Source organism: Streptomyces sp. NPDC047085 (assembly GCF_040643735.1).
GTDB lineage: Bacteria > Actinomycetota > Actinomycetes > Streptomycetales > Streptomycetaceae > Streptomyces.
This window is the reverse complement of sequence record NZ_JBEYUW010000020.1, coordinates 1-92,368: the sequence shown is the minus strand read 5'-3', so window position 1 is coordinate 92,368 and position 92,368 is coordinate 1. Positions and strand designations below refer to the sequence as shown.

Here is a 92,368-nt window from a genome sequence, read left to right as displayed (position 1 = left end):
CGCGCTGGAGTCCGCAAGCGGGTGGGCCGAGGGTGTTCGGCCCGTTCGCTGCGGTGGCTCCTAGCGACGACAGACATGGTTAGCGGGGGCGGGTGTGGGGCGCAATGATGTGACGTACTACCCGTCTTCGGAGTAATGCCCGATATGGCCCGGTCTGTGCTGATTGTGTGCTGTTCGGGGCGGTGTGGTTCTACGATCCCGGGTAGGACGTGATGTGCGTCCTGTGCGCGGCGTCACCCCTCCAGGCCCCCTCAAGCCCCCTTGGGCCCGCTCGCCCGACCTGCGGAGGGACCTGCGGAGCGTGACGCGAGTACCGGCATCGGTGAGAAGGTGCCGCGCCTCCGGGACTGGGTGACTCTGTAGGGGTGTGGGGTGTCCCAGCGCGTCGGATACCGGAGGCCTACGCCGCCTCGGGCCACCGGGCGGTGCGCGTCACGCTGGCCGCCGCAGTCGGCTTCTACCTCTTCCGCTACGCCTTTGACCGCCCCGTCGCGGCGACCTACGCGCTGTTCGCCGCAGTGGCGCTGGGCGGACTGTCCAGGATCCCCGGTACCGGCCGGCAGCGTGCCGCGCTGGTGTCGCGCCTGCTGCCGGTGTGCGCGGTGCTGGTGGCCGTCGGCACCTATCTGTCGGTGCGGACGTGGAGTGCGGCCGTCGGCATGCTGGTGATCGGCTTCGCGCTGGCCTTCGCCGCTGTGGGCGGACCCCGTCCGGCGGGAGCGGCGCCGGGCCTTCAACTCCTCTACATCCTGCCGTCGTTCCCGCCGTACGATCCCGGCTCGCTCGGCGAGCGACTGATCGGGACGACCGTCGGAGTGGCCTTGCTCGCCGCCGCCGAGGCGCTGCTCTGCCCCGAGCCCCGTCCGCTGCCGTACCGGGAACGGGCCGCCCGCGCCGCCCAGACCGCCGGGCGGTGCGCGACGCTGCTCGCCGCACCCCCCTGCGCCCTGACCCGCGCGGACAGCCAGGCGGCGCAGCAGGCGAGCCAGTCGCTGCGCTCGCGCACCGTGCCCGAGGCGGAGCGGCCGGCCGGCCCGGGGGTGCGCGATCGCGCCCTCGCCCACACTGGTCTCGCCACACGTACGCTGCTGAACCGACTGGTGCAGTTGCCCTCCGCGCCGGGCGGGTGTCCGGGCCCCGACGTGGCCGCAGTACTGCGGGCGGCAGCGCGCCTGGCCACGGCGACCGCCGCCTGCCTGCGGGACGGGCCGCCTCCGACAGCACAGCGGGAGGAGCTGATCGCGGCACGCGCGCACCTGTCCGCCGCGTCGGCGGGCCCCGCTCCCGCCGAGCGCGCCGTCTCCGCCCCGGCTGTCGCGATCATGCCCGCGCCCGGCCTGCCGTCCGCCGGGACGACGCTCGCGCCCGCCTTCCCGCCCGCCGTACTGCGTCAGCACGCCGCCGTGCTGGAGATCGCCGACGCCACGCTGGCGATGGGCACGGCGGCCGAACTGGCGGTGCGCGGCAGACACGGCACAGCGGCGGTGCCACCCGGTCGCTTCTGGTACGCCTCGTGCAGCACGCCGACGCTGTGGTGGCACCGGGTGCGCGGCCACGCCGGACGCCGGTCGGTGTTCTTCCAGAACGCGGTGCGGTTGGCCCTCGCCCTGACGGCGGTACGGCTCGTGGCCGGGGTGGACACGCTGCCCCACGGCTTCTGGGCCATGCTGGCCACGCTCACCCTCACCCGGACCACCATGGACGAGACCTGGAGCACCATCCGCCGCGCGCTGACAGGCACGCTGGCCGGGGCCCTGGTGAGCGCGGGCGTGCTCATCCTCGTGGGCACCGACACCACCGTGTACGCCGTCCTGCTGCCCGCATGGATGCTGTTCGCCTTCACGGTCGGACCGGTCAGGGGCGTCGGGTGGGCGCAGGGTCTGTTCACCATCGTTGTCGCGCTGGTCTTCGCCCAGCTGGCGCCACCGACATGGCGGCTGGCGGAGATCAGGATGCTGGACGTGCTGATCGGCAGTGCGATCGGCGCCGTCATCGGCCTGCTGGCCTGGCCTCGCGGCGCCCACGACGAGCTGCGCTACGCGACGGCGGAACTCTTGCGCAGGGCGGCGGAGATCGTGGTGGCGACCAGTGCCTCGGTGGCGGGCGGCGCGGCGGTGGCCGCGCCGCCGGGGGTGCCCGGCCACCGGTCGCTGCAGCGTGCGGTCGTTCTCGCGGAGTCGGCGTATGCGCAGTTCCAGAGCGAGCCGACGCCCTTCGGGGGCAGGGGGCGCAGAGCGGCGCTGCCCGACGTGGACTGGCAGGCGACCCTGCTGGCCGGGCATCACACCCTGTGGGGGTCCGCGCGGCTGCTGGAGCCGCCGCTGACCGTGCTGGGCCCGGCGGCCGCCGAGTCGGCCGGCGGGCTGGGGGAGCGGGTCGCCGGGCGGATGCTGCTGGTCTCGGCGACCCTCGACCCCGGCGGTGACACCCCGGATGTATGGCTGCCGCTGATCGATCCGGCCTTCACCGGATTCGCGACGGAGCCGCCCGGTGCGCCGAGGCGGTACTACGCGACCGTGTCCTGGCTGGAGTCGCTCCTGACCGACCTCACCCGCATCGCGCACGGCGGACCCGCACCGAAGCCCGCCGAAGGCAGCGTCGGCCCACGCTGACCAGCGGAGGGACAGCCGAATTCCTACGCCGGGGCCCAGTCGTACGGCGGCGTCAACCGCGACCGTGTCCGGGCTCCTCCGCCTCTGCCCGGGCCGCCATCACGTCTGAACCGTGCTCGAAGGCCCAGGCACCGAACGCCTCGATCGGCTCCAGCAGTGACCGCCCCAACTCCGTGAGGGCGTACTCCACACGCGGCGGGGACCCGGCGTGCGCGTGGCGCCGCACCAGCCCGTTGAACTCGAGCCGGCGCAACGTCTCGGTGAGCACTTTGGGGCTGATCCCGCCGATCCGCTCGCGCAGTTCACCGGGCCGCGAGGGTCCCCCGCGCAACGCCCACACCACGACCGGGTTCCAGGTGTTGGTGAACAGATCGAAGGCGAGCCGGGCTTGGCAGTCGGCGATGAAGACGTGGTCAGTGGTCACTTACCAAATGGTGCCCCAGCGGTTTCCTAGTGTCGTCCCGATGCCGAACGGCAGTTTGTTCACGGAGGGGTTGGACATGATGAGGATCGGGATCGTCGGTACGGGAACCATGGCGAGTGTGCTGGGCGCGCGGTGGGCGGGGGCCGGCCACGACGTGCTGGTGGGCGGGCGGGACGTGGACCGCGCGGCCGCGCTTGCCGAGCGGATCGGCGGACGGAGCGGAACTCCGCGGGACGCGGCCGAACACGGCCGGGACGCGGTGTTGTTGGCCGTGCCGTACGGGGCGGCGGTCGGCGTGGTGTCCGCCCTGGCCGAGGCTGTACGAGGAAGGACGCTGGTCGACTGCACCAACCCGCTGGCGCCCGGCTTCGTCCTCGAGACCCGGGGTGGGCCCGCGGCCGCCGAGCGCATCGCGGCCGCGGCGCCCGGCGCGTCCGTGGTCAAGGCGTTCAATCTCTGTCACGAGAGCGTGTGGCGCAGGACACCGCCCGTCTTCGACGGACGCCCCCTGGCAGTGCCGCTCTGCGGTGACGACGCATCAGCTCTCGAAGCCGTACGACGTCTTGTGCGCGACCTCGGCTGCGTGCCGGTCAACGGAGGAGGGCTCGACCGGGCAGGCCTGCTGGAGGCGACGGCGGCACTCCTGATCGGCCTGTGGGTGGGCGAGGGCGCGGACGCGCAGGCGATCGCTCCGCCTCTCGAGTACGCGGGGGTCGATCTCTCCTGACCGCGATCTCAGGAATGCAGAAATGCAGGAATGCCGGGACGGGCCCGCGCATGCCGTGTGCTCAGCACGGCGGGTTGGCCGCGAGCAGGTCGGCGCCGAGTGGCGTGAGGGTGTGGACCACGGTGTTGCGCTGCCGGACGGAGACGAGCAGGCCCGCCTCACGGAGGACGCAGGCATGTTCACTTGCGGTGGGGAGGGCCATACCGGTCCGGCGGGCCAGCTCGCTGGTCGTACAGCCGCCGTCCAGCGCGCGCAGGACGGCGGCGCGGCCCCTGCCGACGAGGTGGGACAGCGCGGCGCGCCCGTCGCGGCCGCCTTGCGGGTTCCACCAGTCGGCGGTGCGGCGAACCGGGTAGACCAGGACGGGCGGCAGCAGCGGGTCGATCAGGGTGACCGGCGAACGCCAGCAGAACACGGAGGGCACCAGCAACAGGCCCCGCCCGTCCAGCCGCACGTCACGGTCGACCGGATAGTCCGCCTCAAGAACGGGCGCGCGCCAGCGAAGTGTCGGTCTGAGGCTGTTCAGCAGCCCCTCGCTGCCCGCGTCGAGCAGGGCACGGGCTCGTACCGCCCGGTCCGCCTCGATCTGTGCGCGTACGCGTGGCCAGTAGGGGGCCAGGACGGCATCGAAGTAGGCGTGCAGTGCCCGCCCCAGGCCGGCCAGTGCGTCCGGCCGTCCCTCGGCGAGGGGGCGCAGCCACGACGGGGGCGAGCTGAGTACGGTGAGTTCGCGCCTCAGCCGTCGGCGGGGAGTGGTCAGCACCGCCTCGATTCCCTCGCGTAGCCCGATGCCGGCCTCGGGCGGTGTCAGGAAGTCGGGAAAGTCGCCCCTGGGCGGCGCGACAGCGCGCACCAGCCGTGTCGGCCCAGCCGGGAGTCCGTGCAGCACGGACCGGGCCTGATCACGCCAGGGGTCGAACACGGCCGCGCCCCGTCCGGTGCCCAGGAGGTTGGCGCTGAGCACCGTTTCCCACAGGGGGTCCGGGCCGGCCGCGACCTTCAGACGCAGGAGATCGTCCTGGGTGAAATGCACTCTCAGCATGGTGTTTCCCCCGCGTCGGTGGTCGGCCCCAACGGCAGGAGGATGCGCGACGGGTCATCCTTCGTGCCGCTCACTGGACGGCCCGGGGAGTCACGTTGGTTGCCGTGGCGCAGCCGAATTACGACCAACGGCTGATGCCAGGCTGGCCGAGGAGATGGAGTGGTCCACCACCGACGGCTGACGCGGTCACCGTGACCAGGGAGTTTCGGACCTCACCTAATGTCATGGCTACGTCATCGCCGGCCCGACAGCCTGAAGGGCGTCCGGCGCAGTGCCGGATGCGCGGGGCGGGGCGAGCAGCGGAGCCTCGCGGTCGAGACGCGGACTGCTCCTGGAGGAGTCATGAAGAAGTGGATGGCAGGACTGGCGGTCGTGAGCACGGCGGGCGTTGCCCTGCTGGTGGCTCCCGCCCACGCATCGGCGGGCACCGGGGTCATCTCGAAGACGGTCGCCTGCAACCCCATGAGCTACTCGTCCGGCGGCGTGGTCCGCGCCAAGCTGCGCAACTGCACCACCACCTGGTACAAGGACCTCACCGACGGCAGCTCGTGGGTGACCGTCTCGGCGCAACTGCTCGACAGCTCCACCGACGGCTACTGCGCGAAGACGCGGTACACCAACCTGGAGACCTTCTACGTCGGCACGGAGTGCAACGGGGTGTGGACGACCAAGCCGCACTCGTTCGACCTCCTGCCCATCGACACGCGCGTCGAGATCGTCCTGTGGCGTGCCAAGAGCTCTGACGACACGTACCCGGGAGGGGGCGCGTACCAGAAGGTGGACAGGCCGGTCGGATACTGAGGGCACAGCGGCTGAACGAGGGCGCGGCCGGGCAGGCCCGGGAACAGGCGGTACGTCAGTCCCCCGGCGCCGGGCCGGTCGAGGCCCGTACGACCAGTTCACAGCCGAGCAGAAGTGACCGGCGAGGTCCCGGCTGTTCGATGCACTTCAGCAGCATGTGTGCGGCCTCGGCGCCGATTTCCTGCTGGGGCACGTGCACGGTCGTCAGGGGCGGGGTCATCCGGGTCAGGAACGGCATGTCGTTGAACCCCACCACGGACAGGTCGTCGGGGCACCGCAGGCCGGACGCCGCCAGCGCGTCCAGCGCTCCGAGTGCCAGAAGGTCGTTCGCGGCGAACACGGCGGTGGGGCGGTCGGGACCCCGGTACGCGGTCAGGAGCTCCTCCATGGCCGCGCTACCGGCGGCCTCGCTGAATCCGGTGGCGTCGACGACGGGGGTGTGCCGGGGGTCCAGCCCGGCGTGCTCGCAGGAGTCGAGGAAGGCACGGCGCCGGATCAGTCCGGTCGACAGCTCCTGCGGGCCCGCGAGGTGGGCGATACACCGGTGGCCGAGACCCGTGAGGTGCCGGACGACGGCATGGACGCCGGCCGCCTCGTCCGCCGTGACCGACGGGATCCTCCGGTCGTCCAGGACCCGGTTGACGAGCACCATCGGCACCCCCTCCGCCGTCGCGCGCTCCAGCAGGGGGTGTTCGCGGCGCGCCGTCGCGACCACGAAGCCGTCGCACTGGCGGCCGCGCAACTCGGCGAACAGCCGCGCTTCCTTGTCCTCGTCGTTGTCCGTGCTGACCAGCAGCGCCGAGTACCCCTCGACGGCCAGTGCCTCCTCCACGCCTCTGACGATGGGCGGGAACAGGGGGTTGGTCAGGTCGGGGATGAGGATCGCGACCATCCGGGAACGCCGGGTACGCAGGGCGCGCGCGACGGAGTTGGGCTGGTAGCCCAGGCTTTCGGCCACGGCCAGGACCCGTTTGGCCGTCTCCGCCGACACCCGGTGGCGGGTGTCGGGATTCAGGGCTCTCGACGCCGTGCCGGGGTGGACGCCGGCCGCTCGCGCCACGTCGCTCAACCTCGTCACGGGCCCCACCGTATGCCGGGAGCCGACGCGATGGCAATGGATTGCATCAAGGGCTGCCGGACGCCTTGACACCCCCTGGTGGCGAGCCTAACTTCGCGGCAACCGATTGCGCAGCGGCGCAACGCGACTCCATGCGGAGCACTGCTGCATCGCCCGAATGGCCAAGAATTCCCCTCTTTTCGAGTGTAGGGACGGCACGCCATGCAAGACAATCGATTGTCATTGACGGTCATAGGACCCCGCTGGCGCCACCGTGGGGTCCTGGCGGCCCTGGCGGCCACGACCGCGACGGCGCTGGCCGCCTGCGGGCCGGCGACCGGAGGACCGGCCCGGGGGGCGGGCGACGGCCCCGGCAAGGACACACTGACGATCGGCGTCTCGCTCTCCCTGACGGGGGACTTCGCCGATCCCGGCAAGGCCGCCAAGCGCGGCTACGACCTGTGGGCGTCCGACGTCAACGCCCGTGGCGGCGTGCTCGGGCACAAGGTCGCCATCAAGATCGTCGACGACACGTCCAACCCGAACCAGGTCACGACGAACTACACCAACCTCATCACCAAGGACAAGGTCGATCTGGTCGTCGGCCCCTACTCCAGCCTGCTCACCATCCCGGCCTCGCAGGTGGCCAAGCGCTACGGCTACGCCTTCCTCGAACCGGCAGGCGGCGGGCCGAAGGTGTTCGCCCAGCACCTGGACAACCTGTTCTTCGTCCAGCCCGCCGCCATCGTCAAACAGGGCGACATCTTCGTCGACTACCTCCTCTCCCTGCCGCCCGCCGAGCGCCCGAAGACCGCCGCGTACGCGTCACTTGACGACCCGTTCGCCGCACCGCTCGCCGACAACGTCCGAAAGCGCCTGGAAGCGGCCGGCATCAAGACCGTGTACGCCCAGACCTACCCCGACAACCTCACCGACCTCACCCCGGTGATCACCAAGGTTGCCTCCGCCAAGCCCGATCTGCTCGTCTCCGGAACGCAGTCCGAGGACGCCTACGCCCAGGTCAAGGCGATGATCCAGCTGGGCTTCAACCCCCGCTGGCTGTTCGTCTCCAACGGCGCCAACAACCCCGTGGAGTTCCCCGACAAGGTCGGCGCGGACAACACCCAGGGCATCTTCACCACCGGCGACTGGTTCGCCGGCTCCCAGCAGTCCGGCGCCTCCGCGTTCGTCAAGGCGTACCTCACCAAGTACGGCGGCAAGGAGACGGACATCGACACCACCAGCGCTGAGGCGTACTCGGTCGGCACGCTGATCGAACAGGTCGCGAAGAAGACCGGGAAGCTCGACAACAAGAGCCTCATCTCCGCGCTGCACTCCGGCACATGGCGGACTCCGGTGGGCGACCTGTCCTGGGACGCCAACGGCGAGCCGAAGGGCCACTACACCCTCGTCCAGTGGCAGAAGCACCGGTTGACGCCGGTGTACCCGGCCGACGTGGCGGTCACGGCGCCGGTCACCGCGAAACCGGCCTGGGGGGAGTGAGCGGTCGTGCACACCCTCCTCCAGGCGATCCTGCTGGGCATCCTCACCGGCGGTGTCTACGCCCTGATGGCGAGCGGCCAGACCCTCGTCTTCGGCATCATGCGGGTGATCAACCTGGCGCAGGGCGCGCTGGTGGTCCTCAGCGCCTACCTGTCGTACACCCTGTTCACCTGGGCCGGGATCGACCCGTTCCTCGGCATCCTGATCGTCACCCCCGTGATGTTCCTGCTCGGGGTCGCCGTCCAGTGGGTGTTCCTCCGGCCGCTCGGCAGCGGCGGAGGCGAGCTGAGTCTGCTCGTCATGTTCGCCGTCGCCCTGGCCGTCGAAGGCGTGCTCGCCTCGGTCTACAAGACGACCTTCCGCTCCATCAACACCGGCTACCGCGACGCCGCCTGGCAACTGGGCGACTACCGGCTGCCGGTGACCCGGCTGGCGGCCTTCGGGCTGTCCCTCGCCGTCCTGGGCGGGCTGTGGCTGCTGCTGCACCGCACCCGCTTCGGCGCCTCGGTGCGGGCCACCGTGCAGAACCCGACCGCGGCCCGACTGCTGGGCGTCAACCCCGAACGCGTCTCCGCGCTCGGTTTCGGCCTGGGCACGGCGACCGCCGGCGCCGCCGGAGCGGTGTTCGGCCTCGTCTACCCCTTCAACTCGGGCAGCCACTACGACCTCATCGCGCGGCTCCTGGCGATCGTCGTGCTCGGCGGACTCGGCAGCCTCGGCGGAGCCGTCGTGGCCGGGGTGCTGATGGGCGTGGCCGAGGCGGTGGTGGCCGCGACCTGGTCACCGTCGTGGGCCGGATTCACCTTCTTCACGGCACTGCTTCTCGTCCTGCTGCTGCGGCCGCAGGGACTGTTCGGGACACGGCTTCGGGGGGCGCTGTGACCTCCACCCTCTCCGCGACGCCCGTGACCGCCACCCCGCGCTCCGGACTCGTACGCCATCCCAGGCTGTGGCGCATCGCCGTGCCGGTCGTCGTCTTCGCCGCACTGCTGGCCGCGCCCTGGACGGTGGGCCAGCCATGGATCGTCAACCTGCTGATCTTCACGCTCATGTACGCCACGATGGCGAGCGCGTGGAACCTGGTCGGCGGCCTGGCCGGCTACCCCTCGCTCGGCCACGCCGCGTTCTTCGGCATCGGCGCCTACGGCGAGGCGATCTGGTTCCACCACCACCCGCCCGTCTCCGGCTGGGAGCCCTTCCTCGCCCTGCCGGCTGTGGCCGTCGGTACGGCACTGGTGGGGCTGCCGGTCGCCTGGATCGCCATGCGCACCAGGGCCGCGACCTTCGCGATCGTCACGATCACCCTGGTCTTCGTCGTCCAGACGCTCGCGTTCAACGCCCGCGGACTCACCGGGGGCGCACAGGGCATCGGGATCGGCCCGGCCCCTTTCGGTGCCGCCTACTTCGCCTTCCCCTTTTACTACGTGCTGGTGGCCCTGCTCGCCGTCGCCGTCGCGCTGACCGCCCTCGTCATGCGCTCCCGGCTCGGGCTGATCCTGGCGACCGTCCGCGACGACGAGGACAAGGCCCGCGGCATCGGGGCCCCCACGGCCGTCGCCAAGCTGGCGGCGTTCGCGCTGTCGGTCGGCCTCACCGGTGCCGTGGGCGCGGTCTGGGCGTACTACGTGTCCTTCGTCTACCCGCCGTTCGCGGTGGACCCGCTGGTGACCATCGGCATGGTGCTCATGGTGTACCTGGGCGGGCGGGGGACGCTGTGGGGACCGGTGCTCGGGGCGTTCCTCGTCGTCCCCGCGCAGCAGTACCTCGCCTACCGGCTCGGCGCCAACTCGCTGCACCTGGTGGGATACGCGGCCCTGTTCCTCGTCGTGATGCTCGTCCTGCCCCGGGGCATCCTTCCCTCGCTCGCGGACCGGCTCGGGAAGCGGGTGAACCGGCGATGACGGCACTGCTCGAAGTGCGCGGACTGACCAAGTCCTTCGGCGGGGTGCGGGCGGTGGACGACTGCTCGTTCGACGTCGAGGAAGGCTCGGTGACGGCGCTCATCGGTCCCAACGGGTCCGGGAAGACGACCGCGTTCAACATGATCACCGGCTATCTGTCCGCCGACTCCGGCTCGATCCGGTTCGCGGGCACGACCCACCGGCGTCCCGACCCGGCGGTGCTCCACCGCCGCGGACTCACCCGTACGTTCCAGCAGGCCCGGATCTTCGGCTCGCTCAGCGTACGGGAGAACCTGATCGCCGCCGCAGGGCTCCGCTGGACCACTCTGCTCGCCCGGCGCGCCGCCCGGACCGACCGGGCCCGCGCCGACGAACTGCTGGACGACTTCGGGCTGTCCCCGAAGGCCGACCTGAATGCGGCCGAACTCTCCTACGGGCAGCGCAAGTTGTGCGAGTTCGCCGCGGTGCTGATGGCGGATCCACGGCTGGTGCTGCTCGACGAACCCACCGCGGGGGTCAACCCGGTGATGATCGAGACGATGGAGCGCCATGTGCGCAGCAGGAACGAGCAGGGAGTGACCTTCCTGATCGTCGAGCACGACATGCCGCTGGTGATGCGGCTGTGCGACCCGGTCGTCGTCCTCGACCGCGGTCGGCCCATCGCGGCCGGGGTACCGGCTGACATCCAGGCCGATCCCCGGGTGCTCGACGCCTACCTGGGGGAATGATGACCCACACCACCTCCGAGCCCGCGAAGCCGCTGCTGACCCTGGAGGGTGTCACCGCCGGATACGGCGCGGGCCTGATCCTGCGGGGCGTCGACCTGACGGTCACCGCCGGAGAGGTCACCTGCCTCATCGGGCCCAATGGCTCGGGCAAGTCGACGACTCTGAAGACGATTTCCGGTCTGCTCAAGCCGGCCGCCGGCACCGTCACCTTCCAGGGCGAGGACATCTCGCGGCTCAGCGCCCGCGAACGGCTCCTGCGTGGCATCGTCCACGTGCCGCAGGACCGCAGCCTCTTCCCGGCGATGACCGTGCGGGAGAACGTCGAGATGGGCGGCTACGTCCTGCGCGACCGCAAGCTGGTCGCCGAGCGCTGGGAGCACATCGCCGCCTCCTTCCCGCTGGTGGCCGACCGGGCGGGCGCCCACGCCGGCTCCCTGTCCGGCGGCGAGCAGAAGACCGTCGAGATCGCGCGGACCCTGATGCTCGACCCTGTCCTCATCCTTCTGGACGAGCCCTCCATCGGGCTCGACCCCAAGTCCCGGACCGCCGTCTTCCGCAGCGTCGCGGACCTCGCGGCCGCCGGACGTTCCGTCCTCCTGGTCGAGCAGAACGCCCGCTCAGGCCTGGCCGTCTCGCACACCGGCGTCGTCCTCGAGGGCGGCCGGGTCGCCCTGACGGGCAGCGGCGGCGACCTGCTCTCCGATCCGGAGGTCGGCCGGCTGTACCTCGGGGCCGGAGCCAGGCCCTCCGCACCCCTCGCCTCCACCCTCCCGTCGCCCGCCGGCGACCACACCCGACAGGACTGACTCATGACCGATTCCCCCAACCGTCCCACCATCGGCTGGGCCGGCACCGGCCGCATGGGCTACGCCATGGTGTGCCGCCTCCTGCGCGCGGGCCACGACGTCACCGTCTACAACCGCACCCGCAGCAAGTGCGAGCCGCTGGCCGAGCTGGGAGCGAGGATCGTGGACACGGCCGCCGAACTCGCCGACCGCGACATCGTCTTCACGATGGTCAGCGCGAGCAAGGACTTCGCCGAGGTCACCCTCGGCGAGCAGGGCATCCTGCGCCAGGCCCGCAAGCCCCGCATCCTCGTCGACTGCTCCACCGTCTCCCCGGACGTCTCCTCCCAGGTGCGCGACGAGGCCGAGCAGATGGGCACCTCCCTGCTGGTCGCCCCCGTGTCGGGCAACGCCAAGGTGGTGAAGGCCGGCCGCCTCTCCATGGTCGCCTCCGGCCCCCGCGAGTTCTTCGACGAGGCCGAGCCGCTGCTCACCACCATCGCCGCCTCGGTCACGTACGCGGGTCGGGACGACATGGCCCGCCTGGTGAAGCTCGCCCACAACATCTTCCTCGGCGTCGTCACCCAGTCGATGGCCGAGATCACCGTGCTGGCCGAGAAGGGGGGTGTGAGCCGGGCCGCGTTCCTCGACTTCCTCAACGGCTCGGTCCTCGGCTCCGTCTTCACCCGCTACAAGACCCCCGCCTTCGTGAACCTCGACTTCACGCCGACGTTCACGCCCCAGCTGCTGCGCAAGGACTTCGACCTGGGCCTCGCCGCCGCCCGGGACCTGGAGGTCCCCATGCCGGTCGCCGCGCTGACCCACCACATCGTCCAGCAGTCCGTCGGCCGCGGCCACGACGACACCGACTTCGCCGTCCTGCTCACGGAGGCCGCCCATGCGGCCGGGCTGACCCTCGTCCCGGAGAACGCGGACGTCTCCGACGGCCTGAGCGTCGCCTCGTGAACCACCGTCACACCGACCAGGCGAAGATGGTGACCACCGCGTTGACGCCTTCGGCCCCCGGGCACACCGCTGTCGACTTCGAGACCCGCGTCGACTTCGACCGTCTGCGCGCCTACCGGCTCTCCCGCGCCCGAGCCGCCCTGGACGCATCCGAGCTGGGCGCGATCCTGCTCTTCGACGTCAACAACATCCGCTACGTCACCGGCACGATGATCGGCGAGTGGTCGCGGGACAAGATGACCCGCTACGCGCTGCTGACCCGCGACCACGAGCCGATGGTCTGGGACTTCGGCTCCGCAGCCCGCCACCACCAGCTGTACGCGCCCTGGCTGCGGCCGGAGAACTGCCGCGCCGGAATGCTGGGCCTGCGCGGCGCCGTCGCACCCGATGTCGGCCTGATGCGGCGCGCGGTCGCCGAACTCGCGGGGATCCTGGCCGACCATGGCGTCGCCGGCGCGCCCGTCGGCATCGACATCGTCGAGCCGCCGTTCCTCTTCGAGATGCAGAACGCCGGGCTCGCCGTCGTCGACGCCCAGCAGGTCATGCTGGACGCCCGCGCCGTGAAGAACCCCGACGAGATCATGCTGCTGTCCCAGGCCGCGGCGATGGTCGACGGCGCCTATCAGCGGATCTCCGAGGCCCTCAAGCCGGGTGTGCGCGAGAACGACATCGTCGCGCTCGCCAACAAGTACCTGTACGAACAGGGCTCGGACGACGTCGAGGCCATCAACGCGGTGTCGGGGGAGCGGTGCAACCCCCATCCGCACAACTTCACCGACCGTCTCATCCGGCCCGGCGACACCTGCTTCTTCGACATCATCCAGTCGTACCAGGGTTACCGCACCTGCTACTACCGCACCCTGAACGTCGGCTCCTCCACCCCGGCACAGCGCGACGCCTACACCAGGGCACGCGAGTGGATCGACGCCGCGATCGCACTGGTGAAACCCGGCCAGACGACCGACGTCATCGCCAAGGCCTGGCCCAAGGCCATCGAGTTCGGATTCGCGACCGAAATGGACTGCTTCGGCCTGCAGTTCGGCCACGGCCTGGGTCTGGGCCTGCACGAGCGCCCCATCATCAGCCGCCTGAACTCCCTCGAACATCCCGCGGAGATCCAGGAAGGCATGGTCTTCGCGCTGGAGACCTACTGCCCGGCCTCGGACGGCTACTCCGCCGCGCGCATCGAGGAGGAGGTCGTGGTCACCGCCGACGGCGCGCGCGTCCTCACCCTGTTTCCCGCACAGGAACTGTTCGTCGCCAACCCCTACTAGGCCCACCGGAAAGGAGGTACGGGATCGTGACCACCACCACGCAGACCCCGCCCGCGGCGCCGGGCATCGACGAGCCCACCCGTCTGGCGCTCTACGGACAGATGGTGCGGATGCGCGGCATGGAGAAGCGCGCCTACGACCTGTTCCTGCAGAACCTCGTCAAGGGCACCAGCCACCTGTCCCTCGGCCAGGAGGCCATCGCCGCCGGCTTCGGCGTCGCGATGCGCCCCGACGACTACACCTTCGCCACCTACCGCGGCCACGCCCACACCCTCGCCCGCGGCGTTCCGATGACCGGCATCCTGGCCGAGCTGATGGGCCGCGCCAACGGCCTGATGGCCGGCAAGGGCGGCAGCATGCACCTGACGTCCGTCGAGCACGGGATGATGGGCTCGTACGCCATCATCGGTGCCCATCTGCCGATCGCCACCGGGGCTGCCTGGTCGGCCCAGTACCGGGGCACCGGGCAGGTCGCCGTCTGCTTCTTCGGCGACGGCACGACGAACATCGGAGCCTTCCACGAGGCGCTGAACCTGGCGGCGGTCTGGAAGCTGCCCGTGGTGTTCGTGTGCGAGAACAACCTGTACATGGAGTACACGGCGATCGGCTCGGTGACCGCCGTGGCGAACCCGGCGGCCGACCGGGCCGCGGCGTACGGCCTGCCGCCGATCACCGTCGACGGCAACGACCCCGAAGCGGTGTACGAGACCGCCGTCGCCGCGCTGTTCCGGGCCCGCACCGGCGAGGGCCCCTCCCTCATCGAGGCCAAGACCTACCGGCACGGCGGCCACTCCCGGGCCGACCCGGCCAAGTACCGCCCCGCGGCGGAGGTCGAGGAGTGGCTGAAACGCGACCCCATCCCCGCCTACCGGCAGCGGCTGCTCGACCTCGGCGTCGCGGAGTCCGCGCTCAGCGACATCGAGGCCGAGTCGGCCCGCCTGGTGGACGAGGCGACCGAGCAGGCCAAGGCGGGACCGCAGCCGGGCGAGGACCTGGTGCTCAAGGACGTATGGGCTGACGGAGGTGCGACATGGCGCAACTGACCTACCGCGACGCGGTCGCCCGCGGCATCGCGCAGGAGATGCGGCGGGACGACTCGATCGTCTTCCTCGGCGAGGACATCGCCGCCGCCGGGGGAGTGTTCAAGACGACGGCCGGCCTGCTGGACGAGTTCGGTCCGACCCGCGTGCGCGACACACCCATCTCCGAACAGGCGATCCTGGGCGCCGCGATGGGTGCGGCCATGACCGGCCTGCGACCCATCGCCGAGATCATGTTCTCCGACTTCTTCGCGGTCTGCTGGGACATCGTGGTCAACCAGATCGCCAAGTCGCGCTACATGACGAACGGGCAGATGTCCTTCCCCCTGGTCATCAAGTCCGGCAACGGCGGCGGCCTGCGCTTCGGCGCGCAGCACTCCCAGGACATCGCCAACTGGGCCATGGCCGTGCCTGGACTCAAGGTGGTCGTCCCGTCCAACCCCACCGACGTCGTCGGCCTGATGGCGGCGGCCGTACGCGACCCCGACCCCGTCCTGTTCCTGGAGGCCAAGGGGCTGTACCCCACCAAGGCCGAAGTGCCGGACGGCGACATCGTCGACCAGCTCGGCCAGGCGAGCGTGCTGCGGCACGGGAGTGACGTCACGCTGGTCGCGCTCGGCCTGATGGTGCCCCGCACGCTCGCGGCCGCCGAGCAACTCCAGCAGTGGCACGGAATCGACGCCACCGTCATCGATCTGCGCAGCCTGGTCCCGCTCGACGTCAGCACGGTGCTGGGCTCCCTGGAGCACACCGGCCGGCTGTTCACCGTCGAGGAGAACCCCCGGCTGTGCGGCTGGGGCGCGGAACTGGTGTCGATCGTCGCGGAGGAGGGCTTCACCGCCCTCGACGGGCCGCTGGTGCGGATCACCACACCACATGTCCCGCTGCCGGCCGCCGACGCCCTGGAGGACGCGACCCTCCCCAGCACCGCCCGCATCGTCGAGACCGTCGCCAAGAGCGTCGACTGAGCGGCACGGGAGGCCGATTGTGATCACACGTATGGACACCCCGACCCAGCTGCTCGTCGGCGGCGCATGGACGCCGGCCGGTGACGGCGGAACCCTGGAGGTGGTCGACCCCGCGTACGCCGAACCGCTCGCGGAAGTCGCGAACGCCACGGTCGAGGACGCCGTGGCGGCCGTGGACGCCGCGCACGCCGCCCTGGACTCCTGGCGGGCAACTGCACCGCGCGAGCGCGGCGAGATCCTGCGGCGGGCGTTCGAGCTGATGACCGCACGTGCCGAGGCGTTCGCCGAACTCATCGTCAAGGAGAACGGCAAGGCCCTGCCCGACGCCCGCGCCGAAGTGGCGTACGCGGCGGAGTTCTTCCGCTGGTACGCCGAGGAGGCGGTACGTGCGACGGGAATCGTCCAGACGGCACCGTCCGGTACCAACAAGATCATGGTGCTGCGCCAGCCTGTGGGCGTCGCGCTGCTCATCACCCCGTGGAACTTCCCCGCCGCCATGGCCACCCGCAAGATCGGCCCCGCCCTGGCGGCCGGCTGCACCGTCGTCCTCAAGCCGGCCTCCGACACCCCGCTGACCGCGCTCGCGCTGGGAGCGCTGCTCACGGAGGCGGGCGCACCGGACGGCGTGGTCAACGTCGTCCCCTCACGCCGCTCCGCCCGGATCGCGGAGGTTCTCCTCTCCGACCCGCGGGTCCGCAAGGTGTCGTTCACCGGTTCCACCGAGGTCGGGCGCGAACTGCTGCGCCAGGCGGCCGGATCGGTGGTGAACGCGTCCATGGAACTGGGCGGCAACGCCCCGTTCCTGGTGCTCGCGGGCGCCGACCTCGACCGGGCGGTCGCCGGAGCCATGGTCGCCAAGATGCGCAACGGCGGGGAGGCATGCACGGCCGCCAACCGCTTCTACGTACACTCCTCCCGCGCCGAGGAGTTCGGTCGCCGCCTCGCCTCGGCCATGACGGCGCTCGCGGTCGGCCCCGGACTGACCGCGGGCGTGGACGTCGGACCACTGGTGAACGAGGCGGCCCGGAAGAAGGTCGACGAACTGGTCTCGGGGACCGTCGACGCCGGCGCCAAGCTCCTGGCCGGTGGTACCGCCCCCGACCGCGCCGGCTACTTCTACCTGCCGACCGTGCTGGGCGACGTTCCTCCGAACGCCCCCATCCTCTCGGAGGAGATCTTCGGCCCGGTAGCGCCCGTCGTCCCCTTCGACGACCTCGACGCGGCGATCCGGCTGGCCAACGACACCGAGTACGGCCTGGTGTCCTACGTCTACAGCGACGACCTGGCCGAGGGCCTTCGGGTGTCCGAGGCGCTGGAGTCCGGCATGGTCGGCCTCAACCGCCCAATCGTGTCGGACCCGGCCGCCCCGTTCGGAGGCGTCAAACAGTCGGGTCTCGGACGCGAGGGCGGGCATGACGGCCTGCTGGAGTTCACCGAGAGCAAGTACATCGCCGTGGACTGGTGACCGCCGGATCGCAGTGGAGGGCGGGACGAGCGAAGAGCGGCGCCTGACGGGCAGAAGGGACGTCAGGCGCCCCCTCCGCCCGCTCAGCAGGATCCCTGCCCGGCTCTGCCGGGTGGGGTGCGGATGCCGCAGCCGCCCTGTAACCGTATCGTGAGGAGAGACTGGCAACGGGGCAGCAGCGGTGAGAGTGCGGCCTCCTTGTCACCGGTCCGCGCCCGCATACCCTGGCTCCTTCGGCTCGGCCGCTTCGCGCTGCTTCAAACGCCTCATCAGCCTCACCACAGAGGACGCGGTCTCAACCCTCTCCAGCACGTGAGGATCACCATGACCGGAACCTACGACCCCGCCCGTAGCGCGATCCTCTTGGTCGACCCCTACAACGACTTCCTGGCCGAGAACGGCAAGATCTGGCCCGCGGTCCGGCACGTGGCCCTCGAGGTCGGGCTGCTCGACCACATGCGTGCCGTCGTCGCCGCCGGCCGCGAGAGCGGTCTTCGGATCTTCTTCGTGCCGCACCGGCGCTGGCGGGAGGGCGACTACGAGGACTGGGACCACCCCAACCCGACCCAACAGCGCATCCGTGAGAGCCACAGCTTCGCGCTGGGCACCAAGGGCGGCGAGTTCCACCCGGACTTCCAGCCCATGGACGGGGACGTGATCATCCAGGAGCACTGGGCCCAGAGCGGCTTCGCCAACACCGACCTGGACATGCGGCTCAAGCAGCACGGCATCACCCATGTCATCGTCATCGGCCTGCTCGCGAACACATGCATCGAATCCACGAGCCGTTTCGCCATGGAACTCGGCTACCACGTCACACTCGTCCGTGACGCCACCGCCGCCTTCAAACCCGAGATGATGCACGCCGCCCACGAACTCAACGGGCCGACCTTCGCCCACAGCATCACCACCACCGACGCACTCCTGAAGACGCTGCGGAACACCTCGTAGCGGGACTGATAACTCAGTGGCGGCACTGGGTAGTTACACACGAACATGCACCGCATGAATGACGAACCCGCGCGATGGACTCAGGCAACCGTCTACCCCGACATGTGGGCCGATCCCGGCGACGACCCTCGCGACAGCGAGGGTCCCGGTCCGGACGGCGAGCTTGCGACGCTGCAGGACTTCCTGGCGAACTACCGCATGACCCTGCGGATGAAGTGCGAAGGCCTGGACGCCGAGCAACTCGCCCGCCGGTCGGTCCCGCCGTCGACGATGTCGCTGCTCGGCCTGCTACGGCACCTCGCCGAGGTGGAGCGCGACTGGCGCAACTGGATCAGCGACGGCGACCCGCTGCCGAAGCTGTACGGCCAGCGTGACGCGGACTTCGACGGAGCCGTCGCCGAACAGGCCGTGGTCGACGCCGCATACCGCGATCTCGAGCGCGAGCAGGCCGCGACCGACGCCGCCTTGGCCGAGCATCCGGACCTGGGCGAGCGTGTGGGGAAGGACAGCATCGCGGTTCGGGAGTTGATGGTGCACAGGATCGAGGAGTACGCCCGTCACTGCGGACACGCCGACCTGCTGCGCGAACGCGTCGACGGACGGGTGGGCCAGTAAGGAGGGGCGACGGCTCCGCCGGGCACGGTCGCCGCATCGGCGGGTGCGTATTGGCTGGCGAACGGTCCCAGCTCGTGGTGGTCGTCGCCGAAATCGGGCATCCGCGTGCGTTGCCGCCAGAAAACGTGTGTGCGTGCGGGGTCTCGGGCGTGCCACGATGGCGGAGGGAGGGCGAAGTGTCGTGGACGAGTTGAGGCGGTTCCGTCTGGCGCTGGTCGCGTGGGCGGCCGGCGGTGCGGGGGCGGATGCGGCCGCCGCGTCGGCGCGGGAGCTGGCCGGCGGCGGCGTGCGGACGATCGTCCTCGTCGAGGGGTACAGCGATCAGGTCGCGCTCGAAGCGCTGGCCACGCGCTACGGCCGGGACCTCGATGCGGAGGGCGTCGCGGTGGTGCCGCTCGGAGGCGCGACGAACATCGGGCGTTTCCTTGACGTGTGCGGCCCTCCGGGGCTCGGCCTCCCGCTGGCCGGTCTCTGCGACATCGGCGAGGAACGGCACTTCCGGCGTCATCTGGAGCGGGTCGGGCTCGGGGACGGTCTCACGCGCGCCGGGCTGGAGGCACTCGGGTTCCACGTGTGCATCGCCGACCTGGAGGACGAGCTGATCCGCGCCCTCGGCGCCGCGGGCGTGCAGCAGGTGATCGAGGCCCAGGGCGAGACGCGCCCCTTCCACACCTTCCAGGGCCAGCCGGCACAACGGAGACGGCCCGTGGAGCATCAGCTGAGGCGCTTCATGGGCACGCACAGCGGCCGCAAGGCGCTCTACGCGCAGGCGCTCGTCGCGTACCTGGACCTTGAGCGCGTCCCCCGGCCACTGGAGCGCCTCCTCACGCATGTCTGAGACGGCCGGCGGCCCTCAGGGCAGAGGCAGCGCTCGGTGGCTGTCGGGTCGGGGCCAGGGTGTGGCCGGGTGGTGCTGAAGCCGTCTTAGGGGCTCGGCGGGTGCGGGTGGGGGAGAGCAGAGGTCGATCACCACGGACATCGGCTTGTCCGGTGATCCGGGGCATTCCTAGTGTCATGTCATGACCTCCCCGAGCTCCGCCGCCACTGCGGCCGCCGAGCCCCGCCGTACCGTGACCGCCGCCGTCGTACAGGCCGCCGCCCCGCTGTTCGACACGCGGGCCGCGCTCACCCGCGCCGAGGAACTCGTCCGGGAGGCGGTCACCGACCGCGGAGCAGAGGTCGTCGTCCTGCCCGAGGCCTTCCTCGGCGGCTACCCCAAGGGTCTGGACTTCGGCATCACCGTCGGCAGCCGCACCCCGGCCGGCCGCGACCTGTTCCGCCGCTACCATGCCGCCGCCATCGACATCCCCGGCCCCGAGACCGGCGCCCTGGCCGCCCTGACCCGCGAACTCGGCTGCCACGCCGTCGTCGGCGCAGTCGAACGCCAGGGCGGCACCCTGTACTGCGTGGCGCTCTTCTTCGGCCCCGACGGCTACCTGGGCCTGCACCGCAAGCTCATGCCGACCGCCGCCGAACGCTACCTGTGGGGCCAGGGCGACGGCTCCACCCTCCCGGTCGTCGACACCGGCACGGCCCGCCTCGGCGCGGCCATCTGCTGGGAGAACTACATGCCGTTGTTCCGCACCGCCATGTACGCCAAGGGCGTCGACCTGTGGTGCGCGCCGACCGTGGACGACCGCGACGCCTGGCAGGCCACCATGCGGCACATCGCCCTCGAAGGCCGCTGCTTCGTGCTCAGCGCCAACCAGTACCTGCGCCGCGACGCCCTGCCCGGCGACCTCCACCCCGTCCAGGGCGACGACCCCGACACCGTCCTCATCGGCGGCGGCTCCGTCATCGTCTCCCCGCTCGGAGAGGTTCTCGCCGGCCCACTGCGCGACGGCGAGGGCATCCTGACCGCCGAACTCGATCTCGACGACCTCGCACGCGCCCGCTTCGACTTCGACCCCACCGGCCACTACGCGCGCCCCGACGTCTTTTCCCTCCACGTCGACGAGTCCGCCCACACCACCGTCAGGGGCATCTGACCTGCGGGGGATCAGCGTTGTTCCGGCAATGCGGTCAGCGATCGGGCTGAGCGCATGGTCAGAACCAGTGCAGGCAGTGCGGGGAGCGGTCGGCGCGGAAGAGGGCGTCGGCGAGGACGGCCGCGCCCGGGCGATGAGCCCGGATGTGTCCGGCGCGCACGAGCGTGCTCGGGGCGGTGCCGCCGAGGTAGACCGAGCCCAGGTCGCTCACGTCCAGGGACAGGTCGGGCTCCCGGTCCGTCGGGACGCAGTCGGACTTGCCGTCCCGGACGGTCAGCAGATAGCGGCCGTGCTCGCCGAGGAACGGGTCGTCGACGTCGAGGACCAGCTCGCCGTCCGTGAACCAGCCGCGCGCGGTCAGCGCACGCGGGACGTCCAGCAGCCGGACCCAGAGCCAGTCGGTGTGGCCGCTCACCTCGCCGGCGCGGAAGTCCGCGAACTGCCAGCGCAGCGGATGCTCCGGCGGGAAGTGCTTGAACACGATCTGGGTGACCAGGTCGTGTCCGAGCACGAACCGGGCCAGGGCCGTGAAGACGGCGTCGTCGGCGGCGATGGTCTCGTCGACCGTCAAGGTGCTGGGCTCGCTGAGTGAGTAGCTGGCGTACCCGTCCGGGACGCCGTCGGCGTCGCGGTGGACGGCGACGTAGCGCGGCGCCGGAGAGATCGGCGGCTGCCCCGCACCCAACGCCCACCAGCGGTGCGGCCGGGACAGCGCGCCGGGCTGTGCGCGGCGGTACCGGTCGTAGACCTCTTCCAGGATCTCGCCGCACTCGGCACGACGCAGCACCTCGATCGTGCCGGTGTCCGTGCCCGTGTCCGAGCCGGTGGCCGGGGCGGCGGCCGTTCCCCGGGCCCTGGGCTGGGCGAGGGCGGCCCTGTGGCGCGGCACCGTCAGCCGCTGCGTGTAGGTCGCCGGTCCGTAGCCGAATCTGCGGTAGATCAGGGCCTCGGAGGCCAGCAGTACGGAGAGGAACTCCCCTCGGGCCCGCAGCTCGGTGAGCTGATGCCGCATCATCGCGCTGAGCACGCCTTGGCGTCGGTGCGAGGGCAGGACGCCGACGGCGGTCACCCCGCCGGCCGGGACGAGGGTCTCGCCGGGCAGGGTGAGCTCGAAGGAGTACGCACCGGCAGTGCCGACGGGCCGCCCGTCCGCCGCCACCGCGAGCAGGCTGCGGTCCATTTCGAGCGCCGACCACCAGACCCCGCCGCCGCCCTCGGCCGGGGTTTCCGGGAAGCGCGCGAACGCGGCATGGAGTGTGTCGACGAAGACGTCGAAGTCCTGGTCGGTCGTGGGACGGATGTCCATTGCTGCCGCTGCCTCCCCGGGATACCGGCACCACGACCCGTGGTGCCCGGCCACAGTGCAGCGTCGGCCCGTGGCCAGGTCAAGCGGTTTTCGGTCGGCCCCGCGGCCGTGACTCCGGGCCGCGCTCCCATTCTTGGCAATTGGTGCAAAACTGTATCCAGTGGAGGAGGGGGGAAGGGCGGCGGTAGGCCGTGGATCTGGAGAGCGTCGCCAAGGAGCTGTACACGCTGCATCCGACCCGGTTCGTCGGAGCGCGCACCGCACGCGTGGACGAGGCCCTCGCAGCCGGGAAAGCCGCCCTGGCAGCCCAGATCGCCGCGCTGCGCCGCCCGACGCTTTCGGCTTGGGCCGGCAACCTGCTGGTCCATGCCGAGCCCAAGCAGGTCGCCCGGCTGCTCCGCCTGGGCGAAAGCCTGCGCCGAGCCCACCGCAACCTCGACCGTGCCCAGCTGAGACGCGTGAGCCGGCAGCAGCACGTCCTGGTGGCCGCCCTGTCCGAGCGGGCTCGCGCCCTGACTGCCGAGATGGGACATCCCATCGGCCCGGCCGCGCAGCGCAAGGTCGAGCAGACCCTGCACGCGGCTCTGGCGGATCGGTCGGCAGCCGAGAAATGGGCCACCGGCCGGCTGGTCAAAGCGCTCGTTCCCCCCGCCGACTTCACCGCGACCGCGGCCACCGAGGCATCTGCCCGCCGCCGTACGGTCGATGCGCGCACCAAACCGAGACAGTCCCGACTGAAGGCGGAAGCGGCCGAGCGGCGGGACCGGGAACGGGACGAAGAACAGGACCAGGCCCAAGCGGAGGTCGATCGGCTCGAAGCAGCCCTGCGTGAACTCGAAGAGCGCGCAACCGTACTGGCCCAACAGCTCCACGCCACAGCGGAACTGCGACGCCGGACCCGAGACGACCTGGACCAGGCACGCAACCGCGCCGCACAGGCAAATCGTGCCGCTCGGAAGACACGCCATGCAGCCGGCTCCGTGTCCCGAACCGCCCTTCGCGGCCAAACCGCTGGTGCCCGTGCCTCCCGACCCCTCACGCCGGTGACGTCTCCGGCAGGCGGCGTTCGAGTTCCGTCAGCCGCATGCGCAGTGCCTTCTCCGTGTTGCGTCGCTCTGTCACCTCGCGCATGATCGCGGAGATTCCGACGAGCCGGCCGCTGTCGTCCCGCAACAGTGCCACCGTGAACTCGATCGACAGGCGGTGGCCGTCCCGATGGGTGGCCGGTACGCCGAGCAGCGTGTCGCCGTAGCGCGTACGGCCGGTGGCCGCTGTCTGCCGGTAGCCCTTCCCGTGCCGCTCCCGCAGTTTCTCCGGGATGATCAGGTCGAGGCTGTGGCCCACGGCCTCGGCCGCGGTGTGGCCGAACATGCGTTCCGCTCCGCCGTTCCACACCCGGATGATCCCCTCCGGGTCGGCCACCACGATGGCCTCGGACGACTCCCGCACGAGCGCTTGGGCCAGCCAGGCGTCCGGTTCGCCGATGCGCGCGGTGTCAGGGCTCGCCGGCGTCGGCAAGGCCTCCGTCCCAACTGGCGCGTTGTGGTCGCCCACGGCGTTTCTCCCTCCCTCTCGGCGCACGGCGCGAAGGTCCGCAACAGCGGGCCTTTGCGGGGCGCGCGCTCTCGTTGATCGGCAGCGTCGACAGTATGGCGCGGTCCGGTTGAATAAGGAATACTGCATACAATGTCCCATGGTGTGAGAGGAGCCGCTCATGCTGTTCCGGCAGCTCGAGTACTTCGTGGCGGTGGCCAGGGAGAAGCACTTCGCGCGGGCGGCGGACGCCTGTTACGTCTCTCAGCCCGCCCTGTCGATCGCCATCGCCAAGCTGGAACGGGAGTTGAACGTCACCCTGATCAACCGGGGCCACAACTTCGAGGGGCTGACCCCGGAAGGGGAGCGGCTCGTCGTCTGGGCCAAGCGAATCCTCGCCGAGCACGACGCGTTCAAGGCCGAGGTGGCAGTCATGCGTTCGGGCATCACGGGGACGCTTCGGCTGGGGACGGGGCCCACCGTCTCGACGACGACGGCGCTCCCCGTCTCCGCGTTCTGCGCGATGCACCCGGCGGCCAGGGTCAAGGTCTGCTCCCGGCTGTCCTCCGCCGACCTGGTCCGGCAGCTGCGCGACTTCGAACTGGACGCCGCCATCGCCCACTTCGGGCCCGACGACCGGGAGGGCCTGGAGGTGGTGCCCTTGTACGAGGAGCAGTACGTGCTGCTCGTTCCCGGTGCGCACATGGTGCCCCCGCGCCCCACCATCACCTGGGCGGAGGCGGCCCAGCTGCCGCTGGCGCTGCTCTCACCGGACATGCGGTTCCGTCAGTTCATCGACCGCGCCTTCGAAAACGCCGGGGCGACGGCGACCCCCCAGGTGGAGACGGACTCCGTCGCCTCCCTCTACTCCCATGTCGCCACGGGCGCGTGGGCGAGCATCGTCCCGCACACATGGCTGAACGCCATGCCGATGACCGGCGGGACCAGAGCCGTCCGGCTGGTCGAGCCGGAAGCCAGGGCGCAGATCTCGGTGGCGATCCACGCGGCGACTCCCGGTTCGGTCGCGGCCAGGGCGTTCCGCAACGTGGTCGCGGGCCTCTCGTTGGACGAGGTCTTCGTACCGGAGTGGCCGGAGTGGCCGGAGTGGCCGGAGTGGCCGGAGTGGACGGAGGGGCCGAAGGGGCCGGACTGGCAAGAGCGGCCAGTGCCGGCGGAGTTGCCGGAACGGTCCGACCGCGCCGCCGTAGCCGAAGCGGTCGAGCAACCTCACCCCGCGCGCTTCCCGGAACTCCGCAGGACGGGCTGATCCCGGCCGAGGACCAGCCATGGAGCGCCGCTGAGTGCCACCGGGCGGTCACCGAGCCTCCCCACGCCCTGCCGCCGAACGGTGCCCGCGAACGCTCCGCCGCACGGACAGCCCCTCCGCACCCCCATCGATAAACACCGTAAATCAGCTGGTTGGCAAAGGATCTTGGACGCGTCGGTCCCATGACGCGGATGGTGAAGCGCAGAAGACGAACTGGGCGAGCCTCTAGGGAGGATCCGGACCATGACGGACGCTGTCACACAGGACACGGGGGCGGAGGGCGCCGACGAACCGGCCGCCTTGACCGACGGGATCCATCTGGTCGTCGACGCGCTGAAGCTCAACGGAGTCGAGACCATCTACGGGGTCGTCGGCATCCCGATCACCGACCTGGCTCGTCTCGCGCAGGCGTCGGGCATCCGCTACATCGGCTTCCGGCACGAGAGCGACGCCGGGCACGCCGCGGCGGCGGCCGGATTCCTCACACAGAAGCCGGGCATCTGCCTGACGGTGTCCGCGCCGGGCTTCCTCAACGGCCTCGTGGCGCTCGCCAACGCCACCACCAACTGCTTCCCGATGGTGCAGATCTCCGGGTCCAGCGAGCGGCACCTCGTCGACCTCCAGCGGGGCGACTACGAGGAGATGGACCAGCTCGCGGCGGCCAAGCCGTTCGCCAAGGCGGCCTACCGGGTGCACCGTGCCGAGGACATCGGCCGCGGCGTCGCCCGCGCGATCCGCACCGCGATCTCCGGGCGCCCGGGCGGGGTCTACCTGGACATCCCCGCCGCGGTGCTGGGCGAGGTCATCGACGCCGGCAAGGGCGCCGCGTCGCTGTGGCAGCTCGTCGACCCGGCGCCGCGTCAACTGCCGCAGCCCGAGGCCGTGGACCGCGCGATCGACCTCCTCGCGGGCGCCGAACGGCCGCTCGTCGTCATCGGGAAGGGCGCCGCGTACGCCCAAGCCGACGAGTCCATACGGGAGTTCGTCGAGACCACCGGCATCCCCTACGTACCGATGTCGATGGCGAAGGGCCTGCTGCCAGACGACCACCCGCAGTCGGCGGCCACCGCGCGCTCGCTGGCGCTGAAGAAGGCCGACGTCGTCATGCTGGTCGGCGCGCGCCTCAACTGGCTGCTCGGCCACGGTGACGCGCCCCAGTGGAGCCCGCAGGCCCGGTTCATCCAGGTCGACATCGCGGCCAACGAGATGGACAGCAACCAGCCCATCGCGGCCCCGCTCGTCGGCGACATCGGCTCGGTGATGGAGGCCCTCGTCGAGCGCAGCAAGCCCGGCCGGATCACCGCCCCGGCACCGTGGCGCGAGGAACTCGCCGCCCGCTCGGCGCAGAACGTCACCAAGATGGCCGGCCGCCTGAAGGCCGCCGAGACGGCGCACCCGATGAAGTTCCTCGGCGCGCTGCAGGCCATCCGCGACGTACTGCATGAGAACCCGCGCGCCTACGTCGTCAACGAGGGCGCCAACGCGCTGGACCTGGCCCGCAACACCATCGGCATGCAGGTGCCGCGCCACCGGCTGGACAGCGGCACCTGGGGCGTCATGGGCATCGGCATGGGCTACGCGATCGCCACCGCCGTCGAGACCGGAGACCCCGTCGTCGCCATCGAGGGCGACAGCGCGTTCGGGTTCAGCGGCATGGAGATCGAGACGGTCTGCCGCTACAACCTGCCCATCGTCACCGTCGTCCTCAACAACAGCGGCGTCTACCGCGGAGACGACCCCTCGGCCTCCGACGACCCGGCGCCGACCGCCCTGAAGGCCCGCCACGACCTCATGATCCAGGCGTTCGGCGGCACCGGCTACCAGGCGACGACGCCCGCAGAGGTCGCCGCCGCCCTCCGCGAGGCCCTGGCCGCCGGCGGTCCGGCGCTCATCGACTGCGTGATCGACCCGACGGACGGCACGGAGAGCGGCAACATCGCGCACCTCAACCCCAAGGGCATCACGGCCAGGCACTGACCACGTCCCGCCCGGCCACCACCGCATCGAAGCGCCCCGCATCGAACCGACCCGTACCGAACACCCGCACCGAACCGAACCGCATCGCGCTGCACTGCGCTGCATCGAGACGATTCAGGAAAAGGAACGCGACCATGACCGCACTGCCCCTCGCCGGTATAAAAGTGATCGACTTCACGGGTGTTCAGGCCGGCCCGGCCTGTACGCAGATGCTCGCCTGGCTCGGAGCCGACGTCCTCAAGGTCGAGCGGACCACCGGCGGAGACGTGACGCGCCAGCAGTTGCGCGACATCCCCGACGTCGACGCGCTGTACTTCACCATGCTGAACAGCAACAAGCGCTCCCTGGCCATCAACACCAAGTCCCCCGAGGGCCGCGAGGTCATGGAGAGGCTGATCCGCGGGGCCGACATCCTGGTCGAGAACTTCGCGCCCGGCGCCATGGACCGCATGGGCCTGGGCTGGGAGACGCTCCACGAGTGGAACCCGCGCCTGATCTTCGGCTCCGTCAAGGGCTTCAACGAGGACTCGCCGTGGAACGACCTCAAGGTCTACGAGAACGTGGCCCAGTGCGCCGGCGGTGCCGCCTCGACGACCGGCTTCTGGGACGGACCGCCTACCGTCAGCGGCGCCGCCCTCGGCGACAGCAACACCGGTATGCACCTGCTCATCGGGCTGCTCACGGCGCTGATCGACCGTGACAGGACCGGAAAGGGCCAGAAGGTGGCGGTGTCCATGCAGGACGCCGTGCTCAACCTGTCCCGGGTCAAGCTCCGTGACCAGCAGCGCCTGGACCGGGTGGGCTACCTGGAGGAGTACCCGCAGTACCCGAACGGCGAGTTCGGGGAGGCCGTGCCGCGCGGCGGCAACGCCGGCGGCGGTGGCCAGCCCGGCTGGGTGCTGAAGTGCAAGGGGTGGGAGACCGACCCCAACGCGTACATCTACTTCACCGTCCAGGAGCAGAACTGGCAGCGGACCGCCGAGGCGATCGGCCGTCCCGAGTGGGCGGAGGATCCGGAGTACAGCACGGCCAAGGCGCGTCAGTCCCACATCTTCGAGATCTTCGAGGAGATCGAGAAGTGGCTGGCCGACAAGACGAAGTACGAGGCGGTCGACATCCTGCGCAAGTGGGAGGTGCCCTGCGCGCCCGTGATGAGCATGAAGGAGATCGCCGAGGACGAGGCGCTGCGCAGGAGCGGGACGGTCGTGGAGGTCGAGCAGAAGGGCCGCGGGACGTATCTGACGGTCGGCAGCCCGATCAAGTTCTCCCGGTTCAAGCCCGACATCAAGGGCGCCCCGCTGCTCGGCGAGCACACCGACGAGGTCCTGAGCGAGCTGGGTTACGACGCCAGCGCCATCGCCGGGATGCGTGACAAGCAGGTCATCGTCTGAACCGTCGCGTGACGGAGGAGCCGGCCCTGCTCCCGGAGGACCTGAGGAACCGGCGGCCGGCGACCTGGCCGTGACGGGTGCGGGCGACCGGTCGGCCCAAGCCGTGAGTGTGCGGCGCCTTGAGGACGGCGTTGTCGAAGTCGCCCGCATCGGGCGAGAGGGTCTGGCCGGCGGTGTCTCCGCCGGCCAGGCCCCTTCCGAACGCCCACGTCAGAAGATCCATGACCCACTGTCACAGGCCTGCGTCGGGTGCACTTCTATGCGCACGTCAGCGTCGGCATCGCCCAGTCGCCGTGGTCGCTGCCGTTGCCGTCGCCGGCATCGCCGACCTTGAGGTCGACCACCTGCGCGCCGCTGACGTCGACGTCGATCGGCACTGCGGCCTGCTTGCCGCGGATCGTCGGGGTGGTGACCAGGGTTTCGCCGTCGGCGATGACGGAGAACGTCACCGATCCCGCGCCGCCCGTCTCGTCGTCGACACCGACATCGGCCGTCAGCCGCGAGCACTGTCCTGCGAGGTACAGCTCGACGTCGCTGACGGAGTTGGTGCCCAGGCCCTTCGGGTGGCTGACGCCGGCGATGCTGATCGGACGGCCGTCTCCGGCCGCCTGCTCGCCGACGCTGCTGTCCCGCTCCACCGGGCCCCAGCCGTTGGTGGACGACAGGAAGGGCAGGTCGCTCACGGCGCTCTTCCCGGCCGGCGGAGCCGGCGGGATCCCGCCGACGATGCGTTCGTCACCGCTGGTGGCCTCCCGACCGTCCTGCACGTAGCTCACCGTGGCGGTGAGGGCCGAGGCAGAGGGCAGCTTCGCGGTCGGCGGCTGGACCTTCCAGGTGAAGGTGGCCGATTCGCCGGGGGCCAGGCGCTCGAGGGACGTGGGGCCCGTGGCGCTCGCGCTCCAGCCGTCGGGCAAGGAGAGCGAGGCCGTCAGGTGCGAGGCGGACGGCCGGTCCTGCGGCACCCGCACCGTTGCCTCCGCCGTGAAGGCCTGTCCCGACTGAGCGGTGTTCGGCACATCCAGGGTGACATCCGCTCCCGGACGCTTCGGCATCGCGTACTTCCGGTGGTCGTATCGGGGGCTGTCGTTCTGGGCGACGCGCAGGGACGAGGCATAGCTGCCGTAGTTGGTGAGCGAGACCTTGCCCAGCCCGCCGGTGCTGCCGTCCAGGTTCCAAACGGCGATGGCGATGCTGTTGGGGCCGTTGGGGTTCAGTATCCCGTTGGGCACCGGGAAGGTGCGCTGCGGACCGAGGTAGTTGACGTAGTTGCCGACCTGCCAGCCGTTGACGAAGATCGTGGCACGGTACTTGCGTGACGGGTCGTCGGTGAAGGTCAGCCCGAGCGAGGTGTCCTGGCCGTGCGGGAGGTCCAGGTCGACGTCGGTGCGGTACCACGAGACGCCGGGACGGGTGTCGGTCGTCGGCAGGGACACCTGGTTCCAGTCGTCGTCCGGGTAGCCCGGCAGTGACCAGCCGGCCCGCTCGCCGTACAGGCCGCCCGTCGAAAGCGGGCCACGCACCGGGTCCTGCAGGTCCTCGCCACCCCGTACGCCCTGCAGCCGCCAGGTGACGGAGGTCAGCGGCGCCCCGACGAGGGAGGCGCTGGTCAGGCCGCGCGCGGTCTTGTTGCCGTTGGTCGAGTTGTAGTCCTCCTCGTGCCCCATGTTCACGGTGAGTACGGAGATGATGTTGTCGCCCGTCGACTTGACCGAACCGGCCGGGAAGGCGAAGTCGGCGCTGCCTGTGGTGGAGCTGCCCAGGAAGGTGCCGTTGATCCAGGCGGAGAACGCCTGCGCCGTGCCGCCGGAGTCCGAGACCAGGTGGATGCCCGTCTCCTTGCCGATGGCGCGGAAGCGGCCGCGGTACCAGGTGTTGCCGGTGTGGAAGCCGTAGTCGTCCGCGTAGAGCACCGGCACCGAGTTGATGCCGGAGACGCTGTTGGTGGTCGTCTTGTCGGCCACCTGCCAATTGGAGTCGTCGAAACCGGGGGCCGCCTCGGGGGACTCCTCGGCTTGCTTCCAGTTCGTCAGTGTCGGCAGGTGTATCGGCGCAGCCACCGGGATCTTCCCGGTGAGGCTCCCTGTGTCGGTGGCCTGGGTGTCCACCGCCCTGCCGTTCCAGGTGACGTGGTCGGCAGAGGTGAACACCTCGATGTTCTGGTCGTCGGCGTTGTCGCCGGTGAGCGCCACGGTGTGGCCGCCGTCCAGGCTGGTCGCCGTCCGCAGCAGGTGGGTGCCGCGCACGAGCACCGGGCCGGTCGCCGTGTCCTGACGCCAGAAGGTCTCCGCCATGGCCTTGTCGCCGACGAGAAGCAGCATGGGGCGCGATCCGCCGCCGCTGACGCCGATGCGTATCAGACCCTTGTGCGTGTAGTTCAGCCGCAGGTCGCCGGTGGCCTCGTCCCAGGTGGTCGTGACCGTGCCGCCGCTACTGGTCACGGTGGGCTTGGAGGAGTAGCGCAGCACGGTCTCGCCGTCGCTGCCCTCGTCGCCGTAGAGCACGGCGACGTCCCGGTTGCCGATGTTCGCGTGCGTCATGATCTCCGACGTCGAGTACTGCAACTGCGAGTCCCCGAGCCGGTAGTTCGCCGTGATCACGTGAGAGTCGCGCCCGTCGAGGGTGATCGCGGTCCCCGGCTGCTGCGGTACGACCGGGTAGGTCGGCGTCGCGGTGGCGGCCGTCGGCACGTCGATGGCGTCGACGGCCACGTAGTTGTCCGTCGACCCCGAGCTGTGGCTCCCGTTGACGACGATCTTCAGCGTGTGTGCCCCGGCTGTCAGGCCGGTCTTCTGGAAGATCACCGCCTGGTTCTCGCCGCCGGAGTCGTCGACGGTGGCCACCTTGGTGCCGTCGAGGTAGACGTCGGCGTAGCCGTGGTTGTCGGTCTTCGAGCCGATCCAACGGATCGCGGTGCCGTCGAAGGGGACGGTGACCGAGTCACCGGCCTTGTTGGAGAACGACTCGGTGTGCTTGTAGTCGCCGCCGGTGTAGCTCGTGTTGGCCACGTGCGACCACGAACCGGTGTACTGCAGCGCGGAGTCGGGGTCGTCCCAGGTGTAGGTGGTGTCCGCGGCCGGCTGTGCGTTGAAGTCCAGCGAGACGTGGGTCTTGTCGACCGCCGTGGACGTGGAGTTCCCGTGCCGCAGGACGTGGAACTGCGTCTTGGTGTCGGGGTTCATCCGGGCGGTGTCGACGACCGCGGAGTCGTCCGGAGACGTGGCTCTGATCGCCTCGGTCTTGGTCAGTGGGGCGACCGACTGCGTGAAGTACCCGATCAGCTTGTCCTCGTAGTACTTCGGATCGAGCTGACGGTTCTCGCGGATCGCGGCCCCGTAGTCGTAGGACGTGTAGTTCTGCGGCATGCCCAGCCAGCCCCAGTTGGTGCCGCCGTAGGTCATGTAGAAGTTCTGCGCGGTGGCGCCGACGGCTATGTTCTGCTTGTAGAACACGTTGGCGAACCGGTCGTTGATCAGCTGGGCGCACTTGTCGTAGCCCGGCCCGCCCCAGGGGTCGAAGGCGCCACCCTGGAACTCCGGCGAGTACAGCGGCTTGCCGTCCGGGTGGTCGTAACTGATGTCCGGGACGCCATTCCACTTCGAGGGGTTCGAGCAGTTGAAGCCCTGCGGATAGGAGTCGGGTCCGTCGACGTCCAGGGCGCCGGTACCGGAGTTGAAGGTCCCGTTGTTGTTGCCGGTCAGCGGTACGGTGATGCCGTCGGCGCGGGCCTTGTCCTCCAGGTGCTTCATGTAGGAGCGGCCGGCGGCCGAGCCGTTGTAGTACTCGTTCTCGACCTGGTAGGCGATGACCGACCCGGTGCCGTTGGTCAGCTGGTGGCGGGCGATGATCCGGTCGATCCGGGTCAGCCACTCGTCCGCGTACTTCAGGAAGTTCGGGTCGTCACTGCGGTTCTGCCCGGCTTTGGTGGTCATCCAGCCGGGCAGCCCGCCGCTGTCGACCTCCGCGTTGATGTACGGCGCCGGGCGGGCGATGACGTACAGCCCGGCCTCCTGGGCCATGTCGAGCAGCTTGTCGACGTCACGCACCCCACTGAAGTCGTACACACCCGGCTTCGGCGAGTGGTACCCCCAGTCGAAGTACAACGAGGTGGAGTTGAACCCGGCAGCCTTCATCTTCTGGAAGATGTCGCGCCAAAGGTCCGGACTCGGGAGCCGGAAGTAGTGGAACTCACCGGACCACAGGTAGGTGCGCTTGCCGTCGACGAGGAACGAGTAGCCGTCGAGACTCACCGTGTGCGCCGGGGAGCCGGCGGCGGACGCGGCGGAGGGTGCCTGCCCGGCGGCCTCTCCCGCGACAGCGGGCGCGGTCATGCCCGCTGACAGGGCGACGGCCGCGGCTGTCGCCAGGAACCCCCTCCACCGCGCACGGCGGCCGGGTCTCGCAACCCGGGGACCGACTCGATCACTTCGCACTGTGACCTCCATACCGTCTGGTCAATCAATTTCCAACGGAATCAGTCAGAGTCGAACAGTAGAGTCGTGTGTGACGCGGAACAATAGGTGCGGCAGAACGCGGTTGAGGTGGACACCGGAGCGGCCCAAGGATCCGGGGTCGAGTCCGGCAGGCCGACCGGGAGGCGCGGACAAGTTGCTGATCAAGCCAACGGCTGGGCCAGGTCTGCGCCCGCCTCCGGCAGACATCTCGGGGCATGGCAGCCCCTGAAGGGGCGCCAGTTGTGTTGCGAGTCAGGCCGGATCACGAGCGCCGAGCCTGGCAGCAACCCATCCCGGGCCGCAGAAGAACTCTCCCCGTCATGTTCTTCGAGGTCCTGCAAGTGGGAAGCGGCCGGACACCACGGTGTCCGACCGCTTCACGGCGCGGGGCAGAGCGCCCCGTGGTCCCAGCCTCTATCCCGCCACCGTCATCTGCCGTGCGGCCGATGACGCCTCGCGTCGGCCGTCGGTGCCGAGCGCGTGCAGGATCTCCTCCACGCTCTGCTTGGCGTCGCCGAAGAGCATGCTGCTGTTCTCGCGGAAGAACAGCGGGTTCTGCACCCCCGCGTAGCCGGAGGCCATGGAGCGCTTGAAGACGATGACGTGTTCCGCCTCCCAGACCCGCAGGACCGGCATGCCGGCGATCGGGCTGCTCGGGTCCTCGGTCGCGGCCGGGTTGACCGTGTCGTTCGCGCCGATGACCAGCACGACCGAGGTGTCGGCGAAGTCGTCGTTGATCTCGTCCATCTCCAGGACGACGTCGTACGGCACCTTCGCCTCGGCCAGCAGCACGTTCATGTGCCCGGGCAGGCGCCCGGCGACGGGGTGGACGCCGAAGCGGACGCCGACGCCCCGCTCGCGCAGCTGTCGCGTCAGCTCCGCGACCGGGTGCTGAGCCTGGGCGACGGCCATGCCGTAGCCGGGGGTGATGATCACTGAGCGCGCCCGGGCGAGCATCTCGGCCGCCTCCGCCGCGCGCACCTCGCGGTGCTCGCCCTGCTCCTCCTCGCTGCCGGACGGCGCCTCGATGCCGAAACCGCCCGCGATGACGGACAGGAAGGAGCGGTTCATCGCCTTGCACATGATGTACGACAGGTAGGCACCGGAGGAGCCGACCAGCGCGCCCGTGACGATGAGCAGGTTGTTGTCGAGCAGGAAGCCGGCCGCGGCCGCCGCCCAGCCCGAGTAGCTGTTCAGCATGGAGACGACGACGGGCATGTCGCCGCCGCCGATGGAGGCGACCAGGTGCCAGCCCAGGGCCAGCGCCAGCACCGTCACCGCGATCATCAGCGGCAGGTTCGGGCTGACGGTGAACCAGGCCGTCAGCGCGACGAAGGCACCGAGCGCGCCGAGGTTCAGCGCGTTCTTGCCCGGCAGCATCAGCGGACGGGACTTGATCCGCGCCGAGAGCTTCAGGAACGCGACGATCGAGCCGGTGAAGGTGACCGCGCCGATGAAGACGCCGATGAACACCTCGGCATGGTGGATGCCCAGCAGGTCGGCGCCGATCCGGGTCTGCGCCGCGCCGTGCGACTCCACCTCCAGGTAGCTGTTCCAGCCCACCAGCACCGCGGCGAGGCCGACGAAGCTGTGCAGCACCGCGATCAGTTCGGGCATCTGCGTCATCTCGACCTGGCGCGCCCGCCACAGGCCGGTCACCGCGCCGAGCGCCATGGCCAGCACGATCAGGGCCACCGCGCCGGCGGTGATGCTCTGCGCCGCCACCACGATCGTGGCGACCAGCGCGAGGACCATGCCGGCGATGCCGTAGACGACGCCGGCGCGGGAGGTGCGGTGCTGGGACAGGCCCGCCAGGCTGAGGATGAACAGCAGGGCGGCGACCAGGTCGGCCGCGTGGGAGGCCGTCATGGAGGTCATCTCGGCTCAGCCTTTCGAGAACATGGACAGCATGCGGCGGGTGACGGCGAAACCTCCGAAGACGTTGACGCTCGTCAGCAGGATCGCCACGAAGGACAGCGTGGTGACGATCCGGCTCTCGTGCCCGATCTGCAGCAGGGCACCGATCACGACGATCCCGGAGATCGCGTTGGTCACCGACATCAGCGGTGTGTGCAGCGCGTGGTGCACCTTGCCGATGACGTAGTAGCCGATCACTACGGCCAGCGCGAACACGGTGAAGTTCTCGGCGAGTTGCGCGGGGGCGAAGGCCACCAGCAGGAACATCGCGAGCATGCCGAGCCCGATCAGGCCGAAGCGCCGCGCGGGCGTCAGCTTCGGCTGCCCGGGCTCGGGCCCGGGTTTGGCGGGTGTGGTCGCGTTCGCGGACGCGGACTGTGCGGGCGGCGCGGCCGAGACCGCGACGGGCGGTGGTGGCCAGGTGACATCGCCGTCCCGCACCACGGTCACGGCCCGCTGCACGACGTCGTCGAAGTCGATCGCCAACTGCCCGTCCTTGCCGGGCGTGAGCAGCGTGATCAGGTTCACCAGGTTCGTGCCGAACAGCTGCGAGGCCTGCGCGGGCAGCCGGGAGGCGAGGTCGGTGTAGCCGATGATGGTCACGCCGTTGTCGGTCACCACCGCCCGGTTCGCGACCGTGCCCTCGACGTTGCCGCCCTGGGCGGCGGCCATGTCGACGATGACGCTGCCCGGCTTCATGGCGGCCACGTCCTCGGCCGTCAGCAGGCGCGGCGCCGGCCGGCCCGGGATCAGGGCGGTGGTGATCACGATGTCCACGTCCTCGGCCTGCCGGCGGTAGAGCTCGGCGGCGGCGCGGTCGTAGTCGGCGGAGGTCGCTTTGGCGTAGCCGTCGGTGCTCGCCTCCTGCGCGACGTTCACCGGGAGGTACTCGCCGCCGAGCGACTTCACCTGGTCCGCGACCTCCGGCCGCGGGTCGGTGGCGCGCACGATCGCGCCGAGGCTGGAGGCGGCGCCGATCGCCGCCAGACCGGCCACACCCACGCCGGCCACCAGGACCTTCGCCGGCGGCACCTTGCCCGCCGCGGTGACCTGGCCCGTGAAGAACCGTCCGAAGACGTGCGCGGCCTCGATGACCGCGCGGTAGCCGGCGATGTTCGCCATCGAGGACAGCACGTCCATCGACTGTGCGCGCGAGATGCGCGGCACTGCGTCCAGCGCGAGGGCGGTCACGCCGGCGTCGGCGAGCGTCTGCAGCAGTTCGGGCTCCTGCGCCGGAGCCAGCAGGGCGACCACGGTCGCGTCCTGTCGCAGCCGGGTGATCTCAGAGCCGGAGGGGGCATTCACCTTCAGAACGACATCCGCGTCCCAGGCCTCGCCGACCTCCGCGCCGGCATCGGCGTAGGCCTGGTCGGCGAAGCCGGAGGCCTCGCCGGCCCCGGGTTCGACCACGACCTCGTAGCCGAGTCTCAGCAGCAGACGCACCGTCGCGGGCGTCGCCGCGACGCGGGTCTCCCTGGGGACGGACTCGGCGACCACGCCTATGCGCTGGGGAGGGTGGTGTGCGGGTTCTTCAGCAGACATGTCCTGTTTCTCTCGTATCTCTCGTCGGAGGAGGTTTTCGAGGGGGGATCTGCGATCGCTGGAACCTACCCGCCAGACGGATGCGGGCCAACACGAACAGACCGCGAGGTGGTTCATCGAGGATAGTGAGGATCGAATACTGTATGCAATGCCTGAAAGCGGTGCTCTTCTGGCTTCCTTCTGATCACGCAGCGTTGGTGGACATGCGCGAAGAGGGGTGCATACAGTATGCAGTCTCCAATCGAGAGGAGTCACGATGAAGATCGCAGTCCTCGGGGCCGGTGCGATCGGTGCGTACGTCGGTGCCGCGCTGCACCGGGGCGGTGCCGAGGTCCACCTCGTCGCCCGCGGTGAGCACCTGCGTGCCATGCGGGCCGACGGAGTCCGCGTGCACAGTCCCCGCGGCGACTTCACCGCCCGGCCGCACGCCACGGACGACCCCGCCGAGATCGGCCCGGTGGACTACGTGTTCCTCGGGCTGAAGGCGCACGCGTATCCGTCCTGCGGGCCCCTCATCAAGCCGCTCCTCGGCGAGCACACGGCGGTCGTGGCCGGGCAGAACGGCATCCCCTGGTGGTACTTCCACCGGCTCGCGGGGCCCTACGAGGGCCGGCGCGTGGAAGCGGTCGACCCGGGCGGCGCCACCAGTGCGGTCCTGCCGCCGGAACGCGCCATCGGCTGTGTGGTCTACCCGGCCACCGTCATCGAGTCGCCCGGAGTGATCAAGCACCTGGAAGGCACACGGTTCTCCCTCGGTGAGCCCTCGGGCGAGATCTCCGGGCGCTGCGCGGCGTTGAGCGACGCCCTGGTCGCCGGCGGTCTGAAGGCGCCGGTCGAGCCGAACCTGCGCGACGACATCTGGATCAAGCTCATGGGCAACGTCGCGTTCAATCCGCTCAGCGCGCTCACCCGGGCCACCATGGCCGACATCTGCCGCCACCCCCGAACCCGGCGACTGGTCGCCCAGTTGATGGAGGAGACCCTCGACATCGCGGCCCGGGTCGGCAGCGAGCCGGACATCTCCGTCGAGAAGCGGCTGCGCGGCGCCGAGGGGGTCGGACACCACAAGACCTCCATGCTTCAAGACCTGGAGGCCGGCAAGCCGCTCGAACTCGACGCCCTGGTGACGGCGGTGGTCGAGATCGCCGACATCACCGGCGCGGAGGCGCCCAACCTGAGGGCCGTCCACGCGGCGACGGACCTGCTGGCGCGCCACACCGCGTGAACACCCCACCCTGCATGCGTATTGCATACTGTATGGAATCTCCGCATCCTGAGGGCATGGCTTCCATCCAGGCGCAGACGCAGACGCCCACCGCGGCCCAGGCCCTCGACATCCTCCTGACGGGCAACCGGCGCTTCGTCGACGGAGACCCCAAGCACCCGAACCAGGACACCGCGCGCCGCGCCGCTCTGGCGCCCGGTCAGCATCCCTTCGCCGTGGTCTTCGGATGCTCCGACTCACGCCTGGCCGCGGAGATCATCTTCGACCGAGGGCTGGGCGACCTCTTCGTGGTGCGCACCGCCGGCCACGTACTGGGTCCCGAGGTGCTCGGCAGCATCGAGTACGGTGTGGGCCAACTGGGTTGCCCTCTCGTGGTGGTGCTCGGGCACGACGCGTGCGGCGCGATCCGCGCCGCACGCACCGCCCTGGAAGAGGGCTTGGCACCGGCCGGGTACGTGCGCGACGTCGTCGAGCGCGTCACGCCCAGCGTGCTGACCGCACGCGCGGCGGGGCTGAGCGAGGAGCCCGACATCGTGGACGAGCACATACGGCACACCGTGGACCTGCTGCGGGACCGCTCGCCCGCGCTCGTCGGCGGGCGGACCGCGGTCGTCGGCCTCTCCTACCATCTCGGCGACGGACGGGTACGGCTGGTCACCAGCCGCGGCCTGGACGACACCGCCGCCGCCTGAGCCGCACGGGCTGCGCCCACACGACACCGCCTCATCTCCCCTCCGGCAGAAGGGAGATGAGGCGGTGTCATGCGCCTGCGGGGGCCGGTCGGCCGAGTCAGCCCATCGAGGCCTCCCGCGGCCGCCTCAGCAACCGCGCGGCGGCGACGACCACGGGATCCAGGCCCTCCGCCCCGCCGTCCACCAGCTGCAGCAGCCGGCCGCGCATCCGCGGATCCCAGAACCGGCCGATGTGGCCCGCGATCGCCTCGGCGGCCTGATCCCCGGGGACATGCCGGAGGTTCGCGGCGATCTGGTTCGCCATCCGCTGCTCGGACGGCACGACGGCGGCCATCTCAGTCCACCCCCGCGAGCCGGCCGGTCTCCGCGGACTCGGCGGCGTGCCGCCCGAGCGGATGGGCGAGCCCGACCTGGACCGCAGTCACCTTGTACTCCGGGCAGTTGGTCGCCCAGTCCGAGTTCTCCGTGGTCACCACGTTGGCCCCGGTCACCGGGTGGTGGAAGGTGGTGTAGACGACGCCCGGCGGCATCCGGTCGGACACCCGCGCCCGTAGCGTCGTACGACCGACCCGGCTGGCCAGCGTCACCATGTCCCCGTCCGTGATACCGCGGTTCTCGGCGTCCAGCGGATGCAACTCCAGCACGTCCTCCGGATGCCACGCCACATTGCCGGTACGGCGCGTCTGGGCCCCGACGTTGTACTGGCTGAGGATCCGGCCCGTGGTCAGCACCAGCGGGAAGCGCGAGGTGGTGCGCTCGTCCGTCGGCACATAGGCGGTGACCACGAACTTGCCCTTGCCGCGCACGAACGCGTCGACGTGCATGGTCGGCGTACCTTCGGGCGCCTCGTCGTTGCACGGCCACTGGACACTGCCCTGCTTGTCCAGCACCGCGAAGGAGATCCCCTGGAAGGTCGGCGTGACCTGGGCGATCTCGTCCATGATCTGGCTCGGACCGTCGTACGACATCGGGTAGCCCATGGCGGTGGCGATCTCGCACACGATCTGCCACTCGTGCTTGCCCGTCTTCGGCTTCATCACCGCCCGCACCCGGTTGACTCGGCGCTCGGCGTTCGTGAACGTGCCGTCCTTCTCCAGGAACGACGCGCCGGGCAGGAAGACGTGCGCGAACTTGGCCGTCTCGTTCAGGAACAGGTCCTGTACGACGACCAGGTCCATGGCCTCCAGCGCGGCACTGACGTGCTGGAGGTTCGGGTCGGACTGGGCGATGTCCTCACCGTGCACGAAAAGGCCCCGGAACGAACCGTCGATCGCCGCGTCGAACATGTTGGGGATCCGCAGCCCCGGCTCGGGCAGGAGGGAACGCCCCCACAGCTCTTCGAACACGGTGCGGACCGCGTCGTCGGAGACATGGCGGTAGCCGGTGAACTCGTGCGGGAAGGAGCCCATGTCGCAGGAGCCCTGCACGTTGTTCTGACCGCGCAGCGGGTTCACGCCGACGCCGTCGCGGCCGATGTTGCCGCATGCCATCGCGAGGTTCGCCATCCCCATGACCATGGTGGAGCCCTGGCTGTGTTCGGTGACGCCGAGGCCGTAGTAGATGGCGCCGTTGGGTGCCTGCGCGTACAGCCGGGCTGCGGCGCGCAGTTCGTCGGCGGGTACCCCCGTGACGGTCTCGGTGACCTCCGGGCTGTTCTCCGGGCGGGCGACGAACTCGGCCCACTCGTCGAACCCTTCGCACCGCTCCGCGACGAAGGACCGGTCGACCAGGCCCTCGGTCACGACCACGTGCGCCATGGCGTTGACGACGGCGACGTTCGTGCTCGGCTTGAGCTGCAGGTGGTGTGCGGCCTCGATGTGCGGCGAGCGCACCAGGTCGATGCGACGCGGGTCGACGACGACGAGCTTGGCGCCCTCGCGCAGCCGACGCTTCATCCGCGAGGCGAACACCGGGTGCCCGTCGGTGGGGTTGGCGCCGATCACCATGATGACGTCGGCCTTCGCCACCGAGCGGAAGTCCTGCGTGCCGGCCGACTCGCCGAAGGTCTGCTTCAGCCCGTACCCGGTGGGGGAGTGGCAGACGCGGGCGCAGGTGTCGACGTTGTTGTTGCCGAAGGCCGCGCGCACCATCTTCTGGACGACGTAGACCTCTTCGTTGGTGCACCGCGAGGAACTGATGGCGCCGATCGAGGCCGGGCCGTACGCGGCCTGGATCGTGCGCATCCTCGTCGCGACCGTCTGGATGGCCTCGTCCCACTCGACCTCGCGCCACGGGTCCGTGATCCTGTCGCGAACCATGGGCTTGAGCTGACGGTCGGGGTGGGTGGCGTAGCCGAACGCGAAGCGGCCCTTGACGCAGGAGTGCCCCTCGTTCGCCCCGCCGTCCTTGTACGGCACCATCCGGACCAGTTCGTCGCCGCGCAGCTCGGCCTTGAAGGAGCAGCCGACACCGCAGTACGCACACGTGGTGACCACCGAACGGGACGGCATGCCGAGTTCGACGACCGACCGCTCCTGCAACGTCGCCGTCGGGCAGGCCTGCACACAGGCGCCGCAGGAGACGCACTCGGAGTCCAGGAACGACTCGCCGGCGCCGGGGGCGACCTTGGAGTCGAAGCCGCGGCCTTCGATGGTCAGCGCGAAGGTGCCCTGCACCTCACCGCAGGCGCGGACGCAGCGGGAGCAGACGATGCACTTGGACGGGTCGAAGTCGAAGTAGGGATTGCTCACGTCCGGGGCGGCGTCGAGGTGGTTCTCGCCCTCGTAGCCGTACCGCACCTGGCGCAGTCCGACGACGCCTGCCATGTCCTGCAGTTCGCAGTCGCCGTTGGCCGAGCAGGTCAGGCAGTCCAGCGGGTGGTCGGAGATGTACAGCTCCATGACGCCCTGGCGCAGCTTCTCCACCTTGGGCGTCTGGGTGCGTACGACCATCCCGTCGGCGCACGGTGTCGTGCAGGACGCCGGAGTGCCCCGGCGGCCGTCGATCTCCACCACGCACAGCCGGCAGGAACCGAACGGCTCCAGGCTGTCGGTGGCACAGAGCTTGGGTATGTCGATGCCGGCCTGCGCCGCGGCGCGCAGCACCGAGGTGCCCTCGGGCACCGTGACGGGCAGCCCGTCGACCTCGACCGAGACGGTCGCCTCGCCGGGCCGTTCCGGGGTTCCGAAGTCGGGTTCCTTGAGCAGTGTCATGCCGTGCCCTCCTCCCTCGCGAGGAAGTCGTCGGAGAAGTGGGTGATGGCGCTGCGCACCGGCATCGGGGTCAACCCGCCCATGGCGCACAGCGATCCGTCGGTCATCAGTTCACACAGGTCCTCGAGCAGGGCGAGGTTCTCCTCGCGTCGCTCGCCTGCCACGATCCGGTCGATCACCTCGACGCCGCGCACCGAACCGACGCGGCAGGGTGTGCACTTGCCGCACGACTCCGCGGAGCAGAACTCCATCGCGAAGCGTGCCTGCGCGGCCATGTCGACCGTGTCGTCGAAGACCACGACACCGCCGTGGCCGAGCATCGCGCCCGCCGCCGCGAACGCCTCGTAGTCCATGGGCAGATCGAACATCGATGTCGGCAGGTAGGCGCCGAGCGGCCCGCCCACCTGCACCGTGCGCACCGGACGGCCGGTGAGCGTGCCGCCGCCGTAGTCCTCGACCAGTTCGCGCAGGGTGACACCGAACGCCGTCTCCACGATGCCGCCGCGCGCGATGTTGCCGCCGAGCTGGAAGACCTGCGTGCCGCGCGAGCGCTCCACGCCGAGTTCCTGGTACGCCGTCGCGCCGTTCGCGATGATCACGGGGACGGTGGCGAGGGTGAGGACGTTGTTGACGACCGTCGGCCTGCCGAACAGCCCCTCGATCGCGGGGATCGGCGGCTTCGCGCGGACGACACCCCGCTTGCCCTCCAGGCTCTCCAGCATGGAGGTCTCCTCGCCGCAGATGTACGCGCCGGCGCCGACGCGGACGTGCAGGTCGAAGGTGAGGTCCGAGCCGAGGATCCGCTCCCCGAGCCAGTTGTGCTCGCGCGCGATCCGGATCGCCGCGCGCATCGTGGCGATCGCGTCCGGGTATTCCGAGCGGATGTAGACGTAGCCCTCGCGCGCGCCGACCGCGTGGGCGGCGATCGTCATGCCCTCGATGAGCATGAACGGGTCGCCCTCCATGACCATGCGGTCCGCGAAGGTGCCGCTGTCGCCCTCGTCGGCGTTGCAGCACACGAACTTCAGCTCGTCGGCGCAGTCGAGCACCGTCTTCCACTTGATGCCGGCGGGGAATCCCGCTCCGCCCCGGCCGCGCAGGCCGGACTCGGTGACCGCGGCGACCACGTCGGCGGGCGGGAGCTGAAGCGCCGTGCGCAGTCCGGCGAGGCCGCCGTGGCGCTCGTAGTCCTCGGGTGAGAGCGGGTCGGTGATCCCGACTCTGGCGAAGGTGACCCTGTTCTGCCGTGCCAACCACGGGAGTTGGTCGACGACGCCGAGCCGCAGCGGGTGGCCGGCGCCGTCCAGGAGGCCCGCGTCGACCAGGCCAGGCACGTCCGAGGACGCGACGGGGCCGTATCCGATCCTCCCCGCCGGCGTGACCACCTCGACCAGCGGCTCCAGCCACAGCATGCCGCGCGATCCGTTGCGCACCAGCTCGACCGGCCGACCCCGATCGGCGGCCGCCTTCTGTATCGCCTCCGCGACCCTGTCCGCGCCGACGGACCGCGCCGCCGAGTCGCGCGGGACGTACACCGTCACCGGGGAGTTCGTAGGGTGCGTCACGATGAGACCGCCTCGTCGAGGATCGAGCGCAGGCGATCTGCGCTCATGCGTCCGAGCACCTCGCCGTTCACCGCGACGGACGGCCCGAGCGCGCAGTTACCGAGACAGAAGACCTGCTCCACGGTGACCGAACCGTCGGCGCGCGTCTCCCCGAGCGAGACGCCCGCCCGGTCCCGGGCACAGGTCACCAACTCCCCGGCGCCGAGCGCCTGACAGGCCTCGGCACGGCAGATCCGCACGGTGGTACGGCCCGCGGGCTCGCGGCGGAAGTCGTGGTAGAAGGAGACGACTCCGTGCACGTCCGCCCGGGAGAGGTTGAGTTCCTGGGCGAGCAGCGGAACGGCTTCCTGCGGTACGTGCCCCAGTTCGGCCTGGATGGCGTGCAGTATCGGCAGCAGCGGGCCGCGTCGCCCGCGATGGGCGGCCACGATCGCACTGATGGCGGCCTGCGTCGTCACGTCCTTCACGTCACTGACGCTCGTCGTCATGGTTCCTCCCCCTGATCGTCGCGCATGTGTGAATCCCTTGGCTTGATCGGATGGATCCACGGGGTGGTGATCGACGAGCCCGGCCCCTGGCCGTCCAGCTCGTACGGCATGAGCGCCCCTGTGGTTGTCCTTGCGACTCATCGAATACTGTATGCAGTCGTCAATGCCGTCGTCCACCGTTCGGGAACGGGCGGATGGTCAGGCGAGTGCTTCGGCGCCGACCGGCTGGGCGGGTGCTGGGGCGGCAGACACCGAGCCCCGGGGCGCCGAGCCGGCGGTCGGGAGTGCGGCCAACCACTCGATGACGGTGCTCAGTACGTCCTCGCGCCTGCCGTCCTCCCGTCCGAGTATCGCGCTCGCCGGGATCAGCACGGGGTCGGCGCAGACCGTGGACGTGCCGCTGCCGTGGGGACCCGTGCCGTTGGGGCGAGCCGGCACGTACAGGCCGGGGGCGTCCGCCGGGACCAGCCAGAGGCTCGGCCTGCCGCTGCCGCTGCCGCTGCCGTCGGCCGGGGGAGCGGACCAGATGTAGCTGTCCGCCTCGCCCGCCGCGACGACGTCACGTTTCTGTGCCCGCAGCGCCACCACGTCGCCGGTACGCGTCACGGCCGAACCCGTCGGTGCCCAACCTGTCGACGACGAACCTGTCGACGGCGAACCCGTCGGCGGAGCCGGGCAGTTCGAGCCGTCTGGCCTCCCGCCGTCCCCGATGTCGGTCAGGGCGAGGGTGCTGAGGTGATGGCCGGCTGCGACCCTCCGGCGCACCCAGGGCGTGCCGTACGCCTCGATGAGGGCGACGGCGGCGTAGTGGGACCGGAGAACGGCGCCGGTGGCCGGGCAGGCGCGGGACACCTCGGTCACGACCTCGGCGGCTTCGACGAGTCCGAGGCCCCCGCCGCCGAGGTGGCCGGAGACGGTGAGTCCGAGCAGTCCCGCCTCTCCGAGGGCGACCACTGAGGCACGCGGAAACCTCCCGCGTGCGCTGGTCTGTTCTGCGGAAGGCCCGATGGTGGTGCTCAAGACGTAGGAGAGAGCGGAGCGGTACGACATGGAGCGGCTCCCTGAAGTCCGGGTGAGCGGGGGAGACCGCTGAGCCTCCCTCGTAGATTGCATACTGTATGCCATCTCGCCGACTATGCCGCCCCTTTGTTCGTTCTTGAGGAAAACCTCAACTTCCCACTCGGGTCGCTCGGATCACACAAGAGCTAAGGTCCCTGCACTGCATACAGTATTCACTTCGTGCTGCCGTCCCATCGCGCTACGCGACGAACGAGTGAGGTGACCCGGTGCCCGGCACAGCGATCAGCAGTACCCCGATCCCTCGATGCCGCGGACCGTCCTGACCGGTCCGCATGACGGGTCCTGCCCGGGCGCCGCTGCCCGGAGGCGGACCTCCCCGCTACTTGCACACGGAGTACCGACCAGGGGGCGCTGGCGAGTCTCTTGAGCAAGGGGAGAACACATGACAACCGCACCATCCATTCCATCCGCATACCGGGAGATCACGGATGCGAACGGACGCGTGTACCGGGTCGGCGAGAGCCCCCGGGACCTCCTCGGCGGGCCACGCCTGCTGATGGTGGTGCTTCCGTGGGTGGCCATGATGGCCATCAGCGTCGCGGAATACGCCTATGGCTCGGCCGAGGAGGTCCTGACCTCGGCGCACGGCTGGACGTCGACCGACACGTTCTGGGTCCTGGGCGTGTGGACGGTCTTCCAGGCGGGAGTGGCCTTCCCGACCGGAAGGCTGCGGGAACGCGGGATCCTCACGGCCCGCGGGGCCATGCTCGCAGGAGCCGTCCTGGCCGGGCTCGGCTTCTTCGCCCTCAGCTACGCCCCGAACGTGGCGCTGGCGATCCTGGGCTTCGGCGTCCTCGGTGGCGCGGGCGCCGGCATGATCTACTCGACCTGCGTCAACATCGTCGGCAAGTGGTATCCGGAACGGCGCGGCGGCAAGACCGGCTTCGTCAACGGCGGTTTCGCCTATGGCTCCGTACCGATGATCTTCATCTTCACCTACTCCTTCGACGCCGGCAACTACCGCACGGTGCTCGACCTGGTGGGCGTCTACGTCCTGGCGTTCGTCGCGATCTGCGGCTGGTTCTTCAAGGACCCGCCCAAGAACTGGTGGCCCGAGGAGGTCGACCCGCTCCAGCACAGCAGGAACGCCAACGACAGGACGCTGTCCAAGAACCCCCCGGCCGTGCGGCAGTACGAGCCGATGGAGGCCATCCGCACCGGCATTCTCCCGCTGATGTGGCTGTGCCTGGTGCTGTGCTCCGGGGTCTCCATCTTCGGCATCTCCTTCCAGGTCCCGTTCGCGAAGGAGATCGGATTCGGCCCGCTGGTGGTCGCCTCGTCGATGGGCATCATGTCCATCATCAACGGCACCGGCCGCGGCGTGACCGGTTGGGTGTCCGACCGGATCGGACGGAAGAAGACCCTGATCCTGGTGGTCGCGGTCGAGGGCCTGGCGCAGTTCGGTGTCCTGTGGGCCGGCGACATCCGCAGCGAACCGCTGTTCCTCTTCTTCGCCTTCATCTCCGGATTCGGCTCGGGTGCCTTCTTCCCGATGTTCGCCTCGCTCGTCCCGGACTACTTCGGTGAGAACAACAATGCGCAGAACTACGGCCTGGTCTACAGCTCCAAGCTGGTCGGCGGCCTGGCCGGCAGCGGTCTGGGCGCGACGGTCGTCGCCGCGTGGGGCTACTCCGGTGCGTACACACTCGCCGGCTGCTTCGGGCTGGCGTCGGCGGCACTCGCGATGCTGCTACGGCAACCGGGCCGCACCGAGGCGCGCCACGTCCGGGCGGGCGCGTTGCAGGTGAGCGGCGAAAGGGCCTAGCTGTTCCGTCCGCGCCGACACGCACGCCGACGGCTGCCTACGGCATCCCGCGGCGGCGTGCCGGCGTGACCGCTGTCGTCACCGATCCGCATTCATGCGTTCGTGGTAGCTGGTGCGGGTGTGCTCCGTGTGCTCCCGCATCAGTTGCTGCGCCCGCCCGTCGTCCCCGGCCTCGATGGCGTCGATCATGGCCCGGTGCTCCTCCCAGGACAACGCGCCACGGGTACGGGCGACGGGCGTGTAGAACCACCGCACGCGCCGATCCACCTGGGCGGACAGCTCCGCGAGCACCGAGTTCGCCGCGAGTTCCATCACGTACGCGTGGAAGTCGGCGTTGGCCGCGACCACGGCGTCGACGTCGTCGGCCTTCAGCGCCCGCTCACCGGCCTCGCACAGCTCGCGCAGCCGTGCCGTGGCCTCCGGAGTGGCGTTGGTCGCCGCCAGCCTCGCCGCCTCGGCCTCCAACAGACCGCGTACGACGAGCAGTTGGTCGGCCTCTTCCTCCGTCGGGTCGTGCACGAACGCGCCCTGCGCGGGGCGCAGGTCCACCCAGCCCTCGGTGTTGAGCCGCTGCAGGGCCTCGCGCACCGGCTGACGGGAGACGCCGAGATGGCCGGCGAGTTCGGTCTCGACCAGATGCTGCCCGGGCTTGAGCGACCGGGTGACGATGAGGTGCAGGAGAGCTTCGTAGACCCGCTCACGCAACGGGCCGGGACGCTCCAGCTTGGGTACGGTACCGGTCGGCAACGCCGCGGACGCCATGGCTCCACCCCTCGGTAGCAGCTCTACTCAGGTTCACATTGGTTTTCGTCTACAGTCTACGCATTTGCCGCGCGCAGGGTGTGAGCCTTGCCCCTGAGGCACATCAAGCCATGTCCTGAACCTTGTCAGCGTCAGCGGCATACTGTAGACAGAATGCTGTCGACCATCCTTCGCACCCGGCTGATCGACACGCGCCGGATCACCGAGTGATGCCACAGGAGTTGCAGCGCGCCTCGCGCATCGCTCCGGCCCCGGCCGAAAGCCGCCCGGTCGTCAACACCGGCCCGCGCGGCACCCCATGAACGTGTACACGCGCGGGCACCGCCCCACTCGGCACACGGCGGCCACCGTGAGCTGACGGCGATGTCGCACGTGACACGGACGCGGGACCGGCCGGCGGGTGCGCCCCCTGGGCCGGCCGGTCCTCAGCGTCACCGCCGGTGTCGCCGTCGAGGTCAGCTGCCGACGGGGTACCGGCTGGTGATAGCGACGCGGTTGAAGGCGTTCATCACGGTTGCCAGCCAGGCGATGGCCGAGATCTGGTCCGCGGTGAGTACGGCCGCGGCGGCGTTGAAGTCCTCGTCGCTGACGTGTCCGTCCGGCACACGGGTGATGGCCTCGGTCAGACGGAGGGCGGCGCGGTCGATCTCGGAGAAGTAGCCGGTCTCCGCCCAGGCGGGCAGCACCGCGATCCGGTCGGGGCTTTCGCCCTTCTTGAGGGCGTCGCGGGTGTGCATGCGCAGGCAGAACGCGCAGCCGTTGATCTGGGAGGTGCGGATCTTCAACAGCTCGACCAGGAGCGGGTCGAGGTCCGCTGCGGCGGTGGCCTCTTCCACCTGTGTCGACAGGGCGATGAGGGTCTTGTAGGCGGCCGGGTGCTGCTTGCCGATGTTGACGCGCTGAGGGTCGGTCATGATTCCTTCGATTCGTTCGTGTGGCCTGCGCCGCGCACTACGAGTGCGTCGCGGTGGCCGGTCGAGTGTGTGGTGGCAGGGGCCGAGTGTCGGCGGGGCGGTGCCGCCTGCTGCGTGCCCCGGGCTATGACTTCGGGTCGTCGACCTTGAGCTTGTCTCCGGTGTCGGAGACGAAGACGACCAGGAGCCTGGCCCGTTCGGTCGGGCTGGTGTTCTCGGTGAGCACGTGGTGGGCACCTGGCGGCTCGACCCAGTTGTCGCCCTGGTGGTAGGTGCGCACGGGCTGGCCGGCGAGTTGGCTGCGCACGGTGCCTTCGAGGACGTAGGCGTAGACGAACGCCTGGCCGTGCCGGTGCGGCGTCGCGCGCGCGTTGGGCGGCAAGTCGACGATCACCGAGGTGAACGTCTTGCCCTTCACATGCGAAAGGGCCTGCTGGAGCAGCGGCTTGAGGGTTTCGGTGGGGTGTGCCGATGCCATGGCCGCAGGCGATGCCACGGTTGCGGTCGTCCCCTTGGCGTGGCTGGGCTGGTCCGAGGTCGAGCAGGCCGTGGCCGCGGTCAGCGTGGCGACGGCCGGCACGCCACCGGCGATCCGCATTCCCCTCACGAGCGGTCTCCAGTTCAGTCTTCCGCGACGCGGATGATCGTCTTGCCCGGGGTGCGCTTGCCGGGAGCGAAGGCGGAGGGTGCTTCGGCGAGCGGCCGCACAGCGCCGACGAGCGGCTTGAGCCGGCCGTCCCTCAGCCGCGCGGCGAGATCGGTGAGTCGGGCGCGGTCGGGCTCGACGACGAAGAAGATCGCACGCCCGTCCTTGGGCCGGACCTTGGGCGGCATGACGATGGTGACCAGCGTGCCACCGGGGCGGACCAGGGCGGCCGAGCGGTCGAGGATGTCGCCGCCGATCACGTCGAACACGACGTCGGCCTCGCCGGCGTCCTCCAGCTTCTCCGTCTCCAGGTCGATGAAGGTGTCGACGCCGAGCGCGAGTGCCCTGTCCCGGTCGCGGGCCCGGCCGGTGCCGATGACACGGGCGCCGGCCTCGCGGGCGAGCTGTACCGCGATCGAGCCGACGCCACCCGCGGCACCGTGGATCAGGACGGTCTGGCCCGTGGTGAGGCGGCCGTGGTCGAACAGGCCCTGCCAGGCGGTCAGCCCGGAGATCGGCAGTGCGGCGGCCACGGTGTGGTCGATGTCCGCCGGCAGCGGGGCGAGGTTGCGGGTTTCCACCGCGGTGTACTCGGCGAGGGTGCCGTTCCGGGCCCAATCGGCGAGGCCGAACACCCGCTGTCCGACGCTCAGGCCGGTGGTGCCGTACCCCAGCTCTACGACGACACCGGACAGCTCGTGCCCGGGCACGCTCGGCGTCCGGTCGCGGCCGGCGCGATCGGTCCACGTGGCGGGCCCAGTCCAGCTCGCCAGACGTGAAGCCAGCGGCGTGCACCCGCACGATGACGTCGTTCTCGGCCGCATGGGGGTGGGGCATGTCCGTCAGGGACATCCCGGCAAGACCGGCGTCACGGTCTCGCACAGTGATGGCTTGCATACAGGTCCTTACTGGGAGGGGCGACCCGAGCGCACAGCGCACTCGTGTACAGGGCCACAGCGGCTGCAGGTGGATGTATGCCGTTCTGCATGATCGATCTCACCTGTCCGCGCGTGTTCCCTCGTCGCCGTTTTGCCTTCTCAGCAGGGAGACGAGGTGGCCCCTCCGGGTGTGACAGCTCAGACGCGCATCAGTTTGTCGGGATTCATGACCCGGCGGTACGCGGTGATCAGACCATCGGTGATCTGCAGCGTGTCGACGGAGTAGACCCGGCCTTCCCGGTGGAACACGAGGGCGAGCTCGCCGCCGACCTCGGCGAAGTCGATGCGGTCCGGGCGCCACTGGCGCCCCGTGCGCACCATGACCTCGGCGACGCGCTCCCCGCCGTGGATGAGTTTGCGTGCCGCGAAGACCTTGCCGCCGCCGTCGGTGACGTAGACGGCGTCCGGGTGCAGGAGCCTGACCAGGCCGGCCAGGTCCCCGGCCTCGTAGGCGGCGCGGAAGACGGTGAGGATACGTTCGCGTTCCGCCTTCGACGCCTGCGGCGTGGACTGCTTCGCCTTGGCCACCCGCCGTCGTGCCCGCGAGGCGAGCTGCCGGGCCCCCGGCACGGAGACCTCCAGTACTTCGGCGATCCGGCCGAACTCAAGACCGAAGACATCGTGCAGGACGAAGGACACCCGCTCCGGCGGGCTCAGTTCTTCCATGATCAAGAGCATCGCCGAGCTGACGGACTCGTCGACGAGTACCGGCTGCGACGCGTCCGGCCCTGTCAGCAGCGGCTCCGGCAGCCACGGCCCGACATAGGTCTCCCGACGGAAGCGGGCGCTCTTGAGGATGTCGTACGACCGCCGCGCGGCCACCGTCACCAGCCAGGCCCGCAGATCACCGATGTCCCGCAGATCCGCTCCGGCCGCCCGCAGCCACACGTCCTGGGTGACGTCCTCGGCATCGGCCACAGTCCCCAGCAGCCGGTAGGCCACACCGAAGACCGCGGGCCGGTGCGTCTCCCATTCGGTGCCGAGCGGGTCCCCCTGCTCGGATCGTCCGGGCCCGTGCGCGTCACCCATACAGATCGTAACCTCCTCCAGCGTGCGGATGCAGCGTAGCTATTCGATCTGAGGATCTTCGAAGGGTGTTCCGTAACTACGGAACGAACCCGAACGCCTCTCCAAGCTTCACTGACCAAGCGCTGCATGAGTCGCCCTGGCCTGCGCCGAACTCCCTGTCCGCGATCTAGTGGGCCCCGCGCGGAGACGATGTCGACGGGGCGGGAAGCCGGACCGTGACGAGGAGACCGCCGGTGGGGCGGGGGGCGAGGTCGAGGGTTCCGTCGTGGGCGCGGACGATGCTGTGCACGATGGCCAGGCCGAGGCCGACGCCGGCGTGTTCGTCGGTGCGTATGCGTTCCGTTCCGCGCTGGAAGGGTTCGGTGAGGGTCGGTACCAGTTCCGGTGGGAGCCGGCGGCCCGTGTTCTCGACCCGCAGCACGCTCGTGTCGCGGTGCGCCTCGGTGTGGACCGTCACGGTGCCATCGGCGGGGAGGTTGTGGACGAGGGCGTTCTGGACGAGGTTCGTCACCATGCGCAGCAGGAGTTCCGCGGATCCGCTGGTCCGGGCCGCCCCACCGGTGACGTCCAGCGTGATCCCGCGCTGTTCGGCAAGCGGAAGCAGCGTTTCGGCGGCTTCTTCGGCGATGAGGGAAAGGTCGACGCTCTCGTGGCTGAAGTTTCCGCGGTCGCCGCGGCTGAGCAGCAGGAGGGCCTCGGTGAGGTCGATCGCCCGGGTGTTGACCGCGTGCAGGCGTTCGATGAGTTCGCCACGGTCCCGCGTGGGATCCTTGCGGGCGACGTCGAGGAGCGTCCGTGAGATCGCCAGCGGGGTGCGCAGTTCGTGGGAGGCGTTCGCGGCGAACCTCCGCTGCTCGGCGACATGGGACTCGAGTTGCTCGAGCATCGAGTCGAACGCGTCGGAGAGCTCACGGAATTCGTCCTGGCGGCCCTTCATGCGGATCCGGTGCGACAGCGACCCCTTCCCGGCCATTCGCGCCGCATCCGTGATCTGCGTGAGCGGCGCGAGCATCCGGCCGGCGAGGAGCCATCCCCCGGCGAGACCGAACACGAGCAGGAAGCCCATCGCCAGGGCCGCGGCGGAGGCGAAGGTGTGCACGAGGAGGTAGCGGTTGGGGGAGATTCCGAGCAGGCCCTTGGGCTTGTCGGGTACGTAGCGCAGCACGGACACCCAGACCACGGCCAGTAGGAGAGCGCCGGCGACGGCGAGGAATCCGGCGTAGCTGAGGGTCAGTTTCAGCCGGGCGCTGAGCCCTGGGCGTCTACTCATGCGAGCTGCCGGGGCTGGTGGTGTCCCTGCCGGGGGCAATGGTGTCCACACCGGTGTCGATCCGGTAGCCGACGCCGGGCACCGTGGCGATGATCCACGGTTCGCCGAGCCGCTTGCGCAGTGCGGAGACGGTGATGCGTACGGCGTTGGTGAGGGGGTCGGCATTCTCGTCCCAGGCCCGCTCCAGCAGCTTTTCGGCACTGACGACCCCGCCCTCGGCGGCGACGAGGACTTCCAGCACGGCGAACTGTTTACGGGTGAGCGCGACATAGCGTCCGTCGCGGAAGACCTCCCGGCGGAAGGGGTCGAGCCGCAGGCCCGCGATCTCGCGGACCGGGGGCCGGGCGTACGCGCGTCTGCGGTCGAGCGCCCTCAGCCGCAGCACCAGCTCCCGCAGGTCGAACGGTTTGGTGAGGTAGTCGTCGGCGCCGAGCCCGAACCCGGAAGCCTTGTCGTCGATCCGGTCGGCGGCGGTGAGCATGAGGATCGGGATGCCGCTGCCGGAGGCGACGATGCGCCGGGCGACCTCGTCGCCGGAGGGGCCGGGGATGTCGCGGTCGAGGACCGCGAGGTCGTAGGAGTTGACGCTGAGCAGTTCCAGGGCGGAGTCGCCGTCGCCGGCGATGTCGGCGGCGATCGCCTCCAGCCGCAGGCCGTCACGGACGGCTTCGGCCAGGTAGGGCTCGTCCTCCACGATCAGTACGCGCATGGCTGAAGCCTAAGCAGCACAAGATATCGCCGACGTATGCAAGGACGTGTGCACACCGGACACCAGCGACTCAGGCTGCCGGTACGGGCGCGGGACGAGGCCGGTCCGACGGTGCTTCCGTCGTGGTGCGCCACCAGCGGCGCGACGCCAGCGCGGCCAGCACGGCGCCGGCGGCATTGACCAGTACGTCGTCCACGGAGGACACCCGGTCCAGCCGCAGGACGTACTGTGCGGTTTCGACCAGGACCGAGCAGCCTGCCCCGAGCGTCAGGATCCGGGGCAGCGACGCCAGCGCCGCGAACCGTATCGGGGCGAAGAACCCCAGCGCCGCGAAGACCAGCAGGTTGCCGACGATGCCGAGTGATCCCATCGTGACCAGGTCTCGCAGCGGCACCAGGCTCACTCGTTCGGGGACGGTGCCGGCCCCGGCGCCCGGCATCATGGTCAGCCATATGAACGGCACCGTCCCGTGGACCATGCCCACCTCGGCCAGCGACATCCGCCACGCCGATGTGACACCTGCGGCACGCCGACGGTACGCCAGGGCCCACGCGACCAGCGCGGCCAACGGCAGCGTGACCAACGTCATGAGCACCACACCGTTGAACGTGTCGAAGCAGCCGTGCCACCGCCCGGCCACGCATCTCGGAGCGGGCATCATGAGCGGCCCCCGCACGGCGAACACGGCGCTGGCCATGCCGAGGGTCGCCAGGCCGATGAGCACGATCTTGCGCGTGCGGTTGCGCGGTGCCGACAGGGATGCGTTGTGGTTCATGCCTCCATTGGAGAGGAAGGGCCGTTGCGGCGGCGTATGCGATTTTCGATACGCCCGCGATACCCGGAGTTCCCATCCCCGGCATCGAGGAACTGGGGCAAGCCGGCAGTGAGATGGCCCCCGCCGCTGGTGGTCGCGCCTGCTCGGCTCCTGCAGGTGCCGGCCGGGCACGATCTGCTCGACCTCGCGTGCGCGGTCGCCCTGGGCGGGGACTGGGTGTCGACGTCCGTGCTTCAAAGCCGCCGGACGCGCAGCACGCTGGTCAGCATCGGCAGGGTGAACTCGCCGTGGGCGGTCTCCGGTCTGTCGGCGAGGTAAGTGCGGATCCGGCCCAGCGTGGCCTCCCGTTCCTCTTCCGGCATGACGAGCATTCCCGCGAGGGTCGCGAGGGTCGCGACGAGGGAGCCGGCGGTGCGGTGCTGCCCGTGCGGGAACTCGGCCTGCTCCGGCGAGCCGAACCGGGCGGCCGCACCTGTCTTCGGAAGGTGCATGTCGGCGGTCTCGGTACGCCAGTTGGCGGGCGTGTCACGCGGGCCGATGGCCGGGCTCCCGCTGACCCGCGCGAGCCCGGCAACCCACTCGACCTGGTCGTCCATGACGTTCCACAGGCCGGCGAGGATGCCGCCGGGTGCGAGGACCCTGGCTATCTCGGGTCCCGCGACAGCCATGTCGAACCAGTGCATGGCGTTGCCGGCCAGCACGGCATCGACGGAAGCGTCCGGCAGCGGTATCGCCTCGGCACTACCCGGCAGGCACGCACAGCCGACAAACTGCGGCGCAGTTCGGCCAGCATCGCCGGATCGGGCTCGACCGCGACGACGTCGACGCCCAGCGCGACCAGTGTGGTGGTCAGCTTGCCGGTTCCGGCGCCGAGGTCGAGCACGCGCGGGCCGGGCGCGTGTTCAAGCGCCCAGCGCACCGCGGCCTGCGCGTAGTCCGGTCGGTGCTCGGCGTATGCGACCGCCGCTGCGCCGAACGACGAGGCATGAAGCAGCCGTTCATCCGGATCCATGCGGCGACGCTATCGGTGGCGTCGGCAGTCGGCCATCCCGCCGCACCACGTCGGCGACGGCCGGCCGCGGGCGCTCTCCACCGCCACCGTCACACCACGCCGCAGGTGAGCAAACCCATTCGAGACATCGATCGAGACCGTGTCACCATGTACGGCATGACGACGACCCGAAAGGTCCATGCCGCGTAGGCGGCCGAGGCATCTCCGGACCGGCATCCCCCGTCACCGGACATCAGACAAGAAGTCCGTCATCGACGGCTTGTCCTCGCGTGCACTGTCCGAAATCCTCCGCCTGGAGCACAGCCGCAACTACCTGCATCCAGGAGATGTCTGCGCAGCCGTGCGCTTGTGGAAGGACTACGTTCACCGTCCCGAGCGCGACCTGTGGCACGACGACGAGTGGGGCAATGTGCACGGGCACTGCTGCGGCGATCCTCTGGAAGCCCGCGCTCTCCTCGACGTCGTAATCCGGGCGATTTCCCCCAGAAGTGCCCGCGAGCTCCGAAAGGTCATCGGCCGGTTCGACGCCGTCTGGTGACGGACCGGCATAGCGAACTTTGCCCGTGCACCTTTCACCGTGCCCTCGGCGTTCATGTGCTGCCCGAGTCGGGTTCGGCGACGGCCACTCGTGCCGCCGACTTGCCGATGCTTTGACGATCCGTTTCACAAGCGTTCAGCCCGACTTCCGTTTCCGCGCTGCGTGTCGTCCCTAGCCTCCCTGAGGACTTCGAAAGAAGGGACTCATGGGCAAACCTCTCGCCGTCCGGGCTCGCGGGATCACCAAGTGTTTCGGCGACGTCGTCGCCCTCGACGGCATCGACCTGGATGTGACACAAGGTCAGATCCATGGCTTGGTCGGACCGAACGGCGCCGGCAAGACGACGCTGCTGGGTCTCCTGCTCGGCCTGGCCGTCGCCGACAGCGGCAGCGGCAGCCTCGAGATACTGGGTACGCCGGTCGGCCGGGCGCTCGCCGCCCCCGACGGTGTCGCCGGCTTCGTGGACGGGCCCGGTCTCTACCCCTGGCTGTCCGCCCGGCAGAACCTCGCCGCGCTGGCCACTCTTCGCGGCGGCGACGCGCGGTCGGCGGGGATCGACGACGTACTCGGCCAGGTCGGACTCACCGACGTCGCCGACGACCGGGTCCGCGGCTTCTCCCTGGGCATGCGTCAGCGGCTCGGGCTCGCCGCCGCCCTGCTCACCAAGCCCCGGCTGCTCGTGCTCGACGAACCCTCCAACGGCCTCGACCCGGCCGGCAAAAGACACGTCCACGGTGTCCTGAACCGGCTCGCGGCGGACGGAACCAGCGTCGTGCTCTCGAGCCACCGCATGGACGACCTGGAGGAACTGTGCTCCGAGGTCACCATCCTCGCCACCGGACGGGTGGTCTTCTCCGGCCCGCTGAGCAAGCTCGCCGCCGAGAACCGTGACCTGGACTACCGGTTGCGCACCTCCGACCCGGAAGCCGCGCGCCGGCTGGCCGCCGACGCGGCCGGGATCCGGGTCGTCGACGACACCGGGGCACGGCGCGACGCCGAGGTGATCGTCGTACGCGCGCTGGTGCCCGCCCTCGACGAACTGGTGGCGCGGATCGTGCGGTCGGGCATCGCGGTGCGCGAACTCGCGCCCGTCGTATCGCCGTTGGAGGCCGCGTTCCTCGCCCTCACCGAGCAGCAGGAGGCCGGTCGATGACCGCGACCATCGCCGACGACAGCGTTGTCAGTGCCCGCCGCGTCTCGGTTTCGCGCGGCTACCGCTTCGAGCTGGTCAAGCTGGTGTCGCAGTGGCGGATCCGCCTGCTGGTTCTCGCCTGCTGGATCGCGCCGGCGCTCTTCGTCGCCGGCGTGAGCCGGCAGAGCACGCTTCCCTCCGACACCCTGTTCGGCCGCTGGATGCACGCCACGGGCTGGGCCGGACCGCTGGTGATGCTCGGTTTCGCGGGCACCTGGGCGCTCCCGGTGCTGACCTCGGTGGTCGCCGGCGACGTGTTCGCCTCCGAGGACCGGCTCGGCACCTGGCGCCACCTGCTCGTGGCGGTCCGGTCGCCCCGGCGGATCTTCGCGGCCAAGGCGCTGGCCAGCCTGACCGTCATCCTGCTGCTCGTGGCCGGGCTGGCCTGTTCCAGCACGGCCGGCGGGCTCGTGGCGGTCGGCAACCAGCCGCTGGTCGGTCTCGACGGCCACCTGCTGTCACCCTCGGACGCCGCCGGCAGGGTCCTGCTCGCCTGGGTCAGCGCCCTCGCTCCGACCCTGGCCCTCGCCGCGATCGGACTCCTCGGGTCGGTGGCGCTGGGACGTTCCCCCATGGGGCTGTTGCTGCCCCCGCTCGTCGCACTCACGATGCAGGTCGCCCAGATGCTGCCCCTGCCCGTCGCCGTGCGCCTCGCCCTGCCCGGCTACGCCTTCATCTCCTGGAACGGCCTGTTCACCAGCCCGGCACAGCTCGGCCCGCTCCTGATCGGCATCGTGGTCAGCCTGGTGTGGACCGTGCTCGCGACCGCACTGGCGTATCTGCTCTTCCTCCGGCGCGATTTCACCAACCTGGCCTACGACGGCTCCGGGCGCCGCGCGCTCACCGCCGGACTCCTGCCACTGGTCGCACTGACCGCGCTCACGGTCACGGCGGTCGCCCTGGCCACCCCGTCCATGGGCTCCGGAATCGAGCAGGCCAAGGTCCAGCGGTCACTCGCCACCGCATTCGCCCACCTCTACCGCATGCAGACCCAGCAACTCCACCGCCCCGCCGTCACCGAGGCGCGACTGCGGGCCACGGCGGCATGCACCAAGAGCGACGGCCAGTCCGCCCCCGAGGGGGCGGGCAATGACTGGCGTTGCGTCGTGACCTGGCATCTCCCCGGCGTCGCAGCCGAGGGGACGGCCATCTACCAGCTTGACGTCGCCTCAGACGGGCGGTTCGTGGCCGACGGTGACGGACCGAAGGAAGTGAACGGCTACTTCCTGGTGCGGACCCCGACCGGGGACGCGCCGAACCCGCTCTGGCAGTTCGACGGCAACGTCGAACTGCTCGACACCACCTCGAAGGGATAATCTCCATGCAGGTAACTCGGCAGCGTCGGAACACCGAGAAGGAGCCGATCAGCCTTTTCGGCAGACGCGTCGGTCGCCGGACCTTGCTGGTGACGACAGGCATAGCCGTCGCACTCACCGTCACGGGCACCGCCGTCGCCCAGACGCACCAGTTCGGCACCGAGCAGGTCGGCCAGGTCACCGATGACGGCCAGGTCGTCTCCGCCGACCAGTACATCGACCCCTACGGCAGCCGCACCGTCATCAACGACGGCAAGATCATGTCGTCCGCGGTCAGCCCGGACGGCACCCACCTCGCGGCCTCGGTCGCCGACGGTGACGCGGCGCTGGTGATCATGGACCTCGAGTCCGGGCAGGTGAAGCAGAAGGTCGGCACCAACGCGGCCGACGACCTGCGCATCAAGAGCGCCGCCGTCGGCCAGGAGGGCCCGACGTACTCGCCCGACGGCAAGCAGCTGTGGCTGGGCCAGGCCGACGGCTACACCAAGTTCACCGTCAACGCGGACGGCACCCTCGCCAACCCGACGAACGTCGCGATCCCGGCCGACGGCACCAAGCGCGCGCTCGTGGGTGCCGCGGTGTTCTCGGCCGACGGCTCCACCGTGTACTCCGCGGTCAACGGCCAGAACCGGGTGGTCGCCATCGACGCGGCGACCGGGACCGTCAAGCACAGCTGGGCCGTGGGCAACGCCCCCCGTGGCATCGCCATGGCCGGCGACAAGCTCTACGTCAGCAACGAGGGCGGCCGTCCGGCCAAGGCCGGCGACACCACGATCAACTCGTACGGCACCCAGGTACCGGCCGACCCGGACACCGGTGCCGCCACCACCGGCACGGTCAGCGTCATCGACCTGGCGGACCCGTCCGCCGCCGTCGGCAGCATCGACGTCGGTCTGCACCCGAGCGCGGTGTACGCCACGAAGGGCGCGGTGTTCGTCACCAACACCGCCGACAACAACGTGTCGGTCATCAACACCGCCAACGACAAGGTCGTACAGACCATCGCCACCCAGCCGTGGCCGGAGGCATCGGTCGGCTACGAGCCCAACGCGGTGACGCTCACCGACGACGGTCACCTCCTGGTGACGCTCGGCCGTGCCAACGCGGTCGCCGTCTACCGGTACACCTCGGCGCAGCAGCCGGCGAGCTACATCGGCCTGCTCCCGACGGACTACTTCCCCGCCGAGATCACCACCGTGGGCAAGAAGGTCGTCGTCTCCAACACCCGTGGCATCGACGCCCGCCGCCCCACCACCAAGGGCGGGCACGGCACCCACGACACGACGTCGAGCCTGACGCAGTTCACGCTGCCGGACGACGGCGTCATCAGGTCCGAGACCCGCAAGGTCTTCAAGCAGAACGGCTGGAGCCACGGCTCCGTCAGCGAGGGCACGGGCCACGCGAAGCCGGCGCCGGTCCCGGTCCGGCTCGGCGATCCCTCGACGATCAAGCACGTCTTCCTGCTCGTCAAGGAGAACCGCACCTACGACCAGGTCTTCGGCGACCTGCCGCAGGGCAACGGCGACTCCTCGCTCACGACGTTCGGCGAGAACGTGACGCCCAACCAGCACGCGCTGGCCCAGCAGTTCGGGCTGTACGACAACTTCTACGACGTCGGCACGAACTCCGCCGAGGGCCACAACTGGCTGATGCAGTCCGACAACCCGGAGTACACCGAGTCCTCCGCGGGCGAGTACACGCGCAGCTACGACACCGAGGACGACGTGCTCGGTCACCAGAAGACCGGGTTCATCTGGACGGGTGCGCAGGCGGCCGGGAAGTCCGTCAAGGACTTCGGCGAGTTCCAGTCGTTCGAGAGCAAGCCGTCCGGCGCGACCTGGCAGAACCTGTACTGCGACGCCAAGAACATGGAAGCGACCGGGCAGCAGACCGCCTATCCCATCCAGACGGGTTCGGCCATCCCCTCGCTCAACAAGGTCTCGGTGCCCGGCTTCCCGCTGTTCGACCTCAACGTCCCGGACGTTTACAAGTACCAGATCTGGAAGCAGGACTTCGAGAAGAACGGTCCGGCGAACCTGAACATGTTCTGGTTCTCCAACGACCACACCGGTGGCCCGTCGAGCGCGTCCGCCGCGGTCGCGGACAACGACCTCGCGGTCGGCAAGATGGTGGACGAGATCTCGCACAGCAAGTACTGGAAGGACTCGGCGATCTTCGTCGTCGAGGACGACTCCCAGAACGGACTCGACCACATCGACGGCCACCGCGCCCCGGTCCAGATCATCAGCCCCTGGGCCAAGCGCGGCGTCGTCGACAGCCGCTACTACTCGCAGATCACGATGATCCGCACCGTCGAGCAGATCCTCGGGATCCACCCGATGAACCAGAAGGACAGCGCGGCCACCCCGATGCGCGGGGCCTTCACCCGGCACCAGGACCTCACGCCGTTCACGGCGCAGCCCAACCGGGTCTCGCTGACCGATGGTCTGAAGACCCTGCCGGCCTGCGGCGCGGACACCCCGGCGGCGCAGAACCCCCATGCGGCGGCCGTGGCGCCGGAGCGGGTGCCGGCGGACAAGCAGGAGCTCGTGGCGAAGTGGGAGAAGTGGAAGTCGCACCAGCGGCTGACCGGCATCCACGCCGTTCCCGACTTCGCGAACCCCGAGCAGATGAACCACTTCACCTGGTACGAGACGCACAACTGGTCCACGCCGTACCCCGGCGAGCACAAGATCTACGCGCCGGACGACGTGCCGGGCGCCTACATCCCGTCCTCGGAGTCTGACGGCTGACCTGGCCTGATCGCCCACGGCCCCGGCGTCCTACCGCCGGGGCCGTGCTCGTGTCAGGCGCAGAAGAGGCGTCGGGCCGAGCATGCGACAGGGCCTGGCCAGGTCCCGCCACCGACCCTTCACCATCAATGTCGACTAGTCTCGGCGAGCGGTGCTCGGGGATCCGCGCCGGCGCTTCGGCGTGGTGTCGGGCCATGGAATGTCGGGAGTCGGGGTGGAGCAGTTGCTGAGTGTCGCCGTGGCGCAGCCGCGGTGCGTGGCTCACGATGTCACGGGCAACGCGAAGGCCCACGCGGAGGCCGTCCGGGCGGCGCACACGCGGGTGGTGGTGTTCCCCGAGATGTCGCTGACGGGGTACGAACTGGACGCGGATCCGATCGCTCCCGACGACGAACGGCTGGCGCCCATCGTCGCCGCGTGTGCCGAGGCTCGGACGCTCGCCCTGGTCGGCGCTCCCGTGCCCGGTCCGCGCATCGGCATCCTGGCCGTGGACGGGGACGGTGCGCGCGCCGTCTACGGAAAGGTCTACCTGCACAGCAGCGAGGCGCTCCACTTCGTGCCGGGTGAGCCTGCCGTGGTCGAGGTGGCCGGCTGGCGGCTGGGGCTTGCCGTCTGCCGTGACACCGGCATTCCGGAGCACGCCGCGAGGACGGCCGCGCTGGGGATGGACGGCTACGTGGCCGGGGTCGTCCACGCCGATCACGAGGCCGGGCTCCACGGCGAGCGCGCCCGCCGGGTCGCCGCCGACCACGGCGTCTGGGTGGCCACGGCCGCCTTCGCGGGCCCGACCGGCGGCGGCTTCGACCGTACGTCGGGCCGATCGGGCATCTGGTCCGCTGAAGGGAAGCTGATCGCCGAGGCCGGCGTCGCCCCCGATGACGTTGCGCGGGCCGTCTTCAGCAAGCGTGTGCGCTGAGGGGCGGTCCGTGGGGGCGTCGTGCGCGCGTCTAGGCACCGGAGTGGAGGTAGCCCCGGCGAGCCTGGGCAACCGGCGGGCAGACGTCCGGCGGTTCGCCGCGCACGGTCAGACGGTGCCGCTCTCCCACCACCAGGAGCCGGAGCCGTAGGAGGGGTACTGGACGCGGCTGTCGACGTGCTGCCAGGAGTGCGTGTAGGCCTCCAGCCCGGAGAACCCGCAGGTCTCGGCGATCTTGTAGGTCTGGTAGGTGGTGTAGCCGGAGACCACGATGTCCGCGGCGACGCCGTAGCAGTGCATGCTGTTGGACGCACCGCCCACCGAGGCGTTGTAAGCGACGCTGCGGAAGCCGGAGTTGATGGTGATCGCGCTGTTGCCGGCCTTCTTGCGCAGTGCCTCCAGTTTGTACATCAGACGGCGCACGTTCTCCTTGACCGCGGTCGAGCCGACCTTGCCGCCGCCGAATCCGGCACCGTCGTGGGAGTAGAACTCGCTCCACTCGAAGTGCGCGGTCGAACCGTCGCCGCTTTCCAGGCTGTTGAGCACACTCTGGGTCTGCGGGCCGACTATGCCGTCCGCGGACAGGCCGTACGCCGACTGGAACCGTCTGACCGCGGCGTCCGTCGCCGGGCCGAAACTGCCGTCCCAGGCGACGTAGGTCTGCTGGGCGCCGGAGGCTGCCCAGCCGCCGACCCGGATCTGCAGCTCCGTCACATCGGAACCCGAGGAACCCTGCTGGAGGGTACGGGTCCATCCGTACGCCGCGGCCCGGCCCGCCGAGCCGAGGGTGACGGTCGCCGCGAGTCCCGCCGCGGCCGTCAGGCCTGCCGCGCCGCGGAGCAGGGTGCGGCGGCCGGTGCTCGAAGCGTGGGGGTGTGGCACGTGCATGGTGTGTCTCCTCTGCTGGGTTCCGGTTACCGCCGGCTGCTGTGCGACGGCAAGGGCGTGTCCGGGGCGCTGATCGACCAACAGCGCCTCAGCGGGAAGGGGTTGACGCGCGTAAACGGTAGAAGCCGATCGTCATGGCCGCAACGGTGCGGGGCCGAGTGAGATGGACCTCAGGGGCGCCGCGGCGGGTCGGTCTGATCACGGGGGGCAAGCCGACCCAGCCGAGGCCGCCGCGGCCCGCCGGCCCGACGCCGCACACCGACGGCCACGCCTCCTGGCCCAGAACGTGGGACCGGACCGCTGCCCCAAGGCCTGGCCGCTGCGCAGCCTGCAGCAGAGCGGCGCGACGTTGGCCTTCTCCAGTGACTGGAACGTCGCGGAGATGGACCCGATGGTGGGTCTGTGCACGGCCGTCACCCGGCGCCCGCTGGGCGGGGGCGCGGCGTGGATGCCCGAGGAAGCCGTGGACATCGAGACCGCGATCCACGCCTACACCATGGGTTCGGCGTACGCCAACTTCCTGGAGAGGGAACGCGGTTCACTTACGGTGGGCAAGGTCGCCAACCTGGTCGTGCTCTCCCGCGACGTGCTGGCCGTCGACCCGGAGCACATCCCGGGCACGGTGTGCGAGATCGTCATGGTCGGCGGCGAGGTGGTCCACCGCGCATGACGCCGCCCCGGGCCCGGCCCGCTGTGGTCCCGGGGTCAGTGCAGGCGCCATATCCGGTGCAGCTCCTGGACGTCGGTGCTCCACTGTCCCGGCAAGTCGGCCTCCGACGGTACGGGGCGATCCAGATAGTCCAGGATCTGCGCGTAGAAGGAGTGCATGCGGGAGTCGTCATCGGTGACCAGGGCGGACAGCGGGGGCTCGTCGTCCGCCGTGTCACGGTCCGCCTGGACGAGGACTTCCACTTGGTCCTCGGGGTGGAGGTCACGCAGACTCCCTCCCACCTCGGTGCTCAGCGTCGCCCAGGGGACGACGGCTCCGGCTCGGGCGTACGACTCAAGGACAGAGCGCACGCTGTCTCCGAGACGCTCGAGGGCGTCCAGGGTGAGGCGTCCTGAGCGTCTGGCCAACTCGTCCCGCCAGCGGCCTAGTTCGGCGATCTCGTCGGCCGTGAGGTAGCGGTCGAGCCGGTCCGCTTCCGCTTCGGCGTCGTCGACCAGGCGACGCAGCGCGGCCAGGGGCAACGTCTCGCCCTCATCCCTGAGTCTCCGCAGCAGGTGGCCCAGTTGATGGCCCGAGACGGTGCGTTCTCCGGTCCACCTCGACAACACGTCGTACTCGGCTGCCGCTTCACTCCGGACTGCCGCTACGACGGTGGGGTTGTCCCGGAGCATGGCGAGATATCCGGCCGTCTGCCGAACGGCGCCCCAGTTGCCCGCCTCTCTCGCGTCGCGGCTTTGGTCCAGCAGCGCGTCCAAGGCCGCCCTGGCCTCTTTCTCGGGCCCGGACAACTTCACCGTTGATTCCTTCTGGGGTGCCGGTGGCTGCTTGCGGGGCTCGGGAGCCGACGGAGCTTTGGGACCGGGCGGGGAGTCAGGGCTGGGCGAGGGGGTCGGTGACGGCGCAGCCTGGTCCGCGACGGCCCTTGAGGTCGTAGGAGGCGGAACGACGGCCGGAACCATAGCCGTCGAGCAGCCGGGAGGACGCAGGCCTGGCCACAACTCCTGGGCATTGTCTTCCAGTCGGGCGATGCTCTGGGCCGTGATGACGCACGTGGCGGCCTGCTCGCCGCTTTGGCCGGGAGCGGGTAGCAGGAGCGTTGTGGGGCCGAGCAGCACCCACAGTTGGTCGTGGTCCGGGACGGCCGTCCCTGTGGGCAGCGATATGCGGGCGGGAGCCACCGCCGATCCGGTGGACTGGACGACCGCGTCGTAGAGGCACCGGCCATCATGGGCCTGGTCCACAGGCACAGCTCCGGTGAACGCCACGGTCCCGGGCGCTAGTTGGAACGTCACGGGTTGAGTGAGCGCCGGGGGCGTAGCGGACGCAGGGGCTGCAGCGGGCGATGGTGGGGTCGGTGCGGGACGCTGCCCGCGTACCTGGATGCCGTCGTCCGTCTCCTCCAGGGACGGGGTGACGATCTTGAAGTCGGAAAGGCGGCAGCGGTCCAGGGTGGTCCACTCGATGGTGTGCCCGGGGACCTGCGTTCCGATCTGCACCTCGCGGGTGCTTCCGGCCGTACGGCACTGCACCCGGAGCGCGTAGCCCTCAGCGTCGACTTCGTTGTGGGCGAGCATGCTGTCGGGACCGTACACCCAGTCGGCCTTGCCGCCGGTCCGCCGATTCAGCTTTTTCCGGTCGACGAGCCAGGACTTCCACTCCATGCGGTCCAACTGGACGCGGACAGTACGGCGGCCCCGGTCGAAGGAGATGGTGATGCAGCCGCCGGAGCCGGCGTCGAACAGGTCGTAGGAGACGGTGACGTCACGCTGTCCTTGCTGCTGAAGCCACTGCTTGAAAGCCTGCCCGATGTAGAGGTGGTCCGCGCTGGACTCGTTGTTCGCGGTACGGCGGCAGCTGACGGGAGGGTGGTGTGCGAAGTGGCACTTCTTGCTGGTGTAGCGCTTGGCCGACAGTCTCTTGCCGCAGCCGCCGAGAAGTGAGCCGCAGTAGAACTCCCGGTCCGGGTACCGGGCGACGAAATCGGGGAACTCGCCGTGGTCGAACGGCAGGAAGACGGGTTCGTCCGATCCGGGATGACCGACCACGGCGGTCTGGACCTTACGGGTGTCGTCTTCCTCGAACGGCTGCATCGGGTGGGTCACTTTCGGGCAAGGGCAAGGGCAAGGGCGGGGTGGCCGGGGTGGTGTCGCTCAGTGGCTCCTGGTGGGGGGATGCCGCGCAGCGCTACTCGATGTCGACGCCGTGTGCGCGGGCGAGTCCGTCCAGACCGTCCGCCCAGCCCTGACCGACCGCGCGCAACTTCCACACCGGCTGTCCACCGGCGGTGTGCCGGTACAGCTCGGCGACGACCATGGCGCGAATGCCGGGGTCGGCGGGTGGCTGGAAGGTCCAGGCCGCTCCGGAGACGCAGCCCACGCGGAGAGCGGCGTGGGTGAGGGCGCCGCAGGTGAGACCGGCGGCGACGTCCATGTTGACGGCGATGGCGACACGCTGGATGTGCTGGGGCAGCCCGGCGAGGTGAAGGGCCGCGCGTTCGACGGCGTACGGGCCTTCGGCCTGCTTGCCCAGCAGGCGGGCGGCGCCCCCGGCGGCCGAGGGCTGGTTGTAGAAGACGAAGTCCTCATCGCAGGTGACCCGGCCGCCCGCGTCGGTCAGGAAGAGCGTGAGGTCGGCGTCGGCGCCGGCAAAGCTGAAGGCGATGTGCATCCCCTGCCGGGCTTCCTCCGGGAGCACCAGGTTCTGACCCGGTGCGAGCACGGTCGCAGGGGCGTGGCTCGGCGGGGCGGGCGCCTGGTTCGGTGGGGCGGGCGTGGGGCCCGGCGTGGTGGGCGTGTGGCCCGGTGTCATGGACGGCGGCGGCGACGGGGTCGACTGGTGCTTCCAGTCGGCGAAGGGGCGGATGCGGTAGTGATCCGGTGGGGGAGCGGAGTGTGCGCCGGGCACGTTGGCGCGGAGGTCCCCGTCCAGGTCCGCCAGGGTGGCATCGCCGAAGTCCGGGTCATCCTGGGCGTGGTCGAGGAGACTCTGCAGCCCGGGCAGCCGGCTGGTGTCCAAGGGCTTGATAGTGCTGGACAGGTTCCCGGAAGCGGTGGTGGTGACCGCGCAGGCGACGTCCTGACCGATGTCGAGGAACCGCAGGGCGTCGTTCGCCTCCCGCCAGGGCCCGGCTTCGACGGCCTGGCGCGTCCACCGGCCGTAGACCACGAAGCCGAGCCGCTGGGTGTCGGGCAGGCGGGTGAGCACGGCCAGGTCGACGGCGGTGATCCCGGGCGCGGTGGCGAACGCCTCCTTCAGCGTGGCGACGACGTTCGACCCCATGGAGGTGAGCCACCACAGGGTGCGGTCCCTCTTGGTGAGTTTCTTGAGGGTGGGGCGACCACTGGGGGTGAGGCCGGGCGTCTGGTCGGGCAGCGTGTCGATGTCCTGCTGCCGCATCACGACCGAGAGGACCGAGCCGTCGACTCCCACCGCACAGCCTGCGGCAGGATTGTCGGAGAAGGCGTAGTTGACCACCTCGCACACGGTTTCCTCGTCGTTGCCGAGCAGGGACCGCCACCACTGCTCGGCCTCGGCGGCGAGCCGCTCGTGGACGCCGTGCAGGCGGGCCTCTTCGGCGGCGAGGTAGACCGGGGCGTCCGCTTCGGCCCGCTGCTTGGCGGCAGCCCGCTCGGCGCGGGCGAAGATCCCCAGCCCCGCGAGATGGTGGGCCTGGGCCTCCGCCAGGGCCCAGGCCAGGCCCAGCTGCGGGGGCCCCGGCACCACCGGCGGCGCGATCGGCGTGAAGGACTGCAGGTGCACGCTGGTCGTCTGCTGCCGCAGCTCCTGCAGTTGGGCGATCGCGGCATCGCGCTGTGCCTCCTGCTGAGCCCGCTCGGCCTGGCGGCGGGCACGGTCCAGCTGCGCCGGTGAGGGGGCGACGGTCCGCCGCCGGTTCGTGCGGTTCGTGCCGGTGCGGCGTCCCCCGCCCAGCGAGCTCGAAGCGTAGAGAGGGCCCACTCCGGAGGAGATCCGCGTGCCACCGCTGCCCACACTGATACGCGCGGCCCGGGGCCCGACGGATGCGCGCACGCCCCGGGTCGAGACCCGCACGCTCATTCCTGGCACACCTACACGGAAGCCGAAAGCCATGGTTTCCTCTATCTGAAGAAGACGGCCACACCGCCGTGGTGCGAGCAGGCGCCCTGGTGGTGGGCGGCGTAGCTGTACGTGCCGTCGTTGCACAGGGCGGTGGCCCCGGCCGGGTGGGACGTTCCGCCCCCGGAGCTGGAGGAGCCGCCCGACGACGAACTACTGCCACCACTTCCGGAGGTACCGGAACTCGACTGGTGTGTCGTCGCTGCCGCCGGCTTGACCGTTTTGGTCACGGTCACCGTGGGATGCGGCGTGGCCGTTCTGGTAACCGTGACCGTGGGAGCCGGCGCGGCCGTCTGGGTCGCGGTCGCCGTGACGGTGACTCTGGGGCGCGGCGTGGCACTTGAACTGGCCTCGCTGGAACCCCCGCTCGCGATCGTGGCACCGATGACGAACAGCGTGAATCCGCCGGCCCACACGCGCTTGCGCTTGTGCAACGGGCGGATGTCAGGCATGCGGACGGGCTCCGGCGGGCGGACGGCCCATGGCGGCCCAGGCTGGTTCTGACTCACGTGGCGACCCCCCACTGCGGAAGATCCGGACGCCTTCGGTCCGGTCAGTTGAGTACTTTACAAATTCTCCCTGCAGCGCACACATATCCGTTACATAATCGCGATGACTCGCTTGCTGCCCGAGCCGTGGCGCGTGCTCCGGGGCGAAGTTCGCGCGACTCCGGCCACGGCCGTGCGACCATGGTCTGCACATGTGCGGCCGAGCTGGACAACTGATGCTGAATGGCTTCGAATTGACGGCCTTCAGCCGAGGGAGGGCTCGTGGGACAGCGAGAGGATCTGCTGACCGCGATCCGGAGCAGAGTGGATCGCGTGGTCTCCACGGGAGACAGGTCGGCGGTCCTGGACCCGGCCGCGCTCGCTGAGGCGTGGTCCCTGGCGCAGCTGTGCGACGCGGGCGACGACAGCGATCTGGAAGCCCGGTACGCCCTGGGCTGGCTGCACCACTACCGCGCCCAGTTCGCTCCTCCCGACGTCGCCAAGGGTGACCGGCAACTTGCGGTTCACTGGCTCACGGAGTGCTTCGTCGCCGGTCAGGATCCCCTGCCCGAACCGCTCCTCGTGTCTCTTGCCGAGCGGGCGATCCCCGCCGCCCTGAAGATCCTGGGGCTGGCACAGATCACCATGGATCCGGCGCACCAGACGCGAGCCCTGGGCTTGTGCGAGCGCATCGTACGCAGCCTTCCCGAAGACCATCCCGCTCGCCCCGCCCTGCTCTCCAACCTGGGTACGGCCCTGCTCATGCGGTTCGCCCACACGCTGGACCCCGCGGATCTGGACGAGGCCGTGCAGGCGACCCGCGCCGCTGTCCGGGCCGTTCCCGACGACGACCCCGAACGGCCGCTCTACTTGTCCAACATGGGCCTCGTCCTGAGGGCACGGTTCGAGCGCACCGGGGCGACAACGGACCTGGACGAGGCCGTGGAGACGCTCCGCGCCGCCGTCCGGGCCACTCCCGAGGGCCATCCCGGCCGCGTGAACCGCCTGTATCAGCTCGGCCTCGCCCTGGGCGTGCGGTTCGAGCGTACGGTGACGTTCGGGGATCTGGACGAGGAAGTGGACGTGATGCGGACCGTCGTCCGGACCGTCCCCGCCGCCCACCCCGACCGGGCCAAGTACCAGTCCGTCCTCGGCGGTGTCCTGCGGACGCGCTTCGAGCGCCTCGGGGCCCCGGAGGATCTCGACGAGGCGGTACGGCTGTCCCGGGCCGCCGTCCTGGCCGCCCCCAGCGACCGTCACGACCGTGCCCAGGGGATGTCCACCCTCAGCACCGTCCTGTTGACGCGGTTCGGGCACACGGGGGAATCGGGCGACCTGGACGAAGCGGTGGAGATGGCCCGGGCCGCGGTTCCCATCGCCCCCGACAACTACCCTGCGGTCGACCGGGCCATGCTCGTGTTCGGACTCGGCACCGCCCTGTTGCTCCGGTTCGAGCACACCGAGGCGCCGGCGGATCTGGACGAGGCCGTGGAGTCGATCCGCCACGCCATCCGCATCACCCCCGCCGACTATCCCCTCCGCGCCACGTACCAAGCCATTCTCGGCGACGCCTTACGGAAGCGGTCCGAGCGGGACGGCGCGGCAGACGAAGACAGGGAGGAGCAACTGTCCCTGTGGAGGCGGACAGTCGAAGAACGAACCGCTCCTCCCCGCCTGCGCATCATGACGGCACGGGAAGCGGCTCGCCGGGCCGCCGCTTCGGACCCGGCCCTGGCCGCCGCCCTCCTGGAGCGGGCGGTGCTCATGCTCCCCGAACTGGCCCCACGCCGGCTGCAGCGCGGTGACCAGCAGTACGTTCTCGGCAGCCTTGCCGCAGGCCTCGCCGCCGAAGCGGCCTCCCTGGCCCTGGCCGACCCCACCGTGAACGCACGGGAACGGCCAGCGCGCGCACTGCGCCTCGCCGAGGCCGGCCGTGCCGTGCTTCTGTCCCAAGCACTGGAGACCCGAAGCGATCTGACCGATCTGCGGGACCAGCACCCCGGTCTCGCCGAGCGCTTCTGCGAGCTGCGTGACCTGCTGGACCGGGACCAGGCCACCACGGCCGCCCCGGGCACGGCCGGCCGCACCGAGGCAATGGGCCGGGAGCGTCACCACGTCGCGCGCGAGCTGGAGGCGGTACTCGGGCGCATCCGGGACTGCGAGGGGTTCGCCACCTTCGGTCTGCCGCCCACACTCGACGAACTCCGGGCCGAAGCCGTGCACGGTCCGGTGGTGACGTTCAACATCAGCCGCTACCGCAGCGACGCTCTCATCCTCACCCGCGAGGGCGTCACCTCCTGCCCGCTGCCCCAGCTCACCGAGAAAGCCGTCATCGACCAGGTCAACACGTTCTACCAAGCGCTGGAGGACACGACAGCGCCCGACGACAGACGGATCTCCGCCCAGCAGACACTGCATCAGGTCCTGCAATGGCTGTGGGAGGCCGCCGCCGAGCCGGTCCTCTCCGCCCTGGGCGACGCGCTCCACCCGGTCGACCGTGACAAGGACGCGAAGGACGGGGAGGATGAGGAGCCCCTGCCACGTCTGTGGTGGGCTCCTGGCGGCATCCTCGGGCTGCTGCCTCTGCACGCCGCGGGCTTCCACACCACCCACGCACAAGGCCCGCACCACCGCACTGTCCTGGACCGCGTGATCTCCTCCTACACACCGACCATCCGCGCCCTGCGCTACGCCAGACGGCCCCGCCCCCAAACCGCCGACGGCCTGCGGTCCCTCATCGTCGCCATGCCGACCACCCCCGGTCTCGGCCGACTACGGCACGTCCCCGAGGAAGCCGCTCGACTCCAGTCCCTCCTGCCCAGCCCTCTCCTGCTGGCCGAACCCGAATCCGTCCCGGACGACACACCCCACGGCGCGCCCTCCGGCCACACCCCCACCCTGGCCACCGTCCTCGACCACCTACCGAAGTCCGCCATCGCCCACTTCGCCTGCCACGGCGCCGGCGACCGCACCGACCCCTCCCGCAGCCGGCTGTTCCTGCACGACCACGCCACGACACCGCTCACCGTCTCCGCCCTGGCCCAGGTCAACCTCGGCGACGCGCGGCTGGCCTTCCTCTCCGCCTGCAGTACCGCGGACCCCGGCAGAGCCGACCTGCTCGACGAATCCATCCACCTCACCAGCGCCTTCCAACTCGCCGGTTTCCCCCACGTCGTCGGCACACTGTGGCCGATCGACGACCAACTGGCCGTCACGGTCGCCGAGTCCTTCTACACACACCTGACGACCGGTACGCCACAGACACTCGACCCCGACCGGTCAGCGGCCGCCCTGCACCACGCCACCCGGACGCTCCGCGACCGCTACCCGAGAACCCCCTCCCTCTGGGCCGCCTACCTCCACACCGGCGCCTGATCGTGCTGTCCGTGAGCGCGCGACGCCTTCGCGGGCCGGACAGCGTCCCGCACCGACCACGACGGACCCCACGACGGCCCCACACCCAGAGCGCCGATCAAGTCCCCGTCTTGTCGTGCTGTCGGCGCACCATCTCGTTGATCCAGATGGGCGCGAACGGAGACGTGCAGCCCGGGGGAGTCGGGTAGTCCTTGAGTACCTCCAGGCGCTCACCGATGTCGATGGCACGGGCGCGGAGCTCGGCGTGCTCGATCCCGATCTGAGCCAGGCAGTGGTTCATCGCCCACTGCAAGCGGTCCGGGGCGTCTTTCATCTCCGCCGGCCCCGGGGCGCGAGGCTCCCCGGTAGCCCTGTTGCAAGGCCACCAAAACGGTAATGGGGGGCGGGCGGGTGACCGAGCGGAATGGTCTTGCGCAGGAGATGTCCGGGTGGTCCGCCGAAGAGGCTCACCCGCCCCAGAGCGTGACGTACACCGGCGGCCGGAACCGGGAGGGCGGGACCCCGGCGCCGGGCGCGCGCATGACGCGGGTCGCCGCGGGCGTGTGGAGGAAGTGCAGGAACGCGTCGGTGGCCGGGGAGCGATGTTCGGGCTGGAGGACGGTCGCGTGCCACGTGGCGTCCGACGGTGTGGCGGGGGTCTCCAGTATGCGCAGTTCGTCACGCCGGATGCGGGGCGACACCAGATGGGCCGGCGCCGGTGCCACCCCCGCGCCCTCGGCTGCGGCCGCCCAGGTCGCGGCCTGGTTGGGGAACACCCACACGTGTCCTTCGGGCACTCCGAGCCGACGCAGCAGCCGCCCGGAGTCCGCGTCCGCATCGGTCCCGGAGGAATCGACCAGCCACGACCACTGCGACGGCGGACCGGGCGGCCGCGGCGACCTGGCGCCGATCACCACGACCAGTTGGGTGCGGAAGAGCGGCTCGCTGACCAGTTCGCTCCTGCGGGCGGCGCCGAGACACGGCCCGAGCGCGACGTCGGCCAGCCGGTTCTCCACCAACACGCGTATCTCGTTGCCGGCGGCCACCCCGAACGTGGTCTCGGTCCTTCGCCCCGAGCGACAGGCGAAGGCTTCCATGAGCGACGGGAGCACGAACTCGGCCAGCGTGCTCGTGGCGACGACCCGTAGTTCGTCGGGCGCACCCCGTGCCGCCCGCACCGCGGCCTCGGCGTCCGCGCTCAGCGCGACCATCCGCGACGCGACCGGCAGCAGCCGCGCCCCGGCGGGCGTCAGGCGCATGCCGCCACCGCCGGTGCGCCGGATGAGCGGATCGCCGTAGTGGGTCCGGAGCGCGGCGAGCGCCTGCGACACCGCGGACTCGCTCACGTCCAGAGCCCGCGCCGCGGCGCTCACCGAACCGAGCCGGGCGACCAGCACGAAAGTGCTGAGCTGCGTGACGGTCACCGTCCGATTTTCTCGTGTTCGGGACGATAAGTGAATGCTTATCCACCCATTGCCTGGCCGGTACGGAGGGGCGCAGCATCGCAGCGGCAACGGGCACAGCGAGCCAGGAGGGCCCGATGCAGGTACCGGCCGCATTCCAGTACGAGAGGGCCACCAGCCTCGAGCAGGCCATCGAGCTGCTCACGCGGTACGGCCCCGAGGCCCGGGTGGTGGCGGGCGGACACAGCCTGCTCCCGATGATGAAGCTGCGGCTGGCCCAGCCCGAAGCCCTGATCGACATCAACGGCCTCGGCGAGCTGGCGCTGATCCGGGTGGACGGGCACGACCTGGCCGTCGGCGCGATGGTCCGCCACGCGGAGCTGCTCGCCTCGCCGGTCGTCGGCGAGCACTTCCCCATCCTGCGGGACGCGGAACGGGTCATCGCCGATCCGCTCGTACGCAACCGCGGCACCGTGGGCGGCTCGCTGTGCCAGGCCGATCCCTCGGAGGACCTGTCCGCGGCGTTCTCGGCACTGCGGGCGACCCTCGTCGCCCAGGGCCCCGGCGGCAGGCGCACCATCGCGATCAGGGAGTTCTTCCTCGGCCCGTACGAGACCGCGCTGAACGAAGCGGAGCTCCTGGTGGAGATCCGCGTGCCCATCCGTTCGCACGCCAGCGCCTACCGCAAGGTCGAGCGCCGGGTCGGCGACTGGGCCGTCGTCGCCGCGGGAGCGGTGCTGGAGATCTCCGACGGGGTCATCGCCGAGGCTGGGATCGGGCTGACCGCGGTGGGTGCCCCACGGTTCGTGGCCGAGCAGGCCGAGGACTTCCTGCGCGGCGGGCGGCCGGACGACGAGGGCTTCGCCGAGGCGGGCCGGATCGCCGCGCAGGAGTGCAGGCCGACGGCCGACCAGCGCGGCCCGGTCGACTACAAGCGGCATCTGGCCGGGGAGCTCACCACGCGGGCGCTGCGGGCCGCGGCCGCTCGCGCCCGGGGGCAGGAGGCGTGACATGCGGATCACCGTGACCGTGAACGGCGAGCAGCACTCGAGGGACGTGGAGCCGAGGCTGCTGCTCGTGCACTTCCTGCGCGACGAACTCGGACTCACCGGCACCCACTGGGGCTGCGACACCTCCAACTGCGGGGTGTGCACCGTCTGGCTGGACGGGACGCCGGTCAAGTCCTGCACCGTGCTCGCGGTGATGGCCGACGGCCATGAGGTGCGGACGGTCGAGGGCCTGGCGCACGGGACGGAACTCGACCCGGTGCAGAAGGGATTCATCGCCTGCCACGGGCTGCAGTGCGGTTTCTGCACGCCGGGGATGATGATGACCGCCCGCTGGCTGCTGGACCACAACGCGGATCCGTCCGAGGAGGAGATCCGCGAGGCGATCTCCGGACAGGTCTGCCGCTGCACCGGTTACGAGAACATCGTGCGCTCCATCCGCTGGGCCGCCGAGCACGGCGGTGGGCGGGAGACCGCCGGCACGGGCACCGAGCCGGCACCCGGTCGCGAAGAGCCGGCGCCGGGCCGCGAGGAGGTGCAGGCATGACGACCACCGAGGAACGGCCGGTCGGTTTCGGACGGATGCCCCGCAAGGAGGACGCACGGTTCGTGCGCGGCCACGGAACCTACGTCGACGACGTCCGGCTGCCCGGGATGCTGCACGGCGCCGTCCTGCGCAGCCCGCTGGCCCACGCCCGGATCCTGTCCGTCGACACCAGCGCCGCCGAGGCGCACCCGAAGGTCAAGGCCGTGATCACCGGGCAGACCCTGGCCGGTCTCGGGCTGGCCTGGATGCCCACGCTCTCGTACGACACGCAGGCGGTGCTCGCCACCGACAAGGTGCGCTTCCAGGGCCAGGAGGTCGCCTTCGTCGTCGCCGAGGACCGCTACGCCGCCCGGGACGCTCTTGAGCTGATCGACGTGGAGTACGAGCCGCTGCCGCCGGTCGTCGATGCCCGCCGGGCGCTCGACCCGGACGCTCCGGTGATCCGCGACGACAAGGAACACCAGAACGACAACCACATCTTCGACTGGTCGGCGGGCGACAAGGAGCGCACGGACGAGGTCTTCGCGGCCGCCGACGTCGTGGTGGAGCAGGACATGCTCTACCCGAGGGTGCACCCGGCGCCGCTGGAGACCTGTGGCACGGTGGCGGACATGGACGCCATCACCGGGAAGCTGACGGTGTGGTCCACCACCCAGGCCCCGCACGCCCATCGCACGATCTACGCGATGGTGGCCGGCATCCCGGAGCACAAGATCCGGATCATCTCCCCGGACATCGGGGGCGGCTTCGGCAACAAGGTCGGCATCTACCCCGGTTACGTGTGCGCGGTCGTCGGCTCGATCGTCACCGGCAAGCCGGTCAAGTGGGTGGAGGACCGCTCGGAGAACCTGATGAGCACGTCCTTCGCCCGCGACTACCACATGCACGGCGAGATCGCGGCGACGAAGGACGGGAAGATCCTGGGCCTACGCGTCCACGTGATCGCCGATCACGGCGCGTTCAACGCCACCGCACAGCCCACGCAGTTCCCGGCCGGCTTCTTCGGCGTCTTCACCGGCTCGTACGATCTGGCCGCCGCACACTGCGCCGTGACCGGCGTCTACACCAACAAGGCCCCCGGCGGCGTCGCCTACGCCTGTTCGTTCCGCGTCACCGAGGCCGTGTACCTGGTCGAGCGGATGGTCGACGTGCTCGCGGACAGGCTCGGCACGGACCCGGCCGAACTGCGGATGCGCAACCTGCTGCGCCCCGGGCAGTTCCCGTACCGGACGCAGACGGGGTGGGAGTACGACTCCGGCGACTACCCGCGCGCCCTGCAGCTGGCCATGGACATCGCGCACTACGAGGACCTGCGCCGGGAGCAGGCCGAGAAACGCGAACGCGGGGAGCTGATGGGCATCGGGGTCAGCTTCTTCACCGAGGCCGTCGGCGCGGGTCCCCGCAAGCACATGGACATCCTGGGACTGGGCATGGCCGACGGTGCCGAGCTGCGCGTCCACCCGACCGGCAAGGCCGTTCTGCGGATCTCCGTACAGACCCAGGGGCAGGGCCACGAGACGACGTTCGCGCAGATCGTCGCCGAGGAACTGGGCATCCCGCCCGAGGACGTCGAGGTGGTGCACGGCGACACGGACCAGACACCGTTCGGGCTCGGCACCTACGGCTCCCGCTCGACGCCCGTGTCCGGCGCGGCGGCCGCGATGGTCGCCCGCAAGGTGCGCGAACGCGCGAAGATCGTCGCCTCCGCGATGCTCGAAGTGAGCCCGGACGACCTGGAATGGGAGAAGGGCCGCTGGTACGTCACGGGCGACCCCGACCAGGGACGCACCATGGCCGAGATCGCGCTCGCCGCACACTCCAACCTGGAGCTGCCCGAGGGCGTCGAGGGCCACCTGGACGCGACCTGCGTCTACAACCCGCCGAACCTCACCTTCCCCTTCGGCGCCTACATCTGCGTCGCCGACGTGGACGCCGACACCGGCCAGGTGAAGATCCGTCGGTTCGTCGCCGTGGACGACTGCGGCAACCGGATCAACCCCACGATCGTCGAGGGGCAGGTGCACGGCGGACTGGCCGACGGCCTCGGCATGGCGCTCATGCAGGTGATCGCCTTCGACGAGGACGGCAACTGCCTCGGCGGGTCGTTCATGGACTACCTCCTGCCCACCTCGGTCGAGTGCCCCTCATGGGAGCTCGGCGAGACCGTCACCCCCTCCCCGCACCACCCCATCGGCGCCAAGGGGATCGGCGAGTCCGCCACGGTGGGGTCGCCCGCCGCGGTCGTCAACGCCGTGGTGGACGCGCTGAAGCCGCTCGGCGTACGCCATGTCGACATGCCACTGACGCCCGCCGCGGTGTGGCGGGCCGCCCAGGGCCGGCCGCTGCGCACCGACATGGCGATCACCTGAGGCCCCCACGATGACGAACCCCGAACTGCTGACCCGCGCGCACGCGCTCCGGCAAGGCCGTACGCCGTTCGTCCTGGCCACCGTCGTCCACGCGGAACGGCCCACGAGCGCCAAGCCCGGGGACAGCGCGCTGGTACTGCCCGACGGCACCATCGAGGGCTTCGTGGGCGGCACCTGCGCCGAGACGACCGTGCAACTGCAGAGCCTGCGCGTGCTGCGGACCGGCGAGTCGCTGCTGCTGAGGATCACGCCCGGCGCGGACACCGGCAACGAAAGCGCGCAGGAGCCTGCCGAAGGCCTGGTCACGGTGGCCAATCCCTGCTTGTCGGGCGGGACGCTCGACATCTTCCTGGAAGCCAACCTCCCCCCGGCGCTGGCGTTCGTCTACGGACACGCCCCGATCGCCCGTGCTCTGCTCGACGTCGGTCGTGTGCTCGGCCTCGACGCCCGGCCGGCGTCGCCCGGGGAGCCGCTGCCGCACGATCTGGACGCCATCGTCGTCGCCACACACGGCCGCGACGAGGAGACCGTGCTGACCGAGGCCGCCCGCGCCGGGGTTCCGTACATCGGGCTGGTGGCCAGTCCGAAGCGCGGCGCGGCGGTGCTCGCCGGGCTGGACCTCACCGAGGAGCAACGCGCGGGCATCCACACCCCGGCCGGCCTGGACATCGGCGCGCGAACCCCGGCGGAGATCGCGCTGTCGGTGTACGCCGAGATCATCGCACTGCGGCCGCAGACGGCCCAAGCCGCGCGCCCCGGGGCCGACTCCGTCGCGCCGCAGGGCGTGGCCGAGGACGTGGATCCCGTGTGCGGCATGACCGTGGCGATCACGCCCGACACCCTCTCCCTGGACCGGGCCGGAAGCAGGGTGTACTTCTGCGGGCCGGGGTGCCGGCACGCCTTTGCCGACGACCCCTCCCGTTACGCGCATGTCTGACCTCGACCCCCTCGTACCCGATGTCCCCGCTCTGCGCGCGCGTCTGGACGCGGTCGGCTACCTGGCCGACGACGCCCTGGCCACGGCGCTGTTGCTCGCCGTGCGCATGCGGCAGCCGATCCTGCTGGAGGGCGAGCCCGGCGTCGGCAAGACCGAGGCGGCCCGCGCGCTCGCCGCCGTACTCGACACCCCACTGATCCGGCTGCAGTGCTACGAGGGACTGTCCTCGGCCGAGGCCCTGTACGAGTGGAACTACCCACGGCAACTCCTGGCCATCCGGCTGGCCGAGTCCCGTGGGGAGCCCCTGCGGGACGCCGACCTGTTCGCCGAGGACTACCTGCTGCCGCGGCCGCTGCTCGCCGCGATCTGCCACCCGGGACCGCGGCCGGCGGTGCTGCTCATCGACGAGGTGGACCGCGCCGACGACGAGTTCGAGGCGTTCCTGCTGGAACTGCTCGCCGACGCCGCGGTCACCATCCCCGAACTCGGCACCCGGACGGCCGTGGTGCCACCGGTGGCCGTACTGACCTCCAACCGCACCCGGGATCTGCACGACGCGCTCAAACGCCGCTGCCTCTACCACTGGATCGACTACCCGGACACCGCACGAGTCGCCGCGATCATCCGCAGACGGGTGCCGGAGTCGGCCGAGTGGCTGGCCATGCGCGTCGCGCGCGGGGTGGCGCGCCTGCGAGCCCGTCAGGAGCTCACCAAGCCGCCCGGCATCGCCGAGGCGATCGACTGGGCGGGCGCGCTGCACGCGCTGGGGCTCTCCGTTCTCGACGCCGACGCCGCCGACCGCACCCTGGGGGCCGTGCTCAAGTACGCCGAGGACCTGGAGGCCGTGCGCCGGGCCGGACTGGCGGCGCTGATCGACGCGGAGGCCGGCTCCGATGCCTGACCTGCCGGAACTGGCAGCCGCTTTCACCGTCGCCCTGCACGACGCGGGGATCGCGGTGGGGCCCGACCGTACCCGGAGCTTCGCTCGGGCGCTCACCTTGCTGGCACCGTCGACGACGAGCGCACTGCGGCACTGCGCGCTCGCCACCCTGGTGTCCGACCCCGAGCAGATCGAGCTCTTCGACGGCGTCTTCCGTGAGGTGTTCGGCGGTCCGGCCGAACGGGGAGTACAACGCGGCCAACCGGGCGATCCGGCCCGATCGCTCCCGCATGCCGTTCCCGGCCGCCTCCCCGACACCCGCAAGGCCACCGCGGACGGGCGAGCCCGGGATGCCGACGCACAGCCGAGGGAGGCTCCCGTCCCCCTCGCGGCCAGTCCGCTCGACCGTCTCGCGAGCCGCGACTTCGCGGACGTGTCCGCCGAGGAACTGGCGCGGCTCTCCGAGCTGATGCGCACCCTCGTGCTCCGCACCCCGACCCGGCCGTCCCGCCGACACCGCACCGCGCACCACGGTGCGCGCATCGACGTGCGCCGCACCCTCTCCGAGAGCCGGCGCACCGGCGGACACCCGCTGCGGCTACGCCGCTTCGTACCCCGGTCCCGCCCCCGCGATCTCGTCGTGCTCTGCGACATCTCCGGATCGATGGAGCCCTATGCCCGCGCGATGCTCCAACTGCTCTACTGCGCCGCCCACGCCGCCCGCGCCGAGGTCTTCACCTTCGCCACCCGGCTCACCCGCCTCACGCCCGTCCTCCGGCGGGCCGGGCCGGACGACGCCCTGGCCCGGGCCGGACGGGCGGCCCCGGACTGGTCCGGGGGCACCCGGATAGCGGACTGCCTGGCCGAGTTCAACGAGCGGTTCGGCCGACGCGGCATGGCGCACGGCGCCGTGGTCGCCATCATCTCCGACGGCTGGGACACCGGCGCGCCCGCCGACCTCGCCACCCACATGGCGCGGCTGTCCCGGGTCGCCTACCGCGTCGTATGGGTCAACCCGCGCACCGCAAGCCCGCGTTACCGTCCGCTCGTGGCCGGCATGGCCGCGGCACTGCCCTACTGCGACGCCGTCGTCAGCGCCCACAACCTTGCGGCCCTGGACGACTTCACCGCCGCTCTGTCCTCCCCGCGCCGCCGCCGATGACGTCGGGCTCAGGCGAGGTCGAACCGGTCGAGATTCATCACCTTGTTCCACGCTGCCACGAAGTCACGTACGAACTTCTCTGCCGCATCCTGGGACGCGTAGACCTCCGAGACGGCTCGGAGCTGGGAGTGCGCACCGAAGATCAGGTCGACGGCGGTGGCGGTCCACTTGACCTCGCCGGTGGCGCGATCCCGGCCTTCGAACACGTTCTCGTCCGTAGCCGACGCCTTCCACTCCGTGCCCATGTCGAGCAGGTTGACGAAGAAGTCGTTGGTCAAGGATTCCGGCCGGTGGGTGAAGACACCGTGGGGGGATCCCTTGAAGCCGGTGTTCAGGGCCCGCATGCCGCCGATCAGCACCGTCATCTCGGGTGCGGTCAGCGTCAGCAGGTTGGCGCGGTCCAGCATGAGGGTCTCCGGCGACAGTTTCTCGCCGGCCGGAAGGTAGTTGCGGAAGGCATCCGCCTTGGGCTTCAGCACGGCGAACGACGCCGCGTCGGTCTGCTCCTGCGAGGCGTCCGTACGCCCCGGTGCGAACGGAACCGTGGCGTTGTACCCGGCGTTCCTCGCGGCCTGCTCGACGGCCGCGCACCCGCCGAGGACGATGAGGTCGGCGAGGGAGACCCGCGTTCCGCCGGTCTGCGAGAGGTTGAAGTCCTGCTGGATCCGCTCGAGCGTGCGCAGTACCTCCGTCACCTCGGGCAGGTCGTTGAGTTCCCAGTCCTTCTGTGGCGCGAGCCGGATCCGTGCTCCGTTCGCTCCGCCGCGCTTGTCGGTGCCGCGGAAGCTCGCCGCCGACGCCCAGGCGGTGGTGACCAGCTGGGAGACGGTAAGGCCCGAGGCGAGGATCCTGTCCTTGAGGGCGGCGATGTCCTCGTCCCCGATCAGTTCGTGATCGACGTCGGGAACGGGGTCCTGCCACAGCTGCGGCTCGGGGATCCACGGGCCGAGGTAACGCGAGCGGGGTCCCATGTCGCGGTGCAGCAGCTTGTACCACGCCTTGGCGAACGCCACCGCGAGGTCGTCCGGGTTCTCGTGGAACCTCTTCGTGATCGGTCCGTAGACCGGGTCCACCTTCAGCGCGAGGTCCGTCGTCAGCATCATGGGGGCGTGCCGCTTCGACGGATCATGGGCGTCGGGCACGGTGTTCTTGGCCGCCGGATCCGAGGGAGTCCACTGGTGGGCGCCGGCGGGGCTGCGCGTCAGCTCCCACTCGTACCCGTAAAGATTGTCCAGGTACCCGTTGTCCCACTTGGTCGGCTCGGTGGTCCATGCGCCCTCCAGACCGCTGGTGAGCGCGTGGGGGCCCGTGCCGCTGTCGTACGTGTTCCGCCAGCCGAGGCCCTGCTGCTCGATGGGGGCCGCCTCGGGTTCCGGGCCGATGTAACTGGCTTCGACCGCGCCATGGCACTTGCCGAAGGTGTGGCCGCCGACGATGAGTGCGACCGTCTCCACGTCATTCATCGCCATGCGCCCGAACGTCTCCCGAATGTCGTGGGCGGCGGCCATCGGGTCCGGTTCTCCGTTGGGCCCCTCCGGATTGACGTAGATCAGCCCCATCTGTACGGCGGCAAAAGGACCGGTGAGTTCCCTGTCGCCGCTGTAGCGCTCATCTCCGAGCCATGTGTCCTCGGGCCCCCAGAAGATCTCCTCGGGTTCCCAGATGTCCTCTCGCCCGAAACCGAATCCGAACGTCTTGAACCCCATTGATTCCATGGCGCAGTTTCCGGCGAAGACCAGGAGATCGGCCCAGGAGATTTTCCGGCCGTACTTCTGTTTGACCGGCCACAGCAGACGGCGCGCCTTGTCCAGGCTCGCGTTGTCCGGCCAGCTGTTGAGGGGAGCGAAGCGCTGTGCGCCGCTGCCGCCACCGCCGCGGCCGTCCGCGATGCGGTACGTTCCCGCGGCATGCCAGCTCATCCGGATGAAGAGCGGCCCGTAGTGCCCGTAGTCGGCAGGCCACCAGTCCTGGGATGTCGTCATCACCTCGAAGACGTCACGCTTCAGCGCGTCGACGTCGAGGGTCGCGAACTCTTTCGCGTAGTCGAAGTCCTCGTCCATCGGGCTGGATCGGGGCGAGTGCTGGTCGAGAACCTGAAGGTCCAGCTGATTCGGCCACCAGTCCCGGTTCGTCCTGGGCCGCCGAGTCGGTGTGGGCGTCGGTGAAGGGATTGCAGGATTCTCGCTCTCACTGCCGGACATGCCCGTCCTTCTTCCTGTCTCGGTTTTCCTTGTACCGGCTGCCGCTCTTGACGTCATTGGCTTGGCTGGTGTCGAGCACGTCGACCGACGCAATCAGTGCGCCAGGGCGCCCACCGGCTGGAAAATGTCCTATGCCACGTCCGTATGGTGGCGCACCGCAGACCGCACCTCTGTGAAACACGCAGAGCATTCGTATGACAGACGTGAGAGAAGGGGTGGACTTTCTGCTTTCGTGCCGACTACGTCGTCACAGTGCCCGCGCCGCATAGGCCCTGACGTCCGCGTCCGGGTCCGCCGTCGCCGTGGCCAGGGCTGCTCGGGCCTCCTCGGTGGCACGGTGCCGGGTCAGGGCCAGTACGGCGGCCTTGCGGACGTCGGCGTTGGGGTCGGCGACGGCCTTGGCGAGTGCGGGGACGGCCACCTCGGGGTCCGCGGCGGACAAGGCGGTGGCGGCGCCGGCCCGCACCTGCCAGGCGGGGTCGGACAGCGCCGCCTCGGCGTGTGCGGCCAGACGGGTTGGGCAGCCGGTCGTGCCCAGGGCTTCGTAGGCGGCGCCGCGCACCAGGGCGTCGGGATCGTCGACCAGTTCGGCAAGGGCCGAGTGGACGACGTCCGAGTCCGGACCCGGAGCCAGGCCGGCCAGGGCCTTGGCGATCGTGACGCGGACCTCGCGTGACGGTTCGGTGGCCGCCGCGTGGGCGATCTCCGCGGTGGCGTCGACCGATACGAGCGCTCGTACGGCTGCGATACGGACGGTGATGTCGGAGTCCGCAAGGCAGGCCGCGAACAGGTCCACGTCACCGGCGCGCAGGCCGCGCAGGATGTCCAGTGCGGCGGCGCGGACGACGGGGTCGGCCTCGGAGAGGGCGGCGACGAGGCCGTCACGCAAGCCCGGCTCCGGCGTCAGGGTTTCGACCAGTTCGCGCAGCGAGGCGGCCGCGGCGGCGCGGACGCCCGTGTCGGTGTCGGCGAGCGCGGCGGCCAGTGCCGGCCCGGTGCCCGGCGGTGTGGTCTCCGTCAGGACGGCGACGGCCGTTCGGCGGACGGTGGGCTCGGGGTCGGTCAAGTAGGGGTTGAGGGCGGAGAGTTCGGGTTGCTCCTCCGACAGGGCGAGGAGTTCGAGGAGGCGCGGTGTGGCCGGTGCCTCCGCGCCGGTACCGGGGCGGGCGGTCGCGGCGGCAACGGAGGGCTCCGGTCGCAGCGTCACCGGGGCCACGTCCCGGGCGCCCGCCGTCGCCACCTGGTCCGGATGGACCTCGCCGAGGTGACGTGAGGGGCCGCCGGCCGGGGCGAAACCGTCGACCGGAACCAGATAGGGCGCCACGGGCCGGGCCGTGAACTCCATCGCACCGGAAGGGGACTTACGCAGATCGAGATGGTGGAACCAGGACGCGTCGTCACGGTGGGGGTGGTCGAGACGGTCGTGGTACAGGCCCCAGCGGGATTCCGTACGGGCCAGGGAAGCCCGGGCGGCCATCTCCGCGCAGTCCCGGATGAACGTGACCTCAGCGCAGCGCATCAGCTCGTGCGGGGTGCGCGCGCCCATCGCGGCGATGTCGGCGCGCATCCGCTCGAACGCCTCCAGGGCGAGCGACAGCCGGGCGCCGGACTTCGGCGGGGTCACGTAGTCGTTCACGAAGCGGCGCAGCTTGTACTCGACCTGGGGCTGCGGCGGCCCGTCGGGGTTGCGCAGCGGGCGGTAGATCAGCTCGTGCGCCTCTCGGAGCTGATCGGCGGGCAACTCCCCTCCGTACGGCGTGAACTGGGCCGCGTCCGCGCCCGCCAGGTCGCCGAAGACGAACGCGCCGATCATGTAGTTGTGCGGTACGCAGGCCAGGTCTCCGGCGGCGTACAGCCGGGGGACGGTCGTGCGGGCGTGGTCGTCCACCCATACCCCCGAAGCCGAATGGCCGCCGCACAGGCCGATCTCGGAGATGTGCATCTCCACGTCGTGGGTGCGGTAGTCGTGGCCGCGGCCCGCGTGGAAGGTGCCGCGGGTGGGGCGCTCGGTGGAGTGCAGGATCGACTCCAGAGCCGTGATCGACTCCTCTGGGAGATGGCTCAGCTTCAGGTACACCGGGCCGCGGTCCGACGCCACCTCCGCCGCGAACTCCGCCATCATCTGCCCCGACCAGTAGTCGGAGTCGACGAAGCGTTCCCCGTGCCGGTTGACCTGGTAGCCGCCGAACGGGTTGGCGACGTAGGCGCAGGCCGGGCCGTTGTAGTCCTTGATCAGCGGGTTGATCTGGAAGCACTCGATACCGGTCAGTTCGGCACCGGCGTGGTAGGCCATCGCGTAGCCGTCACCCGCGTTGGTGGGGTTCTCGTACGTGCCGTACAGATAGCCGGAGGCGGGCAGGCCGAGCCGTCCGCAGGCGCCGGTGGCGAGGATCACCGCGCCGGCGCGGACGGTGACGAAGGCGCCCGTGCGGGTGTGGAAGCCGACTGCTCCCACGGCCCGGCCCTCCGCGGTGAGCACGCGCACCGGCATCACCCGGTTCTCGATCCGGATCCGCTCGCGCATCTCGCGCCGCCGCAGCTGCCGGTACAGGACCTTCTTGACGTCCTTGCCCTCCGGCATCGGCAGCACGTACGAGCCCGAGCGGTGGACCTGGCGGACCGCGTACTCGCCGTGCTCGTCCTTCTCGAACTTGACCCCGTACGACTCCAGTCGCCGCACCATGGAGAAGCCGCGGGTGGCGGTCTGGCGGACGGTGGTCTGGTCGACGATGCCGTCGTTGGCGCGCGTGATCTCGGCGACGTAGTCGTCGGGTTCGGCGCGGCCCGGGACGACCGCGTTGTTGACGCCGTCCATGCCCATGGCGAGTGCACCCGAGTGGCGTACGTGGGCCTTCTCCAGCAGCAGGACGTCCGCACCGTGCTCGGCGGCGGTCAGCGCGGCCATGGTGCCGGCCGTGCCGCCGCCGATGACGAGGACGTCGCAGGTCAGCTCCTCGGCGTCGGTGAGGGCCGGGATCTCCAGAGGGGTGTCCACCAGGGTGCCTTTCAAGAACCGAGTGACGTGAGGATGTCGCGCCGCAGGGCGGTACGTGCCGGGTCGTCGTGGCCGACGCGCTCGCGCGGGCGCGGTACGTCCCGTACGGCGACAAGACGGCCCGCGCCGAGCACGGCCACGCGGTCGCCGAGGAACAGGGCCTCGTCGACGTCGTGGGTGACGAAGACGACCGTCGCGCCTGTGCCGTGCAAGACCTCCACCAGCAGGTTCTGCATGCCGGCGCGGGTCTGGGCGTCGAGTCCGCCGAAGGGTTCGTCCATCAGGAGGGCGCGCGGGCGCCCGGCGAGCGCGCGGGCCAACTGGGTGCGCTGGCGCTGACCGCCGGAGACGCGGTGCGGCAACTGCCGGGTCCGGTCGGCGAGTCCGACCCGTGCCAGCCAGCCCTCGGCCACTTCCCTGCGTCGCGCGCGTGGCAGGCCCTGTATGGCGAGGGGCAGTTCGACATTGGCGCGCAGGGTGCGCCAGGGCAGCAGGGCGTCCTCCTGGAAGATCAACGCCCGGTCCGCGCTCGGTCCGGTCACCGGCCGTCCGTCCTGTTCCACCGCCCCCTCCAGCGTGGTCAACAGCCCGGCCCAGGTGCGCAGCAACGTCGACTTGCCGCAGCCGGAGGGGCCGACGACGGTGAGGATCTCACCGGCCGCGACCTCCAGATCGACGTCGGCCACGGCCGGGGCGTCCGGCCGGCCGAGCACGGCGCCGCGCAGGGTGAGGCGGGTGCCGCGCGGGGCCGCCGACACGGCCCTCGCCTCGGCCGGCTTGGTCTCAGACGAGGTGCTCATCGCGTGCCTCCTCGGCTGTGGTGGGTTCGGGGGTGTTCGTGGCCACCTGGGCCCGAGCGGGCCGGGGCCGGGCGCCGGGGACGTACGACGTGCGCGGCAGCCAGCGGGTGAGGCGACGGCCGAGCAGTTCGACGGCGGTGGAGGTGAGCCAGCCGAGCAGGCCGATGGTGACCATGCCGACGAAGACGCCCGGGTAGTTGACGATCGTGTAGTCCTGCCAGGTGCGGTAGCCGACGCCGTACTGGCCGGAGATCATCTCGGCGGAGATCACACAGATCCAGGACACGCCGATGCCGACGGACAGGCCGCCGAAGATGCCGGGCAGCGCGCCCGGCAGGACGACGGAGCGAAGGATCCGCCACCGGCCGCCGCCCATGGTGCGCACCGCCTCCTCCCATACGGGGGTCAGCGCGCGCACCGCGTGCCGGGTGGAGACCAGCACGGGGAAGAAGGCGGCGGTGAAGGTGATGAAGACGATGCCCTGCTCGTTGGAGGGGAAGAGGAGGATGGCGACGGGAACCATGGCGATGGCCGGAATGGGCCGCACCACCTCCAGGACCGGGCCGAGCAGGTCCTCGGCCAGCCGCGAGCGTGCCACCAGCACGCCGGTGGCCACGCCCAGGACGGCGGCGAGCAGGAAGCCCGTCACGATCCGGGTGAGGCTGTCGGTGAGGTCGGTCCAGTAGTCGGGGCCGGACAGCCGGTCGGCGAAGGTCCGGGCCACGTCGGTCACCGTCGGGAACTGCGAGAAGCGCACCCACACATCCACGTGGAGTGTGGTCAGCAGCTGCCACAGGCCGAGAGCGGCGGCCAGCGAGCCGGCCCGCAGTGCGAGCCGGCCCGCCCGCCGGGGGTACCGGCTCATGAGGCCCGGCCCAGGGCGTCCGTGTACGTGATCACCTGAGCGCCGCTGTGACCGGCCACGTAGGCCTGTGCGGTGGCCGGGGCGACGAAGGGCAGCAGTCGCTCGCCGTCCGCCACCCAGACCGCCTTGTCGGCGAACCAGAGGGTGCCGGTGGTGGCGTCGGGGACGTAGGCCGCGCGGATGCCGTTCCGGTGCCGGGCGACGTAGGCGAGGAGCCGGCCGGGGGACGTGAAACTCCGGGTCTTCGTGGCGCCATTGGGCCAGACCTCGCTCGCGGCGGCGGGCGGGCCGGCGGCGAGTCGCCTGGCGTAGCCGGCGCCGAGGGCCTTCTTGACGTACTGGTCGTCGACGAAGGAGTGCACGTCGATGTCGCCGGTCAGCTTGGCCGCCTTCAGGACCGACACGTCCTGCTCGAGCGCGGAGACGAGTTGCGGCTTGACGGCCGGGTCGAAGGTGGCGATGCCGTGGGCGCCGTTGTAGAGGTAGACGACCTCGGCGGGCAGGCCGGTGGCCTTCGCGACCTTCTCGGCGGCGGCCACCGGATGGGCGTTGAGGTAGTCCGTCGCCTCAGCCTGGGCCTTCAGGAACGCCTCCAGTACGGCCGGTCGCTGCTCGGCGAAGTCCTCGCGGGCGGTGACGCCGTGGAAGGTGGGCAGGTTCAGCTGCGCTCCGTCGTACAGCGCCTTCGCTTTGCCCTGGTAGGTGAGCAGGCCCGGCCAGGCCACGAACTGCGACAGTGCGTCCGCGCTGCCCGCCGAGAGGGCCGAGGCGCCCACCGCGGGCTGCTGGTTGAGCTTCTCCACCCCCTTGTCCGGGTCGATACCGGCCCGCTGCAGGGCCCGTACGAGGGTGCCGTCGGCGGCCGAACCGACGCTCGTGGAGACCTTCTTGCCCTTCAGGCCGTTCAGGGAGGTGAGCATGGACTTCGGTGCGACGACGACCGTGTTCAGGCCGCCCCTGAGGTTGTAGCCGGTGACCGAGACCAGGTGGGTGGGCCTGCCCAGCTGCTTGCCGCGGGCCGCGTTGATGAGCAGCGGGAAGTCGCCCATCGAGCCGATGTCGATCTTCCCGGCGGTCATCTGGGCCGTGATGGGTGCGCCGGTGGCGTAGTCCTGCCAGTCGACCTTGTACGTCTTTCCGTCGTGGAGGGCGTTCAGCCGCTTCTCGAAGTAGCCGAGGGAGCGCAGGAGGGTGCCGGCGGTGACCGTGTTGATGGTCTTGGACTGGTATCCGACGGTGACGGTGACCGTGGAGCCGCCGCCCGCCTCGGCGCTGCCGCCGCAGGCGGACAGGGGGAGCAGCAGAGCGGATGCGGCGAGTGCGACTGCCGTGCGTTTCATGGGAGTTCGGCCTCTCAGCGGAGCAGGTAGGGCATGTTGACCGTGACGGCTCCGGTGGGACAGCGGGCCGCGCACGGGCCGCAGTACCAGCACTCGTCGACGTGCATGTACGCCTTGCCGCTGTCGGCGTCGATGGCGAGGGAGTCCAGCGGGCACATGTCCACGCAGAGCGTGCAGCCGTCGATGCACTTCGACTCGTCGATGGTCACGGGCACGTCGGCCCGCTGGGGCGCCAAGGGCATGGCTGTCTCCAGGGAAGGTCGAACTTTTCGGGGACGTCAGACAGAGCGGTGCAGCAGGCCGCTCATCGTGATGCGGTCGCCGCGGAAGCGGATGAACTCGAGATCGACAGGCCGGCCGTCGGCAAGATGCGTGAGCCGTTCCAGCATCAGGACCGCCGCGCCCTGGGGAGCCTGCAGCACGGCGGCGGAGTGGGCGTCCGCGTTGACCGCCTCCAGGGTGATCTCGGCGTGACCGAGAGGCAGGCCGCAGGTCGCCTCCAGCAGGCGGAAGACGTCGGTGTTCTCCAGGTCCGCGGCGAGGAGCGCGGTGCCGATGTCCAGGGGGATGTAGGTGAGGTCGAGGGAGAGAGGGAGGCCGTTCAGGCGGCGCAGGCGTTCGATGTAGAGGACATCGGCGCCCGAGGGCACGTGGAGTCGTTCGGCGACGGGGGCGGGCGCCGGGACGGGCCCCATGGTGCGGACCTCGTTGGTGACCCGGCCGTGTTCGCGGAGGGTTTCCGCGAGGCCCATCAGGCGGTCGAGGCCGTGGGGGTACTTCCGGGCCACGACCAGGGTGCCGACACCGGGCTGGCGCTCGACGAGACCCTCGGTGCGCAGCAGGTCGAGGGCCTGGCGGACGGTGTTGCGCGAGGCGCGGTAGTCGGCGGCGAGGGCCGACTCGTGGGGGAGCGCGCCGTTGGGGAAGGCGCCGGTGAGGAGCTGGCGGCGGAGCAGATCGGCGAGTTGCCTGGCCCGGTCGGCGCGCAGCCTGCGCCGGCTGCGGTGGGCGGCGACCGTGGTCGCGGCGCCTTGGCCGGCGTGGTCTCGGATGCGGTCGGTGGGCGGCATGGCTCGAACCATAGCTATCCGATAGGAATAGTGGTGTTGCTGGATTGTTGCGCCATCTGACGCCCTACCGGACGCGCCGCTGACCTGGGCATTCGGCGGGCCGACGGCATCATCTGCCAGGCTCCGCCGGTCTTGGACACGACGGCTTCCGCCACGACGGCTTCCGCCACGGCGGCTTCCGCCACGGTGGCCCGGTGTTGACTTCATTGACGAGCGTCACGCCGGGTGGTGGGTTTCGTAACGCAGTCGCTTCGTGGGTCGTCCGTGCGATCCCGTAGGCCGTCGCCCACGCCACGCTCACACCATGACTGACATCCCCCACCACAACACCGAGGAACCGCAGCGCGACCTCGGGCCGTCGGACGTTTCCGCGGGTGCCACCCGCAGGTCCGTCATCACCACCCTGGGCGGCGCCGCCCTCGGCGTGGCCGCGCTGGGTCTCGCCGCCAAGCAGGCGACCGCCGCCACCGAACACCGGGCCGCGGCCCGGCCGGCCGTCGCCTGCGTCCTCACGCCCGAGCAGACCGAGGGGCCGTACTACCTGGACCTGGAGACGGTTCGCAAGGACATCACGGAGGGGAAGGCGGGCATCCCGCTGACCCTCCGCGTGACGGTGGTCGACGCAACGACCTGCGCCCCGCTGCCCCGGACGGCCGTCGACATCTGGCACTGCGACGCCCTCGGGGTCTACTCCGGCTATGTCGCCGGAGGTTCCACCCCGGACACCACCTTCCTGCGCGGCGTGCAGTTGACCGACTCCGCCGGTGTCGCGGAGTTCACCACGGTCTACCCCGGCTGGTACGTCGGCCGGGCCCTCCACATCCACGTCAAGACGCATGGGGGAGGCACCGTGTCCAACGGGACGTATCACGGCGGCCACGTGTCCCATACGGGCCAGCTCTACTTCCCGGAGGCGTACAACACCAGGATCGCCGCCCTGTCCCCGTATCGGAACAACACGGCCACCCGCACGCTCAACGCACGGGACGGCATCTACCGCAACGGCGGGTCCTCGACCCTGCTCACCCTCACCCAGGCAGGCAGCGACCTCGGCAAGGGAGTGACCGGAACCGTCGTTCTCGGCATCGACCCCGCCGCCACACCCTGACGCACCTCGATGCCCGCGATGGCCGGCCCTGCCACGGCGTCGGCCATCGCGCGCCTGACGGCGGCCGCTCCGCTCCTGCCGAAGGCGACCGGCGCGGTTCTCGTAGAGACACATGGCCGAAGACGATGGTTTCGTTCCCGGGCGGTGCGGCCAGGAATCGGGGATGAGCCGGAGTCGAACATGTGATGTGTGCGGTGTGGCACTGATCGTGAGGCCGCACGGAGGCCGGCCGGCTCGATACTGCTCCAGCGCCTGCCGGCAGCGGGCGGCGCGGCGACGGGCGGCCTCGGGTGTCACACCCGCGGTCTCGACGGTCGGCGGGAGCGTTCTGCCCCCGGCGCTCGACTCCTTCGTCGGCCGACGGCACGAACTGGCGGGCCTGCGCACCCTCCTGAGGAGCTCGCGCCTCCTCACGCTGACCGGTGCGGCCGGTGTGGGCAAGACCCGGCTGGCGCTGGAGTTCGCCAGGCGATTACCGAAGCGGTTCACACGCGTGGACCTCGTGGAACTCGCCTCCCTCCAGGACGGCGCGCTGCTGACGCAGTCCCTGGCCGCCGCGCTGGGAGTGGGCGAACGAGCGGGCCGGACCGGCGTCGACGTGCTGGTCCGCGCGATCGGTGACGCCTCCCGCGTGCTGATCCTGGACAACTGCGAGCATCTGGCCGAGCCGTGCGCCCGGCTGACGGCGACCCTGCTGGGCCGCTGCCCCCGTCTGCGGATCCTGGCCACCAGCCGGGAGGCCCTGAGGGTGCCCGGAGAGACCGTGCTGCGGGTCGGCGAGCTGTCCCTGCCGCCGGCCGACGCGGGAGACGACGTGACGGCCCTCATGCGGTCCGACGCCGTACGGCTCTTCGTCGACCGCGCCGCGAGCAACTCCCCCGGGTTCACGCTCCATCCCGGCAACGGCCCCATGGTGGCCGAGATCTGCCGGCGCCTGGACGGCCTGACGCTCGCCATCGAACTCGCGGCCCGCCACGTCGGTGCGCTCGCGCTGAGCGACATCCTGGCGGGGCTGGACGACCAGTTCTCCCAGCTGGACCTTCTGACCGGGGGAAGCCGAACCGGACCCCAACGCCACAGTGAGCTCGCCGCGGCGGTCGACTGGAGCCATCGGCTGCTGGATCCGGCCGAGCAGGCTGTCTTCCGGCGTCTTTCGGTCCTGGTCGGCGGGTTCGACGTGACCGCCGCGCAAACAGTCTGCGCCGGTGCCGGCATAGAACGGCGGCAGGTCTTCCGTATCCTGTGCGCCCTGGAAGCGAAGTCGCTCGTCGTACGTCTGCCGGGAGAGACGGCGCCCACACGCTTCCGGCAGTTGAGTGCCATCCGGGCCTGCGCCCTGGACCGTCTGCTTGCGTCCGGCGAGCTGCACGCCACCCTGCGTCGGGCGCTCGCGTGGCTGACCGAGCTGGCCGAGCGGGGCCGCGAGGACGTGTTCGCCGACCAGGCCGGCAGCCCGCTGGCGGCGGAACGGGACAATCTCGCCTCGGTACTGGCCCGCGGCGCCGAACCCGGCGACGCCGTGCGGGTGCGGCTGACGCTGGAGTTGGCGCGTGTGCACTACCAGCAGGAACAGCCGTCCGCCGCCCGTGCGCTGCTCACCGGACTGCTGCAGGAAGCCGGGGGCCGGGCGCTGGGTGGGCAGGTGCCGGCGCTCGCCGCACGCGTGGCCTGCCAGCAGTCCGATCCGGACGAGGCACTGCGCCGGGGCGAGCAGGCGGTGCGGAGCGAACGGACGCGCCGTGACGCCGCCGGACTGGCCAACGCCCTGGACGCCCGGGCGGCGGCGCGGCTGTGCCGCGGTGAGTTCGCCGAGGCCATCGCGGATCTGAGGGAGTGCCTGGAGATCGTCGCCTCCGTCGGCAGGCCGCAGGACACCGCTTGGTGCACTCATCACCTGGCCTGGGCGCTGCTTCAGGCCGGTGGGGAACGGGAGGCCGACGAACTGATGTCACGGTGTCTGCCCGTACTGAGGCAGCAAGCGCCGTGGCCTCGCACCGCAGCCGCGCTGCACACCGCGGGGGCCGTAAGGTTGGCCCTGGGGCGTCTGCGCAGCGCGGAGACCTTGTTCGCCGAGGTGCTGCGGATCGCTCCAGGGGCCAGTTTCCATGCCCTGTACCCCGTGGAGGGCCTGGCCCTCGTGGCCGCGGAGAGCGGCGACATGCAGCGTGCGCTGCGGCTGTACGAAGCGAGCGCGCAGGCGCGGCGCAGCCTGGACACCGAGCCCGAGGCTCCCTGGCGGCACAGGATGGAACAGGCGGCGGCGCGCGCCCGGACACGGCTGTCGGCAGCAGCGCAGGAGGTCGCCGTCGCCGGTGCCCGTGGGCTGCGCGGAGAGCGACTGGTCGCGTACGCGCTCGGAGCGGGGAGCGGCGAGGACCGAGCGGGGCGCGATGTCCGGGTCGACGATCGGCTCCGGCTCACCGCAAGGGAGTCCATGGTGGTCGAACTCGTCGCCGAAGGGCTGACCAACCGCCAGATCGCGGACCGGCTCGGCCTGTCGATCCACACGGTCGCCACGCATCTGGACAAGATCCGCGACAAGCTGGGCCTGCGCTCTCGCACGCAGATCGCACTGTGGGCAGCCCGAAGGACCGAGGGTGTACGCACAGCCCGGCGGTGAGCACCACCAACAGGCGGTCATCGGACCGCGCGCGGCCCTGGCCTGGGCGAGGCTGGTCAGGCTGGGGGACGTGGTCCCTGGACCAGGAGCTCCAGCCCGAGTCTGGTGGCCAGGTTCCTGGTGAGGTCGAACGGCTTGACCCGTCCTCCGAGGAAGGGAAGCCCATGTTCTTGCTGTCCCAGTAGACGAAGGACAGACCGGAACCGAGGCCGAAGAGCATGGGCTCGGACAGATCGATCCCCTGGTGCCGCAACAGGACCCCGAGGGCCGTCGTCTCACAGTGCTGCGTACCGCGGGCATCAAGGTCGATCACCGTGGTCATGCCGTGCTCTCCCCATCCGCTCGTCCGGAGTGGCTCCTGGTGTCTGCAGCATAGCGTTCACCTTCAATCCATTGCAACGAGCAAGAGGAGCTCGTTGCATTAGCCTGCAAGAGCATTGCAACGATTTCTCGGCATCTGCCTGCAGTGATATGGATAATGCGCAACGAATCCGTTGCCGGAACTGTGAATGCAACGTAGCGTTTCCGTCATCAGAAACAACGGATCGAAGGAGCGCACGATGCAGAAGTTCGACACCCCCGCCCCCGTCACCGCCGTCCT

General features: G+C 70.5%; 73 protein-coding genes and 4 pseudogenes. 39 read left to right on the top strand and 38 right to left on the bottom strand.

Annotation, left to right across the window (positions count from 1 at the left end; all coding sequences use genetic code 11):
• Nucleotides 1-365: 365 nt before the first annotated feature.
• Nucleotides 366-2,612 (top strand): FUSC family protein, encoded by a 2,247-nt coding sequence (locus ABZ865_RS40155; protein WP_361241856.1) that lies wholly within the window; start codon nt 366-368, stop codon nt 2,610-2,612.
• A 52-nt stretch (nt 2,613-2,664) separates the two neighbouring features.
• Here the strand turns inward: ABZ865_RS40155 and ABZ865_RS40150 are convergent, their stop codons facing one another.
• Nucleotides 2,665-3,036, bottom strand: a complete 372-nt coding sequence (locus ABZ865_RS40150; RefSeq protein ID WP_361241853.1) for a helix-turn-helix domain-containing protein — start codon at nt 3,034-3,036, stop codon at nt 2,665-2,667.
• Nucleotides 3,037-3,115: 79 nt separating this feature from the next.
• Here ABZ865_RS40150 and ABZ865_RS40145 point away from each other — a divergent pair, with 79 nt between their 5' ends.
• Nucleotides 3,116-3,763, top strand: coding sequence for an NAD(P)-binding domain-containing protein (locus tag ABZ865_RS40145; protein WP_361241865.1), 648 nt, complete (start codon nt 3,116-3,118; stop codon nt 3,761-3,763).
• Between the two features lie 61 nt (nt 3,764-3,824).
• Here ABZ865_RS40145 and ABZ865_RS40140 read toward each other — a convergent pair whose 3' ends face one another.
• Nucleotides 3,825-4,805 carry a DUF5937 family protein gene (locus ABZ865_RS40140; RefSeq protein ID WP_361241850.1) on the bottom strand — a complete coding sequence of 327 codons (981 nt, stop codon included), beginning with the start codon at nt 4,803-4,805 and terminating at the stop codon, nt 3,825-3,827.
• Nucleotides 4,806-5,147: 342 nt separating this feature from the next.
• Between ABZ865_RS40140 and ABZ865_RS40135 the strand changes: the two genes are divergently transcribed.
• Nucleotides 5,148-5,606, top strand: coding sequence for a hypothetical protein (locus ABZ865_RS40135; protein WP_361241848.1), 459 nt, complete (start codon nt 5,148-5,150; stop codon nt 5,604-5,606).
• A gap of 55 nt (nt 5,607-5,661) precedes the next feature.
• Here ABZ865_RS40135 and ABZ865_RS40130 read toward each other — a convergent pair whose 3' ends face one another.
• Nucleotides 5,662-6,684, bottom strand: coding sequence for a LacI family DNA-binding transcriptional regulator (locus ABZ865_RS40130; RefSeq protein WP_361241845.1), 1,023 nt, complete (start codon nt 6,682-6,684; stop codon nt 5,662-5,664).
• 222 nt (nt 6,685-6,906) lie between these two features.
• Here ABZ865_RS40130 and ABZ865_RS40125 point away from each other — a divergent pair, with 222 nt between their 5' ends.
• From ABZ865_RS40125 to ABZ865_RS40060, 14 genes are all read left to right on the top strand, one after another.
• Nucleotides 6,907-8,166, top strand: coding sequence for an amino acid ABC transporter substrate-binding protein (locus ABZ865_RS40125; RefSeq protein WP_361241842.1), 1,260 nt, complete (start codon nt 6,907-6,909; stop codon nt 8,164-8,166).
• Nucleotides 8,167-8,172: 6 nt separating this feature from the next.
• Complete coding sequence (locus ABZ865_RS40120; RefSeq protein ID WP_361241839.1) at nt 8,173-9,048, top strand: branched-chain amino acid ABC transporter permease; 876 nt, start codon at nt 8,173-8,175, stop codon at nt 9,046-9,048.
• Complete coding sequence (locus ABZ865_RS40115; protein ID WP_361241837.1) at nt 9,045-10,067, top strand: branched-chain amino acid ABC transporter permease; 1,023 nt, start codon at nt 9,045-9,047, stop codon at nt 10,065-10,067. The genes ABZ865_RS40120 and ABZ865_RS40115 overlap by 4 nt, the downstream gene beginning before the upstream one ends.
• Entirely contained in the window at nt 10,064-10,795 is a 732-nt protein-coding gene (locus tag ABZ865_RS40110; protein WP_361241834.1) for an ABC transporter ATP-binding protein, read from the top strand. Before ABZ865_RS40115 ends, ABZ865_RS40110 begins: the two co-directional genes overlap by 4 nt.
• Complete coding sequence (locus ABZ865_RS40105) at nt 10,792-11,601, top strand: ABC transporter ATP-binding protein (protein ID WP_361241831.1); 810 nt, start codon at nt 10,792-10,794, stop codon at nt 11,599-11,601. Before ABZ865_RS40110 ends, ABZ865_RS40105 begins: the two co-directional genes overlap by 4 nt.
• Nucleotides 11,602-11,604: 3 nt before the next feature.
• Nucleotides 11,605-12,546 carry an NAD(P)-dependent oxidoreductase gene (locus ABZ865_RS40100; RefSeq protein WP_361241829.1) on the top strand — a complete coding sequence of 314 codons (942 nt, stop codon included), beginning with the start codon at nt 11,605-11,607 and terminating at the stop codon, nt 12,544-12,546.
• A complete protein-coding gene (locus tag ABZ865_RS40095) occupies nt 12,543-13,820 on the top strand; it encodes a Xaa-Pro peptidase family protein (protein ID WP_361241826.1) in 1,278 nt (425 codons plus the stop codon). Before ABZ865_RS40100 ends, ABZ865_RS40095 begins: the two co-directional genes overlap by 4 nt.
• A gap of 26 nt (nt 13,821-13,846) precedes the next feature.
• Nucleotides 13,847-14,863, top strand: a complete 1,017-nt coding sequence (locus ABZ865_RS40090) for a thiamine pyrophosphate-dependent dehydrogenase E1 component subunit alpha (RefSeq protein ID WP_361241823.1) — start codon at nt 13,847-13,849, stop codon at nt 14,861-14,863.
• Complete coding sequence (locus ABZ865_RS40085) at nt 14,851-15,828, top strand: alpha-ketoacid dehydrogenase subunit beta (RefSeq protein WP_361241820.1); 978 nt, start codon at nt 14,851-14,853, stop codon at nt 15,826-15,828. The genes ABZ865_RS40090 and ABZ865_RS40085 overlap by 13 nt, the downstream gene beginning before the upstream one ends.
• A gap of 31 nt (nt 15,829-15,859) precedes the next feature.
• Nucleotides 15,860-17,293 carry an NAD-dependent succinate-semialdehyde dehydrogenase gene (locus ABZ865_RS40080; RefSeq protein WP_361241817.1) on the top strand — a complete coding sequence of 478 codons (1,434 nt, stop codon included), beginning with the start codon at nt 15,860-15,862 and terminating at the stop codon, nt 17,291-17,293.
• A 324-nt stretch (nt 17,294-17,617) separates the two neighbouring features.
• Complete coding sequence (locus ABZ865_RS40075) at nt 17,618-18,244, top strand: isochorismatase family cysteine hydrolase (protein WP_361241814.1); 627 nt, start codon at nt 17,618-17,620, stop codon at nt 18,242-18,244.
• A gap of 45 nt (nt 18,245-18,289) precedes the next feature.
• A complete protein-coding gene (locus tag ABZ865_RS40070; RefSeq protein WP_361241811.1) occupies nt 18,290-18,859 on the top strand; it encodes a DinB family protein in 570 nt (189 codons plus the stop codon).
• Between the two features lie 181 nt (nt 18,860-19,040).
• Nucleotides 19,041-19,697, top strand: coding sequence for an ATP-dependent endonuclease (locus ABZ865_RS40065; protein ID WP_361241809.1), 657 nt, complete (start codon nt 19,041-19,043; stop codon nt 19,695-19,697).
• A 181-nt stretch (nt 19,698-19,878) separates the two neighbouring features.
• Complete coding sequence (locus ABZ865_RS40060) at nt 19,879-20,847, top strand: nitrilase-related carbon-nitrogen hydrolase (protein ID WP_361241806.1); 969 nt, start codon at nt 19,879-19,881, stop codon at nt 20,845-20,847.
• Nucleotides 20,848-20,905: 58 nt separating this feature from the next.
• On the opposite strand, the gene ABZ865_RS40055 is transcribed toward ABZ865_RS40060, so the two are convergent.
• Entirely contained in the window at nt 20,906-22,153 is a 1,248-nt protein-coding gene (locus tag ABZ865_RS40055; protein WP_361241804.1) for a GNAT family N-acetyltransferase, read from the bottom strand.
• 191 nt (nt 22,154-22,344) lie between these two features.
• Between ABZ865_RS40055 and ABZ865_RS40050 the strand changes: the two genes are divergently transcribed.
• Complete coding sequence (locus ABZ865_RS40050; RefSeq protein ID WP_361241801.1) at nt 22,345-23,286, top strand: hypothetical protein; 942 nt, start codon at nt 22,345-22,347, stop codon at nt 23,284-23,286.
• On the opposite strand, the gene ABZ865_RS40045 is transcribed toward ABZ865_RS40050, so the two are convergent.
• A complete protein-coding gene (locus ABZ865_RS40045; RefSeq protein ID WP_361241798.1) occupies nt 23,189-23,671 on the bottom strand; it encodes a PAS domain S-box protein in 483 nt (160 codons plus the stop codon). The two genes, ABZ865_RS40050 and ABZ865_RS40045, sit on opposite strands and share 98 nt — an antisense overlap.
• 196 nt (nt 23,672-23,867) lie before the next feature.
• Here ABZ865_RS40045 and ABZ865_RS40040 point away from each other — a divergent pair, with 196 nt between their 5' ends.
• Both ABZ865_RS40040 and oxc read left to right on the top strand, forming a co-directional pair.
• Nucleotides 23,868-24,953: a LysR family transcriptional regulator gene (locus ABZ865_RS40040; RefSeq protein ID WP_361241794.1), complete on the top strand. Its 1,086-nt coding sequence runs from the start codon at nt 23,868-23,870 to the stop codon at nt 24,951-24,953.
• Nucleotides 24,954-25,196: 243 nt separating this feature from the next.
• The gene (gene oxc, locus ABZ865_RS40035; RefSeq protein WP_361241791.1) at nt 25,197-26,930 is read left to right on the top strand and encodes an oxalyl-CoA decarboxylase; all 1,734 of its coding nucleotides are present in this window, start codon (nt 25,197-25,199) and stop codon (nt 26,928-26,930) included.
• Here oxc and ABZ865_RS40030 read toward each other — a convergent pair.
• The gene (locus tag ABZ865_RS40030; protein ID WP_361241788.1) at nt 26,914-27,066 is read right to left on the bottom strand and encodes a hypothetical protein; all 153 of its coding nucleotides are present in this window, start codon (nt 27,064-27,066) and stop codon (nt 26,914-26,916) included. The genes oxc and ABZ865_RS40030 overlap by 17 nt on opposite strands.
• Between ABZ865_RS40030 and frc the strand changes: the two genes are divergently transcribed.
• Nucleotides 27,065-28,321, top strand: coding sequence for a formyl-CoA transferase (frc, locus tag ABZ865_RS40025; protein ID WP_361241783.1), 1,257 nt, complete (start codon nt 27,065-27,067; stop codon nt 28,319-28,321). The genes ABZ865_RS40030 and frc overlap by 2 nt on opposite strands.
• Before the next feature lie 257 nt (nt 28,322-28,578).
• On the opposite strand, the gene ABZ865_RS40020 is transcribed toward frc, so the two are convergent.
• The 3 genes from ABZ865_RS40020 to ABZ865_RS40010 all read right to left on the bottom strand — a co-directional run bounded on the left by ABZ865_RS40020 (nt 28,579) and on the right by ABZ865_RS40010 (nt 36,231).
• Nucleotides 28,579-32,649 carry a beta-galactosidase gene (locus tag ABZ865_RS40020; RefSeq protein WP_361241780.1) on the bottom strand — a complete coding sequence of 1,357 codons (4,071 nt, stop codon included), beginning with the start codon at nt 32,647-32,649 and terminating at the stop codon, nt 28,579-28,581.
• Between the two features lie 537 nt (nt 32,650-33,186).
• Nucleotides 33,187-34,650 (bottom strand): Re/Si-specific NAD(P)(+) transhydrogenase subunit beta, encoded by a 1,464-nt coding sequence (gene pntB / locus ABZ865_RS40015; protein ID WP_361241777.1) that lies wholly within the window; start codon nt 34,648-34,650, stop codon nt 33,187-33,189.
• Nucleotides 34,651-34,656: 6 nt separating this feature from the next.
• Nucleotides 34,657-36,231 carry a Re/Si-specific NAD(P)(+) transhydrogenase subunit alpha gene (locus ABZ865_RS40010; RefSeq protein WP_361241774.1) on the bottom strand — a complete coding sequence of 525 codons (1,575 nt, stop codon included), beginning with the start codon at nt 36,229-36,231 and terminating at the stop codon, nt 34,657-34,659.
• A gap of 256 nt (nt 36,232-36,487) precedes the next feature.
• Between ABZ865_RS40010 and ABZ865_RS40005 the strand changes: the two genes are divergently transcribed.
• Both ABZ865_RS40005 and ABZ865_RS40000 read left to right on the top strand, forming a co-directional pair.
• Nucleotides 36,488-37,456 (top strand): 2-dehydropantoate 2-reductase, encoded by a 969-nt coding sequence (locus tag ABZ865_RS40005; RefSeq protein WP_361241771.1) that lies wholly within the window; start codon nt 36,488-36,490, stop codon nt 37,454-37,456.
• A gap of 56 nt (nt 37,457-37,512) precedes the next feature.
• Nucleotides 37,513-38,148 (top strand): carbonic anhydrase, encoded by a 636-nt coding sequence (locus ABZ865_RS40000; protein ID WP_361241768.1) that lies wholly within the window; start codon nt 37,513-37,515, stop codon nt 38,146-38,148.
• Between the two features lie 97 nt (nt 38,149-38,245).
• Here the strand turns inward: ABZ865_RS40000 and ABZ865_RS39995 are convergent, their stop codons facing one another.
• The 5 genes from ABZ865_RS39995 to ABZ865_RS39975 form a co-directional block, all read right to left on the bottom strand.
• Nucleotides 38,246-38,482 (bottom strand): formate dehydrogenase subunit delta, encoded by a 237-nt coding sequence (locus ABZ865_RS39995; RefSeq protein ID WP_361241765.1) that lies wholly within the window; start codon nt 38,480-38,482, stop codon nt 38,246-38,248.
• A 1-nt stretch (nt 38,483) separates the two neighbouring features.
• Complete coding sequence (fdhF, locus tag ABZ865_RS39990; protein ID WP_361241763.1) at nt 38,484-41,300, bottom strand: formate dehydrogenase subunit alpha; 2,817 nt, start codon at nt 41,298-41,300, stop codon at nt 38,484-38,486.
• On the bottom strand, nt 41,297-42,865 hold the full coding sequence (locus tag ABZ865_RS39985) for an NADH-quinone oxidoreductase subunit NuoF (protein WP_361241760.1): 1,569 nt from the start codon (nt 42,863-42,865) through the stop codon (nt 41,297-41,299). Before ABZ865_RS39985 ends, fdhF begins: the two co-directional genes overlap by 4 nt.
• A complete protein-coding gene (locus ABZ865_RS39980; RefSeq protein WP_361241757.1) occupies nt 42,862-43,353 on the bottom strand; it encodes a formate dehydrogenase subunit gamma in 492 nt (163 codons plus the stop codon). The genes ABZ865_RS39985 and ABZ865_RS39980 overlap by 4 nt, the downstream gene beginning before the upstream one ends.
• A gap of 198 nt (nt 43,354-43,551) precedes the next feature.
• Nucleotides 43,552-44,403 carry an acyl-CoA dehydrogenase family protein gene (locus ABZ865_RS39975; protein ID WP_361241755.1) on the bottom strand — a complete coding sequence of 284 codons (852 nt, stop codon included), beginning with the start codon at nt 44,401-44,403 and terminating at the stop codon, nt 43,552-43,554.
• Between the two features lie 412 nt (nt 44,404-44,815).
• On the opposite strand from ABZ865_RS39975, the gene ABZ865_RS39970 reads away from it, so the two are divergent.
• On the top strand, nt 44,816-46,198 hold the full coding sequence (locus tag ABZ865_RS39970; protein WP_361241752.1) for an OFA family MFS transporter: 1,383 nt from the start codon (nt 44,816-44,818) through the stop codon (nt 46,196-46,198).
• Nucleotides 46,199-46,276: 78 nt separating this feature from the next.
• Here ABZ865_RS39970 and ABZ865_RS39965 read toward each other — a convergent pair whose 3' ends face one another.
• The 10 genes and pseudogenes from ABZ865_RS39965 to ABZ865_RS39920 all read right to left on the bottom strand — a co-directional run.
• Nucleotides 46,277-46,960, bottom strand: coding sequence for a GntR family transcriptional regulator (locus tag ABZ865_RS39965; protein WP_361241749.1), 684 nt, complete (start codon nt 46,958-46,960; stop codon nt 46,277-46,279).
• A gap of 455 nt (nt 46,961-47,415) precedes the next feature.
• Nucleotides 47,416-47,874: a carboxymuconolactone decarboxylase family protein gene (locus ABZ865_RS39960; protein WP_361241746.1), complete on the bottom strand. Its 459-nt coding sequence runs from the start codon at nt 47,872-47,874 to the stop codon at nt 47,416-47,418.
• 124 nt (nt 47,875-47,998) lie between these two features.
• Nucleotides 47,999-48,472, bottom strand: a complete 474-nt coding sequence (locus ABZ865_RS39955) for a cupin domain-containing protein (RefSeq protein WP_361241862.1) — start codon at nt 48,470-48,472, stop codon at nt 47,999-48,001.
• A 23-nt stretch (nt 48,473-48,495) separates the two neighbouring features.
• Nucleotides 48,496-49,417: pseudogene (locus ABZ865_RS39950) on the bottom strand (NADP-dependent oxidoreductase).
• 179 nt (nt 49,418-49,596) lie between these two features.
• On the bottom strand, nt 49,597-50,487 hold the full coding sequence (gene sigJ / locus ABZ865_RS39945) for an RNA polymerase sigma factor SigJ (protein ID WP_361241742.1): 891 nt from the start codon (nt 50,485-50,487) through the stop codon (nt 49,597-49,599).
• A gap of 166 nt (nt 50,488-50,653) precedes the next feature.
• Nucleotides 50,654-51,757, bottom strand: a complete 1,104-nt coding sequence (locus ABZ865_RS39940) for a HAMP domain-containing sensor histidine kinase (protein ID WP_361241740.1) — start codon at nt 51,755-51,757, stop codon at nt 50,654-50,656.
• Complete coding sequence (locus ABZ865_RS39935; RefSeq protein WP_361241738.1) at nt 51,750-52,466, bottom strand: response regulator transcription factor; 717 nt, start codon at nt 52,464-52,466, stop codon at nt 51,750-51,752. The genes ABZ865_RS39940 and ABZ865_RS39935 overlap by 8 nt, the downstream gene beginning before the upstream one ends.
• A 70-nt stretch (nt 52,467-52,536) precedes the next feature.
• A complete protein-coding gene (locus ABZ865_RS39930) occupies nt 52,537-53,241 on the bottom strand; it encodes a VanZ family protein (protein WP_361241735.1) in 705 nt (234 codons plus the stop codon).
• A gap of 233 nt (nt 53,242-53,474) precedes the next feature.
• On the bottom strand, nt 53,475-53,909 hold the full coding sequence (locus ABZ865_RS39925) for a hypothetical protein (RefSeq protein ID WP_361241868.1): 435 nt from the start codon (nt 53,907-53,909) through the stop codon (nt 53,475-53,477).
• A gap of 3 nt (nt 53,910-53,912) precedes the next feature.
• Nucleotides 53,913-54,253 (bottom strand): annotated as a pseudogene (locus tag ABZ865_RS39920) (class I SAM-dependent methyltransferase); the annotation flags it as partial.
• A 259-nt stretch (nt 54,254-54,512) separates the two neighbouring features.
• Here ABZ865_RS39920 and ABZ865_RS39915 point away from each other — a divergent pair.
• The 5 genes from ABZ865_RS39915 (at nt 54,513) to ABZ865_RS39895 (ending at nt 60,968) form a co-directional block, all read left to right on the top strand.
• On the top strand, nt 54,513-54,791 hold the full coding sequence (locus tag ABZ865_RS39915; RefSeq protein ID WP_361241732.1) for a hypothetical protein: 279 nt from the start codon (nt 54,513-54,515) through the stop codon (nt 54,789-54,791).
• Between the two features lie 205 nt (nt 54,792-54,996).
• Nucleotides 54,997-55,944, top strand: coding sequence for an ABC transporter ATP-binding protein (locus ABZ865_RS39910; RefSeq protein WP_361241729.1), 948 nt, complete (start codon nt 54,997-54,999; stop codon nt 55,942-55,944).
• Nucleotides 55,941-57,299, top strand: coding sequence for an ABC transporter permease (locus ABZ865_RS39905; protein ID WP_361241726.1), 1,359 nt, complete (start codon nt 55,941-55,943; stop codon nt 57,297-57,299). Before ABZ865_RS39910 ends, ABZ865_RS39905 begins: the two co-directional genes overlap by 4 nt.
• Nucleotides 57,300-57,304: 5 nt before the next feature.
• The gene (locus ABZ865_RS39900) at nt 57,305-60,052 is read left to right on the top strand and encodes a phosphoesterase (RefSeq protein ID WP_361241723.1); all 2,748 of its coding nucleotides are present in this window, start codon (nt 57,305-57,307) and stop codon (nt 60,050-60,052) included.
• Nucleotides 60,053-60,251: 199 nt separating this feature from the next.
• A complete protein-coding gene (locus ABZ865_RS39895) occupies nt 60,252-60,968 on the top strand; it encodes a carbon-nitrogen hydrolase family protein (protein ID WP_361241720.1) in 717 nt (238 codons plus the stop codon).
• A 108-nt stretch (nt 60,969-61,076) separates the two neighbouring features.
• Here the strand turns inward: ABZ865_RS39895 and ABZ865_RS39890 are convergent, their stop codons facing one another.
• Entirely contained in the window at nt 61,077-61,856 is a 780-nt protein-coding gene (locus ABZ865_RS39890; protein WP_361241717.1) for a D-Ala-D-Ala carboxypeptidase family metallohydrolase, read from the bottom strand.
• A gap of 163 nt (nt 61,857-62,019) precedes the next feature.
• Between ABZ865_RS39890 and ABZ865_RS39885 the strand changes: the two genes are divergently transcribed.
• A complete protein-coding gene (locus tag ABZ865_RS39885; protein ID WP_361241714.1) occupies nt 62,020-62,526 on the top strand; it encodes an amidohydrolase family protein in 507 nt (168 codons plus the stop codon).
• Nucleotides 62,527-62,561: 35 nt separating this feature from the next.
• Here the strand turns inward: ABZ865_RS39885 and ABZ865_RS39880 are convergent, their stop codons facing one another.
• The 3 genes from ABZ865_RS39880 to ABZ865_RS39870 all read right to left on the bottom strand — a co-directional run bounded on the left by ABZ865_RS39880 (nt 62,562) and on the right by ABZ865_RS39870 (nt 67,073).
• The gene (locus tag ABZ865_RS39880) at nt 62,562-64,616 is read right to left on the bottom strand and encodes a competence protein CoiA family protein (RefSeq protein ID WP_361241711.1); all 2,055 of its coding nucleotides are present in this window, start codon (nt 64,614-64,616) and stop codon (nt 62,562-62,564) included.
• Between the two features lie 94 nt (nt 64,617-64,710).
• The gene (locus ABZ865_RS39875) at nt 64,711-66,483 is read right to left on the bottom strand and encodes a TerD family protein (RefSeq protein WP_361241708.1); all 1,773 of its coding nucleotides are present in this window, start codon (nt 66,481-66,483) and stop codon (nt 64,711-64,713) included.
• Between the two features lie 140 nt (nt 66,484-66,623).
• Entirely contained in the window at nt 66,624-67,073 is a 450-nt protein-coding gene (locus tag ABZ865_RS39870; protein WP_361241705.1) for a DUF3761 domain-containing protein, read from the bottom strand.
• 318 nt (nt 67,074-67,391) lie between these two features.
• Here ABZ865_RS39870 and ABZ865_RS39865 point away from each other — a divergent pair, with 318 nt between their 5' ends.
• Nucleotides 67,392-70,484, top strand: coding sequence for a CHAT domain-containing protein (locus ABZ865_RS39865; protein WP_361241702.1), 3,093 nt, complete (start codon nt 67,392-67,394; stop codon nt 70,482-70,484).
• Between the two features lie 97 nt (nt 70,485-70,581).
• Here ABZ865_RS39865 and ABZ865_RS39860 read toward each other — a convergent pair.
• Together ABZ865_RS39860 and ABZ865_RS39855 are read right to left on the bottom strand one after the other, a co-directional pair.
• Nucleotides 70,582-70,803, bottom strand: a pseudogene (locus tag ABZ865_RS39860) (DNA alkylation repair protein); the annotation flags it as partial.
• Nucleotides 70,804-70,930: 127 nt separating this feature from the next.
• Nucleotides 70,931-71,887 carry a LysR family transcriptional regulator gene (locus ABZ865_RS39855; protein ID WP_361241699.1) on the bottom strand — a complete coding sequence of 319 codons (957 nt, stop codon included), beginning with the start codon at nt 71,885-71,887 and terminating at the stop codon, nt 70,931-70,933.
• A 116-nt stretch (nt 71,888-72,003) separates the two neighbouring features.
• Between ABZ865_RS39855 and ABZ865_RS39850 the strand changes: the two genes are divergently transcribed.
• Genes ABZ865_RS39850 through ABZ865_RS39825 form a run of 6 tightly spaced genes read left to right on the top strand, consistent with a single transcriptional unit; the run spans nt 72,004 to nt 78,768 of the window.
• Nucleotides 72,004-72,876, top strand: a complete 873-nt coding sequence (locus ABZ865_RS39850; RefSeq protein ID WP_361241696.1) for a xanthine dehydrogenase family protein subunit M — start codon at nt 72,004-72,006, stop codon at nt 72,874-72,876.
• A 1-nt stretch (nt 72,877) separates the two neighbouring features.
• Entirely contained in the window at nt 72,878-73,420 is a 543-nt protein-coding gene (locus tag ABZ865_RS39845; protein WP_361241693.1) for a (2Fe-2S)-binding protein, read from the top strand.
• Entirely contained in the window at nt 73,417-75,789 is a 2,373-nt protein-coding gene (locus ABZ865_RS39840) for an aerobic carbon-monoxide dehydrogenase large subunit (RefSeq protein ID WP_361241690.1), read from the top strand. The genes ABZ865_RS39845 and ABZ865_RS39840 overlap by 4 nt, the downstream gene beginning before the upstream one ends.
• Before the next feature lie 10 nt (nt 75,790-75,799).
• Nucleotides 75,800-76,726 (top strand): XdhC family protein, encoded by a 927-nt coding sequence (locus ABZ865_RS39835; protein ID WP_361241687.1) that lies wholly within the window; start codon nt 75,800-75,802, stop codon nt 76,724-76,726.
• Nucleotides 76,719-77,627, top strand: coding sequence for a MoxR family ATPase (locus tag ABZ865_RS39830; protein ID WP_361241684.1), 909 nt, complete (start codon nt 76,719-76,721; stop codon nt 77,625-77,627). Before ABZ865_RS39835 ends, ABZ865_RS39830 begins: the two co-directional genes overlap by 8 nt.
• Nucleotides 77,620-78,768, top strand: a complete 1,149-nt coding sequence (locus ABZ865_RS39825; protein WP_361241681.1) for a VWA domain-containing protein — start codon at nt 77,620-77,622, stop codon at nt 78,766-78,768. The genes ABZ865_RS39830 and ABZ865_RS39825 overlap by 8 nt, the downstream gene beginning before the upstream one ends.
• Before the next feature lie 8 nt (nt 78,769-78,776).
• On the opposite strand, the gene katG is transcribed toward ABZ865_RS39825, so the two are convergent.
• The 7 genes from katG to ABZ865_RS39790 all read right to left on the bottom strand — a co-directional run bounded on the left by katG (nt 78,777) and on the right by ABZ865_RS39790 (nt 88,039).
• On the bottom strand, nt 78,777-80,969 hold the full coding sequence (gene katG / locus ABZ865_RS39820; RefSeq protein ID WP_361241678.1) for a catalase/peroxidase HPI: 2,193 nt from the start codon (nt 80,967-80,969) through the stop codon (nt 78,777-78,779).
• Nucleotides 80,970-81,216: 247 nt separating this feature from the next.
• A complete protein-coding gene (locus ABZ865_RS39815) occupies nt 81,217-83,946 on the bottom strand; it encodes a fumarate reductase/succinate dehydrogenase flavoprotein subunit (RefSeq protein WP_361241859.1) in 2,730 nt (909 codons plus the stop codon).
• A 29-nt stretch (nt 83,947-83,975) separates the two neighbouring features.
• Entirely contained in the window at nt 83,976-84,764 is a 789-nt protein-coding gene (locus ABZ865_RS39810; protein ID WP_361241675.1) for an ABC transporter ATP-binding protein, read from the bottom strand.
• Nucleotides 84,748-85,629 carry an ABC transporter permease gene (locus ABZ865_RS39805; protein ID WP_361241672.1) on the bottom strand — a complete coding sequence of 294 codons (882 nt, stop codon included), beginning with the start codon at nt 85,627-85,629 and terminating at the stop codon, nt 84,748-84,750. The genes ABZ865_RS39810 and ABZ865_RS39805 overlap by 17 nt, the downstream gene beginning before the upstream one ends.
• Entirely contained in the window at nt 85,626-86,969 is a 1,344-nt protein-coding gene (locus ABZ865_RS39800) for an ABC transporter substrate-binding protein (RefSeq protein ID WP_361241669.1), read from the bottom strand. Before ABZ865_RS39800 ends, ABZ865_RS39805 begins: the two co-directional genes overlap by 4 nt.
• A 14-nt stretch (nt 86,970-86,983) precedes the next feature.
• Nucleotides 86,984-87,211 carry a ferredoxin family protein gene (locus ABZ865_RS39795; RefSeq protein ID WP_361241666.1) on the bottom strand — a complete coding sequence of 76 codons (228 nt, stop codon included), beginning with the start codon at nt 87,209-87,211 and terminating at the stop codon, nt 86,984-86,986.
• Between the two features lie 36 nt (nt 87,212-87,247).
• Entirely contained in the window at nt 87,248-88,039 is a 792-nt protein-coding gene (locus ABZ865_RS39790) for a GntR family transcriptional regulator (protein ID WP_361241662.1), read from the bottom strand.
• Nucleotides 88,040-88,343: 304 nt separating this feature from the next.
• Here ABZ865_RS39790 and ABZ865_RS39785 point away from each other — a divergent pair, with 304 nt between their 5' ends.
• Together ABZ865_RS39785 and ABZ865_RS39780 are read left to right on the top strand one after the other, a co-directional pair.
• The gene (locus tag ABZ865_RS39785; protein ID WP_361241659.1) at nt 88,344-89,147 is read left to right on the top strand and encodes an intradiol ring-cleavage dioxygenase; all 804 of its coding nucleotides are present in this window, start codon (nt 88,344-88,346) and stop codon (nt 89,145-89,147) included.
• Between the two features lie 196 nt (nt 89,148-89,343).
• Entirely contained in the window at nt 89,344-91,767 is a 2,424-nt protein-coding gene (locus tag ABZ865_RS39780) for a LuxR C-terminal-related transcriptional regulator (RefSeq protein WP_361241656.1), read from the top strand.
• A gap of 77 nt (nt 91,768-91,844) precedes the next feature.
• On the opposite strand, the pseudogene ABZ865_RS39775 reads toward ABZ865_RS39780, so the two are convergent.
• A pseudogene (locus tag ABZ865_RS39775) lies at nt 91,845-92,089 on the bottom strand (BtrH N-terminal domain-containing protein); the annotation flags it as partial.
• Nucleotides 92,090-92,368 lie beyond the last annotated feature (279 nt).

Coding starts and splice junctions, on each gene's coding strand:
- ABZ865_RS40145 (WP_361241865.1), top strand. CDS start 3,116: ATGAGGATCGGGATCGTCGGTACGGGAACCATGGCGAGTGTGCTGGGC.
- ABZ865_RS40140 (WP_361241850.1), bottom strand. CDS start 4,805: ATGCTGAGAGTGCATTTCACCCAGGACGATCTCCTGCGTCTGAAGGTC.
- ABZ865_RS40135 (WP_361241848.1), top strand. CDS start 5,148: ATGAAGAAGTGGATGGCAGGACTGGCGGTCGTGAGCACGGCGGGCGTT.
- ABZ865_RS40110 (WP_361241834.1), top strand. CDS start 10,064: ATGACGGCACTGCTCGAAGTGCGCGGACTGACCAAGTCCTTCGGCGGG.
- ABZ865_RS40105 (WP_361241831.1), top strand. CDS start 10,792: ATGATGACCCACACCACCTCCGAGCCCGCGAAGCCGCTGCTGACCCTG.
- ABZ865_RS40100 (WP_361241829.1), top strand. CDS start 11,605: ATGACCGATTCCCCCAACCGTCCCACCATCGGCTGGGCCGGCACCGGC.
- ABZ865_RS40085 (WP_361241820.1), top strand. CDS start 14,851: ATGGCGCAACTGACCTACCGCGACGCGGTCGCCCGCGGCATCGCGCAG.
- ABZ865_RS40080 (WP_361241817.1), top strand. CDS start 15,860: ATGGACACCCCGACCCAGCTGCTCGTCGGCGGCGCATGGACGCCGGCC.
- ABZ865_RS40075 (WP_361241814.1), top strand. CDS start 17,618: ATGACCGGAACCTACGACCCCGCCCGTAGCGCGATCCTCTTGGTCGAC.
- ABZ865_RS40070 (WP_361241811.1), top strand. CDS start 18,290: ATGCACCGCATGAATGACGAACCCGCGCGATGGACTCAGGCAACCGTC.
- ABZ865_RS40060 (WP_361241806.1), top strand. CDS start 19,879: ATGACCTCCCCGAGCTCCGCCGCCACTGCGGCCGCCGAGCCCCGCCGT.
- ABZ865_RS40055 (WP_361241804.1), bottom strand. CDS start 22,153: ATGGACATCCGTCCCACGACCGACCAGGACTTCGACGTCTTCGTCGAC.
- ABZ865_RS40040 (WP_361241794.1), top strand. CDS start 23,868: ATGCTGTTCCGGCAGCTCGAGTACTTCGTGGCGGTGGCCAGGGAGAAG.
- oxc (WP_361241791.1), top strand. CDS start 25,197: ATGACGGACGCTGTCACACAGGACACGGGGGCGGAGGGCGCCGACGAA.
- frc (WP_361241783.1), top strand. CDS start 27,065: ATGACCGCACTGCCCCTCGCCGGTATAAAAGTGATCGACTTCACGGGT.
- ABZ865_RS40030 (WP_361241788.1), bottom strand. CDS start 27,066: ATGGTCGCGTTCCTTTTCCTGAATCGTCTCGATGCAGCGCAGTGCAGC.
- ABZ865_RS40020 (WP_361241780.1), bottom strand. CDS start 32,649: ATGACCGCGCCCGCTGTCGCGGGAGAGGCCGCCGGGCAGGCACCCTCC.
- pntB (WP_361241777.1), bottom strand. CDS start 34,650: ATGACCTCCATGACGGCCTCCCACGCGGCCGACCTGGTCGCCGCCCTG.
- ABZ865_RS40010 (WP_361241774.1), bottom strand. CDS start 36,231: ATGTCTGCTGAAGAACCCGCACACCACCCTCCCCAGCGCATAGGCGTG.
- ABZ865_RS40005 (WP_361241771.1), top strand. CDS start 36,488: ATGAAGATCGCAGTCCTCGGGGCCGGTGCGATCGGTGCGTACGTCGGT.
- ABZ865_RS40000 (WP_361241768.1), top strand. CDS start 37,513: ATGGCTTCCATCCAGGCGCAGACGCAGACGCCCACCGCGGCCCAGGCC.
- ABZ865_RS39995 (WP_361241765.1), bottom strand. CDS start 38,482: ATGGCCGCCGTCGTGCCGTCCGAGCAGCGGATGGCGAACCAGATCGCC.
- fdhF (WP_361241763.1), bottom strand. CDS start 41,300: ATGACACTGCTCAAGGAACCCGACTTCGGAACCCCGGAACGGCCCGGC.
- ABZ865_RS39980 (WP_361241757.1), bottom strand. CDS start 43,353: ATGACGACGAGCGTCAGTGACGTGAAGGACGTGACGACGCAGGCCGCC.
- ABZ865_RS39975 (WP_361241755.1), bottom strand. CDS start 44,403: ATGTCGTACCGCTCCGCTCTCTCCTACGTCTTGAGCACCACCATCGGG.
- ABZ865_RS39970 (WP_361241752.1), top strand. CDS start 44,816: ATGACAACCGCACCATCCATTCCATCCGCATACCGGGAGATCACGGAT.
- ABZ865_RS39965 (WP_361241749.1), bottom strand. CDS start 46,960: ATGGCGTCCGCGGCGTTGCCGACCGGTACCGTACCCAAGCTGGAGCGT.
- ABZ865_RS39960 (WP_361241746.1), bottom strand. CDS start 47,874: ATGACCGACCCTCAGCGCGTCAACATCGGCAAGCAGCACCCGGCCGCC.
- ABZ865_RS39955 (WP_361241862.1), bottom strand. CDS start 48,472: ATGCGGATCGCCGGTGGCGTGCCGGCCGTCGCCACGCTGACCGCGGCC.
- sigJ (WP_361241742.1), bottom strand. CDS start 50,487: ATGGGTGACGCGCACGGGCCCGGACGATCCGAGCAGGGGGACCCGCTC.
- ABZ865_RS39940 (WP_361241740.1), bottom strand. CDS start 51,757: ATGAGTAGACGCCCAGGGCTCAGCGCCCGGCTGAAACTGACCCTCAGC.
- ABZ865_RS39935 (WP_361241738.1), bottom strand. CDS start 52,466: ATGCGCGTACTGATCGTGGAGGACGAGCCCTACCTGGCCGAAGCCGTC.
- ABZ865_RS39930 (WP_361241735.1), bottom strand. CDS start 53,241: ATGAACCACAACGCATCCCTGTCGGCACCGCGCAACCGCACGCGCAAG.
- ABZ865_RS39925 (WP_361241868.1), bottom strand. CDS start 53,909: ATGGCTGTCGCGGGACCCGAGATAGCCAGGGTCCTCGCACCCGGCGGC.
- ABZ865_RS39910 (WP_361241729.1), top strand. CDS start 54,997: ATGGGCAAACCTCTCGCCGTCCGGGCTCGCGGGATCACCAAGTGTTTC.
- ABZ865_RS39905 (WP_361241726.1), top strand. CDS start 55,941: ATGACCGCGACCATCGCCGACGACAGCGTTGTCAGTGCCCGCCGCGTC.
- ABZ865_RS39900 (WP_361241723.1), top strand. CDS start 57,305: ATGCAGGTAACTCGGCAGCGTCGGAACACCGAGAAGGAGCCGATCAGC.
- ABZ865_RS39895 (WP_361241720.1), top strand. CDS start 60,252: ATGTCGGGAGTCGGGGTGGAGCAGTTGCTGAGTGTCGCCGTGGCGCAG.
- ABZ865_RS39890 (WP_361241717.1), bottom strand. CDS start 61,856: ATGCACGTGCCACACCCCCACGCTTCGAGCACCGGCCGCCGCACCCTG.
- ABZ865_RS39885 (WP_361241714.1), top strand. CDS start 62,020: ATGGACCTCAGGGGCGCCGCGGCGGGTCGGTCTGATCACGGGGGGCAA.
- ABZ865_RS39880 (WP_361241711.1), bottom strand. CDS start 64,616: ATGCAGCCGTTCGAGGAAGACGACACCCGTAAGGTCCAGACCGCCGTG.
- ABZ865_RS39870 (WP_361241705.1), bottom strand. CDS start 67,073: ATGCCTGACATCCGCCCGTTGCACAAGCGCAAGCGCGTGTGGGCCGGC.
- ABZ865_RS39850 (WP_361241696.1), top strand. CDS start 72,004: ATGCAGGTACCGGCCGCATTCCAGTACGAGAGGGCCACCAGCCTCGAG.
- ABZ865_RS39845 (WP_361241693.1), top strand. CDS start 72,878: ATGCGGATCACCGTGACCGTGAACGGCGAGCAGCACTCGAGGGACGTG.
- ABZ865_RS39840 (WP_361241690.1), top strand. CDS start 73,417: ATGACGACCACCGAGGAACGGCCGGTCGGTTTCGGACGGATGCCCCGC.
- ABZ865_RS39835 (WP_361241687.1), top strand. CDS start 75,800: ATGACGAACCCCGAACTGCTGACCCGCGCGCACGCGCTCCGGCAAGGC.
- ABZ865_RS39830 (WP_361241684.1), top strand. CDS start 76,719: ATGTCTGACCTCGACCCCCTCGTACCCGATGTCCCCGCTCTGCGCGCG.
- ABZ865_RS39825 (WP_361241681.1), top strand. CDS start 77,620: ATGCCTGACCTGCCGGAACTGGCAGCCGCTTTCACCGTCGCCCTGCAC.
- katG (WP_361241678.1), bottom strand. CDS start 80,969: ATGTCCGGCAGTGAGAGCGAGAATCCTGCAATCCCTTCACCGACGCCC.
- ABZ865_RS39810 (WP_361241675.1), bottom strand. CDS start 84,764: ATGAGCACCTCGTCTGAGACCAAGCCGGCCGAGGCGAGGGCCGTGTCG.
- ABZ865_RS39805 (WP_361241672.1), bottom strand. CDS start 85,629: ATGAGCCGGTACCCCCGGCGGGCGGGCCGGCTCGCACTGCGGGCCGGC.
- ABZ865_RS39800 (WP_361241669.1), bottom strand. CDS start 86,969: ATGAAACGCACGGCAGTCGCACTCGCCGCATCCGCTCTGCTGCTCCCC.
- ABZ865_RS39795 (WP_361241666.1), bottom strand. CDS start 87,211: ATGCCCTTGGCGCCCCAGCGGGCCGACGTGCCCGTGACCATCGACGAG.
- ABZ865_RS39790 (WP_361241662.1), bottom strand. CDS start 88,039: ATGCCGCCCACCGACCGCATCCGAGACCACGCCGGCCAAGGCGCCGCG.
- ABZ865_RS39785 (WP_361241659.1), top strand. CDS start 88,344: ATGACTGACATCCCCCACCACAACACCGAGGAACCGCAGCGCGACCTC.